General features: G+C 45.1%; 71 protein-coding genes (1 of these 71 running past the window's edge). 36 read left to right on the top strand and 35 right to left on the bottom strand.

What is annotated here, in order from left to right; all coding sequences use genetic code 11:
* Positions 1-220: 220 nt before the first annotated feature.
* The 6 genes from G3570_RS04170 to G3570_RS04145 form a co-directional block, all read right to left on the bottom strand.
* Positions 221-991, bottom strand: a complete 771-nt coding sequence (locus tag G3570_RS04170) for a queuosine precursor transporter (protein ID WP_165139449.1) — start codon at positions 989-991, stop codon at positions 221-223.
* Between the two features lie 209 nt (positions 992-1,200).
* Positions 1,201-1,902, bottom strand: coding sequence for an N-formylglutamate amidohydrolase (locus G3570_RS04165; RefSeq protein WP_165139447.1), 702 nt, complete (start codon positions 1,900-1,902; stop codon positions 1,201-1,203).
* Positions 1,895-3,139, bottom strand: a complete 1,245-nt coding sequence (locus G3570_RS04160) for a carboxylate-amine ligase (RefSeq protein WP_249066652.1) — start codon at positions 3,137-3,139, stop codon at positions 1,895-1,897. The genes G3570_RS04165 and G3570_RS04160 overlap by 8 nt, the downstream gene beginning before the upstream one ends.
* Before the next feature lie 114 nt (positions 3,140-3,253).
* The gene (locus G3570_RS04155; protein WP_165139445.1) at positions 3,254-4,723 is read right to left on the bottom strand and encodes a RimK family ATP-grasp domain-containing protein; all 1,470 of its coding nucleotides are present in this window, start codon (positions 4,721-4,723) and stop codon (positions 3,254-3,256) included.
* Between the two features lie 12 nt (positions 4,724-4,735).
* The gene (locus G3570_RS04150; protein ID WP_165139443.1) at positions 4,736-5,446 is read right to left on the bottom strand and encodes a C39 family peptidase; all 711 of its coding nucleotides are present in this window, start codon (positions 5,444-5,446) and stop codon (positions 4,736-4,738) included.
* A gap of 119 nt (positions 5,447-5,565) precedes the next feature.
* Entirely contained in the window at positions 5,566-6,021 is a 456-nt protein-coding gene (locus G3570_RS04145) for a DUF4174 domain-containing protein (RefSeq protein ID WP_165139441.1), read from the bottom strand.
* Positions 6,022-6,083: 62 nt separating this feature from the next.
* Between G3570_RS04145 and G3570_RS04140 the strand changes: the two genes are divergently transcribed.
* Positions 6,084-7,013 (top strand): 2-hydroxyacid dehydrogenase, encoded by a 930-nt coding sequence (locus tag G3570_RS04140; protein ID WP_165139439.1) that lies wholly within the window; start codon positions 6,084-6,086, stop codon positions 7,011-7,013.
* 88 nt (positions 7,014-7,101) lie between these two features.
* On the opposite strand, the gene G3570_RS04135 is transcribed toward G3570_RS04140, so the two are convergent.
* Positions 7,102-8,175 carry a branched-chain amino acid aminotransferase gene (locus G3570_RS04135; protein ID WP_165139437.1) on the bottom strand — a complete coding sequence of 358 codons (1,074 nt, stop codon included), beginning with the start codon at positions 8,173-8,175 and terminating at the stop codon, positions 7,102-7,104.
* A 267-nt stretch (positions 8,176-8,442) separates the two neighbouring features.
* On the opposite strand from G3570_RS04135, the gene G3570_RS04130 reads away from it, so the two are divergent.
* Positions 8,443-9,690 carry a M24 family metallopeptidase gene (locus G3570_RS04130; protein ID WP_249066649.1) on the top strand — a complete coding sequence of 416 codons (1,248 nt, stop codon included), beginning with the start codon at positions 8,443-8,445 and terminating at the stop codon, positions 9,688-9,690.
* Between the two features lie 34 nt (positions 9,691-9,724).
* Positions 9,725-10,411: a uracil-DNA glycosylase gene (locus G3570_RS04125; RefSeq protein ID WP_165139433.1), complete on the top strand. Its 687-nt coding sequence runs from the start codon at positions 9,725-9,727 to the stop codon at positions 10,409-10,411.
* Between the two features lie 86 nt (positions 10,412-10,497).
* On the opposite strand, the gene ppc is transcribed toward G3570_RS04125, so the two are convergent.
* Positions 10,498-13,281, bottom strand: coding sequence for a phosphoenolpyruvate carboxylase (gene ppc, locus G3570_RS04120; protein WP_165139431.1), 2,784 nt, complete (start codon positions 13,279-13,281; stop codon positions 10,498-10,500).
* Positions 13,282-13,453: 172 nt separating this feature from the next.
* Here ppc and G3570_RS04115 point away from each other — a divergent pair, with 172 nt between their 5' ends.
* The 3 genes from G3570_RS04115 (at position 13,454) to G3570_RS04105 (ending at position 14,898) form a co-directional block, all read left to right on the top strand.
* Complete coding sequence (locus tag G3570_RS04115; RefSeq protein ID WP_165139429.1) at positions 13,454-14,029, top strand: DNA-3-methyladenine glycosylase I; 576 nt, start codon at positions 13,454-13,456, stop codon at positions 14,027-14,029.
* Positions 14,030-14,182: 153 nt separating this feature from the next.
* The gene (locus G3570_RS04110; RefSeq protein ID WP_165139427.1) at positions 14,183-14,377 is read left to right on the top strand and encodes a hypothetical protein; all 195 of its coding nucleotides are present in this window, start codon (positions 14,183-14,185) and stop codon (positions 14,375-14,377) included.
* Positions 14,378-14,463: 86 nt separating this feature from the next.
* Positions 14,464-14,898, top strand: a complete 435-nt coding sequence (locus G3570_RS04105) for a DUF6174 domain-containing protein (RefSeq protein ID WP_165139425.1) — start codon at positions 14,464-14,466, stop codon at positions 14,896-14,898.
* 45 nt (positions 14,899-14,943) lie between these two features.
* Here G3570_RS04105 and G3570_RS04100 read toward each other — a convergent pair whose 3' ends face one another.
* From G3570_RS04100 to G3570_RS04055, 10 genes are all read right to left on the bottom strand, one after another.
* Positions 14,944-15,342 carry a rhodanese-like domain-containing protein gene (locus tag G3570_RS04100; protein ID WP_249066646.1) on the bottom strand — a complete coding sequence of 133 codons (399 nt, stop codon included), beginning with the start codon at positions 15,340-15,342 and terminating at the stop codon, positions 14,944-14,946.
* An 18-nt stretch (positions 15,343-15,360) separates the two neighbouring features.
* The gene (locus G3570_RS04095; protein ID WP_249066645.1) at positions 15,361-15,759 is read right to left on the bottom strand and encodes a rhodanese-like domain-containing protein; all 399 of its coding nucleotides are present in this window, start codon (positions 15,757-15,759) and stop codon (positions 15,361-15,363) included.
* Between the two features lie 13 nt (positions 15,760-15,772).
* The gene (locus G3570_RS04090) at positions 15,773-16,528 is read right to left on the bottom strand and encodes a sulfite exporter TauE/SafE family protein (RefSeq protein ID WP_165139421.1); all 756 of its coding nucleotides are present in this window, start codon (positions 16,526-16,528) and stop codon (positions 15,773-15,775) included.
* Between the two features lie 36 nt (positions 16,529-16,564).
* Positions 16,565-17,965 (bottom strand): MBL fold metallo-hydrolase, encoded by a 1,401-nt coding sequence (locus tag G3570_RS04085; RefSeq protein ID WP_165139419.1) that lies wholly within the window; start codon positions 17,963-17,965, stop codon positions 16,565-16,567.
* 175 nt (positions 17,966-18,140) lie between these two features.
* On the bottom strand, positions 18,141-18,398 hold the full coding sequence (locus tag G3570_RS04080; RefSeq protein WP_249066643.1) for a YgaP family membrane protein: 258 nt from the start codon (positions 18,396-18,398) through the stop codon (positions 18,141-18,143).
* A 30-nt stretch (positions 18,399-18,428) separates the two neighbouring features.
* Complete coding sequence (locus tag G3570_RS04075) at positions 18,429-18,740, bottom strand: hypothetical protein (RefSeq protein ID WP_165139417.1); 312 nt, start codon at positions 18,738-18,740, stop codon at positions 18,429-18,431.
* Between the two features lie 56 nt (positions 18,741-18,796).
* Complete coding sequence (locus G3570_RS04070) at positions 18,797-22,024, bottom strand: efflux RND transporter permease subunit (RefSeq protein WP_165139415.1); 3,228 nt, start codon at positions 22,022-22,024, stop codon at positions 18,797-18,799.
* 23 nt (positions 22,025-22,047) lie between these two features.
* Positions 22,048-23,151: an efflux RND transporter periplasmic adaptor subunit gene (locus tag G3570_RS04065; RefSeq protein ID WP_165139413.1), complete on the bottom strand. Its 1,104-nt coding sequence runs from the start codon at positions 23,149-23,151 to the stop codon at positions 22,048-22,050.
* Positions 23,152-23,208: 57 nt separating this feature from the next.
* Positions 23,209-24,579 carry a TolC family protein gene (locus tag G3570_RS04060; protein WP_165139411.1) on the bottom strand — a complete coding sequence of 457 codons (1,371 nt, stop codon included), beginning with the start codon at positions 24,577-24,579 and terminating at the stop codon, positions 23,209-23,211.
* Positions 24,580-24,655: 76 nt separating this feature from the next.
* Positions 24,656-25,042, bottom strand: a complete 387-nt coding sequence (locus tag G3570_RS04055) for a DUF302 domain-containing protein (protein WP_165139409.1) — start codon at positions 25,040-25,042, stop codon at positions 24,656-24,658.
* A 240-nt stretch (positions 25,043-25,282) separates the two neighbouring features.
* Here G3570_RS04055 and G3570_RS04050 point away from each other — a divergent pair, with 240 nt between their 5' ends.
* A complete protein-coding gene (locus tag G3570_RS04050) occupies positions 25,283-26,080 on the top strand; it encodes a GntR family transcriptional regulator (protein ID WP_165139407.1) in 798 nt (265 codons plus the stop codon).
* A 54-nt stretch (positions 26,081-26,134) separates the two neighbouring features.
* On the opposite strand, the gene G3570_RS04045 is transcribed toward G3570_RS04050, so the two are convergent.
* Both G3570_RS04045 and G3570_RS04040 read right to left on the bottom strand, forming a co-directional pair.
* Positions 26,135-28,918 carry an alpha/beta hydrolase family protein gene (locus G3570_RS04045; protein WP_165139405.1) on the bottom strand — a complete coding sequence of 928 codons (2,784 nt, stop codon included), beginning with the start codon at positions 28,916-28,918 and terminating at the stop codon, positions 26,135-26,137.
* Between the two features lie 140 nt (positions 28,919-29,058).
* Positions 29,059-30,954, bottom strand: a complete 1,896-nt coding sequence (locus G3570_RS04040) for a potassium transporter Kup (RefSeq protein ID WP_165139403.1) — start codon at positions 30,952-30,954, stop codon at positions 29,059-29,061.
* A gap of 250 nt (positions 30,955-31,204) precedes the next feature.
* Between G3570_RS04040 and G3570_RS04035 the strand changes: the two genes are divergently transcribed.
* From G3570_RS04035 to G3570_RS04015, 5 genes are all read left to right on the top strand, one after another.
* Positions 31,205-32,731 (top strand): M16 family metallopeptidase, encoded by a 1,527-nt coding sequence (locus tag G3570_RS04035; protein ID WP_249066641.1) that lies wholly within the window; start codon positions 31,205-31,207, stop codon positions 32,729-32,731.
* Between the two features lie 37 nt (positions 32,732-32,768).
* Positions 32,769-34,847: a M16 family metallopeptidase gene (locus tag G3570_RS04030; protein WP_165139401.1), complete on the top strand. Its 2,079-nt coding sequence runs from the start codon at positions 32,769-32,771 to the stop codon at positions 34,845-34,847.
* Between the two features lie 145 nt (positions 34,848-34,992).
* Positions 34,993-35,505 carry a DinB family protein gene (locus G3570_RS04025; protein ID WP_165139398.1) on the top strand — a complete coding sequence of 171 codons (513 nt, stop codon included), beginning with the start codon at positions 34,993-34,995 and terminating at the stop codon, positions 35,503-35,505.
* A gap of 94 nt (positions 35,506-35,599) precedes the next feature.
* The gene (locus G3570_RS04020; RefSeq protein ID WP_165139396.1) at positions 35,600-36,016 is read left to right on the top strand and encodes a VOC family protein; all 417 of its coding nucleotides are present in this window, start codon (positions 35,600-35,602) and stop codon (positions 36,014-36,016) included.
* 4 nt (positions 36,017-36,020) lie between these two features.
* On the top strand, positions 36,021-36,476 hold the full coding sequence (locus tag G3570_RS04015; RefSeq protein WP_165139394.1) for an OsmC family protein: 456 nt from the start codon (positions 36,021-36,023) through the stop codon (positions 36,474-36,476).
* Between the two features lie 92 nt (positions 36,477-36,568).
* Here the strand turns inward: G3570_RS04015 and gcvP are convergent, their stop codons facing one another.
* Entirely contained in the window at positions 36,569-39,484 is a 2,916-nt protein-coding gene (gene gcvP, locus G3570_RS04010; RefSeq protein WP_165139392.1) for an aminomethyl-transferring glycine dehydrogenase, read from the bottom strand.
* Between the two features lie 508 nt (positions 39,485-39,992).
* Here gcvP and G3570_RS04005 point away from each other — a divergent pair.
* The 8 genes from G3570_RS04005 to G3570_RS03970 all read left to right on the top strand — a co-directional run bounded on the left by G3570_RS04005 (position 39,993) and on the right by G3570_RS03970 (position 47,099).
* Positions 39,993-42,011: a hypothetical protein gene (locus G3570_RS04005; RefSeq protein ID WP_165139537.1), complete on the top strand. Its 2,019-nt coding sequence runs from the start codon at positions 39,993-39,995 to the stop codon at positions 42,009-42,011.
* A 69-nt stretch (positions 42,012-42,080) separates the two neighbouring features.
* A complete protein-coding gene (locus G3570_RS04000) occupies positions 42,081-43,196 on the top strand; it encodes a YncE family protein (protein WP_165139390.1) in 1,116 nt (371 codons plus the stop codon).
* Positions 43,197-43,312: 116 nt separating this feature from the next.
* Positions 43,313-44,149, top strand: coding sequence for a ZIP family metal transporter (locus G3570_RS03995; RefSeq protein WP_165139388.1), 837 nt, complete (start codon positions 43,313-43,315; stop codon positions 44,147-44,149).
* A gap of 89 nt (positions 44,150-44,238) precedes the next feature.
* The gene (locus G3570_RS03990) at positions 44,239-44,607 is read left to right on the top strand and encodes a response regulator (RefSeq protein ID WP_346267208.1); all 369 of its coding nucleotides are present in this window, start codon (positions 44,239-44,241) and stop codon (positions 44,605-44,607) included.
* 76 nt (positions 44,608-44,683) lie between these two features.
* Positions 44,684-45,781 (top strand): fatty acid desaturase family protein, encoded by a 1,098-nt coding sequence (locus G3570_RS03985; protein WP_165139386.1) that lies wholly within the window; start codon positions 44,684-44,686, stop codon positions 45,779-45,781.
* A 125-nt stretch (positions 45,782-45,906) separates the two neighbouring features.
* Complete coding sequence (locus tag G3570_RS03980) at positions 45,907-46,278, top strand: carboxypeptidase-like regulatory domain-containing protein (protein ID WP_165139384.1); 372 nt, start codon at positions 45,907-45,909, stop codon at positions 46,276-46,278.
* Positions 46,279-46,393: 115 nt separating this feature from the next.
* On the top strand, positions 46,394-46,591 hold the full coding sequence (locus G3570_RS03975) for a hypothetical protein (RefSeq protein ID WP_165139382.1): 198 nt from the start codon (positions 46,394-46,396) through the stop codon (positions 46,589-46,591).
* 37 nt (positions 46,592-46,628) lie between these two features.
* Positions 46,629-47,099: a hypothetical protein gene (locus G3570_RS03970; protein ID WP_165139380.1), complete on the top strand. Its 471-nt coding sequence runs from the start codon at positions 46,629-46,631 to the stop codon at positions 47,097-47,099.
* Here the strand turns inward: G3570_RS03970 and G3570_RS03965 are convergent.
* From G3570_RS03965 to G3570_RS03950, 4 genes are all read right to left on the bottom strand, one after another.
* A complete protein-coding gene (locus G3570_RS03965) occupies positions 47,096-48,556 on the bottom strand; it encodes a PH domain-containing protein (RefSeq protein WP_165139378.1) in 1,461 nt (486 codons plus the stop codon). The two genes, G3570_RS03970 and G3570_RS03965, sit on opposite strands and share 4 nt — an antisense overlap.
* Positions 48,549-49,028, bottom strand: coding sequence for a PH domain-containing protein (locus tag G3570_RS03960; protein WP_165139376.1), 480 nt, complete (start codon positions 49,026-49,028; stop codon positions 48,549-48,551). The genes G3570_RS03965 and G3570_RS03960 overlap by 8 nt, the downstream gene beginning before the upstream one ends.
* Positions 49,029-49,164: 136 nt before the next feature.
* Complete coding sequence (locus G3570_RS03955; protein ID WP_165139374.1) at positions 49,165-49,341, bottom strand: histone H1; 177 nt, start codon at positions 49,339-49,341, stop codon at positions 49,165-49,167.
* A gap of 154 nt (positions 49,342-49,495) precedes the next feature.
* Complete coding sequence (locus G3570_RS03950; protein ID WP_165139372.1) at positions 49,496-50,785, bottom strand: MFS transporter; 1,290 nt, start codon at positions 50,783-50,785, stop codon at positions 49,496-49,498.
* Between the two features lie 131 nt (positions 50,786-50,916).
* Here G3570_RS03950 and G3570_RS03945 point away from each other — a divergent pair, with 131 nt between their 5' ends.
* The 3 genes from G3570_RS03945 to G3570_RS03935 all read left to right on the top strand — a co-directional run bounded on the left by G3570_RS03945 (position 50,917) and on the right by G3570_RS03935 (position 54,156).
* Positions 50,917-51,492, top strand: coding sequence for a hypothetical protein (locus G3570_RS03945; protein WP_165139370.1), 576 nt, complete (start codon positions 50,917-50,919; stop codon positions 51,490-51,492).
* A gap of 156 nt (positions 51,493-51,648) precedes the next feature.
* Entirely contained in the window at positions 51,649-52,782 is a 1,134-nt protein-coding gene (locus G3570_RS03940; RefSeq protein WP_165139368.1) for an adenylate/guanylate cyclase domain-containing protein, read from the top strand.
* 129 nt (positions 52,783-52,911) lie between these two features.
* Entirely contained in the window at positions 52,912-54,156 is a 1,245-nt protein-coding gene (locus G3570_RS03935; protein ID WP_165139366.1) for a Gfo/Idh/MocA family protein, read from the top strand.
* Here the strand turns inward: G3570_RS03935 and G3570_RS03930 are convergent.
* Together G3570_RS03930 and G3570_RS03925 are read right to left on the bottom strand one after the other, a co-directional pair.
* Positions 54,145-55,041 carry a carbohydrate kinase family protein gene (locus G3570_RS03930; protein WP_165139364.1) on the bottom strand — a complete coding sequence of 299 codons (897 nt, stop codon included), beginning with the start codon at positions 55,039-55,041 and terminating at the stop codon, positions 54,145-54,147. The two genes, G3570_RS03935 and G3570_RS03930, sit on opposite strands and share 12 nt — an antisense overlap.
* 55 nt (positions 55,042-55,096) lie before the next feature.
* On the bottom strand, positions 55,097-56,464 hold the full coding sequence (locus G3570_RS03925) for a sugar porter family MFS transporter (protein WP_165139362.1): 1,368 nt from the start codon (positions 56,462-56,464) through the stop codon (positions 55,097-55,099).
* 279 nt (positions 56,465-56,743) lie between these two features.
* Between G3570_RS03925 and G3570_RS03920 the strand changes: the two genes are divergently transcribed.
* Positions 56,744-56,962: a cold-shock protein gene (locus G3570_RS03920; RefSeq protein WP_165139360.1), complete on the top strand. Its 219-nt coding sequence runs from the start codon at positions 56,744-56,746 to the stop codon at positions 56,960-56,962.
* 88 nt (positions 56,963-57,050) lie between these two features.
* Here the strand turns inward: G3570_RS03920 and G3570_RS03915 are convergent, their stop codons facing one another.
* From G3570_RS03915 to G3570_RS03890, 6 genes are all read right to left on the bottom strand, one after another.
* Entirely contained in the window at positions 57,051-58,178 is a 1,128-nt protein-coding gene (locus G3570_RS03915; RefSeq protein ID WP_165139358.1) for an SO2930 family diheme c-type cytochrome, read from the bottom strand.
* A gap of 10 nt (positions 58,179-58,188) precedes the next feature.
* Positions 58,189-59,454, bottom strand: a complete 1,266-nt coding sequence (locus G3570_RS03910; protein WP_165139356.1) for a parallel beta-helix domain-containing protein — start codon at positions 59,452-59,454, stop codon at positions 58,189-58,191.
* 124 nt (positions 59,455-59,578) lie between these two features.
* Positions 59,579-60,025, bottom strand: a complete 447-nt coding sequence (locus G3570_RS03905; RefSeq protein ID WP_165139354.1) for a helix-turn-helix domain-containing protein — start codon at positions 60,023-60,025, stop codon at positions 59,579-59,581.
* A gap of 265 nt (positions 60,026-60,290) precedes the next feature.
* The gene (locus tag G3570_RS03900) at positions 60,291-60,869 is read right to left on the bottom strand and encodes a hypothetical protein (RefSeq protein ID WP_165139352.1); all 579 of its coding nucleotides are present in this window, start codon (positions 60,867-60,869) and stop codon (positions 60,291-60,293) included.
* Positions 60,870-60,905: 36 nt separating this feature from the next.
* On the bottom strand, positions 60,906-61,718 hold the full coding sequence (locus G3570_RS03895; RefSeq protein ID WP_165139350.1) for an aspartyl/asparaginyl beta-hydroxylase domain-containing protein: 813 nt from the start codon (positions 61,716-61,718) through the stop codon (positions 60,906-60,908).
* A gap of 288 nt (positions 61,719-62,006) precedes the next feature.
* Positions 62,007-64,334 (bottom strand): hybrid sensor histidine kinase/response regulator transcription factor, encoded by a 2,328-nt coding sequence (locus tag G3570_RS03890; RefSeq protein WP_165139348.1) that lies wholly within the window; start codon positions 64,332-64,334, stop codon positions 62,007-62,009.
* Between the two features lie 263 nt (positions 64,335-64,597).
* Here G3570_RS03890 and G3570_RS03885 point away from each other — a divergent pair, with 263 nt between their 5' ends.
* The 3 genes from G3570_RS03885 to G3570_RS03875 all read left to right on the top strand — a co-directional run bounded on the left by G3570_RS03885 (position 64,598) and on the right by G3570_RS03875 (position 66,961).
* Entirely contained in the window at positions 64,598-65,092 is a 495-nt protein-coding gene (locus G3570_RS03885) for a hypothetical protein (protein WP_165139346.1), read from the top strand.
* On the top strand, positions 65,089-66,174 hold the full coding sequence (locus G3570_RS03880; protein WP_165139344.1) for a BamA/TamA family outer membrane protein: 1,086 nt from the start codon (positions 65,089-65,091) through the stop codon (positions 66,172-66,174). The genes G3570_RS03885 and G3570_RS03880 overlap by 4 nt, the downstream gene beginning before the upstream one ends.
* 241 nt (positions 66,175-66,415) lie before the next feature.
* Positions 66,416-66,961, top strand: coding sequence for a GNAT family N-acetyltransferase (locus G3570_RS03875; RefSeq protein ID WP_165139342.1), 546 nt, complete (start codon positions 66,416-66,418; stop codon positions 66,959-66,961).
* Positions 66,962-67,038: 77 nt separating this feature from the next.
* Here the strand turns inward: G3570_RS03875 and G3570_RS03870 are convergent, their stop codons facing one another.
* Positions 67,039-68,577 carry a sensor histidine kinase gene (locus G3570_RS03870; protein ID WP_165139340.1) on the bottom strand — a complete coding sequence of 513 codons (1,539 nt, stop codon included), beginning with the start codon at positions 68,575-68,577 and terminating at the stop codon, positions 67,039-67,041.
* 471 nt (positions 68,578-69,048) lie between these two features.
* Here G3570_RS03870 and lexA point away from each other — a divergent pair, with 471 nt between their 5' ends.
* On the top strand, positions 69,049-69,690 hold the full coding sequence (lexA, locus tag G3570_RS03865) for a transcriptional repressor LexA (protein WP_249066639.1): 642 nt from the start codon (positions 69,049-69,051) through the stop codon (positions 69,688-69,690).
* A gap of 200 nt (positions 69,691-69,890) precedes the next feature.
* Here the strand turns inward: lexA and G3570_RS03860 are convergent, their stop codons facing one another.
* The gene (locus tag G3570_RS03860) at positions 69,891-70,217 is read right to left on the bottom strand and encodes a hypothetical protein (protein WP_165139338.1); all 327 of its coding nucleotides are present in this window, start codon (positions 70,215-70,217) and stop codon (positions 69,891-69,893) included.
* A 118-nt stretch (positions 70,218-70,335) separates the two neighbouring features.
* Here G3570_RS03860 and G3570_RS03855 point away from each other — a divergent pair, with 118 nt between their 5' ends.
* From G3570_RS03855 to G3570_RS03820, 8 genes are all read left to right on the top strand, one after another.
* On the top strand, positions 70,336-71,694 hold the full coding sequence (locus G3570_RS03855) for a Y-family DNA polymerase (RefSeq protein WP_165139336.1): 1,359 nt from the start codon (positions 70,336-70,338) through the stop codon (positions 71,692-71,694).
* 601 nt (positions 71,695-72,295) lie between these two features.
* A complete protein-coding gene (locus G3570_RS03850; protein ID WP_165139334.1) occupies positions 72,296-75,226 on the top strand; it encodes a GAF domain-containing protein in 2,931 nt (976 codons plus the stop codon).
* Positions 75,223-78,168 (top strand): GAF domain-containing sensor histidine kinase, encoded by a 2,946-nt coding sequence (locus G3570_RS03845; protein ID WP_165139332.1) that lies wholly within the window; start codon positions 75,223-75,225, stop codon positions 78,166-78,168. The genes G3570_RS03850 and G3570_RS03845 overlap by 4 nt, the downstream gene beginning before the upstream one ends.
* Positions 78,165-81,596, top strand: a complete 3,432-nt coding sequence (locus G3570_RS03840) for a GAF domain-containing protein (protein ID WP_165139330.1) — start codon at positions 78,165-78,167, stop codon at positions 81,594-81,596. Before G3570_RS03845 ends, G3570_RS03840 begins: the two co-directional genes overlap by 4 nt.
* Positions 81,596-85,612 carry a GAF domain-containing sensor histidine kinase gene (locus G3570_RS03835; RefSeq protein ID WP_165139328.1) on the top strand — a complete coding sequence of 1,339 codons (4,017 nt, stop codon included), beginning with the start codon at positions 81,596-81,598 and terminating at the stop codon, positions 85,610-85,612. Before G3570_RS03840 ends, G3570_RS03835 begins: the two co-directional genes overlap by 1 nt.
* Positions 85,613-85,731: 119 nt before the next feature.
* A complete protein-coding gene (locus tag G3570_RS03830) occupies positions 85,732-87,036 on the top strand; it encodes an ATP-binding protein (RefSeq protein ID WP_165139326.1) in 1,305 nt (434 codons plus the stop codon).
* A gap of 1 nt (position 87,037) precedes the next feature.
* Positions 87,038-91,834, top strand: coding sequence for an ATP-binding protein (locus tag G3570_RS03825; RefSeq protein WP_165139324.1), 4,797 nt, complete (start codon positions 87,038-87,040; stop codon positions 91,832-91,834).
* Positions 91,835-91,837: 3 nt separating this feature from the next.
* On the top strand, positions 91,838-93,617 hold the 5' portion of the coding sequence (locus G3570_RS03820) for a sensor histidine kinase (protein ID WP_165139322.1). The gene runs 2,198 nt beyond the window's last position; only the first 1,780 of its 3,978 coding nucleotides appear in the window; its start codon is at positions 91,838-91,840; its stop codon lies off the right edge, out of view.

Below are 93,617 nucleotides of genomic sequence, written 5' to 3'. Positions count from 1 at the left end.
TCCCACTACGTCAATGAACATGTCCGATTTTCTGCTCAAATCTTAGAGCCAAAAAACGGGTTGAATGCAATCATGAAATTGTGTTCAACCCGTGTCGAAATCGGATTCCCAATATAGGGTACTTTAGGTATTCATGTCAATGTTTTTTTGCTAAAAATTTCCGGAAAATTTGTTGACTCCCGGCCCCCTCTGCCAAACCTCGGCCCACTCTGTTTAAAGGCTAATCGTGGAGGCTGTACTCCGACGGATCTTCTTCAAAATCTTTGAATAATCTGACCCCAAAATAGAAAAGCGGTGTGTCGAACAGTGCGAAGAAAAATTTAAAGAGATAAGAATTGATAATTAGAATGACCAAAGCCCCAATGGTTGTTACATCTTCACCAAGGTTTCCGGCCATATATAAGATGGAGAGAATGGCAGTGGAATCCACGAGCTGACTGACTGTTGTCGAAGCATTGTTCCGCAGCCACAAATGCTTCCCCTTGGTTAAGTTCTTCCAGAAATGAAAGAGTCGGACGTCAACAGTTTGGGCCGTGAGGTATGCGATCATACTGGCAATAGTATTGCCTATCATGAACTCATACACTCCTTCAAACAAATTCAAGCCGCCGCTTACTCCGGCCGTGTTGGGCAGCCAGTGATTGATGCTCATCAAAAAGAGCATAAAAGCGTTCATCCAGAAACCGACCCAGACCACCAGCTGTGCTTTCTTGCGGCCGTAAAGCTCAGAGATCAGATCCGTGGCCAGAAATGTAAATGGATAAGCTATGACTCCAACCGGCACGCTCATGGTATAGACGCCGGCATCCTGAACCATATCGGGTGTCAGCTTTTCAAGCCAACCGGGCAACTCCATCGAAAAGATAGTGACAAATTTTGTGGTGCCGATTACATTACCCAGTACAAGTGAGGTCATAAATATTCCTGCCAGAGACAGGAACAAGGCGTCGCGTTTATAAGTCGCAATGGGTTTGGAATTATCGGAACTCATAATAGAAACCTGGTACTCATTTGCCGTCTTTGCCGAAAGCCGCATCTAAGAGAATGCTATTATAACAGCATTCTCTGTAAGAAACTAGTAAAGCAAAATCAGACGGCTTCCGTTTCAATCAATCCTGAAGAACCGTCTGTCCAGAATGAACTACATGGAATGGCTTCTGAAGATCGGATAGGAATAGAACGTTTACTCGAGACTAGATGCTACTCTATGACAGATTTAAGGCTCTTGGTAATATTCTCCTGCAGATGTTGCCATCGTTTGGAATCTTCTGATAGTGGGAAGCGCTGGTTAACCTCTAGTTCAATACCCCAGTAGTCATCCTGACCAAGTTCTTTTCTGATGCTTGTCGAAAAGCCATCCATCGTTCCCGGATAGGGATGATTCATCCGATACTTGAGGTCAGGCATAAGCCGTTCAAGTTGCCTCCTCCATGCCCAGCAAAACTCTTTCTCCTGGTCACGCTTTGGGTCATAGAGCAGACCAATATCAACTTCTCTCTCAACTCCGTTCATCTGAGGCGTAAAGGTATGAACGGACAGATGCAGAATGGCGTCGCCTTTCGATATCAGGTCGCCCATGAAATCTTTAATCTTTTGTCGGTAAGGAAGGTAGTACTCTTCAACGATCGATCGTCTGGTCTCCTTATCCACTCCATCCATATACTCTGAAAAAGCAGAGGGGTTACCTAATGACCTGTTCAGGTCAACCAGCAAACGTGAAAACTCATGAGCATAGGCTTCACTTTTTACATTCCTGCTGATGGTACGGGTAAGTTCCAATGCCCCGATATCGTAACCGCGGTGTGTTTCCAGAACCTCAGTGTTTCGTTCAAATAGATGACGGTATTGCTGGGGCACCTTGTTGTCAGAGTGTTCGCATGTAACTACTAGTTTTCTATCCATCAATTTCGAATAACTTTCCTTCTTGCAGACAATTGCATAATTGTTCATAGACGCCTCGAGCATCGTCACGGGTAAATTCAGATGGCAGCGCCCTGCTGATCCTGCCGGATAAGGTTCCTAACGTGATCATTCTGTCCAGGCAGTTAAGAACCCGGTCGTTCTGTACCTCATCGGCCGAATACAATTCCTCAAATATATGCCGCCACAATGAGCCGACATCTGCTTTTCCTTTTGTAGGCATATCAAAAAGCGATAGATAACTTTTGTCATCTATGACGGTGTTCTCGGCGTCTTGTATCACATTCATAAAAATGTGATACAGGGTTTCTTCATTCCAAGATTTCTGTTCATCGAGGGAGCACCATCGCTCTTCTACCAATGCTTTTAGCAGATCAGTAATGATCCGCACGACAGCCAAATCTGCCAGGGTACATTCCTGGATATCAAGCACCCTGATTTCAATACTTCCTCGATCGAAACGTGCTATGGCCCCGCGTGAATTCAACCATTCATCCTGCAAGATATTTTCGGGATCATGCGGTGCAATATCGCGATACATTCTCTGGAATATGTGACGATCATATTCCTCCCTGCTGAAAACTGCTTCCGGTATAACCAGACCCGTAACCGATGGGATACGGTTCGAGTTGCTGCGGTATACTTCAAGTCTATAATCAGAAAACGGCTGGCGCTTTAAACCGGCAACCGGAGAACTGGCAGCGAGTCCCGGCAGAATAGGCAATACAATTCGAATGGCCGCATGCAGTTTTTCGAATTCTTCATCGTTTGCAAAAGGCAGGTTGATATGTGTGCTCTGAAGGTTAGCCCAACCGTGACCCCGACAGTCAAAAATTCTATTATATGCCTCATATATCGGATTGTATTCATGAGGCCAGAGTCTCGTTTCCGTATCGGGGTCCATCCAGGGATGCATGGCACCCGGCATCAGACAAGCATTGTAAGGTTCAAGCCTTCGGTTGATTTCCAGGACCTCCTTTTGAAATAGCCGGTGAAGTCCTTCTAAGGTTTTTGCCGGACCGTTGGTTTTTAATTCAACGACGTGGAGCACCAGCTCATTGGACCATGCAATTTCTCCGCGATCTATTTCATTGACTTGCGCAGCGGCATAGTCCCAGAACAGCTTATCTGTAATAGGCCTAATATTGAATGTATCACGATCAACGATCATGTATTCAAGTTCAATGCCATACGCTTCAAAAAGATGTAGCCTGCTCAAATGTTCTAATTGTGTTTCGATTGCTTTGTGGAATTAAGGATCAAGTTAACATTTTGATACCCGGCACTCTCATCACCCATTCAATTATAAAGTGATGCGATTCTTCGTCCCGGATCAATTACGGTTAGGGGATTTTTTCACTTCTATTCGCCTAAGAAATTCCTTCATGATCTTATTGTAGAGGGCATCTTTCAATATGACATCTTCAAAGCCGGAATCGATACTGGGGTTATCATTTATCTCAATTACATAAACCTTTCCACCCACCTGCTTGAGATCCACTCCGTACAAACCGTTTCCGATTAGATTGGCAGCATGTAAAGCTGTTTTCAAAACCGCCTCGGGAGCTTCATTCACAGGAAGTGATTCTGCTTTACCGGAATAGGTTTTCCCGTCTTTAGATCTTTCATAGATCTGCCAATGCTTCCGGGCCATATAATATTTGCACACAAATAGCGGTTCCCCATTTAATATTCCAACGCGCCAATCGTAATCGGTAGGCAGAAATTCCTGGGCAATCAACAGATCGGAAGTATTAAAAAGTTTAACCAGCATCTCTTTTAGCTGCTGACGATTTTCTGCCTTTACAACTCCCTGGGAAAAGGAACTGTCAGGCTGTTTCAAAATACAGGGGAGACCAATTTCGGGTTCTATCCTACCGCTGTTATCCTCGCTCACAATCAAGGTCTTCGGGGCAGCGATGCCGTTTCGATTAAGCAGTTCAGCCAGATACACCTTATTGGTACATTTAAGTATGGATTCCGGATCGTCCATCACCACCAGACCTTCTGCAGCGGCACGTCTGGCAAATCTATATGTATGATGGCTTACACTCGTTGTCTCGCGAATGAAAAGTGCGTCAAATTCGGCAAGCCTCCCGTAATCCTCTTTCCCAATGACCTCAACATAAAAGTCCAGGTTCTCTGCTGCCCGGATGAATTTTTGAATGGCTTTCTCGTCGGATGGTGGAAAGCTTTCTTTCTCACTTCTTAGTATAGCTAGGTCAAAACGGGTATCATCCTTTTTTACTCCAGGCAATCTGCGACCCTCAAAGTATTTGCGAGCCACTTCAATAACAAAAGGTTTGTGGTCTTGCGGGATTTCATTGGCCGAAATGGGCGAAATGGCATGAAGATTCCAGTGGTCATTTAAACGAACAAATTGTGCCCGGAGCAATGGAGCCTGGAATTGCATAAACAACTGCCTGGATAGCTTGTCATAACGTCCCGCTAAATTTTTACCGAAATAGATGCTGAGTGTAAAATCATCAGAAACAATATGCTTCAGTGCTTTCTGTATTTCCTTGTCAAGCTCTTCAGAAACGAAGCGGACCATGGTTTGAGATTTGATATCCTCGATAGCCATGATTCCGGGAAGGGGTCGATGCCCTCTCGCTTCTGCCAGCAGAGAAACATAATACCCGTTACTTTGATATTTATAGGAGCGACATAAATTGAAAACCCGTGCCCGTCTCATTTTACTGTAGAGTCCATCCGATAAGTAAGACCTTGCCGACACCACTTCCACACCGGGCAATTCCAGCGACCAGTTGGCCGGATTATTTACCACTACGATATTCTTCATTATGATGAAGTTCTATTCTTCTGATTCAGGTGTGATAATTATAAGATTAGCATCGTAGGTAACAATTCCCAGCAAGATGGCATTAATCAGGCGGTCTATCCCAGTTTCATAGAGAGGACCTTCACCCAGCGGATTGGTGTGCAGCGGATCGGCAACTGAGATGGTGCGTCTGCTTTTATCATAACCGTTGAGCACCACAAAGTGACCTGAGGGTTCTCCACGCAGATCATCATAATCCATATTTTCTCCATGCTCTCTCATGCTGCCATAGAGAAAGGTAGAACTGAGACCGGTTAAAATCGGGATGCGCTTATTCAAATACCTGCGGATCAATGCAGGCTTCAAGACCTCGTATTTTAATTTCCCGCCCTGGTCTAAAAAAGTAGTATAAGCAGTCGTTGCCGTCAGCAGTTTTGGGTTCTGTTTGTGTTGGGACTGCAGCTCAAGTTTATTTTTGATAAAAAACTGTTCATGACCGAACCATGTCGGATCAAACATATTCAGGTTATAGGTATAGATTGTTGCCCGGTAACCACGGCTCAGTGCATGATTGGCAAGCAGACAACCAAGCGTACCTCCCTCCTCCAGGGTTTCTACCTCGTCGATAACCTGCTGCAGGGAAATGTCATCCCCATAGTAGGAATAGATAGTATGTAAACTGGTTGGCCCGCAGGTACTGTCGTCGGGCTGAGGCAGTATGTTTAGTGGGATGGCGGCTTTCATAATATTCTGTGAAAAGAGATGGATAACTGATTTAGGTTAGGTGTGCATCATTCAATATTACGGAGTTTTTTATTCTCCACAATGAATTATTTTTTCAATCCGCTAAAATCAAGGTAAGGTCATTCACCTTGTTCGCGCATCTCGCGCTGCCGCATCGGCATGCTATCTATTAGACCAAACACTTCCTTATTCGTTAGTAAATTACCTGTTCTAAGCTTTACAGTACCGTCTTTTCCAATTAGGATGACAGTGTATTGCCCCGGTGTTACCTCATACTTTTTGTATATGTCTTCCGTACTCTTATCATCAATTTGCTGACCGTCAATATTTGATGCATCATCACTGAATAAATGAACAATTTTGAGATCCCGATCGAGCACTCCCTCCCTATTACTGTTCAGTTCTTCTAACTGTTTTTGGTAATCGTCATTTTCCTGTGAGGGGGCAAAAACGAGCAACAGCCGATTTTCCCATCGATAGTCAGACAATTGAAATTCACTCTCATTCTGGGCCAGCATCATGTACGGAAACAGTAAAGAAATTAATGTCGCATTTAAAAGAATTTTGGCAAGCATGAATATCATTGATTTATTACCATGAAATACTATAAACATCAATTCTAAAGCTTCAGTTCTCTATGTCCTTAGTTTTGCTGGCACCTGACAGGAATATGCAACCCTGGAAAGAAGCCCTGCTAAATATTGACCCAAATCTCGACGTTGAAATATGGCCCGGAGTTTCAAACTCTGAAAAGGTCCAATATGTAGTAGCCTGGAACCAGCCCAAACAGGTACTCAACTCCTATCCCAATCTAAAGGCAGTCTCTTCCCTGGGAGCCGGGGCCGACCATTTATTGAAAGACGATTCCTTGCCTGAAGACATACCAATTTGCCGTGTAGTTTCACCTTCATTGGTTAGCCAGATGAAAGAATATGTTTTAAACGCTGTTTTGAACTACCAGAGGAATACCCACATGTATGCCATGCAAAAAGTTAAAGGCATTTGGGAGCCCCATCCCAACAAGTCACCGGAAGAATTTACCATAGGCATCATGGGATTGGGAGAACTCGGACGTCCCACGGCAACCTACCTCGCTCAGCTTGAATACCGGGTTTCGGGATGGTCTAAATCAGTTAAAAATATTGAAAACGTGGAGACCTATTCCGGGAAGGAAGAACTGGAGTCCTTTTTGACCGGTTGTTGTTTGCTTATTTGCATGCTTCCATTGACCGAAGAAACCGAAGGCATTCTGGATCTTGATACCTTCAAAAAACTAAAGAGGCCCGGGTACCTGATTAATGTTGCCAGAGGTGAGCACCTGGTAGAAGAAGATTTGATTTATGCTCTCGATAAGGAGTGGATGGAAGGAGCCCTGCTGGATGTATTTTCAAAAGAACCACTACCCGAAAGCCATGCCTTCTGGAATCGCGAAAAAATTATGATCACTCCCCATGTTTCCAGTTTGACTCCTCCCGAAGAAGTGGCGCCCCAGATAGTGGACAATTATAAAAGGGCTCTGTCAGGCATGGACCTCAAGCACAAGGTGGACCGAGAAAAAGGATATTAGGCTTGATCCGGTATCAATAATTCTACTCACGACCAGATTTTCCATTCTTGATACCAATGGTCAAAGTTGAAGATTATGAAAAAATAAGTTACGCCACCTCAATGGAATGGGTCCAGTTAAAGCGGTCTTCAAGTTTACCACGCTGTATACCATAAATGGTATCGTACAGTTTCTGGCCTACCGGACCTCTTCCATCCTCGTGGATGGTTATCAGCTCGCCGTGATGTCGAATCTCTTTGACAGGAGAAATCACTGCAGCCGTTCCCGCGCCGAAGACTTCCTGCAACTTGCCGGAACGGGCTGCTTCCATAACCTCAGTCATACCGATTTTTCGCTCCTCCACATCCATGTCCCAACTTCGGGCAAGTTTCAATACGGAGTCGCGTGTTACCCCGGGCAAAATGGTTCCGCCCAAGGGTGGCGTGATCAGCACATCATCAATCAGGAAGAATATATTCATAGTGCCTACCTCTTCCACATATTCATGATCAAAAGCATCGAGCCACAATACCTGACTGAAGCCCATTTGCTGGGCTTTACGAGCCGGATAAAAACTGGCGGCATAGTTACCTGCAGTTTTGGCTTCACCGAATCCCCCTTCAACGGCACGAACATAATTCTGAGAAGTAATTAATCTAACAGGTGCGTCGTAATACGAGCCAACCGGTGAGAGTATAATGTAGAAACGATAAGTATCGGAAACTTTTGCAGCAACCTGCGTATCCCAGGCACATGCAAATGGCCGAATGTAAAGTGAATTACCGTCTTTCTCAGGGACCCATTTGTGGTCGAGCTTAACCAGCTTGCGGATGCCTTCTAAAAAAGTTTCTCGATCTATTTTTGGGATACATAGTCTTTCGCAAGAGTTGGCCATGCGCTCATAGTTCTTCTCAGGGCGAAAGAGGTTGACAGTCTTGCCGTCAATATAATAAGCCTTTGTGCCCTCAAAAACCGATTGCCCGTAGTGCAGCGTAGACAAGGCGGGAGTAATTTGTATGGGACCGTATGGTTTAATAACCGGTTGCTTCCATTCGCCATTCTTGTACTCCATCTCCAGCATGTGATCGGTAAAAACCTTGCCGAATCCCGGATTATCCAAATCAACTTCAGGCAAACGACTTTGTTCTGCTTTTTGAACAGCAATATCGGTCAATGTATCCATGGGTCTCTAAATTTTGTTTAAGAACGGGCTGTTAAGTTAGAAGCTTTTTTATTAAATAGCTGACTAATTTGGATTAACTTTTATTAATTAGCCTTATTTATTGAAGGGTAAAGCTACAAAAACATTACTAATTTTACTTATTATTCAATGCGATCCAATCATACTTCATTTGTGAAACTTTTCAAAAATTCATTTTACCTTTTTGTTTTCATTTCGATTGCTGCAACTTCTTCATCTTACTCCCAGTCGCCCCCCGTTATACTGGACATGCAGAAACGCGCTGAAGTTCAAAATACCTGGCTTAACTATCGTCTGGATAACGTAGTGCCGGAACTGATGCGTCGGGAAAACATTGATATGTGGATCATCATTGCGCGGGAGTATAATGAAGACCCCGTCATTAAAACGATGTTGCCCGCCACCTGGCAGTCGGCTCGCAGACGAACCGTACTGGTATTTTACGATAACGGTGAAACCGTAGAACGTTTGGCTGTTGCCCGTTATGATATCGGGGAGTTTTTCAAAACAGCATGGAATAAGGAGGAACAGCCCGATCAATGGGCTCGGCTTTCGGAAGTTATATCGGAACGGGATCCGGATAAAATAGCCCTCAACTATTCAAAGACCTTCGCACTGGCTGACGGTATCTCTCATACCGAATACAATGCATTCCGGGCAGCATTACCTCCCAACTTACGAAATCGTGTTGTGTCAGGTGAAAATCTGGCGATAGGCTGGCTTGAAACCAGGGTGGAACCTGAGATGCAGGTTTATCCGCTTATTTGTCAAATTGCCCATGACGTTATAGCGGAAGGATTTTCAGAAGCGGTTATTCAGCCGGGCGTAACCACCACCGATGATGTGGAGTGGTGGTACCGGGAGCGTATTCGCGAGTTAAAGTTAAGCGCCTGGTTCCATCCCAGTGTCTCCGTTCAGCGTGAAGATGAACCGGAAGCCGGCTTCCTTCAGAATTTCTCCAAGCGTCCCTCTTCTAATATAATTCGACCGGGAGACCTGCTGCATGTAGATTTCGGTATTACGTACCTGGGTCTCAATACCGACACCCAACAGCATGCCTATGTGCTAAAACGTAATGAGGACGATGCTCCCGAAGGATTGCATCAGGCGCTTGCAACCGGCAACCGGCTTCAGGACATTCTTACCAATAACTTTAGAGCCGGTCGCAGTGGCAACGAGATACTCAAGGCTGCCAGGGAACAAGCTATCGAGGAGGGTATCAGGCCAAGTATTTATACCCACCCCATCGGGTATCATGGCCATGCCGCGGGACCTACTATTGGACTTTGGGACCAGCAGGAAGGCGTCCCCGGAAAAGGAGATTACCCGCTTTATTCAAATACCGCCCATTCCATTGAACTCAATGCCACAGTTAACATTCCGGAATGGGATAAAGACATTAGAATTATGCTGGAAGAGGATGCTTTTTTTGATGGAGAAGAGGTTCATTATATTGACGGCCGCCAGACGAAACTTTGGCTTATACCCAGACAATAATAGATCATCCCGGAGCTTTGCTGTAAATAAATTTATGACTGAACTGCAGAATTTATTCCACGAGCTGGAAAAAACGCCTAATGGTGCATTCTTCAACCCCTGGTTTGAACAGGATAAAAAACATGACCGGAGTGCAGACGCTCCAAAAATTCGTAGAAGGCAGCTTCAGGCCTATCTTGCAGAAAGGTTGGATTCTGCCAAATATCTGTTTATAGCGGAGGCCCTCGGGTACCAGGGCGGACATTTCACCGGAATTGCCATGACCTCGGAGCGTATACTGCTGGGGCATCATAAGTCCGTTCACGGTATTCCCGCCGACGGGGCCTTCAAAACCATTGCGCCCGAAAGAACCAGCAAACGGGAGGTCAATGAGAAAGGAATGTCGGAGCCCACGGCGACGATCATGTGGAAAGCGCTTTATAATCTAGGTATAGATCCCTATGAAACGGTCTTGTGGAATGCCCTCTCCTGGCACCCATATGATCCCGAGGATGGCTTATTAAGTAACAGAACCCCTACTGACTCCGAACTTGAGGCCGGCTTTGCCTCGCTTCAGGCTTTTCTGGATCTATATCCTGATAGAAAAATCATTGCAGTGGGAAGAAAATGCGAACAAGTACTGGATGAATTCGGAAGCAGTTATATCCCTGTGCGGCACCCTGCCAATGGCGGCGCTCCCAAATTCCGTAGACAGCTCAAAGAGTTAATGGAACACGGGTAAAAGGGATTCGGCAGATTTAGGCTGAATAATTATTTCCATCATAATCTTCCGTGAAAATTCGCCTGACCTGTGTTTTCCGTGTTCCATCACCCGGTGCTTTGCATAGCCGCGGCGATTCCGTTAATACTGAGGAAGAGGGCATCCCTAAGCTCCTCATTGTCCTTATCCTTCCTCCACCTCTTCAACAGCTCTACCTGCATCATATTCAGTGGATAGGTAAATGGATTACGAAAGCGAATGGATTTGAGGATCACCGGGCTGTTCTCCAGGATTTCTGACTGACCGGAGATCTTTAGAATGGCATCCCTGGCTTTATTGAAATCGCCTGTAATTTGCTCCTCAAACTTATCATTCTCCGAGATATCATACACTTCTGCAGTCTGCAGGTGCGTCCGGGCCATTTCCCGCTGTGCGTTATCCAGAATGGTTTTAAAGAATATCCAATCATCATACCATTCCTGTAACTTCTCCATGGTCTGCTCCTCATTCTCTACCAACTCCTTGAGCACATTACCGATGCCGAACCACCCCGGCACATTATAACGAACCTGGGTCCATGCAAACACCCATGGGATGGCTCTCAGGTTCTCAAAATCAGCGGCATCAGCACCGCTCCTGGAAACCGGGCGTGAGGCAATGGGCAGACGGCTGATATGCTCAATAGGCGTAATGGTGGTGTACCAAGGCCAGAACTCCTCATCATCAATCAAAGTACGGTATGCGTTCATAGAGTCATTTGCCATATCATCCATAAACTTAACAAGCTGCTCTTTCTCAGCCCTACCCTTTTCCTCAGAAACGGTAACCCTAATCATGGCATTGACAATCTGCTCAAGATGCCTGCGGGTGATGGCAGAAAGTGAATACCTGAAAGAGATCACTTCCCCCTGCTCAGTAAAACGAATCCTGCCGTTATTGCTGATGGGTGGAAGTGCAAGGATAGCCTGATTGGAGCGTCCACCCCCTCGTCCAACAGTACCCCCTCGCCCATGAAACAGGCGGAAGTCAATTTCATATTCGCGGCATACCGCTCCCAATTTCTGCTGCGCTTTTTCCAGTGCCCAGTTGGCCATCCAGTAACCACCGTCTTTATTGCTGTCGGAATAGCCCAGCATGATCTCCTGAAAACTGTCTCTTGCTTCAATCTGACGAGCGTAGAGATCATTTTCAAAAATTTGCTTCATCAATTCATTACAAACTTCAAGATCTTCAATCGTCTCAAACAGGGGAACTACATTGATGCTGCTCTTCACTACACCATCGGTCAAACTCCAAAGGCCGGCTTCCTTGGCTAGAATCAACACTTCAAGCATATCGCTGACACCGTGCGTCATACTGATGATATAACTGCCAAAACTGTTGGCATCGAGCTCTAGCAGGTCACCGATAAGTCGAAACACTCCCATGATTTTAGCAGATTCCTCCGAGATATTGGAGCGTATGGGGCACAAAGGTCTTGGATTGGAAAGCTCTTTAGTCAACAACTGAACCTTCTCCTCTTCCGGGAGATCTGCATAATTTTCGCTTACCTCGGCAAGATCCAGCAGTTCAGCAATTGTCTCTTCGTGCAAACGGCTGTGCTGTCGAATATCCAGAGCCGCCATATGAAAGCCGAAGGTTTTGGCGCGAATGATGAGATCATTCACCTTGCCTTCGTGGGCTACCTTCTCAAGTCCATTTTCTTCCAGGCTGACCTTAATCAGTTCAAGATCTTTCTGAAAATCCTCAGCAGTATAATCACCCGATTTCTGAATCACCCGGTTATTGTCACCCTCTTCAATAGCCTCAAGCTGCATCCGCAGTTTCTGCATTATATGGCTTATCTTCCTCCGGTAAGGTTCCTGGCTATAAAGCCGGTTATACCGCACGGAAAGCGGAACAATTCGTTCATCCTTTTGAATCGATTCTTCCAACTCTTCAGAGATCTCAAACTGGTTTTGAGAGATACTTAGGTACCGGCGTAACTCATCCAGTTCGTCCAGGTACAGCCCGAGTATACTTTGGCGCTGTTCCATGATCGTATTCCAGGTAACCTCCTCGGTAACGTTTGGATTACCGTCGCGGTCACTTCCGATCCATGACCTGTAGCGTAATACGATAGGCAACTCCGGAGATTTCCCGTAATAGGTTTCAAATGCGTGCCTTAGGTCTTCATATAAAACCGGTATTGTTTCCCATATCGAATTCATGAAATAGAACATCCCGTTCTCCACCTCATCTTCAACAGTAACCTTCTCGGTTCTAACCTCATCGGTGGCCAACAATAGATTGATCTCATTCAATATTTCCACCACCATGTTATCGCGCTCTTCCGGAGTAAAAGATTCATCCTCCAGTTGACTGATCATGGAAGTGATGTGCTGTTGTTTTACCAAAACGCTGTGCCTGCGTGCTTCGGTTGGATGGGCTGTGATAGTCGGTTGAATATCGAGTTTCCCAATTATCTCCAAGGCTTCCTCGTAATCATAGCCTGCTTCTTTTAGGCCAAATATCGCTTCGGCAATGCTTTCAGAGCGCGGGTTCTCAGGACTCGTATCAAAGGCACGCTGGCGGTTTATACGGGTGATTTCATGCTGTTCCAGTGAGTTTACCAGATGAAAAAAGGCGGTATTATATTTTAGAAACTTAATAATTTCGGCTGTATCATATTCCCGAATTTTCTTCTGCAGTTCCTGAAAGCTGCTCTCTGACTCTTCATCGAATGCATCAGCAGCCAATTCAGGAAGTGAAGCCATTTCACGGAACAGATCTTCATTTTCTTTTTCCGTAATTACATTTTCAAGAAACTGTGAAAGGGATTTTATTTTACTTCCAAGATTTTCACTGATACCGCTCTTGTTTTCAAAATAAGCTATTACTTCTTCCTTCATTTGGTCGTACTTTAGTAATTAAATTATGCTATCTAATCGTGAACCGATAATCATGCATGTTTCATTGAGGAGGTAACCAATGGAAATGCCTGCTTGAATTAAACCATTAAAGATTTAAAACAAAAATGCCCCAAGTCATTCATTTCCAAAACCTTATAATCTACCCGATGCCATGAAAAAACGTTGTGACTGGTGCGAGAATACCTTTGACGAATATGTAGAATATCATGACAAGGAGTGGGGAGTAACTGTTCATGATGATAAGATTCAATTTGAATTTTTAATTCTCGAGGGTGCACAAGCCGGATTAAGCTGGAGCACCATCCTCAAAAGAAGAGAAGGCTACCGTGAAGCCTTTGCCAATTTTGATGTCGAGAAGGTTGCCCGTTTTGACGAAGCAAAGATACAAGAGCTGCTGAACAATCCAGCCATTATAAGAAATAAATTGAAAGTGCGGTCTGCGGTGACGAATGCCCAAAATTTTATAGAATTGAAAGACCGGTACGGTAGCTTTGATGACTACATCTGGTCATTTGTAGATGGAGAACCCGTGGTCAATCATTGGACAAGTATGTCAGACGTACCTGCAACCACAGAGATTTCCGATAAATTGGCGAAAGATCTAAAAAAGAGAGGGTTTAAATTTGTGGGAAGCACCATCATGTATGCACACATGCAGGCTGTGGGCATGGTCAATGACCATCTGGTCTCTTGTTTCAGACATAAAGAGATAATTAACATGCACTAAATGCATTCTAATGCCGTTTAATAACATATATGATTAAATAAATGATATTATCTTAATACAACTAGCATTAAAGTATAATTTTTCTATATTCCTCGTAAGAGTTAGATCGTACACTATCATCTAAGCGAAAAAATCCTTTTAGCTATGCGCTCCATGTTTACATTAGAAGAAGTTGGTACAATGTTGAATATGACTGTGGATCAGGTAGAAAAAGAAATTGACGGAGGTCATTTGGGGTATACTTTTGAAGAAGGTGAGAAAAAGGTTACGCTCTATGATCTTGAAAAATATATGGGTGCTGATCAGACCCGGAAAATTACCCGTGAATTTCTCCAGAGTCAGGAATAATTAACCGACATTATACCGTGCCGTAGCATATCACGTACCCACTACGTAATTTGTGTGCAATCAATAAATTTTTATGTGTAAAACCGATGGCAAGTCATGTCATTATTCTGCTCATCTCTATTTCCGGCCTGCTAACGTCATGCACTACTTCAGGGCAAACCGGTGAAATTGAAATCGCCCAAAAACGATGGAAGGCTGCCAATATTGAAACGTACAGTGCGGATATCGAACGTATCTGTTTTTGCCCTCCACCCTCCAAGTATACCATCGTCGTTGACTCTGACTCATTGACCAAAGTAATCAATAGTGAAACCGGTGAGGAGATTGCAGAGGATTACGGTTATTCTACCGTTGATGAACTATTCCAATGGCTCTTGGAGGCTGCTTCTCGCAACCCCCAAAAATTGGAGCTCGAGTTTGATGATAAGCTTGGTTATCCCACCCTCATCGATTACAATCAATCGGATGGCATCGCTGACGAAGAAATGCTTATTCGAATATTAGATTTACGACAAAGATAATCAGGAGATTATCTGATCAGGTGAAATTGGAAAAATAAATTTTTTCTATTCCGCACTTTCAAAACCACTGTCAACAAGCTGCTGGTAACCGCCCACATTGTAGACCTTATCAAAACCATTGTTCTTCATGATTTCTGCGGCCTGCCCACTGCGGTTGCCCGTTCGGCAATACAAATAGTAGGTTTCATCTTTGGAAAGGGAATCGAGTTGGGCTTCAAAATCCCCATTCAGCAGGTTGTAGTTATAGTCCACAAGTGCCAGGTGTCCCTCTTGATATTCTTCTGCCGTTCGAACATCGATGATGACACCCCGGGTTTCCTGAATTTTCTCTTTAAAAGTTTCGGGATTAATCCTGGTTTGCGATTCGGAGTTGCCGGAACAGGCAGATAGAATAATCACACCTGCAAGCATTGTTAGTATCGTAGTCCATTTCACAGTTCTCATAGTTTTGTTCCTCATAATTTAGTTACCAGATTGTTTATTGAAACCTGCATTCAGCAGCTTTTGTAAACCGCCTATGTTATAAACATGTTCAAAGCCATTTTGCTCCATCATCCTGGCAGCCCGACCGCTTCGGCTACCGGTACGACAATAAAGATAATAGGTTTTACTTTTATCGAGTTGTTCAATTTGCTCAGAGAACTCGCTATCGGTAATATCATAATTGTGATCAGTGATATCCAGCCGCTCCCCTTTGTGCTCACTCTTTGTGCGAACATCAATTACAACTCCCGAATCCTGCTTCCATTTCTCTTTGAATGTTTCGGGATCGAGTGTCTCCCCGGAATTTTTCAGTTTTGCCCCATAATACAAAACCATTACTGCGGCAATTACTATGAGTATTATTGTGTAGAAATCCATTACTTAAATTCAATTAAAGGTTCATAAAAATGATATATGCTGCCATGACCACGAGAAAACTTGCAAAACTTTTTTTCAACTTCTCTTGTGGAATATAAACACCTACCCTGTTGCCGATAAGACTTCCAACCGCACCAATCAAAGAAAAAATGATGATCAACGACCAGTTGAGCGTCAGATCAAAAGACTTAAGTACATCGAGGTGTTTGTAGAATCCGCTGAAACTATTAAGGCTGATAATGGCCAAACTGGTACCCACCGAAAGTGAAATAGGAAGGCCGGCCAGTAGTACCAAAGCGGGGACAATCATGAAGCCACCGCCCACGCCTATAAATCCCGTAAGTGAGCCTACACCAAAACCCTGCAGGCCCAGCTGCCACTTCACCAGGTTATACTGTGAAACCGGTTTAGGCTCCCTTGCCTTCTGTCTAAACATCATAATTGCGGCGATCAGCATGATGAATGCAAAAACAATCAGCTGAAATTCTCCGGAAACATAAGCCGCCATGACCGAACCGAAATAAGTGCCCGCAATACCAGGTACGCCAAAATAAAATATACTCGGCCAGTGTACCTGCTTCTTGATTGCATAGGGAATAAAGCCTGAAAGACTGATTGCCCCGACAATTCCCAGTGACTCAGCTATAGCCACTTTTTCAGGTTCACCCACCAGGTATACCAGAACCGGAACCGTAAGAATCGACCCGCCTGAACCCAGTATTCCCAGGGTCAGTCCTACTGCAAGTGCACCGATCCAGGCCCATATCATGAGGCGCTTCTCCTGTTGTATAAATTATTTGAAATGCTAATGGAGTACCTTCTCAACTTCATCATTGATGTATTTGACCTTGAAACCGTCCCTCACCAACAGGGCTGATGCCACAGAGGCTCGAATTCCTGTTCGGCAGTGAACCAGTAACGTTTTGTCTTTGGGGAGCTCATCTTCACGATCAAGCAGGCGGGTATGAGCAATATTCAGGGCTCCTTCCAGATGACCTTTCTCAAACTCAGAAGCTTTACGCACATCGACGATGAAGTTCTCCTCATCTTTCTTTAGATGAGCCGTGTCTTCAAAATCAATAATATCAATGCTACTTAATTTACCTCCGTTATCGGCATAATGTACCAAGTCATCCGGGGTTGCATAGCCTTCTACATTATCAAGTCCGATGCGTATCAAATCTCTGACCGCTTCTTCAACTCTGCTTTCATCGATGATTAAGAAAATATTCTCGTTTTCACGGATATATGATCCCGCAGTGGTATTAAACTGCTTTTCCATAGGAGCAAGCAGTGCACCCGCTAAATGGCCACCCATAAATGCCAGTCGTTCGCGGGTATCCAATATAACGTTACTCTTAGTTGAAGCCGCGTTACGAATAGCATCTATACTCATGCGTTCAGGTTGGGGCAATTTTTTTAGTACTTTTGGCCCTTCCCTGTTATCACGTTTCATCCGCGCAAAGTATAGCGGTGGTTCCGGCTGTCCTTCCAAAATATAGTTTACGAAATGCTGCTCGCTGTCGGCTGCTTTTATGGAGTTATTAAATCGCAACTCATAGCCTACCGATGATTCAGGAACTGCTCCCAATGCCTTTCCGCAGGCACTACCGGCTCCATGTCCCGGCCAGACCTGTAAATATTCGGGCATGGATTTAAACTCTTCTACTGATTTGTACAGGGTTTTGGCAGAACTCTCCATTGAACCGACCTGACCCGCGGCAGACTCCAGCAAATCAGGGCGGCCCACATCACCGACAAAAATGAAATCTCCGGACAGCATACCCATCGGTTCGTCGGCAGCTGCGCCATCCGTTACCAGAAAACTGATATGCTCCGGGGTATGTCCGGGGGTGTGTTTTACCCTAAAGCGGATATTTCCGATTGGAAACTCGTCGCCATCGTAAAGAAAGCCGTAGTCATAACCACTTCCCTTAAGCCACTCATATTTCCAGTCCTCATCTCCTTCATCGGAAGCGTATACTTTTATCCCATGTTCGGCAAATTCACGCAATCCGGAAAGAAAGTCGGCGTGAATATGAGTTTCCGTGGCTGCGACAATGCGCAAGTTTTGACTTTGGGCAAGTTTCACATACTGGTCGATATCCCGCATAGGATCTATAATAATGGCTTCGCCTGTTGCCTGACATCCTATGAGATAGGCATACTGAGCCAGCTTTTCATCGAATATTTGCTTAAAATACATAGTTAATTATATGGTCTTTACGCAGGCAGGAGTTCCTGCTTTTTTTCAGAAATAAGCAGGATTAGATAGCTAAAAGTTCGCGTCTTTTCAATCCTTATTCTGTAAAAATTACCTGCCTTACCCGGATTACATCCGGATCTTATAAAGCCCCCTTGCAGGTTGGTTTAATGGGTTGCTAAACCTGCGCTTTGGTTTCCTGCTGAGGGCTATCACCTGTAGCTATTCCCAGTTTCTTAAGAATTTCTTCTGCCAGGCACCATTGGGTAAAAGATGACTGAAAGAGATTCAATCCTACAAATAATGTAAATAAAAACCAGTAGGGGCTTACAAAATAGCCCAGAATTAAGCTAATGGTTACGAATGTTCCGGCTATGGCGCGAATTACCCGCTCCATCGGACGCATTGGTGCACAACTTTTGTTGGAATTTGTCATAGTAATAAATGTTTATTGATTATAGTTTGATTAAACAGCTTCCTTAACATCTAGAAGGTACGCATGGACCGGGTTCTGCTGGTCATCGCCTTTATCCGTGTTATATTTTTTTACCTCATCCAGAACTTTTTTTACCGAATCGGCCTGGTGAAAGGTGAAAAATAGTTTTGAGTATACGCCGTGCGCATCATGGGCAAACCAGTTTGATATATCCGGCTGGTACTCTTCGGTCTTGAAGCCGTGAATCTCAGTTTCGCTATACACCGGCACTTTTTGCTTCGCCAGTATCATCCGCACGTCGTTTGCGTATTCTTCGATGCTCAAAATGATTAGTAGTTTCATAGGTCTTAGGTTTTGATGAAGCGGCAACTCACTATCTGCCGCCACAGTATTATTGATTATTGCTCCTCACTGCTGGTGATCTCTTGCACCTTATTCTCGGCCATGAAGTAGATCAAGGGAACCATGATTAGTGTTAAGGCAGTTGAAGCCACTGCACCACCCATCAACGAAATGGCCAATCCCTGAAAGATCGGATCAAAGAGAATCACGACCGCACCGATAACTACGGTACCTGCAGTCAATAGAATCGGCATACTTCGAACTGCTCCCGCTTCAATAACAGCCTGCTTGAGCGACTCCCCGTCATCCAATCGGATATTTATAAAGTCGATTAGCAATACCGAATTTCGCACCATAATACCTGCCAGTGCAATCATTCCGATCATGGATGTAGCCGTAAAGAAAGCACCTAATATCCAGTGGCCCAGTATGATCCCAACCAGAGAGAGCGGTATGGCAATCATCATAATGATGGGAACTTTGAAGTCCTGGAACCAGCCGATGATCAGCATATAGATAATGACCAGAACCACAGCAAATGCGATGCCCAGATCCCGGAACACTTCATAGGTTATTTGCCACTCACCGTCCCACTTCAATGTATAATCTTCCTGCATGAAGGGCTGGCCGGCAAAAATCTGATCGAGACTGTAACCCTGAGGCATGTCGATAGCATCGATTTTTTCTCCGGCATCCAAAATTGCATAGACCGGACTTTCAATCGCACCCGCGACTTCAGCAGTAACGTACATAACTCGACGCTGGTTTTTCCGGTGAATACTGGGCTCAAGGGTTTCTTCCTCTATTGAAACTAGGTCAGAAACCGGAATCATACTTCCTGAAGCTGACTGCATGTAAAGTTGCCCCAGCTGTTGGATGTCCGATCGCTCTTTCTCGGGCAATTTCAACACAATAGGTATCTCGTTGATATCGGTTTCGCTGTAAAGCCGTGAAACCGGTTTGCCACGCAGTGCCATGGTGACCGTCTGAACCACCTGCTCGGATGTAATTCCGGAGAGCATGGCTTTTTCGTTATTGACATCCAGCCTGTATTTGGTTTGTGGAGCTTCACGCATCCAATCTACATCTACCACTCCATCCATGTCAGTGAAAATACCTTTCACCTCACGCGCCACACGTTCACGCTGATCGGCATCCGGTCCGTATATCTCTGCAACCAGGGTTGACATAACAGGCGGGCCCGGTGGCACCTCTACGACTTTAATGTTGGCATTGTAACGTTCACCTACTTCGTGAACAATTGGTCTAATCCTCTTGGCAATATCATGACTCTGGTCACTACGCTTGCCTTTATCCACCAGGTTCAATTGAATGTCAGCAATATTGGCACCTTTTCTGAGGTCATAGTGCCTTACCAAACCGTTGAAATTAATGGGAGCGTTTGTACCCGAATATATCTGGTAATCGAGCAGTTCAGGCAAATCCTTGATACTGATTCCAACCTCTCTTGCAACTGCATTGGTACGCTCCAGTGTGGTTCCCTCCGGCATATCGATGATAAGCTGAACTTCATTCTTGTTATCGAAAGGAAGCATTTTCACCTCCACAAGACGGAATACAAAGAGCAGCGTGGATGCTATAAGCATTAAAGTCACTCCGCCGATAAAGAGCCAACGGTAGGTAACATTTTCAAGCAGCGGTTCCATAGTTTTGGAATACCACTTATAAATACGGGTATCCTCTAACTTATAGGCCTTCTCTTTGCCACTTTCATCTTTTTCAGGTTTCACATGTGGAAGCAGCTTGTAGGCAAGCCAGGGTGTAATCACCAGTGCAACAATCAAAGAGAATATCATTGCAAGGGAAGCGCCGATCGGCATTGGACTCATATAAGGACCCATGAGTCCGGACACAAAGGCCATTGGCAGGACCGCCGAAATTACCGTAAATGTTGCCAGTATAGTCGGGTTCCCGACCTCGTTGATAGAGGCGATGGCAGCCTGTTTAAAGGGAAGTTTCCGCATTTTAAAGTGGCGATGCATGTTTTCTGCAACAATAATCGAGTCATCTACCACGATACCCGTAACAAATACCAGCGCGAAGAGGGTTATGCGGTTCAGTGTATACCCGAACATATAGTACAGAAAGAGGGTAAGGGCAAAAGTCACCGGTACAGAAAGGAATACTACCAGTCCGCCTCTCCATCCCATTGCCAGGGCTACCACAACCGTAACAGCCAGAATTGCTGCCAGTAAGTGTTCCAGCAGAGAAAGCACTTTTGATGCCGCCGTTTCCCCGTAATTCCTGGTAGTCGTAATATTGATATCCGATGGAATAAGACTTCCATCGAGCTGATCCACTTTATCTTCAACTTTTTCAGCAATAAACATAGCATCGGCACCCGAACGCTTGGCAACCGAAATGGTGACAGCCGGATATGATTCCCCGGGATTCAACCCCTCTTGTTCTCCCTTAGCGTTCCCTACACCATAAGAGACATATTCGGCAGGCTCTTCGGGTCCGTCACTTACATCTGCTATACTTCCAAGATAGATGGGATCGCCGTCCTTGACATCAATAACCAGGTTTCTTACTTCCTCTGCATTTCTGAAGTAATCGCCGGTATCTACCAGGTATTCCGTATCATTTTTATCGAAGGACCCGGATGTCATCTCTTTATTGGCAGCCTGTATTTGTCCGGCAACCCTAAGGGGGTCAATACCGTAAGAGGCCATCTTGTTTTTATCGAGGGTAACGCTAACCTGCCGGGTTCTGCCACCGTGCAGTTCTGTCTGGGCAACGTCGTCAATCTTCTTTATTTCAAGAGCCAACTCATCGGCAACTCGCCGCAATTCGTAATCACTATAGGATTCACTCCATAGCGTCAATGTCATGATTGGTACGTCATCAATGGAGCGGGTTTTAACCAGAGGTGCTGTTGCGCCTTCCGGGAACCGGTCCATATTTTTCATAATCTCATTATAGAGCCGTACCAGACTTCTTTCCACATCCTCACCCACATAGAAGCGTGCCGAAACCATCGCCTGATCCGGCATGGAAGTGGAATAGACGTACTCTACGCCTTCAATATTCGAGAGCACTTTTTCCAGTGGAACACTAATTCTTCCCTCTACCTCTTCGGGCGATGCGCCGGGATAGCCAATGAAAATATCTGCCATCGGCACGTCAATCTGAGGTTCCTCTTCCCTTGGGGTCAGATAAGTTCCGTAAAAGCCCAGTGCCAAGAATACCAGCATCAACAGCGGGGTCAGCTTGGAGTCAATAAAGGCCTGTGCTACTTTTCCTGCAATTCCAGTTTTCATAATTCTTTTCTATAAATTTTCTGTTACTGAACGTTAACTTTCTGACCTTCGCGAATGGCGCCTTCGTAGGAGGCCACGAATGACTCTCCGGGAGCCAATCCCGAAAGAATCTCAACCGTGCCGTTATTCTTATCTCCAAGGCGTACCCATCGCAACACCGCTTCTGAATTACTGTTCAACGTATAAATACCCGTAAGCTGCCCGCGTTCAACAATCGCCGTCTCAGGGACCGTTATTTTCTGATCTCCACTCGAGAGCAGACCTACCTCCGCAAACATTCCTGACTTCAATCCTTGCATCTGAGAGAGATCCGGGATACTGATCTCAACGCTAAATTGCCGGCTGGCAGGGTTACCTGAGGGGTTAATACTCGCTACAACACCCTGAATATTCATCTTGCCAACAGCTCTAACATCAAACGTAACCGTGTCTTTTGGATTAAACAGTGATATCTGCGTTTCGGGTACCGTTACGACTACTTTCATAACAGTTTCCTTTTCAATTGAAAGCAAGGGTTGCCCGGGTCCTGCCAGATCACCTTCTGAGGCCATCTTCGAAACAACATATCCGTTGAATGGTGCCTGCAGGTCTGTGTAATCAATCATATCGCGAATTTCTGCAAGTTTAGCCTCCAGGGATTGCACCTTGGCTTTGGACATCTCGTACTGCGTAGTAATATCATCGAGTTCTTTTTGGGTAGCACTCTCCTTTTCAAACAGCGCTTTCATTCGCTCGTAATTCTTCTCTGTGTTAGCCAGTGAAGCTCTTGCTTCACTCAAACCGGCTTCCACCTGGGTCTTCTGCGCCTGCAGGTTATCGTCTTTAATGCGGACCAGCGTTTCTCCCTTACTTACATAGTCACCTTCCTCAACACTCAGCTGCACAATTTTGCCACTGACTTTGGTACTCAGGCGAACCGTATTGTCACTCTTTACTTTTCCTGAAAAACGGTAAGAGGCCGGTACGGTTTGAAGAGCTGCCTGCTGCAAATTTACTGATATGGCTTCTGAAGAGGATACTTCTGCTTCTTCAGAAGGGCCGCAGGAAACTGCTGTCACCGTTAGAGCCAACAAGACAAGCAAAGGAGTTGCTTTTAGTGATTTATAAACTGATTTAACTTTCTTCATGATGTTTTGGATATACATTTAGGTTGCTGTAATACTTTTAGATAGACACTTATAGGTTCAGGGAGTCATTTCCCGCTCGAGCAGCAGCTCTAGAGTTGCCAGACTGCTGTGATATTGATACAAGGCATCCAACCGTTGCAGGCGAGACTGAGATAGCTTGGCCTCGGCGGCAAGCAGATCTGTTGTTTTCTCCATTCCCTGCTCATACCGGTCATTTCTGATGCGGTAATCTTCAGCAGCTTGTTCGACCGATGACTCTGCAAATTCCAACTGAACCTGCGCCTGACTGATGGATCGTTTGGCCTTTTCGATATCCAGCCTGTTTTTAAAGCTTCTGCTCTCGTAGGCTATTTTAGCTTTATTCAACTGCGCCTTGCTTTCCATCACCTTACCGACATTGTTGAACCCACTAAAGAGGTTCCATTTAAGGGTGGCACCAATCATATAGCTCTCACCTTCGGTACCCAGTAGCACTTCGTCATTAAATTCATAATTCCCAAAAAGATTGATAGATGGCACGAAACTGAATTTCGAAGATCTAAGCATCTGCTCAGCAGCACTCACCTGATATTTCAATGCCCTGATTTCCGAGTTCATACCGGGCTCTACATTTTGCAGATGATCTTCCGAGAAACGGGGAGTCTGCATACTGTCGGAAGGAATAATTTTGACATCTTCCTCCATACCCAGCAGGAAATTCAGATTATCCTGAACAGTAATCAGCTGATCCTGTACCCGTGACTTACGGCTCTCCAGCTCAAGCATCCTAACTTTGGCAGCCAGGTAGTCAGCTTTACTTATCATCTGCTGTTCGAAAAAATTGCCTGCCTGCCTCTCGTTTTCACGTGCAGCTGCAAGTGACTTATCGATAGCCTCCAGTTGCTCCCTCATCAGGATCAACCTGTAATAGGTGTCTTTAACCTGAAAACGTGCGTATTCAAGTGTGCCTTTAAACTGCTCTTCCGCGGCGTTAAGTTGATTTTTTACCGCACCCCTCTTGAACAACATGTCAGCGTTCAGAAGCGGCTGGCGTACTTCAAACTTTGTTGAAAAGTTTGTAAATGCATCAGGATCATTTAACCGGGCCGGATCAAAATCTGCCGCCGTAACAGCCTCCTGTTTCAGACGAAATCCAAAGACGTTGAGAGGATCATTGGTTCTGACCCCGGTCTCCTCTATGGACAACTGCGGGAGAAAAGCCGCGTTGGTCTGGCGATACTGTGATCGGGCAATATCCATATCTGCCTCGGCCATCCTGACCTGGAAGTTGGCTTCTTCGGTTATAGCCAATACCTGCGACAGGCTCATCTTTCTTACTTCATCTTTTGCACCGTTGTTCGTCTGGGCATGCAAAGGATGAAATGAAATTACGGAGCCGAACATCATTATAATGGCTACCCGAAATAGGTTAGGTATAGTCAGTTTCATAGTAACTCGTTTTATCTATCTTAATGTGATTGGTGCCAAAAAGAAGGCACCGGAATTCATTTGCTGCGGCAGAGCCCTAGAGCATATCAATTACTTCTCTAAGATTTTCCCGTACTTCTTCCGCTATAGGCTTCAGGTCACTATTTGACACAGCTTGCATGGAGGCCACAGGATCTACGGCTGAAACTTCCACCCTTCCATCATCGTGTTCTTCTACGATCACGTTACAGGGCAGCATCACTCCGATTTTATCTTCGGCCGTCAGTGCTTTATGTGCAAAAGCCGGGTTACAGGCACCCAGTATCCGGTAGTTCTTAAAATCTACATCCAGTTTTTTCTTGAGCGTAGCCCTCACATCTATTTCCGTAAGGACTCCAAATCCCTTTTCCTTGAGATTTTCAGTAACTGCCCCAATAGCTTCGTCAAAATCCAGATCCGTAATTTTTGAATAGAAATAATCCATGTCTCTAGCTTTTCGTTTTATTTTCAATTGACATGAATATAGGAATGAATTAATCAGTTGTCAATACAAGTAAATACAAATAAGCAATATATGACATAGATATGCTCTATAATGCCCCATAAAGAGCGTTTAAGGCTTTTATATTGTTCCAATTACTATTTTACTTGTAATAACAGGTATTTCATTTAATACTTTTTTTATGTAGATTGGAAATCGTTACAAAGAATCTAATTCAATACCATGGACTTAAAAGAAGGAATACCCCTGCATAAGCAGATCAGCGATTGGCTGAAGCAGGAGATTAATAGCGGCAGCCTGGAAGTGAATGAGAAGCTGCCTTCTGAAAACGATCTGAGTGAAAAGTTTGATGTCAGCCGTGTAACAGTCAGGCGCGCCCTGCAAACCCTGGAAAACGACCAGCTTATTTATAGATGTCAGGGACTGGGTTCTTTTGTATCCGACCAAAGAACACACCAGTCTTTCTCATTTCTAAACGACTTTACAGAAGAGCTTGCGGGTTCTGGCCTTGAACCTAGCTCAAAACTCATCTCCTTTGGGCATGAAAATATCAAGGACCGAAAGGATATTCTCTCCTATCTGGATATTCGAAAAAAGGAAATTGCTGTAAAGATTGAGCGCGTACGACTGGGCAGCGGTGACCCAATTGCTTATGACGTAACCTGGATGCCGGTATTTTACGGCCAGCTGATGGAAGGCTTTGACCTGGAAAAAAACACCTTATTCTCTATCCTGGAGAATGAATACGACATACCTATAGAAAAGGGTTGTTATCGCATTGAGTCGACCATAGCCAGGAATGATCTCGCAGAATATCTGCAAATAGAAGAAAACACTCCCTTGTTACAGATCAACAGGATAACTTATACCATTGGAGACAAACCGGTATATTTCCAGAAACGTTATTACCGGAATGATAAAATGGTATTTGAGATCATGGCTAACCGGCCTGAAAATCGAAACAAGGAAGGAGAACCCCAATCCATCAGTCAGTTTACCGCACACGTCAATAAATCCTGACTCATTTATACGGGCTCTCCACCTCAGTTTTTTACAGTTTAGATTAATGATTTACTACCTGCCATTATTCCCCTCCTCCTGCATTGCCGGACGCTGCAGATAAGGGAGCCCTTCTTTAATCCAATCAGGAGCTTCTTCGCCCTTCAGGTAATGATCGTGCCACTGAAAAGCACGAGTAGCATAGTCAATCTGGTTTTCTTCTCTGGCCAGTCCATGGTTTTCACCCTCATATACCAGCATCACAAAAGGTTTCTCCATGCGGCGCATGGTGGTGTATAGCTCCACGCCCTGGTTAAAATCTACCGCGCCGTCATCCGTACCGAATTCCACCAGAAGCGGAGTCTCGGTATTTTTGATATTAAAGATGGGAGAATTATCAATAAACTTATCCCAGTCCATCCACCAGGGATCGGGAAATCTTCCCTGACTGGTTTCAAATATATTGGCATCGGTAATACCGGCATTCCAGTAAATGGAATTGTACATACTAACCATATTGGTCAGCGGTGCTCCCGCCACAGCCGAATTAAATAGATCGGTCTGGGTGATGATGAAGGATGTTTGATAGGCACCCCATGAGTGACCGGTGAGTCCCAGTTTCTCTCTGTCAACCATTCCGCTTTCCAGTACCTTTTCGACAGCCGGAACAACAGAAGCTACGGCTGACATGCCCGGATCCCTAAGTTCATAGGTGATGTCAGGTTGAAACACGAAGTAACCCTCTGAGGAAAACCTTCTGAAGTTATACGGACTGCGTCGTGTGGGGACGGTATATGAGTGCATATCCTGTGAACGACGCTCGTATATATAGGTAATCATGGGATACTGCTTATCCGGGTCATAATTTGCCGGATAGAGCAATCGACCCTGTAGTTTTTGGCCTCGTTCATTTCGAAAAGTAACAAGCTCATCGTTTGCCCAGTAATACTCTTCCTGTTGTGGATTCGTATTCGTCAGTGCAATAGGATTGTTAAAGCTTTGCTCTACATAAAAGAAATCCGGTGAATCCGTTGCGCTTTCTGCCCGATATACAAATTTGCCGGCGTCATCAGCTTTGTTCAAATAACGGATCTGCCTGTCTTCATACAAGAGGGTTTGAAGCCGATCCCTTCTATCGAGCCGGGCATAACCGCGTTTCTTGGTGAAATCCCCATATATATAGAAATAGAGGGGGGCATTTTCATCAACGAAATCATTCTCGTAATCCAGACGTACCTGCCGGTATCGTATACTGTCGGTTGCACCATTGGTCAATTTTGTAATTGAATTACCGTCGGGTGTAGCTCGATATACATCATATTCGTCATAGAGCAGTACCCAGGCATCATCCTCAGCCCATTGACCGCTACCAAAGGGACGCTGCTGCTCCCTGCCGTTCACCAGGTGATAATTTTCAAATCGTGTCTCCAGTTCTGATGTGAGGTTTACCTCTTCGCGTTCATCAATATCATAGGCTCTCCATTCATTATCCCAGAAATAAAGCAGATAGTCACCGCCTGGTGAGGTATTCACAAACTCCCGCCGTTCGAGTATTTTTTCTTTTTCACCCGATTCCACATCGATCAGGTAAATATCCCGCCACTCCTCCTCAAAAGTTGGCTCATATGGTTTTTCAACGTAACCCACGGCATGCTTTTGATCTCCTGTCAACTGAACCTGCTCAATAAGAGAATCACCTAGCTGAACAAAGGTGTTTGCATCCAGATGCCAGGCAGATAAATGATTATCTTGTTTGAGCTGATTACTCAGCACTTCCTGGCGCGGTTGAATCTGGTCATCTCGCCAGTGCCAGATCTCCACATTAGTTGAATCCAGACCTTCATATAGATCTTTTTCCTCTTCATTTTGGGTGGAGTCGCTTTTCACTTTTCCCTCTTCATCCTGCTCTTTTTCAGGTTTCTCCTTTTGCTCCCATTCCTTTATTCCCAGAAATACCGTTTCCCGGTCATCCGACCATTGGAGATCACGAAAATCGACAACCCGGTAGTCATTGGGAAACGCGTCGTATTGCGACTGGCTAAATACTCTTGGCTGCATAGTGCCCGGAAGGTTCCTGTAGGCATAAATAGTATGGGTCTCATCTTCGTAGTTTTCATCAGTAACCGACTTCAGAAATGCGAGAGCATTTTCTTCCTCACTCCAGGTCAGGTCCTTAAAATCAGCCGTGTCGCTCTGTAAAACCGTTACACTTCTGTTCCGGAGATTAAGAAGCTGTACCCCGTTACCTAATTTTTCCGATGCATCAATGGTCACGGCAAGCAGTGTCCCCTGTTCATTAAACGCATGCTCGGAAACATTACCTATCAGCTGGTTCTGACGACTACTGAGATCATGAACCAGCAGGTCATTGCCACCGCTCTTCTGTTCTTCAGGTTTGTACTTGGTCATGACTAGGTGGTTACCCGTTTCAGCAAACTCGTAACTTTGAATGTTTTCAAATGTATCCACTTCCGCAGACCGGAGATCCATCAACCCCAGCTTGTACTTTACCTTCTTTTTCTGGTCTTCCAGTTTCTCTCTTTCATCGTCAGAAACACCTATTTGAAAAGCTGCCCAACGGTTATTCTCAGAAAAGTTCGGATTAAAACCGTGCATGAATTGGTATTCACCGGTTGAGTCAGAACCAACTTTCTTGAACATCAACCAACCGTCTCCATCCACCAGCGAAATATTATAGGCAAACCAGTTACCGTCATCGGAAAAACTGGTACCTGTTATACGCTGCCACTGCCCGTAGTCTTCGGGTTCCAGCTTTTTCTTATCCTGTGCATAAAGCGACACTGTTAAACCAAAAAAGACTATTGTAACAAGCGTAAATAGGCGGTTAATCTTAAACATCCTGAAATATATTAGATTAGAAATTGCAAGATATAACAGTACAAAATATGAACCAGGAATGGAAACAGTCCCATTTGAGAAGTTTGAACTATTTTAGTTTGCCATTCTTAAGATGTTGTACCGAATAAGGCAGCCGGATGTTACAATTCAATCTGAGTACCAATTTCAACCACCCGCTCGGAGGGTATGTTAAAGTAGGAAGCAGCACGCTGTGCATTGCGTGACATGCGGGCAAATAACTTTTCCCTCCAGATAGCCATTCCGGGTTCCTTAGTAGCCAACATGGTTTCTCGTCCAAGAAAAAACGTGGTATTCTCTATATCAAAACCCTCACCTTCTACTTCACAGTGTTTCAGCAGCTTTGGTACGTCAGGATCTTCGGCAAAGCCGTAGTAAGCCAGGATACGATAGGTATTTTCTCCCAGAGCTTGCACCTCATATCGATCCTGTTTAGGCACTCTCGGTACCTCCCTGGTAATGAGAGTCAGAAAAAAGACGCGTTCATGAAGAATCTTATTATGCTCCAGGTTGTGCAGCAGGGCATGCGGGGTGCCTTCCGGGTGTGAATCCATAAAAATTGCGGTTCCGGAAACCCGTTCAGGATTCATCTCTTGAATTATTTCTACAAACTCCTCGTGAGAAATAATTTTTTCACTCAAACGGTCACTTAAAATTCTTCTACCTCTTTTCCAGGTAGTCATGACGAGAAACATAATACCAGCAATAACCAGTGGGAACCAACCCCCGGATGGAATTTTAGGTAAGTTGGCTCCCCAGAAGGAGAGGTCTACCGTGAGAAGTCCGATTCCCATCAGTGCAACTATCCACTTGCTCCAGGCCCATTTACTGTGTGCTACTACGGCAAATAGTACCGTGGTGAAGACCATATCGGTGGTAACGGCAACACCATAGGCTGAAGCCAAATCACTGGAGGTGCGAAAACCGATTACCAATCCGATACAGGATATGGCAAGAATCCAGTTGACGACAGGTAAATAAATCTGACCCATTCTTTTCGCAGAGGTGTGTAGTACCTTCAATCTTGGCAGGTATCCCAATTGCACGGCCTGCTGTGTCAGTGAAAAGGCACCGGAGATGACAGCTTGGGAAGCAATGATCGTGGCAACGGTAGCAAGTATTACCAACGGATAGAGACCCCATTCCGGCACCAGATTATAAAATGGATGGTGTACTGCTTCCGGATGACTGATGATCAGGGCGCCCTGGCCAAAATAGTTTAATAGCAGTGAGGGTAAAACCACGCAAAACCAGGTGAGACGAATGGGACGCAGACCGAAATGCCCTATATCGGCATACAAAGCTTCGCCACCGGTTACCACAAGAAATACCGAACCAAGTACCAGGAAACCTGCCCACCTGTTGCGCAAAAAGAAATCAAAACCATAACCGGGATTTATTGCTGCCAGCACGTCGGGGTGCTGAAAAACCTGGAAGCCGCCCAGTATTGCCAGCGTCAAAAACCATACGAGTGTAATTGGCCCGAACACTGCACCTACACCCGCCGTACCGTGAGACTGCACGGCAAACAAGCCGATCAGAATTAAAATGGTGATGGGAATAACATAAGGTTGAAAAACGGGTGTAGCCACTTGAAGACCTTCAATAGCACTCAGAACAGATATGGCGGGCGTTATCATGCTGTCTCCGTACAACAGCGCAGCACCGAACAACCCAATTAATACCAGCACCCATTTTCGACCGCGAAATTTTTGATTTGGGGGACTGACGAGGGCTGTCAAGGCAATAATACCTCCTTCCCCGTTATTGTCGGCTCGCAAAACCAGTACCAGGTATTTTATAGAGATCACAAGTATAAGCGACCAGAAAATCAGAGAAAGTACTCCCAGTACATTAGCAGGCGTGGCCTCCAGACCATAGGAGGCATGGAAAGATTCCCTAATAGCGTAAATCGGACTCGTTCCGATATCACCGTATACAACCCCTATGGCTGTCAGTCCAAGAACCAAAAGACGCCGCCCTGTCGGGGGTGAATCACCTTTACTTTCTTCTTGCATAATATGATCTCTGTGATTCGTTCTTATCTATAACGATCGAGAAAGAACTCTTCATGACTCTAAGCAAAATCCATAGCAATATCATCGGGGGAACACCCTGTGTTGCTGTAATGATAGTGCTTACATAGTGGAGGCGATATTTTTGGTCACCGTATTATCTTAAGGTTAAGAGCTTATAAATTTTTGTAAATTTGATTTACAAGTCTAATATTTAGTTCTCTCAAAAAACACAAACCAAATCAGGAGACGTATGAAATTCAAATACTCCCTTCGTGCGTTAGGTATGGCCCTGCTACTTTTTGCCGGCGCTTTCAATACCAACGCACAATCCCTTGAAGAATTCGAGGAAAAAGTTACCGAGTTTACCCTAGACAACGGACTTAAATTTATTGTTATCGAAAGGCCTATTGCCCCGGTAGCCAGTTTTGTGACCTATGTGGATGTCGGCGGAGCGGATGAACCTGTAGGACACACCGGTATTGCTCACATATTTGAGCATATGGCCTTTAAAGGCACCCATTATATTGGTACTAACAACTGGAAGAAAGAGAAGAAGGCTCTGGATCAACTGGACCAGACCTACCAGCAATGGCTGTCTGAGAAATACAGCGCTTCGCCCGACTCTGCAAAGATGGAGGAGCTTTGGTCACAATTTACAGACCTGCAGGAAGAAGCCGGTCAGTATGTAGTAAATAATGAGTTTTCCCAGATCATTGAACGAAACGGTGGAACAGGTCTGAATGCCGGTACCGGTGCCGATCAAACGGTTTATTTCTACAGCCTTCCTGAAAACCGAATGGAATTGTGGTTCAGCCTGGAATCCGACCGATTTAAAAATCCTGTATTCCGGGAGTTTTATAAGGAAAAAGAAGTGGTACGGGAAGAACGGAGAATGCGTACCGAGTCACAACCACTTGGACGCCTGGTTGAAGAGTTTCTTGCCGTGGCTTACACAGCCCACCCCTATGGACGTCCGGTCGTAGGATGGAATTCTGATATCACCGCTACCACTATGGAAGATGCCCGTGAATTTTACGATACCTATTACGTGCCAAGTAATATAACGATAGCCATCGCCGGGGATGTAAATCCCAAAGAAGTTCGCAAGATGGCCGAAACCTATTTCGGAGGTCTCAAAGCCGGCCCGGAACCGCCCCCTGTTTATACCCAGGAACCGGAGCAGCGCGGTGAGAGAAGATTCACCATCCAGGGACAATCACAGCCGTTTCTATTGATGGGATATCACACAGTTGCACAGGATCATCCCGATGCCAAGGCGTTGCAACTGCTTGGGTCAATCATTTCCAGCGGACGAACTTCACGTCTGTATAAAAGAATGGTTGAAGAAGAGCAGCTGGCGCTTGCCGTACAGGCATTCAACGGCTTTCCCGGAACCAAGTATAAGAGCATGTTCCTGACCTTCGCTGTACCCAATCGCGGACTTAGTGTGGATACGCTGGAAACGGTTATTCACGAGGAAATTCAGAAGGTTAAAGACGGCGACATCACCCAGATGGAACTCGACAGGGCCAGAACGAATGCCCGGGCAAGCCTGGTACGATCATTGGATTCCAATAGTGGCCTTGCTCAATCTTTTGCCTCCACAGAAGCCCAGCAGGGTGACTGGCGCAAAGTATTTACTGATCTTGACAAGCTAAATGAGGTAACCCTTGAAGATCTCCAGCGGGTAGCCAATACATATTTCACCCAAGATAATTTGACCGTTGGTGCTATCGTAACCCAAGACTCTGAGGAGGTTGCCGATGCTAACCAGTAAGAAAACTTTCAATCACAAGTCTACAGGAACCAATATCATGAAACGATTCAGCCTGATATGCATGCTCGTGCTTTTTGTTGCCTCGATTACGCAGGCGCAGAAACGCTACGACCAGTTGAAATTCCCCGAACTCAACCAATTTAACCAGCCGGATGTAGAGATCTTTACCCTCGACAACGGCATTAAATTCTTTCTGGTTGAAGACCGGGAGCTTCCGCTAATAGATGTCAGCGTAATGGTTCGCACCGGCGGCGTGCTGGTGCCAAATGAGAAGACGGGACTGTCCTCAATTACCGGTACCGTTATGCGCTCCGGAGGATCGGAAAATTATCCCTCCGATTCCCTGAATGCCCTGCTCGAAAATAAAGCGGCGAGCATGGAGACCGGTATCGGATTTACTTCCGGTGGTGCAGGCATGAACGTTCTGAAAGAGGACTTTGACGAGCTGCTGCCGGTTTTCATAGATCTGCTTACCAATCCGGCCTTTCCGGAAGACAAAATTGAGCTGGCAAAAACCCAAACCAAGAGCGGCATCTCCCGTAGAAATGACAATGCCCAGCAGATCGGATACCGTGTTTTTGATCAACTGATCTACGGCGAAAATTCTGTATACGCACGCAATACGGAATACGAAACCGTTAATAATATCAGCCGGGAAGATTTGGTCAATTTTCACAAAGAGCACTTTGTGGGACAAAACATGTCCATCGGACTTGTCGGCGACTTCGACTCCGATGCTATGAAATCCAAGCTGCAGGAAGCTTTCGCAAGTATACCTTCGGGAGCCGGCACTGAACTTGAGTTCCCGGAAGTTGACTATGAGTACACTAGTACCATCAACTTCATCAATAAATCGGATGTCAACCAGAGCTTCGTGCTTCTGGGACACCTTGGAGGTATGCGCGACAACCCTGATTATGCAGAGCTCCAGGTTATGAACCAGGTGCTCAGCGGCGGGTTTTCCGGCCGACTTTTCCAGGTGGTCCGAACCGATATGGGTCTGGCCTATAGTGTCTTCGGGCAGTATGGAATGAACACCTTTTATCCAGGAACCTTCTATGCCGGCGTGATGACCAAAAGTGCTACAACTGCCGAAGCAATCGATGCCATTATTGGAGAGATTGAGCGTCTGCAAAATGAGCCTATCACACAGGAAGAGCTACAGGATACCAAGGATCAATTCTTAAACTCTCTGGTATTTCGTTATGACAGCTTCGAGAAGGTATTAAATCAGCGCATGTCATATGACTATCGCGGCCTCTCTGAGAATGCCTTTGATGAATATGTCGAGGGCGTTAAAGCTACGACCATCGAAGATGTGCAACGAGTGGCTCGAGAGTATCTGAATCCCGACCAGATGGAAATTCTTGTTGTGGGTAATAAAGATGAGATCGGTGACCAGCTGCAAAAATATGGTGAAGTGAATGAAATCGATATCTCCATTCCCCAGCCGGGCAGCGAGCAAAAAGTGGTGGAAGGAGATGCTGAAAAAGGAGCAACTCTGCTAGATAAGATGTCTGAAGCTCTTGTAAGCCCTGGCACTGAATTGAATTCAATTACGCTGGAGGGTGAAGTCGTCCAATTCGGAGAACAGCTGCCCGGAGGCCAAATGAGCTTACAAACAACTTCAACCATTGATTATCCAGATGCAGTTGAACAAACCGTTCAAACACCGGGCGGAACCATGAAAATAACCTATGCTGATGGACAAGGAAAAATGAGTATGGGGGGACAGGAGAGACCACTGCCTCCACAAATGAATCAAAATCTTAAAGAAACCCTAAACCGCAGTTACCTGGCTATTGCCATGGCTGAGAACGATATTAATCCTCAGTATACGGGTACGGAAGAGTTCGAGGATAAAACATACGCCAAGCTCAGCGTGAATGTCGACGACAAGGATATTCTTTTCCTTGTTGATGAAGAGACAGGCTACCCGCGTCTCATGCGCTACCAACAGTTCAATCCCCAGCAAGGAGAGCAGGTACAGATTGAGGAGCGGTACTCTGATTGGAAAACAGTCGACGGCGTTGCCTATGCCTACACACAAATTTCCTTTAGCGGCGATCAAAAAGCCAGCGAAACTACATACAAGGAACACAAGGTAAATCAGTAACAGCCGGTACAAACTTAATAGAAAGGCCGATCTTAAAATCTAAGATCGGCTTTTTTTATGGGCCTAAATGAGTGTATTAATCACTTTTTTTAAGTACTATGCTAACTCAAGCTACTATTTTTCAATCACATACCCGGCAATCACTATGCGACCTGAACCGGATGAGTACGAGCAGTTTTATCAAGGATACATTGAACAGGTAGATCAGGGAGATATTCTTGAGATCCTCAAAGACCAGATGCATGAGACCTACACCCTGATTAATTCCCTCACAGCCAAGCAGGCCGGATATCGCTATGCAGAGGGTAAATGGACTGTGAAAGAAGTGATCGGACATCTGATAGATTCAGAACGTATTTTTGCCTATCGCGGATTATGCTTCGCCAGAAATGAAACCAAAGCCCTGCCCGGTTTTGATCAGGATGCTTATGTGGATGAGGGCAACTTTACAGACCGCAGCACTCAGAGTATTGGAGATGAGTACTTTTCGCTAAGAAATGCCACCATTGTTTTATTCGACAGTTTCTCCGAGGAGATCTTGTCCAGGAAAGGAATTGCAAACGATGCTACATTCTCGGTTCGATCACTCGCATACATTATCGCAGGACATGAGAGGCATCATCTGGATGTACTCAGAGATAAATATCACATTGCTTAATGGTGTTTAAACGAACCATGCATTTTAAGTATGGAGCTATTTTCAGTTAGGTGTGCTAAAAAAGATGGTATCATAAATTTAAAACAGAATAATCATGGCAACTACATTTAAATCCATTACTGCAAATCTGATGGTTAAGGATGTTGATAAAACCGTCAGCTACTACAAGGAAATTCTCGGCTTCAAACTTGAAATGTCAGTACCGCGCGATGACGGTAACTTACAGTGGGCCATGATCACACGCGATACTGTTGAGCTCATGCTGCACGAAGAAGGCAATTTTCTTGAAGAGGTACCCGAACTCAGAGGGTCAACGATGGGTGGTTCCCTGACACTGTTTATTGAAATTGAAGGCATTGATGATTTGTACAATGCCGTTAACCAGCATAAGGATATCGAATTCATTAAGGAGCCGCACACCACTTTTTACGGTATGAAAGAATTCACTCTTCGTGATCTCAACGGCTATATACTTACTTTCGCAGAACCTCAGGAACAAGACAAAGCATAGTTTTATGGCCACTGATAGTGATAAAAAGAAGATAGTACACGTACATCTTCCCAAAGACGAAATCTATACCACTACCCTCACTGCCGGCAAGCATGAGCTTGTAGCGGATGAACCCGAAAGAGTTGAAGGCGGCAAGGATGAAGGCCCGGATCCCTATGATTACCTGTTGATGGCACTGGGATCATGCACCGTTATGACTGTGAAGATGTATGCCCGTCGAAAAGAGTGGCCGCTGGAGGATATTTTTGTTGAATTAAGACACAATAAGCGTCACGACGAGGACTGTAAGAATTGTGATGATGAGAAGAGTAAAATCGATGTAATCGAAAAAGATCTGGTAGTGAAAGGCGATTTAACACAAAAGCAGGTTGACCGCTTGCTGGAAATTGCCAACAAATGTCCGGTTAACCGAACCCTCCTTGGTGACATTAAAATAATGGGCAGTATAGAACACACGTAATTTTGGCCGCAGATCTACACGAATTTTAAAGGATAAAAGATCATCAGTTAAGCTAAATACAACCAATATCCGTGTAAATCCGCGGCTAAATATTAATCTACGGCAGCAGGTTCCTGGCCTTCGGCGTAGGCATCAAGCGGTACGCAGCTACACATCAGATTACGATCTCCATAGGCGTCATCCACCCGGCTGACACTCGGCCAGAACTTGTTGAACCGAATATAATCGAGCGGAAAGATCGCCTTCTCACGTGAGTAAGGACGATCCCATTCATCAGAAGTGATCATTCGCTGGGTGTGCGGGGCATGCTTCAGCACATTATTTTCACGATCGGCTTTCCCCTGCTCCACTTCGTTGATCTCTTCACGAATAGAAATCATGGCTTCACAGAATCGATCCAGCTCCTGCTTCGACTCACTCTCGGTGGGCTCGACCATAATGGTACCCGGCACAGGCCACGACATCGTCGGAGCGTGGAAACCGTAATCCATAAGACGTTTAGCTACATCCACCGCTTCCACATCAGCCGACTGCCGGAACGGTCGCAGATCAATTATAAACTCGTGTGCGGTACGCCCGTTCTTCCCTGTATAAAGGATAGGATAGTGATCCTTAAGGCGATCTTTTAAATAATTGGCATTCAATATAGCCATCTCAGTTGCTTTTGTAAGCCCATAAGCGCCCATCATCTTTATGTAGGCATAGGATATGGCAAGTATACTGGCACTTCCCCAGGGGGCTGCGGAGATTCCATTAATCGCCTCCGAGCCACCGGTATCAATTAGTGCGTTGCCGGGAAGAAATGGCTTCAGTTTGTCATTCACACCAATGGGTCCCACGCCCGGGCCACCGCCCCCATGTGGAATACAGAATGTCTTGTGCAAGTTTAGATGGCAGACATCAGTTCCTATTTCCCCGGGACTGGTAATCCCGACCTGGGCATTCATATTGGCTCCATCCATATATACCAACCCACCATAGTTGTGGATGAGCTCACAGATCTCCTTGATATCCTCTTCAAAAACCCCGTGGGTTGAGGGATAGGTGACCATCAGTGCCGCCAGACGATCCTTGTTCTCTTCGGCTTTTTCTCGCAAGTCGTCTAGATCAACGTTTCCGTTTTCGTCACATTTGGTAACCACCACTTCCATGCCTGCCATTACTGCACTGGCAGGATTGGTTCCGTGGGCTGAATCCGGTACTATCGTTACGTTGCGATGGCCTTCTCCGTGATGTTCATGGTAAGCCCGAATCGTCATGAGACCGGCATATTCACCCTGCGCTCCGGAATTGGGTTGCAGGGATACCGCAGAGAAACCGGTAATTTCTTCCAGCTGACGCTCCAGTTCCCGGAATAACTCATGATATCCTTTCGCCTGGTTTTTCGGTGCAAAGGGATGGATCTGACCGAACTCAGGCCATGTGAGCGGTATCATCTCTGAAGTTGCGTTAAGCTTCATGGTGCAGGATCCCAGCGAAATCATGGAGTGCACCAGAGATAGATCTTTATTCTCCAATTTTTTCAGATAACGGAGCATTTCATGTTCGGAGTGATAGAGATTGAATACCGGATGCTCCATATAGGAGGACTCTCTAGTCAACTCTTCCGGGAATTCGAGTTCTAGTCCCTCCTGCCGGTTCCGGGCATAGCCGTCCATATTCTTGCCTTTGATCTCGGCAAAAATATCCAGCACCTCTTGTACATCAGTGAGGTCTTTTACTTCATCCAGCGAAATACCTATTTGTTTGTCATTGAAATAGCGGAAATTCATCTCCTTCTCAAGAGCCAGACCACGGATAGTCTCCCTGACCTCGTCACTATCAACTACAATGGTAAGGGTATCGAAAAAAGTGTCGTTCTGAATTTCGAAACCCAGCTCCTCAAGACCCATTTTCACAATTCGGGTTAATCCGTGAATGCGTTCGGCAATTCTGCGCAATCCTGCAGGACCGTGATAGACTGCATACATACCTGCGATCACTGCCAGAAGCACCTGGGCAGTACAAATGTTGGATGTCGCCTTTTCACGCCGTATGTGCTGTTCGCGGGTTTGAAGCGCCATGCGATATACCGGATTCCCCTCTTCATCCTGGGTAACACCTATTATTCGTCCGGGTATCTTGCGTTTATAATTATCGCCGGTTGCAAAGAATGCTGCATGGGGTCCTCCATAACCCATGGGAACACCAAAACGCTGCGAAGAGCCTACGACGGCATCCGCACCCATCTCTCCCGGAGGTGTGAGAATGGTTAGACTTAACAGGTCAGCGGCAACCACCACCTGGTTTCCGTGCTCATGCGCGGCTGCGATCAATCCCTCATAATCTTCAACAGAACCGTTCGTGCCCGGATATTGCAGTAGTATGCCGAATAGCTCAGGATCGGTAACATCCAATTCATTGTGATCACCGACTACAATTTTAATGCCCAGAGGTTTTGCTCTGCCTTTAACCACATCAATGGTTTGAGGGTGGCATAATTCGGATACGAAAAATTTGTCAGCCTTTTTTCTTTTCGCACCCTTTTTTGAGGAATAAAACATGCTCATGGCTTCGGCAGCAGCCGTACCTTCATCCAGCAAAGAAGCATTGGCCAGCTCCATTCCGGTCAGATCAGAAACCATGGTTTGAAAATTAATGAGTGCTTCCAATCTTCCCTGCGCGATTTCTGCCTGGTAAGGCGTATAGGCCGTATACCAGCCCGGATTTTCCAGGATATTTCGCTTAATTACGTTGGGCGTTAGTGTATCATAGTAGCCCATGCCGATGAATGACCGGTAGATTTCATTCCGGTTTGCAACTTTTCTGAACTCTTCGAGAAAACGATATTCGCTCATGGGTTCATCAAGATCCAGAGACTCTTCAAGTCGTATACCCTTAGGTACCGTTTCATCAATTAGCTGCTCAAGAGAGGAAGCGTTTACCGTTTGTAACATCTCTTCAATCTGCTCGGGATTTGAACCGATATGGCGGTGAAGAAAACGTTCTTTATCGAAATTAATGCTCATTTGAAATGTGGGAGTTTAGCTATTACAGTATATTAGGGTCATGAAGCAAGCATCAACAAAATCTGTAGTCCTATGGTTCTCAAAAAAACCATTCATTTTGCGCCGCATTTTTTGCATATCAAAGGTAAGGAAACTGTATTGAAATTAACACCATACCGGCGGTGAAATTTTTGACACTGCAGCATGCTTGATCTGACCATAGCTCCCATTGCAGAAAAACAGACTTCAGCTTCTAATCATAGTAGATAAATTCCAAAAACGGGTGACTCTTGCTCCAAAATGTATTCCATGATTTTAGGAGGGTGAGCTCAGGTTTATAACCGATATTTAAAAGTCGTTAAAGGAATTACTATTATCCTTTTTTTTAGTTAAATACATCTTTCCTGAAAGGAAGTAATTTAATATTTCCTGCGAATACGTTACAGACCACTGTTTTTGCAAATGCATATGAACCACCATCCAAAACCGATTTTTACCAATGAGATCTAATGATATAAGAGTTACCAACATGAAGAAAATCCTCTCTACCTTGCTTGCACTTTTATTTATTTGTGCTATACAGGAAAACGGGTACAGCCAAGAGGCCCGAACGGGAAAGAAAATTGTCATTGAGCCCACCAACATAGAATTGAAAATTGATCAGGAGCTGCAACTGAAAGCTACCGTTCTTAACGATAAGGATGAGCAACTGGAGGATAGAGTCATTTTCTATTCACGGGCACGCCGCTCGCTTTCTGTTACACCTCAAGGGTTGGTTAAAGCTCTAAAACCGGGCACCTTCAGCGTGGTAGCCCGTACGGTTGGACCAAGATCAGAACGCATCAGCAAGACCATCGAGATCAAGGTAGCCTATCCTCCCATCAAAGAGATTACCTTGGTGGATAAACCTCAACGCATCTATGCCAATACTAACGTTCCCCTTTCCTATCGGGTCACTGATGCCAGGGACCTTGAGAGGGGAAATGCTTCTGTCTCCCTGAGCAGCTCAAATCCTGAGGTTGCCAAAATAGATCCTTTCGGACGACTCCAGGCTCTAAGACCCGGAACCACTACGATCACCGCAAAAACGGGAAGAGTCTCTACTCAGTGGGAAGTTGAGATTCTTGAAAATCCGGTGGCTGCTGTTTCCATAGAGAATGAGGTTTCAAATATACGGACCGGTGACGTGGTTGATTTTAATGCGGTAGCTAAAACCGCCTCAGGTGAAGTGATTGAAGATATGCCCCTTACCTATTCTTTCACTTCAAAGACAGATGATGAGCTGGGTGAAGGAGCTTCAGGTCAAATTGAAGATGACGGTCGCTTCGTTGCCAATAAAGCAGGTCTTTTTACCATCTTTGCCAAAGCAGGAAATGCAATTGCTGAGAAAACAATCCGGGTTGACAACAGGAACATACAGAAAGAGCTGCAGGTCGTCGGACACGGTCTGATCAGCGATGTTCATACTTCCGATCTATGGGTGTGGGAGGGTATTGACGGACGCGATTACGCCATCACCGGCACATGGGGAGGTAACGGAGAAGCCTACTTCTGGGATGTCACCGATCCATCCAACATGGCCATCGTTGATACCGTGACAGTAGATGCAAGAACCGTAAATGATGTAAAGGTATCGGAAGACGGGCGCACCGCCGTAATCACCCGTGAAGGTGCCTCCGACCGTAAAAATGGTATTGTGATACTGGATGTAACTAACCCCCGGGACGTTAAAATTATATCGGAATATAATAATGGGCTTACAGGTGGAGTGCATAATGCATTCATCTATAAAAACCATGTATTTGCGGTCAACAACGGTAGGCGTTACGATATCATCGACATTAACGATCCCAAAAATCCTGAAACGGTCAGCCGTTTTGAACTTGATACCCCTGGCCACTCCATACATGATGTTTGGGTAGAAAACGGTATAGCCTACTCTTCCAACTGGAGTGACGGCATTGTAGCTGTAGATGTGGGAAGCACACCGATGGCGAATTCCCCGGAGAAGCACAACGTAGGTGTCGGTTCTTTTAAAAATCCGGTTAAGTTAGGCAGCTTCACCTATCCAAGCGGTTGGAACCATGCGGCCTTCCCTTTCAAGAGCAAATCCACCGACGATTTTTACGTAATTGCAGGGGATGAAGCCTTCCCCAATGGCCTGGGAATCGATAACGAGCCTACCATCCCGGCCGGCTGGATACATTTTGTAAAGTTTGAGGGCGGCTGGAACAGTCCAAAAGAAGTAGCCCGTTACGAGGTTCCCGAAGCGGGTACTCACAACATGTGGGTGAAGGGTGATACGCTTTATGTAGCCTACTACAATGCCGGACTCAGAGTGGTCGATATCTCCGGTGAGTTGATGGGCAATCTTTATGACCAGGGAAGAGAGATAGCAAAACATATCCCAACCCATCATAAAGGAAGAGTACCCAATGCACCCATGGCCTGGGGACCGCAACCATATAAAGGTTATATATTCATGTCAGACTGGAACTCCGGACTCTGGGCCTACAAGCTGGTTGAAGAACCAAGGGGCACAAACTAAATTGAAAATAAAATGATACCGGAATTTCCGGAAGTATTCTATCTACCAAGTTAAGAACGACCACCTAATATGATTTTTTCAAAAGCAGCAAAAATACTTTTCCTGGCAGCCACCGTTTTTGTGATTGGCAACAATATTGGACAAGCACAGAATTACTACCTCTATGTTGCTTTGGAATCGGAAGACGAGGTTTCTCTAATACGCTATGACGGAGAAACAAATCAAGGCACTATTAAAGAAACCATTAAAGTGGGCGTCTACCCTACCGAAAACGAAGGACCTCACGGATTGACGGTATCTCCGGATGGTGATTACTGGTTTGTGAGCATTGCACACGGCAACCCATATGGTAAGCTTTGGAAATACAACACTGAAACCAATGAACTTGTGGGACAAACCGAACTTGGCATGTTTCCGGCAAGTATGGAAATCTCTGAAAAGACGGGGCTTCTCTATGTAGTAAACTTTAACCTGCATGGGGATATGGAGCCCAGCACGGTTTCGGTTGTCGATCCGGAATCGATGACGCTTGTAGCGGATATTGAAACCGGCATCATGCCGCACGGCTCACGCATTAATAGTGACGGAAGCTACCAGTATCATGTTTCCATGATGACCGATGAACTTATACAGGTGAATACCTCAGACCTAAAAATATCCAAGCGATTACATCTTGCCGGAGATAAAGACACTCATTCATCGGGGATGTCTTCCGGGATGCAGACGAATGAGGTTCATGCTGAGCCTATCTGCAAACCAACATGGGCAGATCCGCATCCAACAGAAAATATTGTTTATGTAGCTTGCAACGGGTCCGATACTATTGTTGAAGTGAATACAAAGGAATGGAAGGTGACACGTCGTTTTCAAACCGGGAAGGCACCCTATAACCTGGAAGTAAGTCATGATGGTCGGTTACTGGTTGCAAGTTATAAAGGAGAGGGCGCGACAGGTGTATGGGACCTTAATTCGGGCAAGGAACTGGCCCGCATCCAGAACAGCCGAAGAGTATCTCACGGGGTAGCTATCTCACCCGATAACCGGTATGCCTTTATTTCCATGGAAGGAGTAGGCGGAGAACCCGGTTCTGTGGATGTGATTGATCTTGAGGAGTTGAATCGGGCTACTGTTGTTGAAACCGGTAAACAAGCCGGTGGAATTATAATGTGGAAGGTGGAAGACTAGTCAATTGTAACCTGCCTTTAGGTCACCCATTACAATATTAGCCAAGGCTAAATAATCGTTTTGGAATAGCTTATTATTTCTTATCCTTTGCATTAAATCAACAAAAAACAATGCCAATGGAATTTGCTGAAATTAAAGAGTGGTTTTTCGGACTCAATCCCATTTACCAAAGTCTAACCGGTGGGTTATTTACCTGGGGACTTACCGCACTGGGTGCCGCCCTGGTCTTTTTTACGAAAACTGTGGGAAATAAAACATTAGATGCCATGATGGGTTTTGCAGCTGGCGTGATGATTGCGGCCAGCTTTTGGTCGCTGCTGGTGCCATCTATAGATATGGCTGCTCACCAAGGCGTGATAGAATGGTTACCTGCCGTCATCGGTTTTCTGACCGGCGGCCTATTTCTACGTATCTGCGACCAATATTTACCTCACCTCCACCCCGGCTTTCCAATGGATGAGGCCGAAGGTGTTAAAACATCCTGGCGAAGAGCCACCTTGCTTGTTTTGGCAATTACCCTACACAATATTCCTGAAGGACTTGCAGTCGGTGTACTTTTTGGCGCTGCGGCTTCGGGGGTTGACCCATCGGGCACAGCCACTATCCTCGGCGCCATCAGCCTTGCTATTGGTATTGGTATACAGAATTTCCCTGAAGGTACCGCCGTATCCATGCCTCTACGACGCGAAGGTGTATCTGTAGGTAAAAGCTTTTGGTACGGGCAGCTTTCCGGCATTGTCGAGCCTATTTCAGCAGTTATCGGTGCCGCAGCCGTACTGATGGTGCAACCCATCCTGCCCTATGCGCTCTCATTTGCCGCAGGTGCCATGATCTATGTTGTGGTTGAAGAATTGATTCCGGAATCACAGGTTCACGGCAACACCGACCTGGCCACATTGGGAACCATGGTGGGCTTCAGCGTGATGATGATTTTAGACGTTGCTTTAGGTTAATTTCAAAAAAATTAGTTTATTATTATCGCTTTAGGAGTGAAGCACCCCAAAAGAGAGGGGATATTTAGGTGAAATAATAGACAATTAGTGTGAAAAAAGTACTCATTGTAGAAGATGATATGATCATCGCTATGGTCTTGGAGCGTATGATCGTCAAACTCAACTACACCGTATTAGACAAAGTAATCACCGGAGAGGAAGCTGTTAGCTCTGCTACTCAGCACAAACCCGATCTTATCCTGATGGATATACAGCTCAAAGACGGTACCGATGGCATTACAGCTATGGAGAGAATCAGAGAGAATTCGAATGTACCGGTAATTTATATCACCGGAAATTCAGATCAATATTATAAAAATAGGGCAAAAGCTACAGATTTTGTAGATTATTTGGTTAAACCAATACAGATGAGCGACCTTGAAGAGTCAATCAGCAAAGCTTTCGGGGAGAAGGCTTAACTATTTATTCTATCCGGAAATTCTTTGTAGATTTGACTTCGGCTATTAATTGCAACGGCTAAATTAAGCTACGTTTATGGGAGTAACTCGTGTTTCCTTTAAAGGAACAAACGACCAGGATTTTATAACTGATTTAAAAAACAAAGTTAACCGGTACTTCGAACAGAACGATCTTTCCAAAAAAGCCGATTACCGGATGGTCCTTAAGACCATCACACTTCTCACAATCTACTTTGGTTCTTACGGTCTGATTATCAGCGGTGCCTTTTCATGGCAAATCATGCTAGGCTTGTGCATTATTATGGGTATCGGCATGGCAGGAATCGGGTTTTCTGTTTCCCATGATGCACTTCACGGGGCTTATTCATCCAACAAACTCATTAATAAAATCCTTGGTTATTCCTTTGACTTGTTAGGTGCCAATGGATATATCTGGAAGATAACCCACAATGTCGTCCATCATACCTACACCAATATCCACGAGCATGATGAAGATCTTGAGGTAGCAGAATTCATCAGACTCTCTCCTCATGCTGAATACAAGAATATCCACAAGGCGCAACATTACCTGGCTTTTGTAGCTTATAGTTTTGCAACCCTCTTTTGGGTATTCATCAAAGATTACAGATATTTTTTCAAAGATCACCTGGGCCCCTATGAGAACAAAAGTCATCCTGTTTCGGAATGGATCACCCTTATAGTAACCAAGATCATTTATTACAGCTACATGCTGGTAATACCGTTACTGGTACTTTCAATCACGTGGTGGCAACTCCTGATTGGGTTTTTAGCAGTTCATTTAACGGCCGGTGTGATTCTGGGTGTGATTTTTCAGCTGGCTCATGTTGTGGAAGGTACCGACCACCCTACAGAAAATACCGAAGGAAACATTGAAAATGCCTGGATGATCCACCAGATGGAAACCACTTCTGATTTTGCTCACCGAAATAAATTACTGTGCTGGTACATCGGAGGGCTCAATTACCAGATTGAACATCACCTCTTCCCAAAAATTTGCAGCATCCACTATCCTGATATTGCCCCTATTGTCAGAGAGGTCGCTGAAGAACACGACGTCCCCTACCATTACCAACCGACTCTTAGTGCGGCTATCGCCTCTCATTACCGGACCTTGAAGAAATTTGGCAAATCAGCTGAGGTTTCCCTCGCCTGACAAAGGGATTTCTTGGACTAAGTAATTTTGTTGTTTAAAAAACGGAATTGGACAATTTGAAACTTTTCTCCATCAAATCTTATATTGATAAATGGAGTAATTAACTAATCATTAACAAGTCTTTCATGTCTGTTATGTTTAGTTTCAAAAAAATGGCCATTCTATCACTCACTACCGCGTTGCTATTAAGCCTTAGCTTTTCGATAAGCAGTGCCCAAACCAAGAAGAGAACCGAAGATACGGAGTGGTGTGAGCTTAATGGCAGAGTACTTAATGCTAAAACAGGTGAAGCTATCAGCGAAGCTAAAGTACAAATAGTGGATAGCGAGAAAAATGTTAAAACCGACGAGGATGGAAGATTTACTTTTGAAAAGGTATCGGAAGGTAAACACATGTTGAAAATAGAAAAAGAAGGTTACCGGAAGTGGGCTAAGATTATTAACGTGAGAGAAGGATTAAGAGTTGTACTAAGTGTTAAACCTGAAAGTGAACAATAGCTCTACATAAGGTTACCAATGAGCACCGGTATTACCCTGGGCTGTTTTATTGAATCTTCGATATACGCTCATTGTTGTAATTATAAGTTCACCTCCAATTTAAAAGTGAATAGTTATGAGTAATAAACTCAAAACACTATCCGCATCCCAGCTTGAACATCTAATTGCAGATACAGTAGGTGAATACCTAGAAGAAGATTGCACCTGCACGATATCGAATCTGGATACCCCTTATATTGACACCGAAGCAGATATTGCATTAGATGATAAAAGAGATCTTACATTTGAGGTGCGATTAACGTATACTGATTAACATGCGAATCCGTAATTAATCCTACCAGGAGGACCTTATGGAAGCAAATCTACTATACGGAGCATATGCCGGCTTTCTCGGTGCGGTAATACTGACTCTTCTCATCTATCTCCTGAAATCGCTCGGCTATTATCTGGATATCCCCTACCTGCTGGGCAGCCGTTTCATCAACATCAATAACACTTCCGGTGTCTACACACTGGGAATTGTACTTCACCTGATAATCGGTGCCGGGTGGGGCATGCTCTATGTGTTTATGATTTCCGCGATGGCAGTAACACCCAACTGGCCGATTGGCATACTATGGGGTTTTGGTCACGGAATATTTGTAGGGGTACTGATGGGTATTTTATCCGAAACTCATCCTCATATAGGAGAAGATAAAACCATTAAAAATCCCGGTATCCTTGGCACAAAATGGGGTATTTCTATTCCCTACCTGTTCCTGGCTCTGCATATTATTTACGGGGCCAGTGCCATGGCGATTTACCACCGGATGATGATTTAGGTTTCAGGGAATTCGGGTTCATGGGTTTCCGCATCAGTTGCCACTTGAGGTATGTCATCCGGTGATACCCAATTGAAATACCTGCCTGCCGTAGCTTCTTCAAGCTCTCTGATATCAAAGGATCTTCCCTGGCTACCGGAGGCAACTGTTACTATAAAGTTGACTAAGTCTCTGTGCTTCTGAATAGGATTTTGTTTCAGACTCACACGCTGTATGCGTTTTATCTGAATGATTGCGGTGGTTCTGGCAAAATCTCTGCTTCGAATTGTCAAAGCATCCTTACTTGTGCCAATTGCGGCATCCCTATACTGGGCATAGCCGAGCAAGATGGCCGGCAACAACAGTGAAATCGCATATTCTCCATAGGGTAAATAAAACCATGCCGGTATAATCACTATCATGGAAACCAAAATCATGCGGAATAGATAGCGCCTTAATGCCCTGCGCGGTGGTTTTGATTGAAAAACAGGATTAGCAAATTCAGGTACTACCTCTTGAAGGAATTCTTGAACTTTTGATTTCCTGATTAGAGGATATAGGGTCGTGGAGTTTCCCTCTTTCTCTCCATAGCCGGCACTTTCCAGGATAATAGAAGCATAACCTAAAGGCTGTCTGAGAAGACCTTCCTTTATTTGTATAGCCTGGATGCGGTTAAAAGGTATAGTGAGTTGACGCTGTTCAAACAAGCCCTGCCTAATTATTAAATCCTTATTCGAAACCCTCAGGGTGAAGCCGAAATATTTTATCAAAGTGCCTAAAAACGATAGCAGCCATGAGAGCAGGACTACCAGTACAATGCTGTAAAGCACCATATTGGTACTTAGCGAAGCCGGAATGATTCTTTCCAGGTAATATAGCATCTCCTCCTCAGAAAGCACCTGGTCAAGTTGTGAGAAGAGCGTACCTATAATGGATAAGGCGATACCGAAGCTTCCAGATGTAAAGGATGTTACCACCAGATCTCTCGCTGAGAGTTCAATTCTTTTGAGTTCGGTCTCTTCTTGCTCCCTATCCAGGGTTTCTTCTTTATGGGAGGTGCGCAGGCTGGCTTTCAGCTGTTCTGCTTTTTCAAGGGAGATGGCAGATATTTTTGCTGCCTTGGATGAACTGCCGGCCGTTTTAACTTCAACTTCTACCAAACCGAACATACGTTGTAAAATTCCCGCTTTGATATCGATGACCTGAATGCGCTCTTTCGACAGATAAATATTTTTTCTTACCAGTACTCCCTGCTCAATACGCAGCTCTCCATCCACGACACTGTATGTAAATCGGAGCCATGAGAGTACGCCTGAGACGAGCAATACCCCTAAGACTGACAGAATACCGAAGAGACTGACCATCGATTCACCGCTGGTGACAAAGAGTAGCAGCAGCAGTGAAATGAAATTACCTTTAATAATGTCGAGCACCTTGCTGACTGCGGCAACAGGATGCTGACGTTCTGCACTAAACATCTTCTTTAGCTTTTAGGGCAAGGCGTGAAATTTGGTCACGCACCTTACCGGCATTTTCTTCCGTAAGTGCGGGTATCTCGTGTGTTGTTGCCGCAGTGGAAATCGTAACATTAGACAGAGCATAATTTCGCAGTATAGGCCCCTGCCTGGTATCGACGTGTTGCACTCTGTTGACTGGTATTAGGGTTCGTTGAACAATTATTAGTCCATGTTGTAAATCAATTTCATGCTCATTGATATCATAGCTCCAGCGTTTCCAACGAAAGTGCGGAATCACAAAGGTAGCTATGAGGGTAACAGGTATGAGTATGGCTACCATTAGCAGATAGATCCATAAATCTACGACTCGTTGAGAATCGAAAAACCACATAGCAATGGGACCAATCCAGAAAAACAGGGATACCAGGAAACCGCTGATGCGCCAGGCTTTAACGGCTGTTTGAGGAAGTCTGTGTTGGGGCTTAGATTTCATGGTCGACAAGTTAACAAACAATGAGTAAGCACTAAAGTTTAAAGATGGGCCTTTTGCAACACAAAACGACAAATTATATTGCTGAAACAAAAAAAGCCGCATTTCTGCGGCTTCTTCTGCTAAAAGATGCTAAAAGTTAGCTCTTATTTTTAATGTCCTGAATTTCAAGACGAACTTCCTGTGCCAATTTTCGTAACTCCTGAAGGCCTTTACGAGCGCGAGTTCCTGCTGCTTTATTCCCTTTTTCGTAGAATTTTGCCATATCTTCTTCTACGCCTTCAATTACATTTTTGATATCATCAAATCTGCTCATTTATAATCTCACTATTTATTTAGGTTAATGTAAAGGGTAATCCCATCACTGTGTTGGTTCGAAATGATATTCGAAATTTAAGTCCCCTAAGTTACCACTTTGGCAATTAAAATCACGTAAAATTTATCATAAACTCATTTATCTCAGATTATGACTACACTGTAGTGGCTCCTTCGGTCACTTTTGGTACTCTTAACATCAACAGGAAACCTATTATAAACAACACGATTATAACACTCATACCAATCCTTTGACTTCCCGCCACAAAGGTGAGCCAACCGACCAGGAAAGGACCGATAAATGAAGTCACCTTGCCGGATAAAGCAAATAAACCGAACATTTGATTACGAAGCTCCTTTGGGGCAATTCTTCCCATATAAGTACGGCTGGCTGCCTGAACCGGGCCCACAAAAATTCCCAAAGTTAAACCGAAAACCCAGAACCAGAAGGAAGAAGCTACCAGCAATACCGCAGAAGTAGTAATAATAAGCCCGGTCAATGAAATCAAAATCGTCTGCCTGCTTCCCATGTAATCATCAATCCAGGCAAAGAGTGCTGCCCCCAAACCGGCTGTCAGGTTTAAACCAATTCCGAAGATCAGTACCTGCTTCTCGTCCATATCAAAGGTGCCTGCGGCGTAAATCCCACCAAAAGCAAATACAGTGGCAAGGGCATCGATAAAAATCATCCGTGCAATTAGAAATCGCAGAATATCTTTATAATCGCGTATGTGCTGTATAGACTCTTTGAGCTGCTTCCACCCGTTTTTAACTGCTTTATTGATTCCAATACCGGTGCGAGGTTCATCTGGTGTATTCAGGAAAAGGGGAATAGAAAAAATGAGATACCAGATTGCTACTAATAAAAATGTGGCCCGAACATGCTCTGCCGCGGCTTTATCAAGACCGAATGGCGGTTGATCTACATTGATAAACAAGAACAAGGCAACTACCAGGCAGACCAGGCCTCCTGCATAGCCCAGGCCCCAGGCCCAACCCGACCAGCGTCCCATTTTCTTACCCGAGACAAGATTTGGCAGCATGGCATTATAAAAGATGATGGCACACTCCGATCCTACGGTAGAAATAAAAATGAGAACAAGTGCCAGAAACAGGTACTCATTGGAAGGGCCAACAAACCAGAGTCCCGCTACCGCAAAAATGCACATGAGGCTGAATGCAAAGATCCAGGGTTTTCTCCTTCCCATCTGATCAGCGATAGCACCCAGAAAAGGTCCGACCAAGGCAATGAGCAGTCCCGCTGCACTGATCACATTTCCCCACTGATTGCTGCCTATAACATCGTTTTCGGCGACGGATTGAATAAAATAGGTTGCAAACACAAAGGTCTGGATGACGGCAAAAAAGGAACTGTTTGCCCAATCGTAAAGGGCCCAGGAAAACAAGGCTTTTGTAGAAGCCGACTCTTCATTTTTAGTGTTCATCTGATAATTTGATTCCCTTAATTCCTGTTAAGAAAAAACTGTCGGTACAAGTATGGTCGGAATACTTTGGAAATGCAATATGTTTAGTATATATAATACACAACCACTGAAAGTACCCTTATGATCTTCTTATGAATAAGAATAAACAAAACTATATTTATGTATATGATGAGAATCATCATCAAATTATTGTCATTGATGGTGAAACCGGTGAGAAAATTGATCAGAAGGACGATCGCGTCACATCCATCTTAAAACACTTTCAGGAGGAAGGACTTACAGCCAAATTGCGAAAGTTCGCGGTATGGTGCGCAAGGCAAGCCAATGAAGAAATTAAGCCGATTCAGAAAAAGTTGATTGATCTCGCAGAATCGGCCATTAAGGGAGAAGCAACAACCAAACAGCTACGGGAACTCTACGACGAAACGGAAGGCGCTGCCATTGCCACAGATACCGTTGGTCTCAGGCAGGGATCGGATAAAGCTCCCGCATTCCTGACTACACGAGAATGTATTAATCCCAATCCCTATGATGCCGCCCTTCAGGCTGCCCGCTTTCACCGGCTATGGGCTGAACTGAAACATAAAGGCTCCGGAGACGAAAAATTCCTGAAAGAGATTAAAGTCAATACTGCAGGCGATGTTGTTCGCGATACCGAGCAGAAACAGGTAGATTACCTCCTTGACCTAATGAATACCGACGATTAATATTTTTTACTTAACCTGTGTGATTGTCTTCCGGGATGGGGCCCAACCCATCGAAAAACCTACTCTGTGGATCCCAAAATGCATATTAGGACATTTTATTGTTTGATTTCCTTCCTTTATCTATATTGAATTATCTGTGTGAAATAATATACCCCAATGCATCAGAACAGCGGTAACGTATTAATGATATCCGATGAGGAGCATGATTTAAATCTGTTCCGATCGCAATTCGTACGTCATTACAATGTTTTTACTGCCTCTTCCATCCGCAAAGGATTCAAAACTCTGGAAGAGTATGATATCCATGTGGTGCTCATCAAGCAGAAAATGAACGACATGACGGGGCTGCAGTTCAGTGAAAGTATATCCCACTCTAAGCCCGAGGTTCTCAGTATCATTTTTGCAGAATCTGAAGACACGGAATCACTGGACATAGCGATTAAAAAGAATCTAATTTACCGCTACGTCAACTATCCCTATGATGACAAAGATTTAAAGATGGTGCTCGATGGGGCATTGAAACTCAGTGAAGCTGAGTATCACAATCGTGAACTATCCGGGGAGATCGAAAAGTTCAAAAGCAAGCAAGAGGATATCCTTAAGTTATTCAAGCGCTATGTACCGGGCGAAGTGGTATCGCAAGCACTCGACTCGAGCGATGAACAGCTTATGAGTCCCGGAGAATCGCGCGTTGTTTCGGTACTTTTTGCCGACATCCGCGGGTTTACCCAATTTGCCTCACACCTGCGTCCTTCTCAGGTGGTCAGTTTTCTCAATGACTACTGGAATGAGATTTCAGATTGCATAAAGAAAAATAAAGGTTCCATTAACAAGTATATGGGTGACGGATTGCTGGCTGTATTCGGTGCGCCGGTTTCTTATATAGATAATCATACCAATGCCGTTTCCGCTGCGCTTGACATGATAGAATCGCTGGGCAGTATCAATAAAAAATATGCCGACCTGCTGGGTACTGAAATAAAAATCGGTATCGGAATTAATACCGGTGAAGTGGTGGTGGGAAATGTAGGCACCAATGATTACATGGAATACACCGTCATTGGGAATACGGTAAACGTCGCCTCGCGCATGGAAGCCATCAGTAAGAAAATCCCCAATTCCATCATCATCAGTGAACATACCCGGGAGCTTGTAAAAGATGAGTTTGAAACTTCAGGACCCAAAGAGGCAACTATCAAGGGGAAAGGGGTGAGCATTCCCTACTTCGAGGTATTCAGGAAAAAGTCAGACAATATATATAACATCCGCTCCCGCAGAGAAAGCAGTTAGACTTTCTCCCACCGCTTAATCCGGCATTCTGAACCAGTATATACTCCCTTCATTGTTTAAGTTTTTTATGCATTCCACGGAAAGATTGTTTTAATTATTGTCCAATTCCTCACATAAATACTTACTGCTTTGAAAACACTTAAGATTGGATTTATAGGTTCCGGTTTCATTGCCCACTTCCTCGCTAAAGCCATGTTACAGGTACGCGGTGTTGAATTATCAGCCATATATAATAGGTCGAGCGCTGAAGATTTAGCCCGTTTTGCAAAAGAACATTTGCTGGGTCAACCGGTAATATGTGACAGCATTAAGGAAGTTTGTGAAAACAGTGATGCTGTCGCCATCCTCTCTCCAAACTTTACCCGTGTAGAAGTGATGGAAGAAATCGCCGATAGCGTTTCAGCCGGCGTCGAGCTTATAGGTGTGATTTGTGAGAAGCCATTGGGACGTACTATAGCAGAGGCTACCAGAATGGTTGAGCTTGCAGAGTCAGCAGAACTACTTACCGCCTACTTTGAAAACCAGCTACACGTTCCGGGTATCAACAAAGCTCTGAAACAATTGGAACCGCAAATGCAAGCCATGGGCAACATGGCACTTGCCAGGAGTACAGAAGAACACTCCGGTCCGCACAGCTCATGGTTCTGGAATCCCATAAAACAGGGCGGCGGTGCCCTTTCGGATATGGGCTGTCATAGTATCGCAGCCTCACGCCACATTTTAACGCCCCCTGATAAAGACCCCCTGTTCCTGGAGCCCATCAGCGTTCAGGCTGATACAAGTCTTCTAAAGTGGGGACAGCCAAAATATCGCAAACAGCTTAAAGAGAAATTTGGGGTAGACTACGCTGCGACGCCGGCAGAAGATTTTTGTACCGGCACCATCAACTATAAAAATCCCGAAACAGGTCAGGTGGTAAAAGCTCAGTTTACCGATTCCTGGATGTACGACAAGCAAGGCCTGCGTATTTCGGTAGAAGGTTTGGGACCAGGTTATGCTCTTGAAGTCAACACCCTTCGCTCTCCTTCCGAAATTTTTATAGGTGATGAAGCGGCCGAGGCTGTGGCAGACAGTGAAGAAGCTCTCGAAAAGTCCACTTCCAGCAAAGGTTTATTGGCCCTGCAGCCCAATGAAGCGGACCTTTATGGTTATATCGGAGAAATCGAAGATATGAGAGATGCATTTCTCGCAGGCAAAGATGCTATGCTTGACTGGAATTATGGAAAAGAGATCACCGTGTTGTGTCAGGCCTGTTACCTTTCAGCGGAGAAAGGGCAAACGCTGAAGCTAGAAAACCCAATTGTTCAGCAGGAACTCGAGGAGTACCGTTCGCTCATTGCCAGAGGCGAAGGAGCTGAAGTGTTATTGAAGTAAAAGCTTACCTTCAATCACGGAATCGAGATCGCTAATTGAGTATTCCGGATTGGCACCGGATTGGGACGCCACATAAGCTCCCGCCGCGTTTGCTAGGGGAAGCAGTTCCTCTTGATTTCTGTCTACGCTTAATCCATACAGCAGAGCAGCAAGAAATGCATCACCCGCACCTACCGCATCCATAACGGTTACAGGGTAACCCCCATGTTCAAACCACTGCCTTTTATGCAGCATTACAGCTCCATCACCGCCCCGGGTTACACAAATCGTCAGGCAACTACACCTTGCAGCAATTTCTCTGAGTGCTTTTTCTGTACTCCCTGAAATTGAATACCAGCTTTTGAGAAGCTCCAACTCGTCCATGTTCATTTTCAGGATATCGGCTCCCTTAACCAGTTCCAGAACAGTATCTTTTTCAAAATGAGGTGCCCTCAAATTCATATCCAGTACTTTGAGACAACTGAGTTCCGATAAGTTGCGCAATCCATGATTTTGCCGATGAGCCAGTGTGCCGTAAACCACCGCCCATGAGTTTTCCAATAACTCTACAATCTTTTTTTGCTGAAGGTTAATAAAATCCCATGCTACGGGTTGCATTATTACATATTCCGGATCGCCGTCTGAATTAAGTTGTACCTTGACGAACCCGGTTTCATGCTCTTTATCGACTTGAATAAAATCACTGTCCAACCCTCCTCGTTCAATGCGGTCTTTTGCTTCACTCCCCAAGCGATCTTCACCCACACGACTAACCATTCGGGCTTCCGCTCCCAGTCTATTCAGATTTAAGCAGACATTCAGTGGAGCCCCGCCCAAATAAATACCACCGGGCAACGCATCCCAGAGCACTTCTCCAACACATGTTATGACCGGATTTTTATTCATTTTTTGGCGGATTATATCAAGCTGAACAAATTTTTAGATAAATAATTGCGCTATTCTAAATCTCAGGTTGTTCCCATGCCCCTGTAATTTCGGCATCATCAGGAAGCAGTTCTTTTTCAAGTTCTTCAAGGCTCTTGTTTTTGGTCTCCGGCATGAGTCCCCACACAAACAGCAGCTGCAGTACCATCATACCCGCAAAAAATGCAAAGATAGTCCCTCCCGAAAAATTGGCCAATACGGTTGGAGTGACCAGTGTAATGATTGCAGCAAAGATCCAATGTGTTCCCGAACCGAGCGACATGCCATAATCCCGAACAGAATTTGGGAAAATTTCTGAAATAAATACCCAGATTACTGCCCCCTGTCCAATAGCATGAGATGCAATAAAGGCCGATACAAAAGCAACCACCATAACCCCTTCAGCCCCGGTATAAAAGGCCCAGGAAACACCCAGTAGTGATAAAATATACCCGAAGGAGCCGTAATACATCAGCTGCTTCCTCCCCACCTTGTCAATGAGGTACATTCCCAGGAGAGTAAACAACAGGTTCACAATACCCAGGGGTATAGATGCCCCAAGCACATCACTGGCGGCAATGCCTGCCTGCTCAAAAATACGCGGGGCATAATAGAGCACAAAATTTATCCCTGAGAGCTGGTTGAAAAATGCCAGTAAAAAAGCAAGGAGTATTGGAAAACGAAATTTCTTTGAAAAGAATGAAACCTGTGCCGTATCAGAGACAGAGTTTTTGATAGCCTCCATCATTTCACTGATGTTTTCTTTTGGACTAAGCTGGCTCAGTAATTCTCTTGCAGCTGATTCGTCTTTTTTCTTTAGGGTTAACCAACGTGGACTCTCCGGCACCCCGATAACCAGCATGGAGTAAATAGCAGCAGGCAAGGCCTCAACTCCGAGCATCCATCGCCAGGAATTGTCTCCGAAATATTCTCCAATCATGTAGTTAGACAAAAATGCCACCAGTATACCGAAAACGATGTTGAACTGGTAGGAAGCTACCAGACGCCCCCTGCTGCCGGGAGGTGTTATCTCAGAGATATAGATTGGTGCCGCCACCGAAGAGGCCCCTACTCCGAGTCCGCCTATGAATCTCGAGAAGGAGAAAATATAGGGATCGGGAGCCAATGCCGAACCGAGAGCTGACAACAGATACAAAATACCGATCCAAAATAAGGTCTTCTTCCTGCCGAATTTATCACAAGGTATGCCACCAAACAGCGCGCCGATCACCGTTCCCCAGAGTGCCATTGACATAATGAAGGTGCCGTGAAAGAGATCACTGGTTTCCCACAGCAGCTGAATGGGACGATCAGCTCCCGATATTACAATTGTGTCAAATCCAAAAAGAAATCCTGCCAGAGAAGCTACAATAGATGAAAGAAGAATGGATTTGGTTTTCAGCATAATAGGTTAGGCTACTTGGAATTATCTTTTTTACCCGTTTTTGATGATGGTATACCATCTTGCTAAGTAAATATCTGCCTTATAAAAGAATATCAACAATCGCCCAATTGCCGACAAAAATCAACCATAAATAAGAATTGGTATTTTGCAATAAGTCTCATAATTTTGGGCGTTATATTTAATTACCCACCTCGAGTGAAGTATTTAAGATTGACGCGTTTAGACGACTCTCTTCTTTGAATGAAGCTCCATGGTGATCAAAACAATTACACAGTACAAATGACACAACAAGGAAAAGTAAAATGGTTCGATACTGAAAAGGGATTTGGATTTATCGCACCAGAGGACGGAGGAAAAGATATTTTCGTCCACAGAAACAATGTAGAAAATTTAGATTACAATCAAGGACTTGAAGACGACGAAGCTGTAGAGTTTGAAGTTGAAGAGACACCTAAAGGCTTAAGCGCAATTAACGTTCGAAGCCTGGATTATAAGTAATTTCGAGTTTTAAACTCGCTACTAAAAAGCCTGCTTCCTAACGAAGCAGGCTTTTTTAATTAATGCCATTTCATCCACTTCCGCCCTACTACTCGAATTCCATTTGGTCAATCCATTCGCGGATAAGTTTCACACCTTCCTCATGTACCAGTGTTCGTCCCAGTTCCGGCATTCTTATTTGGGGTTCTGTTGATTCTAATCGGTAGACAAGTATAGATGAATCCGGTTTCCCCGGTACGATATCGAACTCCAAATCACCCGATCCCCCACCGGTGGCAAGTGGACGTTTAAATATTCCCAGGTTATAGGGATTGTCATTTTCCAGATTTAGAAACAGCCTTGAGTTGTTAGCCGAACCTCCCGGATTATGACACATACCGCAATTTACATCAAGATAAGCCCGTGCGCGGTCATGAATGGTTCCTGTTGCAGTATCATCCCAAGCCGGGAGCCGGGCAAGGCTATCCGGTACCGGAATATCCTCAAGAAAACCGAGCCGGTTCCAATAGACCAGTTGATTTTCAGTCATGTCGTTATAGGTGAACGATTTGTTTAGATTACGGACTTTAGGGCCGATTAAAACGAGTCCACCATTAAAAGAGTGACAGGTTTTACAATCATTAATGGAGGGAATCTGGTACTTAACCTTTTGCTGCATACCCTCTGCATCAACCCATTCAATCTGTTTGCTATCCCCTACCTGCACTAATTCGGCTTCTGTTTGATTTTCATTCCATACATAGGTATTTGCCGTCCATCCGTGAGCAGTGAGTATCATAAGCCGAGTCTCGATGAGAATGCGTCCCATAGATTGATCTTGCTCATTGATGTTGTAAAAGAAATTCTTTACCAAAACAGTACCTATCGGAAAAATGAGACTATTCTCTGATGAATAGGCTATGGATGAATCCGGTGGTATATAAATAAAGCGCTTTTTTCTGGCATAATCGGAAAATAAGGGCGTGTTTAGGTCATACGGAATTAACCTGTCTACCGGTTCGAGTTCACTGATGTCACCCCGGAACAAACTATATTCCGAAAGCTGTTGATGGGGATTATCTACAGCTATGCAGGGAGTATCAATTCCGAACATACAGTTGACATCATTCCCTTTCATGCATCCTGTGAGAAGATAAGCTGAAAGCAGCCACACTGCTGACCAAAGCAGCGTGACCGTGGGCTTTACTTTCAGCTTATTTTTTGGGCAGGCTCTCATTGCAGTCTGTTTAGATTTGTGGAATATCCAGTACGATTTCCGGCAACGGGTCCATAGAACATGCGTGAGGAGAAGCATCGAAACTTAAATTGTTCGGAAAATCATTCAGCAGGTTCAGATTGACAAAACTGCTGCCGTCGTTGTTTTCAATGCAGATAGTGCCAGACTCACCGCTCTCCGGCAAAAAGATACCGTCTAATATGAAATCAGGTATCGGATTCGCTCCGAAACTCTGCACCAGCAGGTTCCCGAAGTCTGACTGTTCTTCCGCAGGCGCATAATTATTACTCCTGCTATAACTGTTATCATGGATATAGATATTGCCGGGGTATGGATTATAATTCGGATCCGTGGGTTCGGGTGCTACTCCAATTCCAACAAGGGCAAGGTAACTGGCCACAGCTGTACCGACCACATTGTTCTCGTGGAGATCGTTGTTGAATATTTCTACATCTGTGATACTGAGCGTTAAAATACCGGTTCCAGCGGGTACCTCTGCGGCTATATGTCCGTGATGAGCAAAATTACCCAGGTTGTTATCAGTGATTGTATTGTTAAAAATCCTGGTCTGACTTCCTAATTGGGACAGTCCGGGTAGATTGATAACCATTATACCGGCAGCGTTTTCGTAGACAACATTGTCATACACGTCTGCACCAGTGGTATTTTCAATTTCAATACCTATCACATTACCCTCAGCCCGTGAGTTTCTGACGATGGCGTTATCCGATTGACCGACATATATGCCCGAGTCGGAAGCCCCGTAAGAGTAGCAGTCATCTATAAGTATATTGCTGCTTTCCACCGGGTAAAGACCATAAGCACCATTGTCTTCCGAGGGTTCGCCGCTCCAGATGGTGTTTAGCCTCAGCATCACGATACTTTGGCTGTCTGTAAATTTAAGCGCATCACCCATTGTATCCCGAATTGTTAAATCTTTTACAATGATGTCATCGGAATTCGAGATGAGCAGGCCATCCGCTCCCGTTTCCTGATTTTCAAAAGAGAGTATGGTATTTTCCCGGCTTACTCCCTTGATTGTGACATTGGATTTTGAATCCATGGTGAGCCCCCTGCTAAATTCAAATACTCCATCACTCAGGGAAATCGTACAACCGTCTTTCACCTGGTTCAGTGCGGTCTGCATCTGGTTTTGGGCTGCCGGACCCGGTCTGATTTCGAAATCACAGGGAGGCGGCTCTTTACAACCCGACGCCAAAATAATTAAAGATAGAACGGTAAGTATACCTAAACGTTTGTTCATATTAGTTTTCATAGATGCCTCTTGCTTAGTGGTTATGGTGGATATTTACGCGAATGGAAAAGTGGCTTAGACAGATTTACGTAAACATGATAACGTCATTGGATCAAGCCACTAAAATGTGATAAGGCATGACCATTCAACCTGTTTCTCTCCAATGTTCATACCTTCGTTCAACAAGCACAATCCCTGTCTTTCCTACGGCATATTCCTCCATAATTTTACTCCATAAGCCTTCCATCAAGTGCCCTATCTCTTCTTTGCTTTTCTCTTTCAATGCCGTGGGCGAATAACCGGTGTGATAATTGGTAAAATTATTAAGTGTCTTTTCGCAAGGCAGGCTATGCATTCGCGCTATCTTGTAGTTCGAAAGATTTTCATTCGATCTCAGGTATCGAATAATGCTCTCCAGGCGTATCAGTTCCATGATTTTCTGGGGCCTTACACCATAGTGCCTCAGAAATTTTTCGGAAAATCGTTTGGGGTCTTCATATCCCATCAAGTCTGCCCATTCGAATACCCGGGCAACATCAGTTAGATTCGATTTGAGTTCATCAACAGCGTTATGGATGGTTTGATTATTCATATTAAGACCTCACTCGGTTTACTATGTTATTCACTTATTAGATAAACCGAATAAAGGATGAAATACCTGACGAGCTAGGGGGAGAAATCTGACATTTTGTGATAATTAACGGAAATACGGCCCATTAAAAGCGAGTAGGATCTATCTGTCCAGCAAGATATTGCTGTAATTGGGGGGGGGAGTTTATGGTCTCAAATCTGGTAGGTATACGAAAACGACAAGAAGGAAGCTGTCTGGGAATAATTAAACTTTTATGTAAAGAAAATCACTGGTTTAGCGGTATTCTCATAGTCACTGAAGGACCAAAACTAAAAGAGTCGAGGTTTCGGTTTGTATCCAAATTATTTAATGTAAAACCTAATGATACGCGTTGCCAGTTATCGGTTGTGAATTCGGAACCGATCAACGCACCAAACCCCATACCAATAACAGCACCTGTCATTATTTTTAGAGCATTTTCCAAATCTGTAAGATCCATGAAGCATGGATCCACATCGGCATTACATCTCTTATTCATGGTCAATGCACCCACTATTGCACCCGGTATAATTCCCAAACCCATACCCAATCTCCATCGGGTTTTTTGTCCATTTTTTACTTTAATACTCTCAATTGAATGATAAGATAATGTTATTTGCTCATTGCCATCGGAAATCCGAATTCCAAACGGGCTCATCTCGTCAACCCATCCGCTCACGATTCTGTAGTCATATAAAGAAGAAATAATTTTAACCTTATCTCCTACCTTGATGGCGTCGGGTTGTGCTTCCAATTTAAGCGGAAAGAAAATAAAAAGAACGAGTGCCAGCCACTTCCACCTGTTTATTACATTATAGAATTTCATGACACATAACCTCCAAATAATTTTAAACCATGTAGTTTACATGATTGTTTTTTCGTAATCCTTGGCTGCCTCCTTTCTTGCAGGGTCAGTTCTCTCAATTGCTGTCTCAAATTTGCGCTCCCAGGCTTCCTGATTCTTTTTAGCATCCTGTACATAACCGGTATGTTTTATCAAATTTATAAGCATCGTATTGAGTACATTGGCAGGAAACCTGAGCGGACGCTTGATATCCAGAAGCAGTACTACTCTTGTTTCATTTGTATCATTCCAAACTTCATGCTGATAGGTATCGTCAAACAGCATCCCTTTTCCTTCCTTCCAGTGAGCAGTCTCACCATCCACACGGATACGACAATTCTCAGCCTGGCGCGGTACTTTGAGCCCGAGATGGTATCTCAGAAATCCCTTAAATACGCCACGGTGTTCCGGTATATGCTTGCCCGGATTGAGTATGGAAAAGAAGGCAGTGGTCATATCGGGAATAGATTCAATCAGCCGGGTCGTTTCCGGACATTTGGAACAGTTAATCTTTGCCTTGTATCCAAAACCATACAGAAAGAAAGTTCTCCAATCGTCATCTTTGCTGATTGACTGCTGATCTTCCGAGATATCCTGAAATCTGGGGATACGCTCTTTGTACTCCAATATCCGGTCCAGCTCCGCCCGTATGATTCTCCAATTCTGCTCAAGAAACGTTGCCCATTCAAATTGATATGGGTCCAGGAACGGATCCGTTGACACTTTGGAATGATTAATCATTATTCGTTCAAGTTTCCATAACACTTTCCCACCCAGATCTTTTACAAAGTTTCGCCTTCTCTTTCTGAATTGTTCAATGAATGCATTCATAGCTCCGTAATTAGTTATTATTGTTCAAGCATTACCTTTTGGCATTAGCAACTTATTAGCGGAAGGGTAGAATGATGCGACAAACTGAGGGGAAATTGAGGACATTTCATGTCCTCAATCTAATGAAGCGATATTTTTTTCTAAATTTTGCCTCTATATTTTTGACTTCTAAGATATAAAACTTAGATCTCCGTCAGTTTCTAGACCTAAGAAACCAGCGAAGTGTGGGATGTGGTTTACCGGTTGGCTTTATATTCTGAAACTTAAACTAAGCTATTCGTGCGACATTTATGCTTCAGTCTCTGCGTATTCAGTTGGTGTGCTGCCAAATGTCTGTTTGAATAGCTTTGAAAAGTATTTAGCGTCCTGGAAGCCAACCTTATAGGCAATTTCGGAGACATTGCCCCATTCCTGACTGATCAACTGACTGGCTCGCTCCAGGCGCATCATGCGAATATAGCCTCCGGCTGACAAATCGGTAATGGCTCTCATTTTTCGTTGCAGCTGACGAGTGCTAAGGTTTACCTCATCGGCCAGCCAATCAACGCCAAAATTACTATTCTCCATGTGCTTTTCAATCACGGACTGAACCTCTTTCAGGAAACGGGCTTCTTCGGAATCAACCTCCACCTCCTTACCCTTCAGTCGAATTTCCTCGCTGAACTTATTACGCAGCATGCGGCGCAGCTCAATCAAATTTTCGACCCTTGCCATCAATTCGGAAGCGCTGAACGGTTTACTGATATAATCATCGGCTCCAAGTTCCAAGCCCTCTATTTTGCTCTCTTCTGAAACACGTGCTGTAAGCAGAATAACCGGTATGTGATTCCACTCTGTACTTTCTTTAACAATACGGCACAGCTCAAAACCATCAGGTTCTGGCATCATGACGTCGCTGATGATGAGATCAATTTTCTTGCTCTTTATCCATTCTATTGCCTTAAGACTGCTTTCTGTAGCCAACACCTGATACCGGGTTGAAAGCCTGGGTTCCAGATAAGTTAGAATGTCCGGATTATCATCAACCAGCAAAACCTTTGGAGCCTCCGGGGGAGCACTCTCTGCCCATTCCTCGTCGTACAAATCAACCGGTTCCGACTCTAAACTCTCCCGCCCATTGGAAGCCGATAATTGCTTTAAATAGTCTGGCGGTCCGGGAAATTTTTTATGGAGATATATCACGAACTTACTGCCTTTGCCCGGCTCACTATGTACTTCAACGTCACCCCTGTGTAATTCAACGATCTCCTTTACCAGGGCTAAACCAATGCCCGTTCCGCGGGTTTCAACACCGTCTGATTCGGGTGCCTGGTAAAAACGGTCAAATATATGGGCGAGATCTTCTTTGTGAATACCGATGCCATCGTCTTTCACACTGATTCTTACCAGATCACGGGTTCCGTTATATTCTGAGAGGGATACCGTAACAGTGCCGCCCTTTGTGGTAAACTTGATGGCATTGGAAACCAGGTTGCTAATCACCTGTTCTAAATGCCCTGGATCTATCTCTGCATGGATAGGGGTATCTTCGGTTTCAATATTCAGCGATATCTCCTGTGACTCCGCAAGGGGTACGAACGTCTGAACTTTTTGAGTTAAAAACTCTCCCAGGTCAACCTCTCGTATCTTTAATTGAATCTGCCGGGCATCAATTTTGGATAGATCCAACAACTGATTTATCAGGTTCAGGAGCTGTTCCCCATTGCTTTTCATTATTCTAAGCAAATTTGTACTCACTTTAGTCATGCCATTCTGCTCATCTCTCTCCAGCATATCCTGCAGAGGACCCAATATTAAGGTCAGGGGTGTCCTGAATTCATGACTAATATTGGCAAAGAACCGGTCTTTCAGTTTCTCGTGTTCAAGAATTTCTTGAGCCTGCTTTTCTGACTTATTCTTCAACATTTCAAGCACTTCTGCCCGCTCTTCCAGTATTTCACTTAATCTCTCGGCTTGTTTCCGGGCACTGAACTGTTCATACCTATTCAGATAAATTTGTGAAGCAGTGCCTGTCAAAAGAATACTTACAACGGAAATGAAGATTTTTTGCCCCAAATCTATCCGGAGCGGCTCGGTAAGCTCAACACCCAGTAATACAGGTAAATAGTCCAGGGCAAATATTGTGGAAATAATAACGGTCACTGATAACAGGGCAATCTGCCAGCCGGTATATGGTACCATTACCGCTGCAAATAATAAAGCCACCGTGGTCCACGCCATCGTAAATGTAGTATCGGCCCCGACTATATCCTCAATCAGCATCGCCAGAGTAGTAAACCAGATCAGTATAAATACCAATATACGGGTCCATTTCAGGGAGATATCTGTACGCGAAAGCAGAATTAAAGATGAACACAAAATAAAGATGAGAACCTTATCAATGATCAGGTACTGACGATCTCCATTATATTGGCTGTAATCCCATATAATTTCTGAACCTTTGATCAGGGTATGGCTGCCGGCATGCAATACAACAACAACTGCTCCAATTATCCCAAAAATGACCAATCCCTTATGAGCAATGGTTCGAAGCAATATCCTAAACTCTCTATCCTGCTCATACGGCCCGATAGTTAGGAAGGCTTTTGGCGACAGTTCTTGTGAAAATAGTTTCATATATGTGCACCCTACATTGATCCCTATTGGCCCAAGGGTCTCTTCTTTGATGCAGGATAACGTGCCGTACTAATATCAATATGGTTTTAAATACAGATAAATACAACTGATTCATGCCCGGAGCGGCTGTTTGAGCGACTATTGCACCTAAAATATGATAGTAATGGAATTTTAGGTAGTGCCATTTACTCGTTAATTATTTACCTATAAGTGTATAGATCAACATATTGGTTTAAATTTACTGTTAGTAAATTTTATGTGTTATGAAAACGCCGGTTACAATATCATGGATAGCATTTGCAGTCATTCTCAGTTTGTTACAGGGATGCGGCTCAACGAAGGTGCATTATACCGTTGAAAAACGATACAAACCTACACGTTCTGTTGAAATCCTGACCGGAACTCCTGAAAGATCTCACATCGTGATTGCAACTCTCGAAGCGAGCTCCCCTTCTTATGACAACGGAGAGTTTGTTTTTGAGAAGATGAGAAACAAGGCACAGCGTATCGGAGCCCATGCCATTCTGCCCATCGAATATCAATCAATACCTAATTATTCATCGGCTCCTTTAAACCCTACCTATCTCCCACCCCCCAAACCCGGGAAATTAAATCCGTCTCCCAGAATTTTTCGACAACCGCCCAAATCCTGGGGTAAAGCACTGGCAATACGATATCTGGACGAGGACCGGAAAGAAGAGCATCAACAGCAGAAGAAGAAGTCCGACAATAAGGGTCACAAAATTCCTTACCCATGACTTTTCTTCTCGTGGCAATAATCATAGTTGGATCTCTAGAATCGTCTGATACTTCACTCCCTGATTCCACCCAAAGTGATTCCCTGCAAAAGAAAAATGTACGGTTAATGGTACTGCCTATTGTGTTCTCATCGCCGGATACACGACTGGCGGGAGGAGTGTTACCCCAGGTAATTTTCAGGACCTCCTCCACCGAAAAACCCTCTAGTGTCCGAATGGATGCGTATTACACTCTTAACAGGCAATACCACATACTTCTACGACCTGTTCTATGGCTAAGAAATGGCATAATGAATATTTCCGGCAGCCTCTCCTTCAAAGAATGGCCTACATCTTTTTATGGCATAGGTAATAATAGCTCCGGAGATGACCAGGAAAAGTTTACAGAGACCCTTTATGAAGGATCTGTACAGGGCACAGTTCACATCGGTTCCAACTATTACCTGGGGGTTAGTTATTCCTTCAGACGAAGTGAGGTCGACGCTCAGGAGGAGACGGGATTCCTGGCATCGAATCAGCTTGCGGGTAGCGGTACTTCTACCGTTTCCTCGGCCGGACTGGTGTTAAGGCATGACAGCAGAGATAACCAATTTTACCCGTCGAGTGGAAGTTATCATACCCTTGAACTTACCTCAGCTCAGAAAATACTGGGAAGCGATTTTTCCTTTTCCCGGTACACTCTGGATATGAGAAAATACTTTCCGATAAAAAATTCACAGGTTCTGGCTGTTCAGGGAATGGTTTCGTTATCATCCGGAACCGTTCCGTTTCGCGTGCTTCCCGGAATCGGTGATCGGTTGCGTGGCTACTCATCTGTTCGGTATATCGATCGTCATTTGGCGGCCTTTCAGTTGGAGTACCGAGTGGCGCCTCTCATCGGACGTCTGGGATTCGTCGCTTTTGCAGGGGCCGGAGATGTCTTTCACCATGCCAATGACTTGCAGCTTGATAGACTAAAATACTCTGCCGGTATCGGTATACGGTATCTGTTTGACCGGGCCGAGAAGATTAATATCCGCCTCGATTACGGAATAGGGAAGGATTCATCAGGTGATTATATTGACCTAAACGAAGCTTTTTAAATGTGGATTGAAACGGATTTTTTAGCCGCAGATCTCCACGGATTTTTTTTGTTTCCCTCCTTTCCTCATTCCGCCGCTCTGCTGCGGAATAAATCGTGATCTCAGCAATACCGGCTCCTTGCATCCCGAGGGTAGCGGAGATAAGACTTTTATTAGCCCCAGATTTACACTAATCTGTGACTAATTATACTGCAATACTATTGATTCATATATTTTTAAAACCCGAAGCAACTATTCCATTTTGGATCTACCCCAACTTAAAACCAAACGCCTTAGGCTGCGTCCCTTAACATACAATGATACCGACCGCATTTTTGAAATCTTTTCAAATCCTGATGTTACCCGCTACTGGGGTCATGATACACTGGAAGAAAAAGAAGAGGCCAATGAATTTATTCAAAGAACCATCTCAGGTTCTAAGGATGAAAGTCTTCTTGAATGGGGAATCATTTCAAACCAAAATCAGGAACTGATCGGTACATGTGCTTTATCGGGCTTGGATCAAGAACATCACCGTGCTGAAGTAGGTTTTGCACTGCATCCACAGTATTGGGGAAATGGCTATATGATCGAGGCGCTTCCGGCAATTCTTAGATTTGGATTTATAAAACTGAAACTCCATCGCATCGAAGCCGATGTAGACCCACGCAATTCATCCTCAATAAACCTGCTGGAAAAGTTCAACTTTCAAAAAGAGGGACTAATGAGGGAGCGTTACTTTATTAACGGGGAAATTCAAGACGCCCTTTTTTACGGCTTATTGAGAAGTGAATTTAAAAGATTTTAGCTGCGAATTTTCACGATATTAATACAGCTTACCTCTCCACTTCCAGATCAGAGTGCAGAAAGCAAAGTAGATTGGCCTTATGCCTCTGCTCCTCTCAGCGTGATCATAATGATGGCCCCAGAGCCGGGTTCTGATTGTACAGAAATATGCCCGCCGTGTGCTTTCACAATATCGCTGCTAATTGAAAGTCCAAGCCCTGTCCCATCTTTTCCCTTTTTGGTGGTGAAGAAAGGCTGCATGATCTTATCCAAAACATCTTCAGGTATGCCCGGACCATTATCCTCAAATTCGATGGTTATACCACTATCTGTCCTTCGAGTTTGCACTTTGAGTTTTGGCTCATACTCATAAGCAGATTGAGCTCCGGACTCTGTTGCTTTGAATTTTTCCTTCATTGCATCGAAAGCGTTATTACAAATATTAAGTATGACCCTACTGAAATCTTCTGCTATTATTGGAATCTTCTCAATCTTGTCATCTAAATCCAATTCAATATCAGGATTGAGAGGCTCATCTTTAGCCTTCATGCCGTGATAAGCCAAATTAACATACTCAATTACCAGCTTATTCAAATCCCAACTTTCTACGTTGCCGCTGCCTCTGCGAGAATGTTCCAGCATAGAATGAATTATACGGTCAGCTCGGGAACCATGACTTTGAATTTTTTGAAGGTTCGCTTCTATATTTTCTAAAATCACAAAAGCATCTTCAGGAATATCATTCGCTGAAGAAATCTCTTCACGAGCTTCCTGAACCAGTTCTCTACTCAGTTCAGAAAAATTATTAACAAAATTCAGAGGGTTTTTAAGTTCATGAGCGATGCCTGCAGTAAGCTGGCCCAAAGAGGCCAGCTTTTCACGCTGAACGAGCTGGTCTTTGGTATTCTCCAACTCTCTTAAAGAGTTTTCCAGCTCAGCAGAACGTTCCTTTAGAGTGGCACTGAGATCTTCCGCTTTTTTTTGAGCTCTGTACTGTTCAAAGCGAGTAATATAGATCTGTGATGAAGTTCCGGTCAACAAAAATGCAACTATCGTTATAAAGATGATTTGACCAAGGTTTAGCTGAAGTGCCACCTCGCTATCTAAATTCATGAGTACCGGTAGGAGATCGAAAGCAAACCATGTTGAAACAATCACAGAGAATGATAATAGAGCCATTTGCCACCCTGTATAGGGAACCGTTACGGCAGCAAATAATAATGCAATGGCCGTATAAGCCATAGTGAATGAAGTATCCTGCCCGGCAATATCTTCAATGAGCATGGCAATACAAATAAACCATACCAGAAGAAAAACCAGTATACGAATCCATTTCAATGAAATGGTGGTTTGGGATAGCAGCATAAGAAGTGAAGCAAATAGAAAGATCAGCACCTTATCCAGAATCAGTATTTCAACTTCTGTATTTAGGCTGCTGTAATCCCATGTAATGCTCTTGCCGTCAAGAAACACATGACTTGTTACAAATATGACAAGAATCAATGAACCTAACAGACCATAGATAAAGAGTCCTTTACGTGCAATACTTCTCAACAGGCTTCTAAAACCTTCATCCTGCTCATAGTCTCCTATGGTAAGAAATCTCCTTAATGATAAATCCTGAGACAGAATTCTCATATGCCTATCGACAGGGTTAAATCATAATCATATCCCTCAGCATTTTTGCTGATAAGGCAAGGACATTAGCCGTCTCAGATATATATAAATATGACTTTAAATTCATTCATATACAACAAATCAAGCTTTATTGCCGCGAATTGGCACGGATTTTATACAGTGATACCACCCTCATTCCGCCGCTCTGCTGCGGAATGAATCGTGATCTCGGCTATACCAGCTCCNCAAGCTTTATTGCCGCGAATTGGCACGGATTTTATACAGTGATACCACCCTCATTCCGCCGCTCTGCTGCGGAATGAATCGTGATCTCGGCTATACCAGCTCCTTGCTTCCGGAGCAGAGCGCCGGAAGCAGAGAGGGAAACCATAAAAAATCCTTATGAATCTGCGGTTAATACAACATTCAGATCCTGTTTTCATTTGATAGCTGCTTCCCTTAAATTATGTACAAACGTACACAATTATCGATATGGAATCCCTCACGGAAAAACAGCAGCAATTTTACGACAGCCTGGTAGCTTTCTTTCGAAAGCACCTGCGGCTTCCCAGCCACCGGGAAGCCGCCGAACTCAATGGCTTTAAATCACCCAACAGTTCGGTACAGTATCATCAGGCCCTGGTTGAAAAGGGATACCTACGCAAGGACGGGGCTGACCACTATACCTTCCGCTCTACCCTGGATGTATGGCCCGGCAGCGAGAATACCGGTTCCTCCATCCCCATTCTCGGAGAAATTGCAGCGGGATCCATGCAGGAAGCTATTGAGTCGGACCTCGGTGAGCTTACTTTCAACAATCTTTTCCCTCAGGCTGAAAACATTTTTGCCCTACGCGTGAAAGGAATGAGCATGAAAGAGCTGAATATCACCGACGGGGATTTTGTACTGCTTTCAAACACGGAACTGCGAAACGGGGATGTGGGAGCAGTACTCTACAATGGAGAGACCACCCTCAAAAAGATTCAAAAGGAGCAAAACCGTCTTCGTCTCAAACCCGCCAACCCTGATTTTGATGACATTATTATTGAGCCTGATGAATCGGAGGAGGTACGCATCCTTGGCAAGTATGTGGGTCACCTCAATGAACAGGGACTGTTTAAGTCGCCGTACTAGTTTTTTGCCGCGAATTTTCACGGTTTTGATGAATTGACAACCACTCTCATTCCTCCCTGCGTCCGGCGCTCTGCTCAGGAAGCCAATTAGAGCACTGCCAGGCTCACAATTCATTCCGCAGCAGAGCGGCGGACTGAGAAGCATGGAATGATGCCTCGGATTTCCACGGATCCGTGTAAATCCGAGGCAAAAAACACAGGCTAATCCAGCAGCATGCCTGCTTCTTCGTAGACCAGGTACCAGCCGACCTTGCGGGTATCGAACACGATATCCAGGTAGCGGTCATCCCGGGTTTGAAGAGTTACATGAACCTGCTTATGCCCGTGACCTACAGGCTCTTCATGACATTTGCGGATCTTGTGTACGTGGTGAACCTGTCCGTTGCGCCGCAGAATTTTTATCGGCTGCAGGCGGCGGATAATCTCCCGCTCTTTGTCAGCGAAGGAAGCCACCGTGGTAATCACAACCAGCGGCTCCGGGTCCTTCGGCCTGTTGTTCCCGTTTCGGTTTGCGTTATTCTCGCTCATCGACTTACCCTCTTCGTTCAAATCTTGTTGCTAAAGTAGTTTGATTGCTTAACCCAATTTTTTATTATATGTACAAACGTACATATACAGTATAACAACACTCAGCGCTTTTTCAAACATGAATTTCATCGAAAATGACAACCTACCCGACCTTCCTAATCCCGGGCACTACCAGCTCAGTAAAAACGTGCACAACATCACCCGCTACCAGACCGTGGCGGCCGACATGCAGCATCGCAGCCTGGGCGATCGACTGTATGTACACGTAGATATGAATGCCTTCTACGCTCAGGTAGAACAACTCTGTTACAACCTCTACGGCATACCGGTGGTAGTGGGCGGATGGCGCAAGGAAGACGGCACTGTGAAAGGCATCGTGGCAACCAGCTCTTATGAAGCGCGCAACTGGGGCATTAAAACCGGCATGAGTGCCCTGGAAGCCTATAAGCTCTGTCCCTTCGTGGTATTCAAACAAGTAGATTACGAAAAATACCGCGCCTTCAGCAAAAGAATCAAAGCCGTGCTGGATACCTTCTCCCCGGATGTAGAGGCCTACAGCATGGACGAGTATTTCATGGACATCACCTGGAAACAGTCGGAATCGTACGAACAGCTGGTAGAGTTCGGCTGGGATATCAAGGAAGCCATACTCGAAGAGACCGGACTGCAGTGCAGCGTCGGCATATCCACTTCCAAAACCTACTCCAAGCTGGCTTCCGACCTCGAAAAACCCAATGGTCTTACCGTGCTAAACAGTAAAGAGGATATCCGGGACAACATCTGGCCTCTCCCGCTTGACGAAGTATGGGGCATCGGACGCAGGCGGTTTGAAAAACTCAAGAGCCGCGGCATCTATACCATTGAAGAGGCCATCGAACGCGGCTATCCCCTCTTTCAAAACCTTTTTGGGAAGTATTTCGGCAAACTGCTCTGGGAAACGGCGGCCGGCAAAGATCGCGCTATCGTAAGCGATGATACCGAATACATCCCGGAGCGGGTCTCCTACGGCCATACTTTTTCTACATGGACCGACGACCCGTGGCGGGTGGCAGGAGAATTCGCCAAAGCCACCAAACAGGTCTGTTACCGGCTGCGGGGATACGGCAAGAAGTCGGACAAGTTTTTCGGCAATGTCCGTTTTCAGAGCGTTGACAAAGAGGGCTTCTCCTTTACCTTTCGCGCGCCGGGCCTTACCAATCTTGACGAGTATGTATTGGGCAACTGCCTGGAAAAAGTTATGCCCATGCTTTTTTATTACAAAGACCGCGGCAAAACATTCCGCGCCATCATGCTTGGAACCACAGAATTGAATATGACCACCCAGGCAGAATTATTTTTCCAGGAAAATCCCAAGTTCCGGCGCATGTACCGGGCGATGGACTATCTCAACAACCGCTTTGGATTAGAAACCATCAATCATGGCATCAGCCACTTCGATGTCAAGGGTAATACGCACTTCAAAGAACGGTCTATATAAACCTCTTCGAACCTAAGACAATAATAAACAATAGATTAAGCTGATACTAACATATCCGGCTCTCAGCACGTTACTTATTTTGTGATAATTAGTAACTCAAAAATATCAAAAGCTACTGCATTCAGAGACCGTTTTTTGAGAATGAGCTCTAAAAAGTGATAAAAAAATCAGTCACAAAACTAGCATTTATGAGAAGATAGAGTATATTAGGTTAATATTTAGCTATAAATAGTTCAATAATATACGTTTGTTTATATATAGGTAAATATCCAAACAGTCTTGAGGGGTGGCTGTAAAAGAAGGAAAAGAAATTTAGGGGAATTTATACTGTCTGTTTTTGGACCTAGAAGCAGTTAAAAAAGAGAGGGCCAAACCATATCAGCAATAGAATTTCCGCTCCCGAATCCTATCGATCAGGGTAAATCTGGGATTAACATATTTGGTTGTAAGATAATAGCCGGCCTGTGTGCTATGGAAGTGCATTGTGCAGGAATACCGGTTTTGTAGAGACAATTTTTTAGAGAAGCTAAATTGAGCACAGCAATAGTAACCCAATTACCAAAAAAAGGACTTTCTTCAGCTCGAAATGTAATAATATCCCATGAAGTCATCTGAGCAAAATCAAAATGAGTTGGGCGAAGCTGCCCAGGCGCTCATCCGGCATGAAGCCGAGTTGAAGGTGATAAATATCGTTCAGGAGGCTTTGCTAAGTGGTGTTGAAACTGATGAAATCTACCGATTGGTTGGGGACTACATCCGGAATATTTTTGATGTTCAGGCGGTTACCATATCTACATTTGACTATAAACATGCGGAAGAACAGTTTCAATATATCTACGAAAATGAACAGCAGATCAGCTCCCCTCCCCGTCCGATAGATAATCTGCGAAGAAAATTAATCCGCTCAAAAGAACTGATTCTAATCAATGAAGATGCAGAAGAAAGATTTGCAGAAATCACCGGTAAGCCTGCCGAGCCGGTACCGGGAACAAAATTCCCAAAATCCATGCTTTTTGCCCCGCTTTTGCTGGGAGAACGGGTGAACGGTTATGTAAGTCTTCAAAACATTGACAGGGAGCATGCCTTTTCCGATCACCATGTGAATATGCTCAAAAGAATGGCCAACAGTGCTACTATCGCCCTGGAAAGTGCCCGTCTGTTTGAATCGGAGAAAAGAAGAGCCGATGAGCAGAAGGCCCTTCTTGATACCATGACTGATCTGTCATCCAAACTTGAACTTAGAAACCTTCTGGATGCGGTAGTTGAACGAACCGTTTCCCTGCTGGGAGTTACCGGGGGCGAGCTGGCCATATATTATGAGAATGTTGAGGAGCTGGAGGTAGTTTCCAGCCATAAGCTGGGCATGAGTTCGGTGGGAACCCGACTGGCTCTTGGAGAAGGTGTGATGGGCAAAGTGGCAGAAACGAGGGAGTCTATTATCATCGACGATTATCCGCACTGGAACGGACGATCCGAAAAATATGAAGAAGCCACAGTCAGTGGTGTAATGGCTGTACCCTTGATTGTCGGTACTCAACTGGTTGGTATCTTGGTCAGTGTGCATAAAAAGACAGACCGGAAATTCAGTGAAAATGACTTGCGGTTGCTGAATATGTTTGCTCCCCTTGCCGCAACCGCCATCGAAAATGCACGACTGTTTGAAGCTGAAAGAAAAAGAGCTGACGAACAACAGGCCCTGCTGGATACCATGAAGGACCTGTCTTCCAAACTTGAATTGAATAAGCTGCTGGATTCTGTAGTAGAACGAACCTTTTCCCTGCTGGGTGTGACTGGCGGAGAATTGGCAATATATGACGAGGAGTCCCAAGAACTGGAAGTTGTTTCCAGCCGTAACCTTGGCTTTAATTCTGTTGGGACACGCCTGAAACATGGAGAGGGTGTCATGGGCAAGGTGGCCGAATCACGTGAGCCCGTTATCATAAGGGATTATCAACACTGGGAAGGGCGGTCAGAAAAATACCAGGATACTACTGTCCGGGGTGTCATGGCCGTACCGCTGATGACCGGTGACCAGCTGGTGGGAACCCTGGTGAGTATTCACCTGGATGAGGACCGTACTTTCCAGGAGAATGACCTTCGCCTGTTGAATATGTTTGCCCCTCTGGCTGCCACAGCTATTGAAAACGCAAGGATCTTTGAAGCCGAAAGGAAAAGAGCCGACGAGCAAAAGGCCCTGCTGGATACCATGTCCGATTTGTCTTCCAAACTCGAATTGCGACTGCTTCTTGACTCCGTAGTAGAACGTGCCTCTTCCCTTTTGGAAGTCACCGGCGGAGAACTTGCCATCTATCATGAAGATCGAAAAGAACTGGAAGTGGTTTCGAGTCATAACCTCGGCATGCAGTCAGTCGGTACCTGTCTCTCACTGGGAGAAGGCGTTATGGGGAAAGTGGCTGAAACACGTGAGCCCATCATCGTCAGGGATTACCAGAATTGGCAAGGAAGATCAGAAAAATACCAACAAACTACTGTACGTGCCGTGATGGCTGTGCCATTGATGGTTGGAGATCAGCTCGTTGGAACCCTGGTCAGTATTCACCTTGACAGTGACCGGACTTTTGGGAATGACGACCTGCGTCTGCTTAACATGTTTGCCCCACTTGCAGCTACTGCCATTGAAAACGCTCGGCTCTTTGACACAACTAACCGGTTATTGGAAGAAGCGGAAGACAGAACCCGAGAGCTTAAGCAAACCCAGCAGCAACTTGTAATGCAGGAAAAACTAGCCTCCCTGGGACAACTGACGGCAGGAATTGCTCATGAAATTAAAAACCCGCTCAACTTCGTCATAAATTTTTCCGACTTGACATCAGAACTGGTGGAAGATATCAAACAGGGGCTGGCCGAGCTTTCCCTAAATGACAACGGTCAGTTTGAGATGCGAAAAGCCGATTTATCAGAACTCCTCAGTGATATCAGTGAAAATATGGCCAAAATTCAAAATCACGGTTCGCGCGCCGATAGAATTGTGAAGAGCATGCTGCAACATAGCCGTGGAGGATCCGGAGAGTTGGAGGCAACCAATCTGAATTTACTGGTCAGGGAATTCACAAACCTGGCCTTCCACGGAATGAGAGCAAGTACGAATCCAATTAACGTATCTATTGAGTTGGATCTTGATGAACAGATCAAAAAAGTAAAACTGGTACGCGAAGATTTTAGCCGGGTACTGTTGAATTTGATCAATAATGCTTTTGATGCCATGAAGGTGAAATTATCAGCTGAAAAAAAATCCGCAACCGGTTCTGCCTACAAACCCACCTTGACAGTAAAGACGATCGGTTTGGAGGATAAGGTCCAAATTATTGTAGAAGACAATGGTCCCGGCATTCCGAAAGAGATACATGAGAGCATATTGCAACCGTTTTTCACCACCAAGAAAGGGACCGAAGGAACCGGTCTGGGCCTCTCCATTACCCATGATATTGTTGAAGCACATGGGGGAAGCCTGGAGTTCGATAGTTCTGATTCAGGTACAACTTTCACAGTTAATCTAAACAAGATCCCATGAAAGCCGGCCTGAACAAACAAACAAAAGCGGATAAAACCGCCATCAACCTCCAGAGACGAGAGGCTGAACTGACGGTCATAAAGAGTGTGCAGGAAGGAATTGCTGTTCGAAAGGATATTCATGACATCTATGATCAGGTGGGAGATTGCATTAGGGACTTATTTGATGCCCAGGTTGCAGCTATCTCTACCTTCGATTTAAAAAATAGAATTGAGCATTTTCAATATTTATTTGAGGACGGCAAACGCCACTACCCGGAATCACGACCAATTGATAAAATTCGGGATCATTTAATACAGACCAAAAATAAGCTGCTGATAAATTCTGATGCCGATAAGGTTATTGAAAAAATCACCAATAAGCCCCACCAGGCAGTACCCGGCACCAAGCTGCCAAAATCGCTTTTATATGTCCCACTTATAATAGGTCAGGAAATTATGGGTTACGTGACCCTTCAAAATCTGGATCGTGAAGATGCCTTCCCTGAAGATGACGTTGAGCTGCTGGAATCTCTCGCTAACAGCTTGAGTATTGCCCTGGAAAATGCCCGTTTGTTCAATGACTCGGAACAACGCAGTGCCGAACTTTCGGTAATCAACAGTGTACAAGTCGGACTTGCGGCGGAATTGGACATGCAGGGCATTTATGAACTGGTAGGCGAAGAGGTTCGTGATCTCTTCGATGCCCAAGTTGCAGCTATCTGCACCTTTGACCACTCAAACCGCATAGAACATTTCCATTACTTGTTCGAGGATGGCAAACGCCACTATCCGGAATCACGCCCGATTGATAAAATTCGGCAGTATTTAATCGAGCATAAAGATTTGTTGTTAATCAATACGAATGCTGATCAGCGCATCGAAGAAATTACCGGCAAGCCGCACGTGGCCGTTCCGGGCACTAAGCTACCCAAGTCGCTGCTATATGTCCCCTTAATGGTTGGGGAAAATATTACCGGCTATGTAACCTTGCAAAACCTGGATCGGGAGTATGCCTTCCGTGATTCTGATGTAAAGTTGCTCAGCACCCTCACCAATAGTATGAGCATAGCCCTGGAAAATGCTCGCCTGTTTAACGAAACCGAACAGCGAAATGCCGAATTGGCCATTATTACCGGAGTGCAGGAAGGCCTTGTTCGGGAGATGGAGATGCAGGCCATTTACAGTCTGGTTGGCGATACCATCTGTGAAGTATTGGATACCCAGACGCTCTTAATTCGAACCTTTGATCACGAAAAAGGTCTGGAACACTGGGAATATGCTGTTGAAAAAGGTAAACATCTGGAGATGGAACCGCGGCCCCTGATATGGGCCAACAAGCAGCTGATCAAATCCAAAGAGTACCTGTTGATTAACGAAGATTATACCAAAACTTCCATAAAGTACGGAGGCAAAGGGTACAGCAAGGGTCTGCCTCCAAAATCAGCTATATTTGTCCCTATGATGCTGGGGGGTGAAGTAATCGGTTCCGTCAGCCTTCAAAATGTGGACAAGGAACACGCCTACAGCAAATCGGATGTTCGCCTGCTTACCACCCTCACCAATAGTATGAGCGTGGCCCTTGAAAACGCTCGCCTTTTTAAGAAGACCAGCAAGCTGCTGGAGGAGTCCCACCAGCGGGCTACCGAGCTTGATACGGTCAATCGGGTAAGTCGTGCACTGGTAACGCAACTGGAACTGGACAGTCTGATTGACCTGGTAGGGGAACTCATGCAGGAGACCTTTGAAGCCGACATAGTATATGTTGCATTATATGACCGTTCTTTGAATATGTTGCATTTCCCTTACACCTATGGTGAGAGTATTCCTTCAAGAGCCTTTGAAAGCGGCATCACCGAAAAAATCATAACCAAACAGGAACCCATTCTGATCAATACAAACCTGGTTGAAACCTTTGACCGGCTCGAGGCCGAGAAAAAAGGGGAATGGGTCTCCTCCTTCCTAGGAGTCCCCATCATATCCGGAAGTGAAGCAATCGGTGTGATAAGTATACAGAGCACTGAAGAGGAGAACCGATTTGATGAAAATGACCAGCGCTTGCTGAATACCATCGCGGCTAATGTAGGGATTGCCATGCAGAACGCCGAAGCCTATGAAAAACTTCGTGATGCGATGGTGGAACTGAAGTCAACCCAAGAGCAGCTGGTGCAGCAGGAAAAACTAGCCTCGCTGGGACAGTTGACAGCCGGTATCGCTCATGAGATAAAGAATCCCCTTAATTTCGTGAATAATTTTTCCGACGTGTCTATTGAGCTCATCCAGGAAGCTATGGAAGAGGTTGAGACCATAACCAAAGGGGTATCTAACCTATCGGATCTCAATGAACCGCTACAGAACCTGGTCGAGTTGCTTAGTGATGTTAAATCGAACCTTGCCAAGATTTATGAGCACGGTTCCAGGACCGACGGAATTGTTAAGAGCATGCTGCAGCATAGTCGCGGGGGATCAGGGAAAATGGAACCTACCGATCTCAATGCCCTTGTCAAGGAGTTTACCAATCTGGCCTATCATGGGATGCGTGCCGGTACAAATCCAATCAATGTAGATATTGATGTCAGTCTTGATGAAAGGGTCGGAGAAACAGAACTCATTCGTGAGGATTTCAGCCGAGTGCTCTTAAACCTGATGAATAATGCCTTTGATGCCATGCGAAGCAAACTGCAGGAAGGCAGCGAAAAGAATTACCTGCCAAAACTCAGTGTAGAAACCGAGCGTGACGACAGCCGTATTTTGGTTCATATAGGAGACAACGGACCGGGTATTCCGAAAGAACTGCAGGAAAAAGTACTCCAACCATTTTTTACTACCAAAAAAGGCACAGAAGGTACAGGACTGGGACTATCCATCACCCATGACATCATTGAAGCACACGGGGGAGCACTGAACTTTACGAGTGATACCGGCGGTACCCGGTTCTCCATAACACTAAATGGAAATCGATGAGTAAAAGTATTAAAGACACAAATAACCTGGCCGATTTTAAACGAAGGCTGGAGCAGCGTGAAGCCGAACTGACTGTAATCAACAGTGTGCAGGAAGGGTTGGCCAATAACATGGAAATGCAGGAGATCTATGAACTCGTGGGGGAGAAAATACGAAAAGTATTTGATGCTCAAGCTATTACTATTGCAACTTTTGATAAGTCAGGCGATCGGGAAGAATTTCAATATGGATATGAGGATGGGAAACGAATCTATCCAGATGCTCGCCCCATCGATAAACTCAGGATACAAATAATTGAACAAAAAGAGCTTATCCTGATCAATGAAAATTTTCCTGAAGAGATAGAAAAGATAACAGGATACAAAGCAGTTGCTGTACCCGACACCGAACTTCCCAAGTCGGCTCTATATGTTCCTATGATTATGGAAACGGAGGTTGCCGGATATATAAGTCTGCAGAATCTCGATCGTGAAGATGCTTTCAGCAAATCGGATGTTCGCCTGCTGAGTGCCATCTCCAATAGTTTAAGTGTAGCCCTCCAGAATGCCGAACTCTTCAGCGAAACCGAACAGCGCAATGCCGAGCTGGCCGTAATTAACAGTGTGCAGGAAGGACTGGTGGCCGAAATGGACATGCAGGGCATCTATGAACTGGTAGGAGAGCGAATCCGTGAGCTTTTTGACTCCCAGGTGACTGTGATTGCCACCTTCGACCTCGAAAATGAATTAGAAGAGTTTAAATACGTATTTGAAGACGGCAGCCGCTTCTATCCCGACCCGCGAAAGTATGACGCCGTCCGGAAAAGTTTGATAGAAACACAGGAGCTTATTCATATCAATGAAGACTCAATCAATGCTATCAATAAGATAGGTGGATCCGTAAAAGCCCTGCCCGGAACCGTCTTTCCTAAATCAATGGTGTACGTACCGCTGGTATTAGGAGGCAATGTTAAAGGATATGTGAGCCTTCAGAACCTGGATCGCGAATTCGCTTTTAGCGACTCAGACGTGCGTCTGCTCAATACCTTGGCCAATAGTATGACTGTGGCACTTGAAAATGCGCGGCTCTTCAGTGAAACCGAACAGCGCAATGCCGAGCTAGCCATTATCAACAGCGTGCAGGAAGGTTTGGTACGTGAGATGAATATGCAGGGCATCTATAACCTTGTCGGAGATAGAATCCGGGAATTATTTGACGCCCAGGTCACGGTCATTCGCACCTTCGATTTTGAGAACGACCTGGAAAAATTTGAATACGCCGTTGAGAAGGATAAACAGTTTGAAGTAGAACCTCGTCGCATCAACTGGGCTAACCGGCAGGTTATCAATTCCAGAGGCCACCTGCTGATTACCGATAATTACCTGGAAACGGCCCGACGATACGGCAGCGAGGGATATAGTAAAGGGCTACCTCCAAAATCAGCGGTATTCGTACCGATGATGGTTGGGGATGAAGTAATCGGTTCGGTAAGCCTGCAGAATGTAGACCGTGAATATGCCTACAACAAGTCGGATGTGCGCCTGCTCACTACGATGGTCAACAGTATGAGTGTGGCATTACAAAATGCGCGTTTATTTAGCGAGACCGCACAGCGCAATGCCGAACTGCCTGTGATCAACAGCGTGCAGGGCGGATTGGTGGCCGAGATGGATATGCAGAGCATTTATGACCTGGTAGGCGACCGCATTCGAAACCTGTTTGATGCACAGGTCACGGCCATTGTCACCTTCGACCTTGAGCAAAAGATAGAAGACTTTAAGTATTTGTTTGAAGACGGGGGACGTTACTACCCTAATCCCCGCCCGTATGACAAGGTGCGCGAGCAGATCATAGAAACGAAAGAAGTTTTGCTGATTAATGAAAATGCCGCAGAGGTCTTTTCAAAAATAAACGACAAACCGTTCAGACCGCTCAAAGGTACCCAGCTCGCAAAATCATCGCTTTTTGTACCTATGCTGGTCGGTAAAACAGTGCGCGGTTACGTAACGCTGCAAAACCTTGATCGTGAAAATGCTTTCACCGAATCAGATGTGCGCCTTCTTACCACCCTCGTCAACAGTATGAGCGTGGCCCTGGAGAATGCCCGGCTTTTTAATAAGACCAGCCGTTTGCTTGAGGAAGCCGACCAGCGCGCAACAGAGATGGATACCGTAAACCGGATCAGTAAGGCCCTCGTGGCACAACTTGAGTTCGACGCGCTGATTAAATTGGTCGGACAATTGATGAAAGAGACTTTCAAGGCTGACGTGGTATACCTTGCATTGTATGACAAGAAGACGAATATGATTCACTTTCCATACGAGTACGGTGATAAGAATGAGTCCCGCCCATTCGGCAGTGGGTTCACCGAGAAAATTATTACCAGCAAAGAGCCGCTACTCATCAACCGTGACCTGGATGAGGTACGCGACCAGATGAAGGCAAAACAAATTGGGGTCATATCTTCCTCCTACCTCGGTGTTCCCATCCAAATCGGTAATGAAGCCATCGGAGTGATCAGTATCCAGAGTACCAAGGAAGAGAATCGTTTTGACGATAACGACCAGCGACTTCTCAGCACCATCGCCGCCAATGTGGGTGTGGCTATGGAAAACGCTGAAGCCTATGAACGACTGCGAAATGCTATGACTGAGCTGAAATCCACCCAGGAACAGCTGGTACAGCAGGAGAAACTGGCTTCATTGGGTCAGCTGACGGCCGGTATTGCTCATGAAATCAAGAATCCGCTCAACTTTGTAAATAATTTTTCCGACCTATCCATCGAACTCGCAGAGGAAGTCGAAGAGCTCATGGGAAAAGTTGAATCAGAAGAACTCCGTAATGAGCTGGGGATGCTGATCGGTGACATCAAATCAAATCTTAAAAAAATCCATGAACATGGTACCCGGACAGACGGCATTGTTAAGAGTATGTTGCTGCATAGCCGGGGCGGAACCGGCAGGATGGAGCCTACCGATCTGAATGCATTTATAAAAGAATATACCAACCTTGCTTTCCACGGCATGCGTGCCAGCAAACATCCCATGAATGTGGATATCAAATTCCTGCTGGACGACAAGGTAGGTGATGCCAAGCTCATCAGGGAAGATTTCAGCCGGGTGTTGCTGAACCTGATTAACAACGCTTTTGACGCCATGCGCACAAAAAAACAAAATGGAAGTCCTGATTCCTATTTGCCCAAATTGATGATCCGAACTCTTAGGTCAGATAATCAAGTAACCCTCGAAATCGAGGATAACGGCCCCGGGATACCGGAGGATATCAGCGAAAAAATTCTGCAGCCTTTTTTTACCACCAAAAAAGGTACGGAAGGTACCGGACTGGGACTTTCCATCACTCGTGATATTGTAGAAGCCCACGGTGGTACAATCACCTTCCAGAGCAGTAATAACGGCACCACATTTTCAGTAAATCTAATGGCCAATTGATGAATACGACGAATACCAATAGAAATCGAGATACTTTAAAAGAACTCATGGGCATGCTCGAGCAGCGCGATGCCGAGCTCACCATCATCAGCAACGTGCAGCAAGGCCTAGCCGAAAATATGGAGCTGCAGGAGATCTATGAGATGGTGGGCGAGGAAATACGTGATCTTTTTGATGCGCAAGTGACTGCTATAGCAACCTTCGACAATGAATACAAAACGGAAACCTTTAGGTATCTTTATGAAAACGGTGAGCGCGTTCATCCTGATCCCCGTCCCATTGATAAAGTCAGACAACGGCTAATTGACTCAAGAGAGCTCCTATATATTGCCGAAAATGCTGAAAAGGCCTATAAAGAGATTACCGGAGAGGAAGCCAAAGCCGTACCCGGCACGAAATTTCCAAAATCGGTTGTGGTGGTTCCACTCATATTGGGAGACACTGTACGCGGCTATGTAAGCCTGCAGAATCTTGACAGGGAGCATGCCTTCAGTGATGATGACATCCGTCTATTAAGCACACTGGCTAACAGCTTGAGTGTGGCCCTGGAAAATGCCCGCCTTTTTAATGAAACCGAGCAGCGCAATGCTGAGCTGGCCGTGATCAACAGCGTACAGCAGGGCCTGGTAGCAGAGATGGATATGCAGGGTATCTATGAGCTGGTCGGTGAACGTATTCGCACCCTGTTTGATGCACAGGTTGCAGTCATTTCTACCTTCGATCATGAAAATCACAAGGAGGAATTTCAGTACGGTTTTGAAGACGGGGAGCGCATATATCCTGAACCCCGTGAAATCGACAAAGTGCGCCAGCGCCTCATTGATTCACAAACCTTAATCTGCATCAACGAAGATGCCGACGAGGTGTGGAAGACCATCACCGGCGAAGAGCCTACAGTAGTTCCGGGCACCAAACTCACAAAGTCAGCCCTGTATGTTCCCATGGTTGTGGGTAATAAGGTGCGCGGGTATGTGAGTCTTCAAAATCTAGACCGGGAGCATGCCTTCAGCGAATCGGATGTGCGGCTGCTGAGCACCCTGACCAACAGTATGAGTGTGGCCCTTGAAAACGCCCGTCTCTTCAACGAAACCGAACAGCGCAATGCCGAACTGGCTGTAATCAACAGCGTGCAGCAGGGACTTGTAGCTGAGATGGACATGCAGGGTATTTATGACTTGGTGGGAGATCGCATTCGACAGCTTTTTGATGCCCAAGTGGCTGCCATTGCCACCTTCGACCATGAATACGAAACTGAGACGTTCCGCTACCTTTTTGAAAACGGAGGCCGGCTATATCCCAAACCGAGAAAATATGATAAGATCCGCCAGCGCCTGATCAAGACCAACAACATGATCAATATCCAGGAGAACGCGGGGGAAGCCTATACCACCATCACCGGCGCCCCTCCTACCGCTGTTCCCGGAACGGGATTTCCAAAATCCATGGTGTTTGTACCGCTCAGCATCGGTGACACGGTACGCGGCTATGTGAGCCTTCAAAACCTCGATAAGGAGCACGCGTTCAGCGAATCGGACGTTCGGCTGCTAAGAACCCTTGCCAACAGTATGAGTGTGGCCCTGGAAAATGCCCGCCTCTTCAATGAAACCGAACAACGCAATGCCGAACTGGCCGTAATCAACAGCGTGCAGGAAGGTCTCGTGGCGGAGATGGACATGCAGGGCATTTATGAACTGGTCGGCGAGCGAATCCGGAATCTATTTGATGCACAAGTTACGGGCATTGTAACCTTTAACCACGAGGACAAGACTGAAAACTTCAAATACCTGTTTGAAGACGGGGACCGCCTCTACCCCAGCAATCGTCCGTACGACAAAGTAAGGGAGAAAATTATTAATGATCGCAGCATGCTGCTGTTAAACGAGAATGCAGCAGCTGAACTTTCTGCGATCCTTGGCCAGCCACATAAACCGGTACCCGGCACCCGGGTTGCAAAGTCGGCACTTTATGTACCCATGCTGGTCGGCGATAAGGTTCGGGGCTATGTGACCCTTCAAAACCTTGACCGCGAACACGCATTCAGCGAATCGGATGTACGCCTGCTCAATACCCTGGTCAACAGTATGAGTGTGGCCCTTGAAAACGCCCGACTCTTCAATGAAACCACACGCCTGCTGGCCGAGACCGAGCAACGCAATGCCGAGCTGGCTGTGATCAACAGTGTGCAGGAAGGCTTGGTGCGCGAAATGGACATGGAAGCCATTTACAGTCTGGTCGGCGACCGCATTTGTAATGTGTTAAATACCCAGACTCTGGTCATACGCACTTTCGACCATAAGAAGGAAATAGAACACTGGGAATATGTCATTGAAAACGGGGAGCGCTTCTTTAATGAACCTCGCCCATTCATCTGGGCCAATAAATACTTGATTGAACATAAAGAACACCTGCTGATCAACCGTGATTATATTGAAACGGCAAAGAAATACGGTGATACCGAACAAGGCGTCAGCAAAGGTCTCCCTCCCAAATCGGCCATATTTGTCCCCATGATTGTCGGTGATGAGGTAATCGGTTCCGTCAGTCTGCAGAATGTGGAACAGGAAGATGCTTTCGACGAATCGGATGTACGCCTGCTCACCACTCTAACTAACAGTATGAGCGTGGCGCTGGAAAATGCACGGCTCTTTAACGAAACGAACAGGCTGCTGGCTGAAACCGAACAACGCGCCAGTGAACTGCAAACGGTGAATAATATAAGCCGGGCCCTGGTCTCGCAGCTGGAGTTTGATGCCCTCATCGATCTAGTGGGTGAACAAATGCGGGAAACATTTAAAGCTGACATTGTCTACCTGGCTCTGTACGAACGCGAAGAGAACATGCTACACTTCCCCTACTACTATGGGGATAAGAATGCCAAGAAGAGCAAGCCTTTTGGAAACGGACTCACCGAGAAGATTATCACCACCAAAAAACCTCTGCTGATCAATCATGATCTTGAAGAAGCCTATGACCGCATCAAGGCAGAAAAGATCGGGAAATGGGTGGAATCGTATCTCGGTGTTCCTATTGTCACCGGCGATAAAGCCATCGGTGTAATCAGTGTACAGAGTACTGAAGAGAAAAACCGCTTTACTGAATACGATCAGCGACTGCTAAGCACTATTGCTGCCAATGTCGGTGTGGCTATGCAGAATGCCGAGGCCTACGAAAACCTGCAGGAGGCCCTGACTGAGTTGAAAGCAGCACAGGAACAACTGGTGCAACAAGAGAAGCTGGCTTCGCTTGGACAGCTCACTGCAGGTATTGCCCATGAGATCAAAAACCCGTTGAATTTTGTAAATAACTTCTCGGATGTATCCATTGAGCTGGTTCAGGAGATCCGGGATGAAGTCTCAGGATTGGACGCCTCTGATATCACGGAGGAGGTCGGTTTTATTCTTGATGATGTAGAAGCAAATCTCAAAAAGATACTGGAGCACGGTAGACGGGCTGACGGTATTGTCAAGAGCATGCTGTTGCACAGCCGGGGCAAGAGCGGGGAACGTATTCCCACCGATCTCAATAAGCTCATTGACGAATATGTTAAGCTTGCCTATCACGGAATGCGTGCCGTCAACAAATCCTTCAATATCGACATCCAAACCGACTATGATGATTCAATTGGCATAATCGATTTGGTAGCACAGGATTTAAGTCGTGCCTTTCTGAATATCATCAATAACGCCATGTACGCTGCCTATGAGCACTGCAGCACTACCAAAGAACGAAATCCAATTATAAAGATCACTACACAGGATCTGGGTGGAAGGTTACAAATTGGAATTCGTGATAACGGTCCGGGCATACCGGATGAGATACGTGAAAAGATTTTTGAACCCTTTTTCACTACGAAGCCTACGGGCGAAGGTACCGGACTTGGATTATCCATGACCTACGATATTATCAACCTGCATAACGGAACACTACGCATTGAATCCGACCCGGGGTCCTATACAGAGTTCGTCATTTCATTGCCTAAAACTCCGGCTCGGGAGTCCCGGAATGCAGTGGGCTGATACATTTTATATTCGATTACTATCAAGGAAAAACAAAAGAAACTACCTGTAATACTCAATCAAAGCATGGCATACGCATATTCACCTGCAGTTTTAGAAAAAAATCCTGAGAGCTAAGCATGAGAGAGAAAAAATTACAAGCCCTGGAAGAGGCCTTTGAGAAAATTATGGCGATCAGCCTGAATCAGATTCCTTTGGATAATATCGAGGAATTGGTCGCTGATGATGTGATGGGCTATGGCACCACACTTGATGAGGAAATTTATGATCTGGAAGGCTACAGAGAACAGATTAAAACCCAGGAGGAGCAGGCAAAAAAATTGGGGCTGAATTTTAATTTTGATCGAGAGCATGTCTATAGCCGGTTGTCTCCGGAGGAGGATACTGCGCTCTTTGTAGAGCAAATACGATTGAGCGTGACCTCAGATGAAATCAGTAACGAGTTTGATTTTCGTTTTACCTGCCTGCTGGAATATATAAATGGAAGCTGGAAACTAGTGCACTGGCATGGTTCCATCCCTTCTGATATTCAGGATGACACCTGGCATGTCAACGAATGGATGGCCGAGAAGAAAAAACTGGAACAGCAAGTAAAAGAACGTACCAAAGAACTAAAAGCGCTACAGGAACAACTCATTCACCAGGAAAAACTGGCATCTTTAGGTCAGCTTACAGCAGGTATTGCTCATGAAATCAAAAACCCGCTGAATTTTGTCAATAATTTTTCTGAACTAAGTATAGAACTTATTGATGAAGCCCGCGAAGAACTAGAGGCTTTCAGTGATGAGCCGGAAGAAATCCTTGCCATTTTGGATGACATTGAGGCTAATCTGAAAAAGATATACGACCACGGAAGCCGGGCAGACAACATTGTAAAATCCATGCTTCTGCACAGCAAGGGTGGATCGGGTACCAAGCAACCGACGGATCTCAATAGCCTGGTGGAAGAATACCTAACACTTAGTTTTCACGGTATGAGAGCAGGTTCCGATCCAATAAACGTGGATATTCAAATGGATCTGGATTCTTCGGTTGGTAAAGTAGCATTAAACCCGGAGGATATGAGTAGGGTGTTTATCAATCTGTTCAATAATGCCTTTGATGCAATGAGGGAGAAGCTGACAGCCGACAATCAGTTATACGGTGAGTCAGATAATAAGTACGAGCCCAAACTTACTGTTCGTACTATTTCTGAGGGATCGAGTGTCACCGTTGAAATCGAAGACAACGGACCCGGCATTCCTGAAGATATCAGAGATAAAATCATGCAGCCTTTTTATACCACAAAGAAAGGTACCCTTGGCACCGGACTCGGACTCAGTATTACCAATGATATTATAAAAGCACATGGCGGAAAGATAGAAATCAGCAGTATACCCGGTGAAAAAACCATTTTCTCCATATCTCTGCACTCAAAGGAGTAATATGAACTCAGTAAAACAAAAATCGCTGGAATACAATTATGAAAGGATCTTGAATGTGGGATTCTGTCTTACCCCCTATGAAGATCTGTCTGACATAATTGGACCCGATCCTGTCGTTTTTGGCACCACGAAAGATGAAAAGATATTATCCCTGAAAGAAGTTGACGCTTTGTTCAAATCTCAATATGAACAGATGGGAGACATGAAGCCCGGGCTCGACCGTAATCGAATAGCGAGCCGAATTTCACCGGATGGAAATAATGCATTTATAGTTGAGGAGATCACTCTTACACTCTCCTCTTCAGAAGAAGTTAAATCCATCTTTATGCGAGCCAGTTGCGTGATGGAATATGAAGAGAACCAATGGAAATTGACCCACTGGCATACTTCCACCCCCGTGGATACTGAGAATGATCACTGGCATCAGGAAGAGTGGAAACGGGAAAAAGAAAGGCTTCAGGAACTGGTAGACCGGCAAACTGATGACCTGCTTAAAAAGAACAGAGAGCTCGAAATTGAAACGGCACTTGAACGTGTACGTGCACGAACGATGGCCATGCATAGCAGCGACGAACTTGCAGAAGCCTCTTCCCTGCTGTTTGAGCAGATGGAAGCACTTGGTGTAGAAACATTCAGCAGCGGATTCACCATTTGGGATCAAAAGAAGGGTGAACTTATTTCCTGGATGTGTAATGCAGATGGCTCAATGAATCCCCCCTTCCGTATGCCTATTGAGGAAGAGGAATGGCATAAAGAACAGTATGAAAGCTGGGTAAATGGAGAGGAATTTATTGTTAAAGATATATCAGGCGATCAAATGAAGTCCTATTTCCGGTATTTGCGATCCTTCCCTTTACTAGATGAGGCGTTTAAAACATCAGAATCAGCCGGCCATCCGATGCCTGAACGGCAAGTACATCACGTAGCCAATTTCTCGCATGGAAATCTGCTTTTTATTACGCTTAAACCGGTTCCTGATGCCCACGATATTTTTAAACGCTTTGCCAAAGTATTTGATCAAACATACACCCGTTTCTTAGATCTTAAAAAAGCAGAAGCACAGGCGCGGGAAACCCAAATTGAAATGGCTCTTGAGAGGGTGCGTTCACGATCTATGGCTATGCAGAAGTCGGATGAGTTGAACGATGTAGCTTTCGTACTTTTTGAGCAGCTGCGCAATCTCGGCGGTGAAATGTGGGGTACGGGATTTGTTTTTTGTGAAAATGACAAGGATGAAGATGTAGCCTGGTTTGCCGTCGAAACCGGGATTCTTCCCCCAGTGTCTATACCTAATACTGACGACCCGACTCATGCTCAGATGTACGCCGGATGGAAAGAAAACAAAGACTTTATCTCGATCACTAAATCCGGAAAGGAATTAGAAGACCATTATGAGTATATGCTCTCTCTGCCGAAAGTCAGACCTTTCTTTCAACAGATCCTGGATAGTGGATTAACATTCCCGAAAAAACAACAATGGAATGCCGCTTACTACAAACATGGGTATTTACTGCTGATCACAACCGAAGAGTATTCCGATCCTGATATCCTCAAACGTTTTGCGAAAGTCTTTGAACAAAGCTATACCCGTTTTGAAGATCTTAAAAAAGCAGAAGCTCAGGCACGGGAAGCACAGATCAACCTTGCCGTTGAGCGGGTACGGGCTAAGGCCCTGGCTATGTACAAGTCAGATGAAATCCTGGAAGTTGTTAACACCTTAAAAAATGAGATTATAGGTCTCGATATCCCAAGCGTTTCGGCAGCTACCATTCACCTCAGAGAACCGGATGGGAGATATAGAATCTGGGACCTGACTACTATAGAAGAGACCGGGAATGGACTCGATATTTCCCTCGATATCACTTATCAAATAGAAGATACGCATCCGGATTTCTTTATGAGAGAAGTCTGGGAGCAAACGGAAGATTACTATGTTGTTACTCAGGGACCGAATCGGTATCCGCACACGGTACAATGGCTGCGGGATAACGGACACGCTCAGGAAGCTCAGGATTTCCTGGATTTCATTGATGAGACCAACCTTGATACTGCCTATCACCCCACCGTAGCACTTCAGAACGGAAGGATGAGTATAGACATGCTGGAAAAACCTACACAGGAGGTAGGTTCCATCCTTAAAAAAATGGGGCAGGCTTTTGACCTGGCCTATAAGCGTTTTGAGGATCTTAAAAAAGCAGAAGCACAGACTAGAGAAGCAAAGATTGAAACGGCCCTGGAGAAAGTTCGGTCCCGTACTATGGGCATGCAAAAAGGCGAAGAGCTTAAAGACGTGGTTGTACTATTATATAAAGAACTCATCGCTCTTGGTGTTACCAATTTTGTAACCTGTGGTTATGTCGAAGTTCGCGAGGAACAACAAATACAGGAAACATGGGTCACCAGTCCAGGCGGAGACGAGTTTGGGTTGTTTTATCTGCCACTGACCGGAGATGATACATTTGATGCACGATATGCCGCATGGAAAGCTCAGGAACCTGTCTTTCATCAATCTGTGGCCGGACAAGTAAGATTAGATCATCTCGAATATGCGATAACCAAGTTCAATTCCAAAGAAGCGGAGGAAATGGTCCGTAACCAGTTCCCCGACCCTACCGTCTTCTACTGCTTTAATTTCACCTATGGATACCTCCATATCGTTGGCGGATCGCTGCTAGAAAAAGAAGAGGAAAACCTTCTGGTCCGCTTCACTAAAGTCTTTGAACAAACCTACACCCGTTTCCTCGATCTTCAAAAAGCAGAAGCTCAGGCAAGGGAAGCCAAAATTGAAGCCGGCCTCGAAAAGATCCGCTCCCGTACCATGGGCATGCAGAATAGTGATGAGCTTCCGGAAGTAGCCAATCTCTTATTTTTGGAAATACAGGCACTGGGCATTCATGCATGGAGTTGCGGGTACTGCATTCTGGAAGAGGATGGGCATTCAAGTTCCTGCATCATGAGCAGTGAGGGTACGGTCCAAAAACCCTTCCTCCTGCCGCACCGGGGTGAAGCATCCTTCGAAGAATGGGACGATTTTGTTCACAGCGAGAACACCTTTTTTGTGCAGGAATTAAAAGGCGAAGCACTCGAAAGCCATTACGGTTTTATGAAATCCCTTCCCCAGCTTACTCCAATATTTCAGGATCTGCAAGACGAAGGACTTTCACTGCCGACTTACCAGATTAACCACTTGTGTAAATTCTCAAATGGCTTTCTATTGTTTATCACTTACGAAAAAGTGCCGAAAGCACACGATATTTTCAAACGCTTCACCAGTGTATTTGACCAGACCTATACCCGATTTCTCGATCTGAAGAAATCGGAACAAAGAGCTCGGGAAGCCGAAATTGAACTAGCGCTGGAACGAATTCGGTCTAAAGTATCAGCTATGCAAAAATCCAGCGACTTGCTGGATATTGTGGTCACTATGCGTACCGAGTTTATTTCACTGGGTCACGAAGCTCACTATTTCTGGTATATGAGATGGCTGGAGGACAAATACGAGAAGGCAATGACCTCCGGTGATGGTAGTAAGATCGGAATGATTATGTCACTTCCCAGGAAGATACATACCGAAATTGAGTCGGTGGTACGTTGGGAAATGAGTGATGAACCGTACATGGTACTTGATATGGGTCCCGATATGGCCGTGGACTACGTGAATAAGATGATCACTCTTGGCGATTTTGAACAGGTCGATCCTCAGGCCCCAAGTCTGGATGATGTTCGACACATTGGGGGGCTTACTTTTATCATGGCGCGAACCCGTCAGGGTGAGATAGGATATAGTCTGCCGGGTGTTGTCCCCAATCCCCCTAAGAATGCCATAGAAACTTTGGTTCGTTTTGCCGGGGTATTTGACTTGGCTTATCAGCGATTCGAGGATCTTAAGGAAGCTGAACAACAGGCAAAACTAATTCGTGAAGAAAGGGACCGTTTGGAAGCAACCCTTAAGGAATTGCACGCTACCCAGGATCAGCTTATTCAGCAGGAAAAACTGGCTTCTCTAGGTCAACTTACCGCCGGAATCGCACACGAGATCAAGAACCCACTTAATTTCGTAAATAATTTTTCGGATTTATCCGTAGAACTGATTCAAGAAGCACGGGATGAAATCAAATCTGTAGGGGCGTTTCACGATATATCCCTTCAGGATGATGTGCTTGTTGAATTGTATGACATCCTGAATAATGTGGAGATGAACCTGCAAAAGATTCATGAGCATGGTAGCCGTGCCGACGGCATCGTCAAGTCTATGCTGGAACATAGCCGGGGCGGTTCAGGAATAATGGAGCCGTCGGATTTGAATGCACTCGTGAAAGAATTTACTCACCTCTCCTTCCACGGCATGCGAGCTTCAAAAAACCCTATCAATGTAGACATAGAGTTTGATCTTGATGATTCGATCGGTGTGGTACCGCTGGTTACAGAAGACTTTTCAAGGGTGATTGTAAACCTGTGTAATAATGCCTTTGATGCTATGAGGGAGAAACTGACAGATAACAGCAGACGGCTCTCAGCTGAGTCAAATCACAAGTACGAGCCCAAACTTACTGTTCGTACCATATCAGATGAATCGAGTGTTGCCATTGAAATCGAAGATAACGGATCCGGCATTCCAGGTGAGATAAAAGACAAGATTATGCAACCGTTTTTTACGACAAAAAAAGGGACGGATGGCACCGGCCTAGGTTTATCCATAACTAATGATATTATAAAAGCACATGGTGGCAAACTCGAGGTCTCTTCAAGTGAGTCAGAAGGTACCATTTTCACTATTAACCTATTTCACAGTAAGTAAGCAATGAAAGCTTTAAAAGAAATGACCGAATTCTACTCGTACCTCCTGCTGGTACCTCTTATTCTTTGGACTTCCCCTGCCCTTGCCCAGGATGAGCAGGTTTCACGGACCACCTTCATGACCAGTAAAGCCCCTTCCCTGCGCTTTGAACATATCGGTATTGAAGAGGGAATGGCTCAAGCCAGTGCCAGCTCCATTATGCAGGACAGCCGTGGGTACTTATGGATAACCACACAGGGTGGATTGCATCGCTTTGACGGCCAGGAATTCAAGGTCTATACCGAAACTCCTTTCGACACAACCTCACTTTCTGAAAATTGGGTGCGGGGTGCTGCAGAAGCGAGTAATGGAGATATTTGGGTAACGGCGGAAGGCGGTGGGCTTAACCGGCTGAATCAAACAACCGGTCGATTCAAGAAGTATTTGCACGATCCTGACGATTCCACTTCACTATCCAGCAATCGTGCTTTCATGCCGTTTGAAGACAGTCGTGGAGATCTCTGGGTGAGTACTTTTGATAATGGTCTGAACCGAATGAAAACCGGAGAGGATGGTAAATTTACACGGTTCACTCATGTTCATGACGATTCCAGTACCATATCCAGTCATACCATCTTCAAAATTTCCGAAGATTTTGAAGGCTACATATGGGCAGGCTCAAATAACGGTATATCCAGGATTGACCCTGAAACAGATGAAATTACACGATTTCTTTTCGACCCCGAAGGAAGAGGCGTTTATGGTGCACCTGAAAATGTACTTGGCCAATATCACTCTCCTGATGAACCCAATATTATCTGGCTGGCAACCGGCAACGGGCTGGTCAAATTCAATAGTCTATCAGGGGCATATAAACGACATCTCATTGCTGACAATGAAAGCAGCGAAACCAATCCTCTGAATTTCATTCACCAGGTGGTCCCCGATCCGGACAACCCGAACGTACTCTGGGTAGGCGGACCCGGTACAGGGGTTGCTCGCTTCGATATGCAATCGGAGACCTTCACCTCTTACAGAAATAATCCAAGAGACCCTCACAGTCTCAGTGATAACAATGTTCGAACACTGTTTGCAGACCGCTCGGGCACTATTTGGGTGGGTACTTTCACGGAAGGTTTGGAAGCTTTTAATCCGGGGGCCGTAAACTTTACACACTTACGAAATGACCCTGAAGACGACCAAAGTATTGCTCCGGGGATAGTTTGGGGCGTCTATGAGGACCGCAATGGCACCCTATGGGTAGGTTCGGATGTAGGAGTCGGTGGTGATTTCCTTACCCGTTTTGATTTACGTACGTCAGAATTCGTTCGTTATCAGCATATTCCGCAAGATTCCACTTCTCTGCTTCCCGGAAACTATAGAGTTTTTGCGGAAGATGCCGATAATGAATTCTGGGTAGCCGGCAGCGGGGGACTCAATCTTTTTGATCGTACCACCGGCAAAGCAATCTCATATAGGCATCCTCAGAAACCGGAAAACCGTGGCCGAAATAATATCTTCGCACTGGTTAAAAGCTATGAAGACAACAGCACGCTTTACCTAGGAAGCGCAGGAGGCATCGACCGTTTCGATACCCGAAGCAGGGACTTTGAGCACCTACCTATGGCACAGAGTGGAATTGATCAGGAACCTTTTGTGCTAAGTCTGTACCAGGATACAAATCAGGTACTCTGGGCGGGCACTAACGAAGGGCTATACCGAATCGATGCGAATGATGACGTTACTCTTGCTTCGACTTATAACCCCAATGATACCACCACCATCAATCACAATCAGATTGCAG

The organism is Halalkalibaculum roseum, from assembly GCF_011059145.1.
GTDB classification, from domain to species: Bacteria; Bacteroidota; Rhodothermia; order Balneolales; family Balneolaceae; genus Halalkalibaculum; species Halalkalibaculum roseum.
Note: the sequence above shows the minus strand (reverse complement) of the source record. Positions and strands in the feature narration are given on the sequence as shown.

What these genes read in the sequence shown, in the direction of transcription:
- G3570_RS04000 (WP_165139390.1), top strand. Translation starts at nt 42,081, where the DNA reads ATGATTTTTTCAAAAGCAGCAAAAATACTTTTCCTGGCAGCCACCGTT.
- G3570_RS03910 (WP_165139356.1), bottom strand. Translation starts at nt 59,454, where the DNA reads ATGAAAACTAATATGAACAAACGTTTAGGTATACTTACCGTTCTATCT.
- G3570_RS03825 (WP_165139324.1), top strand. Translation starts at nt 87,038, where the DNA reads ATGAACTCAGTAAAACAAAAATCGCTGGAATACAATTATGAAAGGATC.
- ppc (WP_165139431.1), bottom strand. Translation starts at nt 13,281, where the DNA reads ATGAAGGAAGAAGTAATAGCTTATTTTGAAAACAAGAGCGGTATCAGT.
- G3570_RS03830 (WP_165139326.1), top strand. Translation starts at nt 85,732, where the DNA reads ATGAGAGAGAAAAAATTACAAGCCCTGGAAGAGGCCTTTGAGAAAATT.
- G3570_RS03980 (WP_165139384.1), top strand. Translation starts at nt 45,907, where the DNA reads ATGTCTGTTATGTTTAGTTTCAAAAAAATGGCCATTCTATCACTCACT.
- G3570_RS04050 (WP_165139407.1), top strand. Translation starts at nt 25,283, where the DNA reads ATGGACTTAAAAGAAGGAATACCCCTGCATAAGCAGATCAGCGATTGG.
- G3570_RS04155 (WP_165139445.1), bottom strand. Translation starts at nt 4,723, where the DNA reads ATGAAGAATATCGTAGTGGTAAATAATCCGGCCAACTGGTCGCTGGAA.
- G3570_RS04090 (WP_165139421.1), bottom strand. Translation starts at nt 16,528, where the DNA reads ATGATATGGGCCTGGATCGGTGCACTTGCAGTAGGACTGACCCTGGGA.
- G3570_RS03920 (WP_165139360.1), top strand. Translation starts at nt 56,744, where the DNA reads ATGACACAACAAGGAAAAGTAAAATGGTTCGATACTGAAAAGGGATTT.
- G3570_RS03915 (WP_165139358.1), bottom strand. Translation starts at nt 58,178, where the DNA reads ATGAGAGCCTGCCCAAAAAATAAGCTGAAAGTAAAGCCCACGGTCACG.
- G3570_RS03960 (WP_165139376.1), bottom strand. Translation starts at nt 49,028, where the DNA reads ATGAAATCTAAGCCCCAACACAGACTTCCTCAAACAGCCGTTAAAGCC.
- G3570_RS04060 (WP_165139411.1), bottom strand. Translation starts at nt 24,579, where the DNA reads ATGAAACTGACTATACCTAACCTATTTCGGGTAGCCATTATAATGATG.
- G3570_RS03855 (WP_165139336.1), top strand. Translation starts at nt 70,336, where the DNA reads ATGAATTTCATCGAAAATGACAACCTACCCGACCTTCCTAATCCCGGG.
- G3570_RS03965 (WP_165139378.1), bottom strand. Translation starts at nt 48,556, where the DNA reads ATGTTTAGTGCAGAACGTCAGCATCCTGTTGCCGCAGTCAGCAAGGTG.
- G3570_RS04105 (WP_165139425.1), top strand. Translation starts at nt 14,464, where the DNA reads ATGGCAAGTCATGTCATTATTCTGCTCATCTCTATTTCCGGCCTGCTA.
- G3570_RS03940 (WP_165139368.1), top strand. Translation starts at nt 51,649, where the DNA reads ATGCATCAGAACAGCGGTAACGTATTAATGATATCCGATGAGGAGCAT.
- G3570_RS03895 (WP_165139350.1), bottom strand. Translation starts at nt 61,718, where the DNA reads ATGAATGCATTCATTGAACAATTCAGAAAGAGAAGGCGAAACTTTGTA.
- G3570_RS03975 (WP_165139382.1), top strand. Translation starts at nt 46,394, where the DNA reads ATGAGTAATAAACTCAAAACACTATCCGCATCCCAGCTTGAACATCTA.
- G3570_RS03985 (WP_165139386.1), top strand. Translation starts at nt 44,684, where the DNA reads ATGGGAGTAACTCGTGTTTCCTTTAAAGGAACAAACGACCAGGATTTT.
- G3570_RS04165 (WP_165139447.1), bottom strand. Translation starts at nt 1,902, where the DNA reads ATGGATAGAAAACTAGTAGTTACATGCGAACACTCTGACAACAAGGTG.
- G3570_RS03835 (WP_165139328.1), top strand. Translation starts at nt 81,596, where the DNA reads ATGAATACGACGAATACCAATAGAAATCGAGATACTTTAAAAGAACTC.
- G3570_RS04035 (WP_249066641.1), top strand. Translation starts at nt 31,205, where the DNA reads ATGAAATTCAAATACTCCCTTCGTGCGTTAGGTATGGCCCTGCTACTT.
- G3570_RS04005 (WP_165139537.1), top strand. Translation starts at nt 39,993, where the DNA reads ATGAAGAAAATCCTCTCTACCTTGCTTGCACTTTTATTTATTTGTGCT.
- G3570_RS03955 (WP_165139374.1), bottom strand. Translation starts at nt 49,341, where the DNA reads ATGAGCAGATTTGATGATATCAAAAATGTAATTGAAGGCGTAGAAGAA.
- gcvP (WP_165139392.1), bottom strand. Translation starts at nt 39,484, where the DNA reads ATGAGCATTAATTTCGATAAAGAACGTTTTCTTCACCGCCATATCGGT.
- G3570_RS03860 (WP_165139338.1), bottom strand. Translation starts at nt 70,217, where the DNA reads ATGAGCGAGAATAACGCAAACCGAAACGGGAACAACAGGCCGAAGGAC.
- G3570_RS04055 (WP_165139409.1), bottom strand. Translation starts at nt 25,042, where the DNA reads ATGGATTATTTCTATTCAAAAATTACGGATCTGGATTTTGACGAAGCT.
- G3570_RS04070 (WP_165139415.1), bottom strand. Translation starts at nt 22,024, where the DNA reads ATGAAAACTGGAATTGCAGGAAAAGTAGCACAGGCCTTTATTGACTCC.
- G3570_RS03995 (WP_165139388.1), top strand. Translation starts at nt 43,313, where the DNA reads ATGGAATTTGCTGAAATTAAAGAGTGGTTTTTCGGACTCAATCCCATT.
- G3570_RS04040 (WP_165139403.1), bottom strand. Translation starts at nt 30,954, where the DNA reads ATGCAAGAAGAAAGTAAAGGTGATTCACCCCCGACAGGGCGGCGTCTT.
- G3570_RS04170 (WP_165139449.1), bottom strand. Translation starts at nt 991, where the DNA reads ATGAGTTCCGATAATTCCAAACCCATTGCGACTTATAAACGCGACGCC.
- G3570_RS04045 (WP_165139405.1), bottom strand. Translation starts at nt 28,918, where the DNA reads ATGTTTAAGATTAACCGCCTATTTACGCTTGTTACAATAGTCTTTTTT.
- G3570_RS03840 (WP_165139330.1), top strand. Translation starts at nt 78,165, where the DNA reads ATGAGTAAAAGTATTAAAGACACAAATAACCTGGCCGATTTTAAACGA.
- G3570_RS04075 (WP_165139417.1), bottom strand. Translation starts at nt 18,740, where the DNA reads ATGAAACTACTAATCATTTTGAGCATCGAAGAATACGCAAACGACGTG.
- G3570_RS04125 (WP_165139433.1), top strand. Translation starts at nt 9,725, where the DNA reads ATGACTGAACTGCAGAATTTATTCCACGAGCTGGAAAAAACGCCTAAT.
- G3570_RS04065 (WP_165139413.1), bottom strand. Translation starts at nt 23,151, where the DNA reads ATGAAGAAAGTTAAATCAGTTTATAAATCACTAAAAGCAACTCCTTTG.
- G3570_RS03945 (WP_165139370.1), top strand. Translation starts at nt 50,917, where the DNA reads ATGAATAAGAATAAACAAAACTATATTTATGTATATGATGAGAATCAT.
- G3570_RS04015 (WP_165139394.1), top strand. Translation starts at nt 36,021, where the DNA reads ATGGCCACTGATAGTGATAAAAAGAAGATAGTACACGTACATCTTCCC.
- G3570_RS03890 (WP_165139348.1), bottom strand. Translation starts at nt 64,334, where the DNA reads ATGAAACTATTTTCACAAGAACTGTCGCCAAAAGCCTTCCTAACTATC.
- G3570_RS04020 (WP_165139396.1), top strand. Translation starts at nt 35,600, where the DNA reads ATGGCAACTACATTTAAATCCATTACTGCAAATCTGATGGTTAAGGAT.
- G3570_RS03925 (WP_165139362.1), bottom strand. Translation starts at nt 56,464, where the DNA reads ATGCTGAAAACCAAATCCATTCTTCTTTCATCTATTGTAGCTTCTCTG.
- lexA (WP_249066639.1), top strand. Translation starts at nt 69,049, where the DNA reads ATGGAATCCCTCACGGAAAAACAGCAGCAATTTTACGACAGCCTGGTA.
- G3570_RS03905 (WP_165139354.1), bottom strand. Translation starts at nt 60,025, where the DNA reads ATGAATAATCAAACCATCCATAACGCTGTTGATGAACTCAAATCGAAT.
- G3570_RS04145 (WP_165139441.1), bottom strand. Translation starts at nt 6,021, where the DNA reads ATGCTTGCCAAAATTCTTTTAAATGCGACATTAATTTCTTTACTGTTT.
- G3570_RS04025 (WP_165139398.1), top strand. Translation starts at nt 34,993, where the DNA reads ATGCGACCTGAACCGGATGAGTACGAGCAGTTTTATCAAGGATACATT.
- G3570_RS03845 (WP_165139332.1), top strand. Translation starts at nt 75,223, where the DNA reads ATGAAAGCCGGCCTGAACAAACAAACAAAAGCGGATAAAACCGCCATC.
- G3570_RS03950 (WP_165139372.1), bottom strand. Translation starts at nt 50,785, where the DNA reads ATGAACACTAAAAATGAAGAGTCGGCTTCTACAAAAGCCTTGTTTTCC.
- G3570_RS03870 (WP_165139340.1), bottom strand. Translation starts at nt 68,577, where the DNA reads ATGAGAATTCTGTCTCAGGATTTATCATTAAGGAGATTTCTTACCATA.
- G3570_RS03930 (WP_165139364.1), bottom strand. Translation starts at nt 55,041, where the DNA reads ATGAATAAAAATCCGGTCATAACATGTGTTGGAGAAGTGCTCTGGGAT.
- G3570_RS04110 (WP_165139427.1), top strand. Translation starts at nt 14,183, where the DNA reads ATGTTTACATTAGAAGAAGTTGGTACAATGTTGAATATGACTGTGGAT.
- G3570_RS04150 (WP_165139443.1), bottom strand. Translation starts at nt 5,446, where the DNA reads ATGAAAGCCGCCATCCCACTAAACATACTGCCTCAGCCCGACGACAGT.
- G3570_RS04130 (WP_249066649.1), top strand. Translation starts at nt 8,443, where the DNA reads ATGCAGAAACGCGCTGAAGTTCAAAATACCTGGCTTAACTATCGTCTG.
- G3570_RS03880 (WP_165139344.1), top strand. Translation starts at nt 65,089, where the DNA reads ATGACTTTTCTTCTCGTGGCAATAATCATAGTTGGATCTCTAGAATCG.
- G3570_RS03900 (WP_165139352.1), bottom strand. Translation starts at nt 60,869, where the DNA reads ATGAAATTCTATAATGTAATAAACAGGTGGAAGTGGCTGGCACTCGTT.
- G3570_RS04115 (WP_165139429.1), top strand. Translation starts at nt 13,454, where the DNA reads ATGAAAAAACGTTGTGACTGGTGCGAGAATACCTTTGACGAATATGTA.
- G3570_RS04080 (WP_249066643.1), bottom strand. Translation starts at nt 18,398, where the DNA reads ATGACAAATTCCAACAAAAGTTGTGCACCAATGCGTCCGATGGAGCGG.
- G3570_RS04095 (WP_249066645.1), bottom strand. Translation starts at nt 15,759, where the DNA reads ATGGATTTCTACACAATAATACTCATAGTAATTGCCGCAGTAATGGTT.
- G3570_RS03885 (WP_165139346.1), top strand. Translation starts at nt 64,598, where the DNA reads ATGAAAACGCCGGTTACAATATCATGGATAGCATTTGCAGTCATTCTC.
- G3570_RS03850 (WP_165139334.1), top strand. Translation starts at nt 72,296, where the DNA reads ATGAAGTCATCTGAGCAAAATCAAAATGAGTTGGGCGAAGCTGCCCAG.
- G3570_RS04085 (WP_165139419.1), bottom strand. Translation starts at nt 17,965, where the DNA reads ATGTATTTTAAGCAAATATTCGATGAAAAGCTGGCTCAGTATGCCTAT.
- G3570_RS04135 (WP_165139437.1), bottom strand. Translation starts at nt 8,175, where the DNA reads ATGGATACATTGACCGATATTGCTGTTCAAAAAGCAGAACAAAGTCGT.
- G3570_RS03970 (WP_165139380.1), top strand. Translation starts at nt 46,629, where the DNA reads ATGGAAGCAAATCTACTATACGGAGCATATGCCGGCTTTCTCGGTGCG.
- G3570_RS04140 (WP_165139439.1), top strand. Translation starts at nt 6,084, where the DNA reads ATGTCCTTAGTTTTGCTGGCACCTGACAGGAATATGCAACCCTGGAAA.
- G3570_RS04100 (WP_249066646.1), bottom strand. Translation starts at nt 15,342, where the DNA reads ATGAGAACTGTGAAATGGACTACGATACTAACAATGCTTGCAGGTGTG.
- G3570_RS04030 (WP_165139401.1), top strand. Translation starts at nt 32,769, where the DNA reads ATGAAACGATTCAGCCTGATATGCATGCTCGTGCTTTTTGTTGCCTCG.